Origin of the sequence: Flavobacterium sp. SM15, assembly GCF_022012335.1 — a bacterium.
Classification (GTDB): Bacteria; Bacteroidota; Bacteroidia; order Flavobacteriales; family Flavobacteriaceae; genus Flavobacterium.
The window spans coordinates 230687-346029 of the sequence record NZ_JAKLTO010000003.1 but is presented as its reverse complement, the minus strand read 5'-3'; the positions used below and the strand labels follow the sequence as shown (position 1 = coordinate 346029).

Genomic DNA, 115343 nt, shown 5'->3' with positions numbered 1-115343 from the left:
CTTTTTGGCTCAACGCGTATCTTCCATTAATGCCATGTCGGAATTGTGTGAAAAAACGGGAGCCGATGTAAATGAGGTAGCCAAAGCAATCGGGATGGACAGTCGTATTGGGCCTAAATTCCTTAAATCATCGGTTGGTTTCGGTGGTTCGTGCTTCCAAAAAGATATTTTAAATTTGGTTTATATTGCCAAATCGTATGGTTTGAATGAAGTAGCGGATTATTGGGAGCAGGTAATTATCATGAATGACCATCAAAAACGTCGTTTTGCAAAGAACATCATCAGCACGTTGTATAATACGGTTTCAGGAAAGAAAATTACTTTTTTAGGATGGGCTTTTAAAAAGGATACCAACGATACGCGTGAATCAGCTGCTATTTATGTTGCAGATGATCTGTTGAGTGAGCACGCACATATTTCAGTATTTGATCCTAAGGTAGAAGAAGAGCAGATCTATTTTGATTTGAATTATCTGGACACCCGATCGGAATCAGAAAATAAACAGGGAGTAATCGTGGCTAAGGACGCCTATACGGCTTGTAAAGATTCCCATGCAATAGCTGTTTTAACTGAATGGGATGAATTCAGAACTTATGATTGGCAGCGTATTTATGACAATATGCTAAAACCGGCCTTTGTTTTTGACGGAAGAAATTTATTAAATAAAAATGAACTGGAAAAGATTGGATTTATTTACCAGTCCATTGGTTCATAAGTAAGAAAGAATACTATGAGTGTGAAAATTGCAGTTATTGGATTGGGTTACGTTGGTTTGCCTTTAGCACGTTTGTTTGCTACCCAATATCCGGTGGTAGGTTTTGATATCAATCAGAAACGAATTGCCGAATTGAATAGTGGAACAGATTCTACTCTTGAGGTGGAAGATTCGGTTCTTCAAAAGGTGTTAATTGATAAGCCGTTAACTTCAGTTGGATTGTATTGTTCGTATTCTTTGGAAGATATTGCAGATTGTAACTATTTTATTGTAACTGTTCCAACTCCTGTAGATAAGAACAACCGTCCCGATTTAACTCCGTTATACAAGGCGAGTGAAACGGTTGGGAAAGTTTTGAAAAAAGGGGATGTTGTTGTTTATGAATCTACTGTTTATCCGGGAGTTACCGAGGAAGAGTGTATTCCGGTTCTGGAGAAAGTTTCCGGTTTGAAATTCAATGTAGATTTCTTTGCAGGTTACTCGCCTGAGCGCATCAATCCTGGAGATAAAGAACATACTGTAGAAAAAATACTTAAAGTTACCTCAGGTTCTACTCCTGAAATCGGTCAGAAAGTAGATGCGTTGTACAAAAGCGTGATTACCGCTGGGACGCACTTAGCGCCGAACATTAAAGTAGCCGAAGCTGCCAAAGTGATTGAAAATTCACAACGTGATATCAATATCGCTTTTGTAAACGAATTGGCTAAAATTTTTAATATACTGGAGATTGATACCCATGCGGTTTTAGAAGCAGCGGGAACCAAATGGAATTTTCTACCGTTTAAGCCCGGTTTAGTTGGAGGGCACTGCATCGGTGTAGATCCGTATTATCTGGCTCAGAAAGCTCAGGAACACGGTTATCACCCAGAAATTATTCTTGCCGGACGTCGTTTAAACGACAGTATGGGAGAATATGTTGCCTCTCAGGTAATTAAACTAATGATCAAAAAGAACATTAAGGTTAACGGTTCCAAGATTCTGATGTTAGGGATTACCTTCAAGGAAAACTGCCCGGATGTTCGCAATACCAAGGTAGTTGATGTTGTGAATGCTTTAAAGGATTATCAAACCAGTGTTACAGTTTATGATCCTTGGGCCAACCCTGCTGAAGTAATGCATGAATACGGTCTTAAAACCACAGATACTCTGCCAAACGATACTTTTGATGCGGTTGTATTAGGGGTTTCTCATAAGGAATTTCTTGCCCTGGACTTTTCTTCATTACAAAAAGAAAACAGTTTGTTATTTGATGTTAAGGGAATTCTTGGAAACATTGCGGATGCGAAACTGTAATAAAGCATTTGACTGTAAATTGTAGGTCATGAGTAAAAAAATTTTGGTTTTAGGAGTCCAGCAGAATAATTTTTTGTCTTTTTTGTACGGTTCTTTAAAAAAAGAATACCCTGATTTTACCATTACCGTTCCTTATTATAAAGAAGTGGATGTGCAGGTTGCTGTCTCAGATTGGATGTATGATAACAGTTCGCTAAAAAGACACGTTTCACTTATTAATTATGTTCGGGCTTTTTTCTATCTGCTTTTTTCAAGGCATCATTACAGTACTTTGTTTTTTATCCTTTTCTTTGAAAAAAAACTTTTTAAAGCAGGTCATTTTTTATCGTCAAGTCTAAAAGAAAAAAGTTTTTTTCTGCAGAATAATGATTTTGTTTCCATTGATACATTTCATTTTCATTTTATGCAGTACAGTTATCTCAGAAGCCTTTTTTTGGTTCCGAAACACAAGAAAATTGTTTGTTCCTTTTGGGGCTCAGATTTAATGCGTACTTCCGATACGTTTAATCATTTTTTTGTTCAAAAAGCGCTCAAAAGAGCTAATGTGATTACTTGTCAGTCCTTGGAAATGAAAGAAATTATTTTGTCAAAATTCGGTCGTTCACTTCACGATAAAATCCAAATCAATAATTTTCCTATAGATCAGGCCGTTTTTAACGGGATTGATGATTTTACATCTTCCGATCGTGAAGCTTTGAATCTTTTCAAGAAAACATACGGGTTTTCGAGCAATAAAATTAATGTGGTAATTGGTCATAACGGAAGTCCTCAGAACAACCATTTAAAGTGTATCGAAGCGCTCGAGTCTTTACCCAATAAAGAACAATTGCATTTGATTGTCAATCTTTGCTATGCCTTGCCAAAGCACCAATATGAGTCTTATAAAACAAGCCTTGAAAATGCTTTTGAACAAACGGGTATTGGCTATACAATTATTGAAAAATTCTTTTCTGGCAATGAGTTGGTTTTGTCAAGATTGGCTACTGATGTTTTTATTCACGTTCCGGTTTCAGATGCGTTAAGCGCAACTCTTACTGAGATGATGTATGCTGGGAGCGTTGCCATAACCGGATCCTGGTTGCCTTACAATACTCTACGTCAAATAGGTCTTCATTATCATCAGGTTAGTGATTTTAAACAAATTTGCGAAAAACTGAAATTGGCATTGACTGATTTTGAAAAAGAAAAAACGCTATGCAAGTCCAATAAAGCTTTAATACGAGACTTTTTTTTCAGGAAACAAATAGTCGAAAAATGGGCTGAAATTTTGAGTTGATGGCAGAAGTTTTAAAAAATAAAGTTAAAAAAAGCTTGATTTGGTCTTTTACAGATCAGTTTGTGAATCAGTTTGTTTTTATACTTTTCAGTATTTATCTCGCACGCATACTTGCACCTTCGGTTTTTGGAACCGTTGGATTGGTGACTATATTTACCAATTTTGCTGCACTTTTTATTGATATGGGATTTGGAGTAGCGCTTATTCAGAAAAAGGACGCGTCCAAAGATTATTATTCCACTGTTTTTTGGTTTAATGTTGCCGCAGGAAGTTTACTTTACCTGTTGTTTTATTTTTGCGCACCTCTGATAAGTTCTTTTTATAATCAACCGGATTTGGTGTTGATTATAAGGGTACTATGTATCATATTCATAATATCTTCACTTACTTCAGTACAATCCAATTTATTGGTGAAAGAATTGAACTTTAAGAAAAAAGTAATTTTTAACTGGATTGCAACCTTTTCAGGTTATGGGGTTGCGTTTTATCTTACCTATTTGAATTATGGTGTGTGGGCTGTGGTTTGGATGACTCTTACAACGGCAATGGTTAATTCATTTTTGTATTGGGTTAGCAGTTCTTGGCGTCCGGATTTGGTTTTTCATTGGAGTAAGATAAAAGAAATGGCATCTTTTGGATTAAATGTTCTAGGAGATACAACAATAAATTACTGGTCAAGGAATTACGATAACTTTATCATTGGTAAAGTGCTGGGAAGTACCGATTTAGGGATTTATGCAAGAGCCTATTCTTTAATGATGCTCCCTTTAAAAAACATTACCTCTGTTTTTTCACGTGTTTTATTTCCGGCTTTTTCGAAAATTCAAAACGACATTCCGTTAATCAGGGCGCAATACCTGAAAATCATTAAATACATTGCTGCCATTACCTTTCCTTTAATGATTGGAGTGTCGGTAGCTTCAAAGGAATTTGTCTTGTTGGTCTTTGGTGAAAATTGGGCAAAAATGATTCCTCTGCTTTCAATGTTGAGTATATTGAGTGCGTTTCAGTCTTTGGTTTCGCTCAATGGATTATTGTATAATTCTCTTGGGAAAGCAAATATCGCTTTTAAAGTATCGCTCTGGGTAAATTTGGTTTTGATTATAACTTTTACAATTGGAGTTCAATTCGGAATTTTTGGGTTGACACTTGGGTATTTGATTGTAGGGACAATTATAGCTTTTCCGATTTATGCAACTGCTATAAAATTGATTGATTTGAGATTAATCGATGTGTACCACCAACTAAAAAGAATTATTGCCGGCGTGGTTGTTATGGCTGTTTTAATGTATAGTGTTAATTTTCTAAACATTGATTCGCTGCTCACTTCATTTCTCATTAAATTTATTCTGGGTTCAGCGGTTTACCTTTGTATGATTTTCGTATTTGAAAAAACACTTATTCGTGAGATGATTCTTCTGGTAAAATCCTTCGTTAAAAAGCAGTAACACTATTGGTTGTTGTTAGTAAATTAAGTTTTGGATTTCGGAATAAATCAACTAATTTTTTGTCAAAGACTTACTTTTTGTGATTAATTGCATCACAACAGAACTCTGGTTATTTGATGTTTTTGAAGATTCGATTATACATATAAAACCAAACCGTTGGATGATACCATAGTTTACTTTCCGTCGTTACCTCTTTTTGTTCGGTTAGGGTTTTGTTGAAATAGGAAGTTATTGCAGTATTTAAAAGTTCAAGCCCGGCCGAAAGTTGCAATAGTGGATAAGTGGTAAAATTGTCCTTTTTTTGTGGAACCACTTTTTTTTGTGCAATTACCGTTCCCGTATCGATTCCTTCATCCACAAAATGGACGGTTACACCACAGTGTTCCGGGTCGTTATTGGCTAAAGCCCAGTATGCTCCATGTACGCCACGATATTTTGGGGTTATACCTGCATGAGTATTTACAAAACGACAAGCTACCGAAGAAATCACCTTTTTCGAGATGATTCGGGTTCCGTTAACAATAATCAAATCGGGGTTTGTTTCTTGTAAAAGTGCTAAAGTTTCCGGTGCGTTTACCGATTTTACCCGTCTTATTTTTTCTTCAGGTATTTCGGTTAAATCGAGTTTTAGCTCATGAATCAGTTCAAGTCTCCTTTTTTTTGAAAAAACAGTCAGGAATTTCGAAACAACTACTTGGAAGGTCAGCTGGCCTATAACGGTTACTATTCCTAATCGTTTTATTCTTCGTTTAATGAAAACCTTTGAGTTTTCCTTTTCTTCCAAAATAACCAATCCGATACCATGAGCGGCATTAACAGAATTGTAGAGAATACTTGTAGATATGCCTGTTCCTCCTAATAGAACAATCTTTTTATGATTCATTTTTGATTCTTTTTGCCAAGTTGGTCATGGTTATACTTTCGAAATTATAAGTTGTGTTAAGGTGGTTGTAATGGGATAGGATTTTTTCCAGAAATTGAAAATTTTCCTGCTGATTTATCCCGAAATTATGCGGATGCCACCACAAGTGATACGTTAAGTTGTTTTTAGCTGCATGACTCATTCCTGATTTTATACGGTGAAGTCTTAAAGTTTCCAGAAAGCTGAGTTTTTTGGAATAGGCTCTTAACAATCTGCTCGAAGGTATGTTAACAGGTGTTTTACTTTTCAGAAAAGTGTCGCTATAGCAATTGTGCCCGGATAAGTTAATGTAAACATCCAAAAGACGGAAGGCTCTTCTTAGCAAACTCTCTTTTTCGCCATTTTTTGCAGTATAAAGCCAGGAATGTTCGTTACCGCGATAACAAATAATTCCTAATTCCTCACATACCTTTAAGTATTCGGTGTTGAATTGGTTCCTTGGAAAAATCAAAGAAGTGAGTTTGATATTGTATTTTTGAGCAATATGAATAGCGCTTTGTAAATCAGCCCTGAAAGTATCGACCGTTTGACCTTGCTCAAGACAATAATAATGGGAAAAAGTGTGCGTTCCGATTTCCTGCTCCGGATGGTTTTGAATTGCTTTGATCAGCGAAGGCGCAAAGTGGTAAATATCCGTTTTCCAGTCACTTCCTACTTGTTCAAAATGACCGTTGTAGGGCGATAGATTCGCGTCGTTGTATTTGGGTTTTAAATCTGGTAAATTTTCCAACAGCTCTTTTTTTGACTCAAAAAATAAAAGACCAACAGTAGAAAAAGTGGCTTTAATTCCGTTTTTTTCAAATTGTTTGAGCAGTTCAGGGATTACTTGCTGTACTCCTTCAATGTTTTTGCCGTAGGTCTGTATAGTTTTTTTATCGCGAACCCCCCAAAGTAATTCGAAATCTAAAGAAATTACAAATTTACCGTTTGTCATTTTTAAGCCTTTTTCCTTTATTTAAACTGCAGAAATATTTTTGTAAAAATACAGCTAAATAGTTGTAAAAAGCAAAAAGTTTTGATTCACAGCCCAGAATTAACAATGTTTTTCGATAGTTTGCTCTCCGGGAATTAATTTATCCGAGAACCTCTTAAATGTATATATTTGCAGGAGTTAAACAGGAGTGATGTTTTGTGAAAAACATTGTCCGTTGTTAAATTATCAAACGTATGTTTTCAGTAGTTATTCCATATTACAAAAAAATAAAATTTATCGAACGATGTCTGGATTCTGTATTGAGTCAGACTTTTAAGGAATTTGAAATCATACTGGTTGATGATGGTTCCAACGATGATCTGAAAACTATTTTAGCACTTCCTAAATACCAGCAAAAGATTTCATTGATTACTCAGGAAAATCAAGGAGTTTCTGTTGCGAGAAATAAAGGAATTGAAGTATCAAAATACAATTATATTGCTTTTTTGGATGCAGACGATTCCTGGCATTCTCAATACTTGGAGTATGTAAATAGGGTAATTTCAGCTAATTCTGATGTGAAAATAGTTGGAGCTCATTACACAACGGATAAAAGCAGGCTTAACCAGCAAAATGAATTAAAGTATTCAAAGCTGGAAAATTATTTTAAAGTAGCTATAAAAAATACCATGTTTGCAACTTCTGCCACGGTAATTTCTAAACGGTTTTTTACTGAAAATCAAGGGTTCAATCCGTTACTGCGTTCCGGTCAGGATGTAGATGTTTTCTTCAGGACTATTTTAAGTGGCGGCGGAGTGTTTTTCATCAATAACAGCCTGATGCTTTATTCTACGGAAGATGAGAATCAGCTCACAAGACTCAAACAAAGTTTGGCAATACCTCTTCACAGCATTTTTTTGGGAAATATCCCTAAATTGTATTATCCGTTATACGATAAGATTGATAATCAAGATTTTAAGGTTTTTATTAGTAAGTATATTTACTTTAATTTATACAAATATTATTATAGTGAACAATTTCATGCCTCTGCCAAAGAGATGATAAAAAACAATAGGCATAAATTTTTCTTTCTTGGATTGGTTTATAAAATGCCTTTTTTTATTGGTTCCAGAATAATTAAAAAACCTACTTTAAGCAGGTATATTAGGTTGTACCTCAAATTTGTTTTACGTTATGTTTACAACTAATGAAGATTATTAGAATTACAACATTTCTCGATTTTGGAGGACAGGAAAAGAAATACATTTCATTTTCTGAATGTAAATCCCTGCTTAAAAATGATTATGTTTTTGCTGCCATAGGGCATGGAGGGTTCGCACAGAAAACGATTCAGGCAAACGGTTTTCGTGTGGAGGTTTTTAACCAGAATCCGTCCATCTATAATTTGAAAAATATCTGGATGCTATACAAATGGTTTAGAAAAGAAAAACCTGATGTGGTGCATACGGCGGCGGCTGAGGCCAATTTTCATGGTGTTATTGCAGCTCGTTTGGCCGGTGTAAAAGTGGTTTTAGCTGAAGAAATCGGTTTCCCAAACCATTCGCCTTTAGCGCGTAAGGTATTTGGGTTTGTGTATAAATTTGTAAAAAAAGTCATTTGCGTTTCTAAATCGGTTAAAGGTTTTTTAATTGAGATTAAAGAGATTGACGCCAATAAAGGGGTAGTGGTTTACAATCCTGTAAGTGTACCAAAATTCTTTGAGAAGATTACTCCCGAAGATTTCACAATAGTTTGCGTAGGCAGGTTGGAGAAAGTTAAAAACCAGCAATTGCTCATTAAGGCTTTTTCAGAACTTGAGAATAAAAAATCTAAATTAATTCTTGTTGGAGACGGAAGGGAACGAAGCGCTCTGGAAACCTTGATAAAAGAACTGCAACTAGAAGATAGGGTAATTATTACCGGGTTTTCCAAAGAACCGGAATTTTTTCTGGCGCAAGCACATTTATTTGTTTTGTCTTCGCTTACTGAAGGATTTGGTATTGCCGTTGTAGAAGCTATGCAGCAAGGCTTACCTTGTTTATGCTCGAATGTGGGTGGAATTCCCGAATTTATTGAAGAAGGAAAAACAGGATGGCTTTTTAATCCTAATAATGAAGGAGAATTAGCCGAAAAATTAAAAACAATTGCAAATCTTCCACTTTCGGAATTGGAAAAAGTTGGAAGTACTGCCAAAACCTTTACTGCCGATCGCTTTACTTCGGAAAAATACGTAATCAATTTGGAGAACCTTTATCAGGAATCGTTATGATTAGAGTGCTGAATATATTGGATACGGTAGGTTCCGGCGGAGTAGAACGAAGAAGATTGTCAATGGCCAAGCTTTTAGACAAATCGAAATTCGAGTTGAAAATTATCTGTACCAATACAAAAGGAGGAATTGCCGATGAGATTCGAAAGCAAGGGGTTGAAATCGTTGCCATTGGAGACTTGAAATCGCCCTTTGATTACAAGCAGCACCAGAAAGTAATCCAAATCATAAAGGAATTTAAACCGCATATTATTCATGGAGCTGTTTTTGAAGGGGTTACCATGGCAGCAGTAAACGGATTTTTAAAAAATGTTCCCATTGTTATTTTGGAGGAAACTTCCGATCCGCAGAATCGTTCCTGGCGCGGGAATTTATTAATGAAAGCGTTTTCATTAGTAGCGGATAAGGTAGTCGGTGTTTCTCCGGCTTCGACTTATTATCTTCAGAACAAATTGGGAATCAGTACCAAAAAAATTCAATTGATTGAAAATGGGGTTGCCTTTCCAAGAACAGTTTCTCAAGAGGAGGTAAAGACACTTAAGGAGAAACTAAAAATAGATCCGGATAAAGTTGTTATAGGTTCAGTTGGACGTATGTTGGATGATGGTACCAAACGCTTTTCCGATTTGATTAAGGCTTTTGATCTCCTGATTAAAAAAGGAGTGAACACCCATTTGATTTTAATTGGCGAAGGCAAAGAGAAGCAAAACTATATACAATTAGTGAGTCAGTTAGGGCTTGCCGAAAAGGTAACTTTTGTAGGTTATCAAAGCGACGTTGCTCCGTATTATGAAATTTTTGATGTCTTTTCGCTGGTTTCGGCTCACGAATCGTTTGGGTTGGTATTAGTGGAGGCGATGTTGCATAAGCTTCCCGTTCTTGCTACCAGAGTTGGTGGGATGCAGTATATTGTAAATGAAGGAGCCACAGGTTTTTTAGTGGAAAAATATCAAGTAACAGAAATTGCCGAACAGCTTGAGGTTTTGTGTTCCGATTCAAACTTAAGAAAGCAAATGGGAGAAAAAGGATATAGTAAAGCCATGAATTGTTACACGGAAGAAAAATACGTTGAAAAAGTTTCAGCATTGTATACAACTCTTTTGGAGTCTAAAAAAATTAAATAATGTCTTCAAAAATATTTTTACCCGGATTAAACGGAATACGCGCCATTGCAGCTTTAGCGGTTTTGATTTCCCATATCAACAACCGAATGGAATACTTTGGCTTACCTAAAAAAGAGCTTTTGGATTTAGCAGGGTACGGCGTTACGATGTTTTTTACCTTAAGCGGTTTTTTAATTACTTTTTTATTGTTGAAAGAGCTTGAAAAAACAGGAGATGTTGCCATTAAGAAGTTTTATATGCGCAGGGTTTTACGAATTTGGCCGTTATATTACCTCTATCTGCTAATGGTGATTTTTCTTGAAGGATTTTCAACTATTCAATGGCCTATTTTATTCTATCTGTTGATGATTCCTAACTTTAAAAATTCCTTTAACGGAATAATTAGTACAGTTGTTGGGACTAAAACCACTTCTTTTATGGTGGGGCATTATTGGTCTTTGGGGGTTGAGGAACAATTTTATGCCTTTTGGCCCTGGATTGTAAAACGAGGTAAATATCTGTTACAGATACTGGTTTTGTTCCCTGTTTTTTATGTTGCATTGAAGTTGGCTTTAAGAGTGTTTCATGCACCTTATAACATCCTTGTTTTTGTAAATTATACCCGATTTGGGTGTTTGGCAATAGGAGCGCTTGGAGCTTATATTTACTTCCATCACAGGGAGAAGATTGCTTTTTTAAACCATAGAGCGATAGAAATTCTGGCTTGGTTGTTTTTTGGTGTGGTGGCACTAAACAAATTTCACTTGACTTCGATAATCGATCATGAAATCGTTTCGGTTTTTACATTAATAATTATCTTTAATCAGGTTAATAATCAAAGGAAAATAATCTCCTTGGAGAATAAAGTTTTTGATTACCTGGGGAAAATTTCTTTTGGACTGTATGTTTATAATCCTTTGGTAATTTACCTGATGTCACTTTTGTATATGAAATTGACTTTGGTAAACCAATGGTATACTATCCCGATGATTTATGTTTTTGTAACTCTTGCGGTTATAGCAATTGCACATCTTTCGTATAATTTTTACGAGAAACCGTTCCTTAAACTTAAAACGTCATTTACAACAATCCACAGTGCTTCAAGTAGGGCAGATTTAGTTGAATAAGCTTATGCGTAAAATTCTTTTTATTACTTGGGATGGGCCGCAAACCAGCTATATGGAAGGTTTGTTTATGCCTATTTTTAATGAAATCAGCAAAACACAGCCTGTTGAGTTTCACGTACTTCAATTTACGTGGGCCAAGGAAGAAAAAATCAAACAGATTAAAGAAGCAGCCACTACATTAGGAATTATCTATACTGTTGTTCCGGTTTACCGTAAACCCATAGCACTTGTTGGAAGTTTGCTTACTGTTTTCAAGGGAATTTCTTTTGTTCAAAAATACATTAAAAAGCATCAGATTGAGATCGTAATGCCCAGAAGCACGATGCCGGCCGTAATGGTTAATCGATTACAGCGTAAAAATATAAAGGTGATTTTTGATGCAGACGGACTTCCTCTGGAAGAACGGGTTGATTTTTCAGGGCTTTCAAAAGAAAGCAAGCAATACATTTGGTTAAAGAGTCAAGAGACAAAGTTACTTAGAACTGCAGATGGTGTGATTACCCGCTCGCAAAAAGCCATTGAAATACATCTTACCACTATTGGAGAAGGTTATAGAAATAAGTTTTCGGTAGTTTTTAATGGACGAAATAGCACAGTTTTTAAACCGGATTTCAATGAAAGATTAAAAACACGTGAACAGTTGGGTTTTTCTCCCCACGAGAAGATTTTTGTTTATTGTGGTTCCTTAGGACCCCAGTATGGTTGGGAAGAGATGGTTACTATTTTTAGTGAATATCATAATAAAAACAACGCTTCAAAATTTTTAATTTTAACCGGGAATACGGAATTTGCAGAGCAGCGCTTGCCGTCTTCATTAAAGGAAAGTATTAAACTAATTTCCGTTCCTTTTATAGATGTTCCGAAATATCTGAATTCGGCTGACATCGCTTTTGCAATTCGAAAACCTACGTTCAGTATGCAAGGGGTCGCGCCTATTAAGCTCGGGGAATACCTTTTGATGGGGTTGCCAACAATAGCTTCGGCAGGAATTGGGGATACCGAATCCTTTTTGAAAACCGTAAGCGAATGTTTGCTCTTTGAACATTCCGACCAGCAAAGATTTAAAAAAGCTTCAGACTATTTGCAGACATTGGATACCATTGAAAAAAATCAGATTCGAAAAATTGGGATGCAGTATTTCTCTTTGGAGCGAAGTGCAAAGTCTTATATAGAATCCATAAGTAAATTGAAATGAGAGTACTTTATTTTACTAAATATACCCGAAAAGGAGCCAGCAGCAGACTAAGAAGTCTTCAGTACCTGCCGATTCTTGAGAAAAATTCTATTCATGTTCAGGTGCAACCACTTTTTAATGATGCTTACCTTGATGATCTGTACAACGGGAAAAGAACAAGTTTGATTTTATTGCTAAAGGCTTATTTTACAAGGTTTATTTTTCTTTTTAAGGTTTTTAATTACGACAAGATTATTATAGAAAAAGAGTTGTTTCCTTTCTTTTTCAGTTGGTTTGAAAGGCTTTTTAAGCTTATGGGAATAAAATACATTGTTGATTATGATGATGCTATTTTCCATAATTATGATTTGAATTCCAATAAAGTAATCGCCTTTTTACTTGGAAGGAAAATAGACAATGTTATGAAGTTCAGCAACTGTGTTTTGGCGGGAAATGATTATTTAGCGGAAAGAGCAAGAAAAGCTGGTGCAAAAAACATCGTCAGCCTCCCAACGGTTATTGATTTGAAGCGTTATGAAATAAAAACAGATTACAGTTCCTCACAGATTGTAATCGGTTGGATAGGCTCTCCTTCAACTTTATGGCACTTAAAACCTTTTCCGGAGGTATTTAATGAATTGGTTGAAACGTACAATGTGAAAATTGTGATTATTGGCGCTACGGAAGAGTTTGGGATTAGGAAAAACATCGAATACCTTCCATGGACCGAAGATTCTGAAGTTGAGGAAATTCTAAAGTTTGATATAGGGATTATGCCCTTAACAAATACACCGTGGGTTTTAGGAAAGTGTGCTTATAAGTTAATTCAATATATGGGTTGCGCCATTCCGGTTGTGGCATCACCTGTGGGAATGAACAGTCAGGTGGTTGGTCATCAGGTTGATGGTTTTCTGGCTACGACTCCTCAGGAGTGGAAAGCCGCTCTTGAAAAATTAATACTCGATCAGAACCTGAGAGAAAATTTTGGAAAAGCCGGAAGAGAGAAAGTTGAGGCTATATACAACCTTGAGGTGAATTCAAAAAAAATAATAGAGGTACTGCAAAAATACTAAGGCAATTTAGTTGATTTTTTTTTTGAAACTTATGCAAATTAATTTGTATATTAACTACTTGTAATTCTTTTGGTTTTTGTATTTTTAGAATAGACCCAGTGAGAAATCAGTCAAGATTTCGTTACTGTCTGAAAAATAAGTTGAAAATTTTAAGCCCTGAAATCTAAACTGCCTCTATTATGCAACAGGTTCAAATTCAACAATTAGGACGATCCAACTATTTGGATATTTTACAGGTTTATCGCGGTTTTGCAGCTTTGTTGGTTGTATTTCATCATGCAGTGGGATCGCTGGGGTACTATCACAGTATAAATATACCTTTTCTAAATACAGTAGGAACTTTAAGTAAGTTGGGAGTTGATTTTTTCTTTGTCTTGTCAGGGTTTATTATTACGTATTCCGCAAGTTTTAAATATGAAAAGCCTCATGCGTTTAGGGAACATATTTTAGCACGCCTGTTAAGAATTTATATTCCCTATTTACCGATTGGAATAGGGATTCTGATTCTTTATAACTTGTTACCAACTTTTTCAAATTCAGGACGGGAAATTAGTATTTTTACTTCATTAACATTGATTCCCTATGGAGAACCTGCACTTTCCATTGCCTGGACACTACTTTTTGAATTGATGTTTTATTTACTCTTCAGCATATCATTCTTCTCTAAAAAGGCCTGGAATCTTTTTGTGATTTGTTGGGTTTTGTTAATTTTTCTTCGGAACTATGGCGGGATTTCTTGGTTTACTAATCTGAAAAGTCCTTTTTTGGATGTGTTCTTCTCTACGTATAATCTTGAATTTATACTGGGTTTTTTATTGGCTCAAATGGTTTTGAAAAAAATCAAATTGAATTATTGGGTTGTACTTTTCTCGGGACTGTTTCTGATAGGTTTGTTCTTAGAGAATACTAGTGTTCATTTTTTTGGGTTAAATTTTTCGATAAATATATTATTTACACTATTTGTTTTTTTTCTGATTTACTTTTCGGTGATGTTTTATAACATCAGGTTGGGTAAAATGAACCTTTTAATGTTGATTGGAAACGCGACCTATTCAATTTATCTAACACATAATCCATTGCAGGCTTTATTAATACGAATCTGTCCAAAAATTTCTACGGCAGCCAGTCTTTTTCTTGTAGTAATAGTTACGATCTTTGTTTGTAGTTTTGTAGGCTATATTTATTATTTTATTTTTGAAAAGTGGGGTATGGCTAAAGTGAAGATGATTATTGACAATAAGTTTAAAAAGGTTTAAAGTTTGGATTTTATAGTTCTCGTACTAATTGTTGTTTTGGGCTTAGCCTTTATTTCTTCTTTTAGAAATGAATTGAGTCCGCTGGATTTGAGTCAACTGAAAAAATTACTTTTTTATCATTTTGTTTTCGGGGCCTATTACTGTTTTTTTGTACGAGGTGATGCTAAAGGATACTGGGAAACAGCAAAAATGTTATCTCCAGAGGAGTTTGAGGCTTATTTTTCGGGACAAAAGGGAACTTATTTTTTGTTTGCACTTAATTATTATCCTTCCAATGTACTTGGATTGTCTTATTTCACAGGTACAATGCTGTATTCTTTGTTGGGATTTATAGGACTTACTTATTTTTATGTGACGGCAATTAAACTAGTGCCGTATAATTCAAAATACAAAGAATACACACTTTTTCCACTACTTTTCTTTATGCCTAACTTGCATTTTTGGAGCTGTGCGGTTGGTAAAGATACCTTACTGTTCTTCTGTATCGGTATTTTTGTTTATGGTATTATGGATATTTTCCGTCGGTTACCATTCTTAGCCTTGTCGTTAGTGTTGTCGTATTTTATTCGTCCGCATATTACCCTTTTTTTGGTAGTAAGTTTCGGACTTGCCTATGTGATGGGGTCCAAAGTCTCTAAAGGACAACGCTTGATCTTCTCAATAGCCCTTATTGGTATAGGCTTTGTTATTCTTCCTTCGGTAATGGAGTTTGCAAGGATTGAGGAGGCCACAGTAGATAGTTTCGAACAGTTTTCTGAAAATAAAGCAAGTTTGTTAAGTAGAGGCAGTACGGGATCACGTATTGATATTTCATCGTATCCATTTCCCTTAAAGGTTTTTACTTTTTTATTTCGCCCTTTGTTTTTTGATATCAACGGAATTCCGGCTGTATTGGCCTCTTTTGAAAATCTTTTTTTGTTGCTGGTCACCATCAATATTTTTAAAAGCAGCCCTCTGAAAACCTTTAAAGCAGCCCCATTTGTAATAAAAGGATTGGTTTTCTTTCTTATAATCGGTACCTTGGCGTTCTCACAGTCTTTAGGGAATCTGGGAATTATGATTCGGATGAGGAATATGTTTCTTCCCGGGTTGATTATATTTATTCTTTGGGCCTTCTCCTACCGGAAAGAACTCGAGTTAAAACGAAAAAATTGATAGGAAATCGTTTCAAAAAGGAAAATGTCTTTTGGGTCTTTTTATTGGGCTATCACTTTCTGTTTATTTTCCTGAATTTCAAGTATTTTTCTGAAAATGGTGGGGATGCTTCATTTTACTGGTTTCAAGCCAAAGCTTCTCAAGGCAAAACACTAACCGATTTATTTCATTACGGTTCCGAGAGCCTATTGTTGTTTAATTATTTTTTTGCTAAAGTATTGAACCTGAATATTTTGTTTGGCTTTGTGCTTTATGGTTGTATTGGCTATTTGGGAATACTTCAGTTTTACAGGCTTTGCAAGTTGTTGTTGAAAGATAGGCTTAGTTTCAAAGGAATTTCATTGGGATGTATTTTGGTTCTACTTCCAAATTTGCATTTCTGGACTGCCGGCTTGGGTAAAGAAGCGTTTTGTTTTCTTTTTATTGCTACTGTTTTCTTAGAATTTGCCAAAGAGCGTTTTGCTTCTTTAGCGATGATTTTTTCAATGCTTTTGCTTGCCGTGATTCGTCCACATGTAGCTAATTTATTGCTTTTTTCTGTTGTTTTAGTGTATTTTTTTAGCAATAGATTGACTTTCAAAAAAAGGATGATTCTCCTGATAGGTTCTTCGGTTTCGTTATCGATCTTGTTTTATATGTTTTTGCAGCTTTCTAAAATAAAAACCTTCGATCTTGAACGGATTAAACGTTTTAACGAATTTTCTTTGCTGTCGTTTAAAAATTCTGGGAGTTATGTTCCGATTATAGAGTATTCTTATCCTTACAAGGTATTTACTTTTTATTTCAGGCCGCTTGCTAATGAAATTCCAACTTTTTACGGAATTGTCTTGGGTGTTGAAAATGCAGTAATTTTGCTACTTCATCTAACTGCATTATTAATAGTGGTCTTAAATTGGAAACGGATTTGTTTTCAGCCGGTTATGAAAATTATACTTGTTTTTGCATTAATTTCAGGCATTTTAATAGTGCAGCGTTATTCGGGATTAGGTATTTTTGCACGAACCAAAATCATGATACAGCCTTTTGTATGTTTGATTTTGCTATGGATTTTAACTTTTAGAAAAATTGCTCAAACGGATGAATAAACTAATTCGCATAACTACAGTACCTATTTCTCTGGAGAAGCTTCTGGAAAATCAACTGCGATTTATGAACGATTATTATGAAGTTATTGCCGTTTGTTCCGATGAGAAAGCGCTTGAAAAAGTTGGTAAAACCCAAGGGGTAAGAACTTTTACGGCACAACTAACCCGGAAAATAACACCAATTCAGGATTTAAAAGCGGTTTGGCAGTTGTATCTTTTTTTTAGGAAAGAAAAGCCGCTCTTGGTTCATTCACACACGCCAAAGGCCGGAACAGTTGGAATGTTGGCAGCAAAACTGGCTGGAGTTCCGCACAGATTGCATACGGTTGCCGGATTGCCTTTAATGGAGGCATCGGGAAGTAAACGAAAGTTGCTCAATTTCGTTGAGAAAATCACGTATTGGTGTGCTACCAAGGTTTATCCGAATTCTAAAGGGCTTAAATCAATAATTCTGCAGGAAGGATTTTGTAAGGAAGACAAACTTAAAGTAATCGGAAACGGAAGTTCTAACGGAATCAATATAGATTTTTTTGACCCAAATCAAATTAAGGAGACTGATAAAGTGAATCTTAAAGAGGAATTACAACTCTCAAATGAAGATTTTGTGTTTATCTTCGTTGGAAGAATCGTAGGTGATAAGGGAATTAATGAGTTGGCAAGTGCTTTTGACAGACTGTCTTCGGAAAGAAAAAACATCAAACTTATTTTAGTAGGGCCCTTAGAAGATGAACTTGATCCTTTGTTGGAATCGACCAAAAAAATCTTAACTGAGAATAAAGCAATTCTTTCAGTTGGATATCAAAACGATGTGCGTCCTTTTTTTGCAGTAAGCGATTGCCTTGTTTTCCCAAGTTATCGCGAAGGTTTTCCCAATGTGGTGATGCAGGCAGGAGCAATGGGTTTACCTTCAATAGTGAGTAATATCAACGGATGTAATGAAATAGTTCAGCAGGAAGAAAACGGTTTGATTATTGCCTCGAAATCAGAGAATGAGTTGCTGCAATCCATGCAAAAACTACTGGATGAGAAGGTGTTGTTTGAGAAAATGAAAAAAAATGCCCGAGAAAAAATTGTAACGCGTTTTGATCAGAAAGTAATCTGGCAGCAACTCTTGGAAGAATACCAGAAATTAGAAGCCAATGTATCGTAGTTTTTTTAAAAGATTTTTTGATTTTAGCCTTGCATCAATAGCTTTGTTGGTTTTGTCGCCATTAATTATTTTAGTGGTTATTGGTCTGTTTTTTGCAAACAGCGGTAAGGTTTTTTTCTTTCAGCAGCGTCCCGGGAAAAACGAAGTGATCTTTAAAATAGTCAAATTCAAGACGATGAACGACAAAAAAGACGCTAAAGGCAATTTGCTTCCAGATGCGGAAAGACTTACCGCAGTTGGAAATTTTGTTCGAAAAACTTCCTTAGATGAACTACCGCAACTTATCAATGTGTTGAAAGGAGATATGAGTCTGATTGGGCCAAGACCGTTGTTGGTGCACTATCTTCCTTTGTATAATCAGCAGCAGAAAAAAAGACATAATGTACGGCCTGGAATCACGGGTTGGGCACAAGTAAATGGCAGAAATGCAATAAGTTGGCAGCAAAAATTTGAGTACGATGTTTGGTATGTAGATCATATTTCGTTTAAATTAGACTTTATTATTTTGCTTAAAACCATTCAGAAAGTAATTAAATCAGAAGGAATAACCGGAGAAGCTGTAGCTACAGCGGAACCATTCAAAGGAAATTAAAATGTATTTATACGGAGCCAGTGGACATTGTAAAGTAATTGTAGATATTTTAAAAGCTCAGAATGTTGAAATTCAGGCAATTCTTGATGATTTTCCTAAAAGCGAGAGTTTGCTCTCAATGCCTGTAAAAAAAACTTCCGATCAAATTTTGTTGCCTACCGATGAGGTTGTTGTTTCAATTGGAGACAATAGCATTCGAAAAAAAGTTGCTGAACGATTACAAGTAATTTTTGGAAATGCCGTTCATCCTTCGGCGGTTGTATCTTCCTTTTCCAGTATTAAGCAAGGTACGGTTGTTATGCCAAATGCAGTAATTAATTCAGGTTCAATTGTTGGAAAACATTGTATTGTGAATTCGGGAGCGGTTATTGAGCACGATTGCATACTTGAAGATTTTGTTCATGTTTCTCCCAATGCAGCTTTAGCGGGAGGAGTAACCATTGGTGAAGGTTCCCATGTTGGTATTGGAGCTGCAGTTATTCAAGGGGTTACTATCGGAAAATGGGTGACGGTTGGAGCTGGGGCAGTTATTATTGATGATCTTCCGGATTTTGCTGTTGTTGTTGGTAATCCTGGTAAAGTCATCAAGTTTACTAATCCCCAACGTTAGTATGGTAAAGCGCCTTTTTGATATTGCTTTTTCATTTGTGGCCCTTGTCTTGATGAGTTGGTTAATCTTCTTAGGCTGGATTGCTGCTACCCTAGACACCCATCAAAATGGATTTTTTCTTCAAAAAAGGGTGGGGCAATATGGTAAATTATTTACAATCATAAAGTTACGAACAATTAAAAACGAACAAATTTCTTCCATTGGGAGGTTTCTAAGGGATACCAAAATTGATGAATTGCCTCAGTTTATTAATGTTTTGTTCGGTTCTATGAGTGTTGTCGGTCCAAGGCCAGATATTCAGGGGTATTATGATTGTTTGCAAGGGGAAGAACGTAAAATACTTGAATTAAAACCCGGCTTAACCAGCGAGGCTTCTTTAAAATATTTTAATGAAGAACAGCTTTTAAGCGAGCAGGAAAATTCGTTGGAGTATAATGATCGAATTATTTTTCCGGATAAAGTTAGGTTAAACCTTGATTATTACTACAATAAATCGCTTTTTTTGGATCTTAAAATAATATTCAAAACCTTATTTGGTAAAAAGGCATAGCTAATAAAAAGCAACAGTTTTATTACTTACAAAAGTTTCAGTACATTTGCGGAAACCACCATTTAAAATTACAGCTAACTAACTGATAATGAGTGCAAATAAAATTTGGTTATCCTCACCGCATATGGGGGGAGGCGAGCAAAAATATATACAAGAAGCTTTTGCTTCTAATTGGGTCGCTCCATTAGGACCAAACGTAGCAGGATTTGAAACTGATCTGGAGCATTATTTAAATGAAAATTCTTTCGTTGGAGCTTTAAGTTCCGGTACTGCAGCCATTCATTTGGGTCTTGTTCTTTTAGGAGTTAAAAGAGATGATGAAGTGCTTTGTCAGAGTATGACTTTTTCAGCATCTGCCAATCCTATTTTATATCAGGGGGCTGTCCCGGTTTTTGTAGATAGCGAACCGGATACCTGGAATATGTGCCCTAAAGCCTTGGAAGAAGCGATTGTTGATCGGATTGCCAAAGGGAAAAAGCCTAAGGCGATTATAGCGGTGCACCTTTACGGAATGCCTTTTAAAGCAGATGAAATCAAGACTGTTGCTCAAAAATACAATATTCCAATTATTGAAGACAGCGCGGAAGCCCTAGGAAGTCATTTTAAAGGCAAGAAATGCGGGACTTTTGGCGACATTGGTGTTTTGTCGTTTAACGGAAATAAAATTATAACGACTTCTGGAGGCGGAGCTATTGTGGTTCCAACGAAAGAATTAAAAGATCGAGCTGTTTTTTTTGCCACACAATCCCGTGATAATGCACCTCACTATCAGCACAGTGAAATTGGCTATAATTATCGAATGAGTAATATCTGCGCCGGTATTGGAAGAGGGCAGATGGAAGTTTTGGATTCCCATATCGCCTCAAGAAGGAATGTAAATAGTTTTTACCGTGATTTTTTTGCTTCTATAGATGGTGTTCGTGTTTTACAGGAACCTACTTCAGATTATTTTTCCAATCATTGGTTGAGTGCTATTGTTGTTGATTCTTCTGAAATTGGAAAAACCAGAGAAGATTTGCGTTTGGCTCTAGAGAAAGAAAATATTGAGAGCCGACCGTTATGGAAACCAATGCACTTGCAACCGATTTTTGAAAAATACCCCTATTATGGAGGGAATGTAGCCGAACAATTGTTTGAAAACGGTTTGTGTTTGCCTTCCGGGTCAAATTTATCCCAAGATGATCTGTCGCGTATTGATGGAGTTTTGAAAAACTTTTTTAAAGTATAGTTCTGAAAAACAATTATGACGGATAAAAAAAATAAAGTTCAATCCCATTCGGCGCTCAGTGAAGCATTGAAGAGTATTAGTTTTGCTTTCTCGGTAAAAAATCTGGGCTATCTTCCGCGTTGGATTATTTTGTCGTTAGATATTATAATGGTGTTGATATCCGGATTTTTGGGGCATTTATTGTTTAAAGGAATTGGAATCCATTTTAAAAACAATTACAACTTTTTTTTGGTGGCGACGCTCTATATGTCGGTTTCCATCTTCTTTTTCTGGATATTTAGAACCTATGCGGGAATTATTCGACATTCAGGGTTTATCGATGCGGTGAAGCTTTTCATGGCACAATCGTGTACCTTTCTTTCTCTATTATTTCTAAATACTTTTTTTGATGTTTTTAAACACGGGAAATTGTTTCTTAATACCAGACTTTTTATTAGTATCGTACTTTCGTTCTGTTTCTTGTTGCTTTACCGAATCATCGTTAAGCAGGTTTTTGAACATTATCTGAACGAAAGTAAAGCCAATTATACTACAAAAGCACTAATTTATGGTGCCGATGCCAATTCGGTTTCCGTGGCGAATGCTTTGCGTTTTGAAACTCCTCTGCGTTTTAAAATTATTGGTTTTATTGATAAGGAAAATAAAAACAGTTCTAAGCGATTGCTGGATCTTCCGATTTTATCAACTAATCGCCGTGTTCCGGTTTTACTGCGATCTCGCAAGGCAGATGCGTTAATTATTGCCGATAATACACTTTCAAAAGATGAAAAGCTTGAAATCGTAAGTGATTGTTTAAATTATAATTTCAAGGTTTTTAACACGCCTAAAATAACCGATTGGGAAGACCCTGAAAACATTTCCAAAAAAATCAAAAGTTTCCAGATTCAGGATTTACTGGAACGGCCTCCAATTCAACTGGATAATCTGGCTATCTCCAATCAGATTAAAGGAAAGACAATTTTGATAACCGGAGCAGCAGGTTCCATTGGAAGTGAGATTGTTTGGCAAGTTTCTGCTTTTGATCCGGCTAAAATAATTTTGCTCGATCAGGCTGAAACGCCTCTTCATCATTTAAGCATAGAAATTGGGAACGCAATTACCAAGTCTGCTGTTGAGACGATAATTGCAGATATCCGTAATTTGGATGCCATAGAATCAGTTTTTATTTCGCATGCTCCTGACATTGTTTACCATGCAGCAGCGTATAAGCATGTGCCTTTAATGGAAGAGAATCCTGCGCAGGCTATTTTTACTAATGTTCAGGGAACCAAAAATTTGGCAGATTTATCGGTTAAGTACAATGTGGAACGTTTTGTGATGGTTTCCACCGATAAAGCGGTAAATCCGAGCAATGTTATGGGAGCCAGTAAGCGTATTGCAGAAAAATACGTTCAGTCATTAAATATCCATTTGCAGAGTGCAGCTACTAAGCATACCAAATTTATCACAACCCGTTTTGGTAATGTTTTAGGTTCTAACGGATCTGTAGTGCCTTTATTTACTAAACAGATTGAAAATGGAGGGCCAATTACCATAACCCACCCGGAGATTATCCGTTATTTTATGACCATTCCGGAAGCCTGTCAGTTGGTGCTGGAAGCCGGAGCAATGGGAAGTGGTGGTGAGTTGTTTATTTTCGATATGGGTAAACCGGTTAAAATTATTGATTTGGCCTATAAAATGATCCGATTAGCAGGATTGCGTCCTGAAAAAGATGTGAAAATACAAATAGTGGGATTGCGTCCGGGGGAAAAATTATTTGAAGAATTGTTGAATGATTCGTCAAAAACCTTACCAACTCACCATGAAAAAATAATGATTGCTAAAGACGAAACTGAAAATTATGCCGATGTTTCCGAATTGGTCAATGAATTAATAGAAACTGCCAAAGGTTTTGATAGCAAGGAGATTGTGATTCGAATGAAAGCAATTGTGCCGGAATATATCAGTATGAATTCTGCTTTTACTTCTTTGGATGTGTAATTAATAGGAGGTTACATACAGTAGAGTTTTTTCTGATCGTGATAAAATGCTGTATCTTTGTAAAAAAATGTGATAAATATGATTAATAGTGTACAATTTTTAAGGTGTCTGATTCTAATTGTCTGTCTAGGACTTTTTTCTTGTGGCAACACTAAAAAGATTGTGTATCTTCAAAATGGTTATAGTGGTTCTGATAAAAATACTTCCTATGAATTACATATACAACCCGACGATTTATTGCAAATAATTGTTTCTGCTGAAAACCCTGAGGTGGCAGCGCCTTATAATCTGAAATCTCCTTCTGTGGAAGGAGCCATGAGTGGTCAAAATCAGGTGGAAGGTTATCTTGTTGATAAAAATGGTGAAATTGAGTTCCCTCAGATTGGTAAAATTAAGTTAGAAGGTCTTACGAGAATAGAAGCTACTGAAAAAATAAAAACAATTTTGAGTGAACATATTTCCAATCCCTCCATTCATCTGCGGGTTCTCAATTTTAAAATTTCAATAATTGGAGAAGTTTCAGCACCAGGTGTTTTTAAAGTTGACGGTGAACGAATTACTTTATTGGAGGCACTTAGTAAATCAGGAGATCTTACCATTTATGGTAAACGAAAAAATATCATGGTGATTCGTGAAAAAAATGGTGAAAAAACAATTGAAAAAGTTGATATTACCAATTCAGACTTTATTAATTCACCCTATTATTATCTTGCTCAGAATGACGTGGTTTATGTAGAGCCAAATAAAACCAGAATTAATAACTCGGTTATCGGATCAGACATTAGGGCAACAATTTCTATCTTGTCTTTTGCCATTGGAGTTATCTTAATTTTTACACATTAATAAATGGAAAGCGAAATTACGCAAAGTACTAACAAATTCAGTTCCGGAAACAGTATTGAAGCCCAAATAAATTATTATCTGAGTAATTGGAAATGGTTTGTTTTGGGCGTAATAGTGTTTGTAAGTGGCGCTTATGTTTATTTAAGGTATTCGATACCACAGTACAGCGCTTCAACTACCCTGATGATCAAGGATGAGAAAAAAGGAGGTGTAGCTACTGAGCAGTCCGCTTTTTCAGATTTGGCTGTACTCTCTGGAGTAAAAAGTAATCTTGATAATGAAATTGAGGTTATTAAGTCGTTAACCATGATCAAGGAAACGGTTAGGGTTTTGGGTCTAAACGTGTCTTATTTTAATGAAGGACGTGTTAAATCGGAAGAGCTGTATAAAAAATCACCGGTTCAATTTAATGTTTTGAACATCAAAGAAGGATTTGAGCAAAGAACCTTAATATATAAAGTAATCAGTTCCGGCGCTAATCAGTTTGAATTGTTTGACAGATCGGATGTAAAATTAGGAACTTTTCAATATGGGCAAACCTTACAATTAAAAGAAGGGACAGCCGTATTGTTTGAAACGGATAAAGCAAATACATTTAAAGAAAACCCATTTAAGGTAATGGTTCAGATGAGGCCTATTTCCTCAGTAGCCGGTAAATTTAAAGGTAAGTTGAATGTAAAAAAAGTAGGAGACCGTACCACTATTGTTGAATTGTCACTTATTGATCCGGTTAAAGAAAAGGCAGAAGATTTTTTAAATGGTCTGATTCGCGTTTATAACCAAGATGTAGTAGCCGATAAGAACCTTGTTTTCGAAAATACATCAAAGTTCATTAACGACCGATTAAAAATTATCGAAGATGAGCTGGAAGGCGTTGAGAAAAGTGCAGAGGCTTTTAAAATAAGAAACCACGTTACCGATATTACTTCTGAATCCAGCTTGTACCTTTCCAGTGCGAGTGATTTTGAACGTAAAGAAATTGAGACTGAAACTAAGCTCAAGGTGGTTGATGTAATGGAAGAATACCTAAAGAAAATTAGCAAAGACGATCTAATCCCAGCTAATATTCTCACTACAGATGCCAGTGCCAGCGGTCTAATAGAACAGTACAACAAATTAGTTTTGGAGCGCAACCGAATGCTTAAAAATGCCGGGCCCCAAAACGCTGTGATATTAACTTTGAATAAAAAAATTGACGCTTTGCGCTTAGACATTGATGAGGTCTTGGCAAAACTAAGAGTACAGTTGGAAGTTATGAGAAAAGATGTTGCCTACCAGAAAGCGGTTTTCAACGGAAAAATATCAAAAATACCAACTCTGGAACGTGAAGCAAGAGCACTGGGGCGTCAACAGCAAATTAAAGAAGCGCTTTATCTTTATTTATTACAAAAAAGAGAAGAAACTGCAATCTCATTGGCGGTAACTTCTCCTAATGCTAAAGTTGTGGATCCTGCAATCGCCCTTGGAAGCCCGGTTTCTCCTCAAAGAGGTTCTATTTATATGATGTCACTGGCTGCGGGATTATTGGTGCCTTTTGGGGTGTTGTATCTTTTGAGCATGCTAGATAATAAAGTTAAAGGGCGTGCCGATATTGAAAGCAAACTTTCTATTCCTATTTTGGGAGATGTGCCGCATTCCGATAGTAATGATGAGATTATTTCTTCTTCAAGTCGTTCGGCTTCTGCCGAGGCAATTCGAATTGTACGAACCAATTTAGAGTTTTTATTCAATCAAGTGCCCGAAGGACAGGCTAAAACCATTTTTGTGACTTCTACCATTCCTAAAGAAGGTAAAACCTTTATTGCTGTTAATTTAGCGGGAACCATTGCACTTTCAGGAAAAAAAGTACTTGTGGTTGGAATGGATATTCGTAATCCTAAATTGGAAAATTATTTGGACCTGAATCCAGTGGGAGTTACCAATTATCTTTCTACAAACGATTTGGAACTTTCAGATTTGATTCAGAAACAACCTGGTTTTGAGGCGTTTTACGCGTTCCCTTCTGGGGTAATTCCTCCAAATCCAGCGGAGTTACTGATGAATAAAAAAGTGAATTTGCTTTTTGAAAAATTAAAGAAAGAATTTGATTATATCGTTGTGGATACCGCACCTGTGAGTTTGGTGACCGATACGCTATTGATTGCGCACCACGCCCATTCATTTGTTTATGTTACCCGCGCTAATTATCTGGATAAGCGAATGCTTCATGTTCCGGATTTGTTGTATCGTGAGAAGAAATTACCTAATATGGCCATACTTATCAATGACACTGATATTAAAAAAGGTTATGGTTATGGATATGGAGGTTATGGTTACGGAGGCTACGGTTATGGTTATGGCGTAGAGGCACAAAATAAAAAATGGTATTCAGCTATATTGGATAAATTTAAAAAAGAGGCTTAAGCCTCTTTTTTTATTGAAATTTTGAATTATTTTTCATGGCTTGAACCAAAGGCGCGACATCTTTTAATTTTACTTTTTGTGAAAAGGCTTCAATGTGGTTTTGGTGGTGAACATCGGAACCTGTAAAATCGATCATTCCTTTTTTTAGTAGTTTTTCGGCAATTGTATATACTTCCTTTCCGTAATAACCCACTGTGGATAGCAGATTGAGTTGGAAATAGCAGCCGGCGCTTTTTAGTTTTTCATACTCTGAAAAATTGTGATGTAAGTAAAGATAGCGTTCAGGGTGAGCCAAAATTGGTTTGTAACCTGCTAATTGTAACTCAAAAAGAATTTCATAAAGTTGAATGGGCGGATTGATGTAAGACATTTCAACCAGAACAAACTTGTCTTTTAGTGTAAGAAGAGGTTCGTTCTTGAATAGTTTAATAAAGCCATCACTCATCATGTATTCTGAGGCAGCTGTTAATTTAAGGCTTGAAGTAAGCTTCGGAGAAAGTGTTTTTAGTTCTTTTTCTTTTTCAAGAATATCTTCTCGCGAATTATCCCAGACATATTCGATTGTATGGGGAGTGGTTATGCATTTTGAAAATCCAAATTCTAATAGAGATTCCATCAGAAAGTTACTGTCCTGTATAGTTTTTGCTCCATCGTCAATTCCAAAAAGGATATGAGAATGAATATCGATATAACCTTGAGGAATAAGGTCTTTTAAAGCGGGTTTGGTTTTAAAAAATGAAAACATGGCGCAAATGTACTTATTTTTTGAAGATAAATTTACAGTTGTTTTATTAACACAGATTTGGTTTGATTTTTTGCAGGAAATCAATGGTTTTAATTTACTTTCAGTTTGCTAAACTTTAGTATATTTGGCAATCGAGTTGATAATGGTTTATGAGTAAAGAGGTTATTTTAAAAGCAGAAAACATCTCCAAACAATACCGATTGGGAAGCGTTGGAACAGGTACAATCAGTCATGATCTTAACAGGTGGTGGGCAAGTATCCGTGGGAAAGACGATCCTTTTTTAAAAGTAGGGGAAACCAATGATAGAACCAGTAAAGGGAACAGTGATTATGTCTGGGCTTTGCAGGATATTAATTTTGAAGTTCAGCGTGGAGAAGTTCTTGGTATAATTGGGAAGAATGGTGCGGGTAAATCTACATTGCTTAAAATACTCTCAAGGGTAACTTCCCCTACAACCGGAACAATTAAAACCAAAGGAAGAATTGCTTCATTGCTGGAAGTAGGAACTGGTTTTCACGGTGAAATGACCGGGAGAGAGAATATTTATTTAAATGGATCCATTCTCGGGATGACCAAGGCTGAAATTAGCTCCAAAATTGATGAAATAATTGAGTTTAGCGGTTGTGAACGTTATATAGATACTCCGGTAAAAAGATACAGCAGCGGGATGACGGTTCGTCTGGCTTTTGCCGTTGCAGCGCATTTGGAGCCTGAAATTTTAGTAGTTGATGAGGTGTTGGCTGTTGGAGATGCGGAATTTCAGAAAAAAGCAATCGGGAAGATGAAGGACATAGCCGAAGGAGAAGGGAGAACGGTTCTTTTTGTGAGTCATAATATGGCAGCAGTTCAAAGCCTTTGTACTCGAGGGATGGTCATGAACAATGGAAAAATTGAGGCTGTTTTGCCAATAGATAAAGCCGTTGAAAAATACTTAAACCTTAATTCGGCAATACAGAATTTTGATGCTAAAAAATTTGAAAACATTGAACTGTTGAGTCTTAAGATTTTGGATCAGGGCAGTGAAATTAACGTGGTTCAGGCTTTTCAACCCGTAGTGTTTCAGGTTCGGTATAAATATTTGAACTTGATGCCTATCCAAACCCATGTAGAGTTTTTCATCAAGGATGAATTCGGAACGGTTGTCACTTCAATGTCTTCGTGGCTGAATTCACAATTTTTAGTCCCTAAAAATGGGATTATTGAAGTGAATTGTTCATTGTTAAATGGGTTTTCATTAGTTCAAGGAACTTATAGTGTTGATTTACAAATTTCTGATTCAGTTAATCAGGTTTATTACGATATTTTCGAATTTGAAATTATTAATACACCGCATACCGGTTACGTTAGACACGTAAGAAGAGAGCGTTTCGGGAATGTTTATACGCCAAATAAGTGGGAAATAATTGTAAGTGAATAGTTGAAAAATTAGAATGAAAATACTTCTTTGTTTTGGAACCCGACCGGAAGCAATTAAAATGGCTCCACTTTATCATCAGTTAAAGAAATCTAACTTTGATATAAAAGTTTGTGTGACTGCACAACATAGGGAAATGCTGGATCAGGTTCTTGATTTTTTTAAAATTGTTCCTGATTATGATTTGGATTTAATGCAAAAGAATCAGACATTGAATACGCTTTGTTCCAGAATTCTAAACGGTATTGATCAGGTACTGACCGATAGTGAGCCGGATTATGTTTTGGTTCATGGCGATACCACGACTTCTTCAATGGTGGCTCTGGCTGCTTTTAACAGAGGTATTAAGATTGGTCATGTTGAGGCAGGTTTGCGAACATATAATAAATTTTCACCTTTTCCGGAAGAAATCAACAGACAGTTAACGGGGCGTTTAGCCGATGTTCATTTTGCACCAACAAAATGGGCTGCTGATAATCTTAGAAATGAACGAATTAGTGATGATCAGATTTTTACAACCGGCAATACGGTAATCGATGCATTAAGATTTGGGTTGGATCGAATAGATAAAGGATATGTTTGTCCTGATTTGCAAGATGTTAAATCAATTATCACTACCAACAAAAAAATCGTTTTAATAACCGGGCATCGAAGAGAAAATTTTGGAACCGGTTTTGAAAACTTATGCCAGGCTGTCAAAGAAATAGCGACTTTGGAAGATGTGCAGATTGTTTATCCTGTTCATTTGAATCCTAATGTTCAGGAACCGGTAAACAGGATTTTGGGAAATGTTAAAAACGTTCATTTGATTGATCCAATAGACTATCCAGCCTTTATCTATTTGATGAGCAATAGTTATTTAGTGCTTACAGATTCTGGAGGTGTTCAGGAGGAAGCGCCTTCTTTGGGCAAACCGGTTGTAGTGATGAGAGACAATACCGAACGACCTGAAGCAGTAGAAGCCGGAACTGTAGTTTTGGTAGGAACCGATAAAAGTAAAATAGTCTCAACGGTTTCGAATTTATTGTTGGATAATGAGCTGTACATGAAAATGAGTAAGGCTCATAATCCTTACGGTGACGGGAAAGCATGTCAAAGAATCTGTTCCTTTTTTGAATTACAGTCTAATCTCGGGAAGTAATGTTTTATGTGTGATGGCTTAATGAGACAAGAAGAGATAACACCGATTCGATTTAATACTACAGCCAGTAAAGTTTGATTAATATTTCGATGAAAAACTTAGTTATATGTGCCTATTCCGTTTATCCTGAAGACAGGACCAGTGAAGGTATTGTAAATAAAAATTGGGTTGATATAATTAACGTTGATAATGTTGCACCGTCTGTGGTATTGTCCTCCAATAAGGTTGTGTCGGTTACCCAAAAAAGCAGTGGTGATTATCAGGTAACCAATAAACCAGATTTCTTATTGGAAAAAGCCAAAAGCGCTTTAAAGAGTAAAAAAGGGGTTCCTGGATTGCTTTTCAGGGTTTTAAATTGGATTTTTTTAAGACTTTCAATTTTTCCTAAAGAGTCTAACCTGTTTAATTTTATCTGGATATCCAAGCAAAGCAAAGGGTTAAAACAGCTTTCAGAGACTGATACGGAGTATGTGTACTGGGCTCGTATTTTGCCAACAATTACCCTAGCTCCATTTTTAAAAATCCAAAAAAACATCCCTTTGGTAATAAATGTAAATGATCCTGTAGAAAATTTAGATTATTGCCGAAACATATTTGCTCATACTAAAAATAGTGCACAGTGCTGGACGTTTCCTTCCAAAAGGCTTTCACAGAAAATAGCTCAACAATATGATTTGGACCCAGCCCGTTGTTTTGTTGTTCCACATGCTATGAGGAAGCAGCAAAATATTTTTATGATGAAAAAAAGCGCTGGTGAAAAATTACGTTTTCTCTATACCGGAACTTTTTATAAGAGCGCTTTTACAAATTCATTTATGGATCAATTGAAAAATTTTGGTTCCGATGCTTTTGCTAATCAGGTTGAGTTCGTTTTTGTATTGTCTCAGTATGATGATCAATCCATTGAATGGCTTAAAGAAGCGATTCCCAATGTGGTTTTGTTTTTTAATCTGACAAGAGAAGAAGTATTCGAAGAAATTAACCAAGCACATTGCATGCTGGTTGTAGATTCCCAAGGACATACAGATCTTCTCAAAGGGAAATTAATGGAAGCGATATCATTCGGATTGCCTGTTTTTTCAATTAGTTACCAGGATTCGGTAATGGATAAAGTGGTTTCAGAATACGGTAGTTTTTCGGCCTATCAGGAAATTGAAAATGATATTTTTGAAAAATTAAAACTGGCTTTTGTTAATCTGTCGGATTTGAATTGGTGTGAACAATTCTATAAACAAAGAGAAATTGTCATGGAAAAGGCTTCAGAAGAAAGTATAAGAAAGATGACTTTTCAGATTTCTGAATATGCTCATCAGCGTTTTTTGCATCTGCAAGGAAAGCGTGATGCTATGCCACAAGTTTTAACGCATTTGAATTGGCCGTAGCATTTTGGAAATTTAACCTCATATTTCTTAGTATTGTTAAGATCTGATTTTTTCGGAATCCGGAATAAATTGTATTTTGTACTAGTAAAAGAATGCGGTTATCACTTGATTTTTGGAATTAAGGACGTATTTTTAGACCTTTAAGCGGATCACATGAATCCAAACAGTAAAAGCGAATTTAAAAAAAATAAAATGGCTCCCTATTTAATTGCAGAAATCGGACAGGCACACGAAGGCAGTCTGGGTATTTTACATTCTTATATAGATGCATTAGCACAGACCGGAGTAGATGCTGTTAAGTTTCAAATGCATATAGCCGAAGCCGAGAGTAGTAATCTAGAACCTTTCAGAGTTAAGTTTTCTTATGAAGACGCCACTCGATTTGATTATTGGAAGCGAATGGGTTTTACTTTGCAGCAATGGAAGCAAATCAAGGCACATTGTGATGAGGTCGGGCTTGACTTTATCTGTTCACCGTTCAGTAATATGGCTGTAGATTGGCTTGAAGAAATTGGTGTTGCCTATTATAAAATAGGTTCCGGAGAAGTTAGCAATTGGCTTCTGCTTGAGAAAATTGCAAAAACAGGTAAGCCGGTAATTTTGTCTTCAGGAATGAGTAGTTTTCTGGAACTCGATCAAACAGTAGCCTTTTTAAAATCGAGAAACGTAAATTTTTCCATACTTCAATGTACAACTTCCTATCCTACACAACCGGAGCAGTTCGGCTTTAATGTAATTCAGGAATTGAAAAGCCGTTATCAGGTTAAGGTTGGTTTTTCGGATCATTCAGCCCGAGTGGCAACAAATATTGCAGCAATAGCCTTTGGAGCAGAAATTTTAGAATTTCATGTTGTGTTTGATAAACGCATGTTTGGTCCTGATACTAAATCATCATTAACCATTGACCAAGTGCAACAGCTGGCAAGTGATGCCAAAGCGATTCAAATTGCCTTGGAAAATCCAATAGATAAAACAAAAAATGAGCAATTTTCAGAATTGAAAAACATTTTTGAGAAATCCCTGGCAGTGAATAAAAGTCTGTCGGCAGGACATGTGATTACCTTTGAGGACTTAGAGGCTAAAAAACCAAAAAACCAAGGAATCAATGCGATGCTCTTTGAAGAAGTTCTTGGGAAGATTTTAGTAAACGATCTTAAGCAGTGGGATTTTTTAAATCTGAAAGATTTACGTTAGTTTTTTGCTCCTTAAATATGCGTTTGATTGCGGAATTCCGCTCGAGCGTTTACTTTTTTCGTTATTTTTAGAACCTGAAAAATTAAATGATGCTGAAAAGAAAAATTGCAGTGGTAATTACTGCCCGCCCGTCTTACAGTAGAGTAAAAACTGTTTTGACTGCCATAAAGAAACACCCTCAGCTTGAATTGCAACTTGTGGTTGCAGCATCGGCTTTATTAGATCGATATGGTTCTGCGGTAAATTATATTGAAAAAGATGGTTTTGAAATTGCGGCTCGTGTTTTTAATGTTCTTGAAGGAGAGAATCTTACTGCCGCTGCTAAGACAACGGGTATAGGAATTTTAGAGCTGTCCACCGTTTTTGATAATCTTAAACCGGATGTTGTTGTTACTGTTGCCGATCGATTTGAGACTATGGCTACGGCAATTTCAGCCGCATATATGAATATTCCTTTAGCGCATATCCAAGGAGGTGAAGTTACAGGTAACATTGATGAAAAAGTGCGTCATTCCATTACTAAATTGGCAGACTATCATTTTGTTGCTTCCGAAAGTGCGAAAGAACGTGTTTTAAAACTTGGTGAAAACAAAGAAATGGTGTTTAATACCGGTTGTCCGTCAATAGATTTGGCCGGAGAGGTTAGTCATAGCCAAGCCCTTTCCTTTGATCCATATTTTAAATACGGAGGTGTTGGTGCAAAACCGGATTTAAGCAATGGTTATTTGGTGGTTATGCAACATCCGGTTACTACCGAATATAAAGATTCCCGTAAGCATATTGAAGCAACTTTAAATGCAATCCATAAGCTCAATCAGCCCACTTTGTGGTTTTGGCCCAATGTTGATGCCGGAGCAGACGGTACTTCAACAGGGATTAGAGCTTTTAGAGAATTAACTAAATTGGAGAATGTTCACTTTTTCAAGAATATGGAAGGTGATGATTTTCTGGAGCTTTTGGTGCACAGTAAATGCCTTATCGGAAATTCGAGTGTTGGAATAAGAGAATGTGCATTTTTAGGTGTTCCTGTGGTAAATATTGGCTCAAGACAACATGGCCGGGACAGGGGAACTAACGTAATTGATGTAGATTACAGCCAAAAAATGATTGAAGAAGCCATTCTTGCAGCGGTTGCAAAAGGCAAAGCAGAATCGTCCTCTATTTACGGTGGTGGTAATGCAGGTGAGAAAATAGCAGATTTGTTGGAAAGTCTTCCCTTACAATTCCATAAAACCATAACGTATTAGGTATGAGAATTATTGGAGTAATTCCGGCACGTGGAGGGTCAAAAGGGGTTCCCGGGAAAAACATTAAACTTCTCGGAGATAAGCCTCTAATCGCTTATTCTATACAGAGTGCCAAGAAAAGCAATTTACTTGCTCAAATAATAGTCTCAACAGATTCAGAAGAAATTGCAAAAGTTGCTCAGGACTGGGGTGCAGAAGTACCATTTCTAAGACCTAAAGATTTGGCTGAAGATACTACTCCTACACTAAAAGTCCTTCAACACGTTTTGGATTTTTACCAAGTCCGAGGCATTTTTTTTGATGCGGTTTGTTTGTTACAGCCAACCAGTCCTTTTCGTGAAGATGACTTTATTGATAATGCGATCCAAAAATTTATCAATTCAGGAGCAGATGCTTTAGTAAGTGTTTTGCCGGTTCCACATGAATACAATCCACACTGGACTTTTGAAAGTGATGAAAATGACTTTTTACGAATTGCTACCGGAGAAGAAAAAATTATTTCCCGCAGACAGGAACTTCCTATGGCATACCACCGAGACGGGGCTGTGTATATTACTAAGTCTGAAATTATTAAAGAGGGTTCTTTATATGGGAATCGTTTAACCTATATAGCGAATCATCCGGAAAATTACATTAATATCGATACTCCGGAAGATTGGAAAAAGGCTCAAGAGCATTTAAAAACGAAGCAGTAATATGTGTGGGATAGTAGGGATAATTGGAAGAAGAGCTAATGGTCTTACCTTAGAAAAAATGCTACAGGCGCAAAAGCATCGCGGGCCAGATTTTACAGGAAGTTATGTAGAATCTAATCGCATAGCTTTAGGTCACAACCGATTGAGTATTATAGATTTATCTTCTGGAGCGAATCAACCTTTTAAAAGCGCTTGCGGACGTTATTTAATTGTTTTTAATGGTGAGATTTACAACTATCTAGAGTTGAAATCTGAATTAAAGGCGCACTACGTTTTTACAACGGCATCCGATACTGAAGTGCTTTTGAACGCTTATAAACAATGGGGGAAAGAATGTTTGTCAAGGTTTAACGGGATGTTTTCCTTTGCAATTTGGGATACTGTTCAAAACAAGTTGTTTGCAGCTCGGGATCGATTTGGGGTAAAACCCTTTTATTATTCAATTTTTGAGGACTCTCTTTTTTTTGCCTCAGAGTTGAATTCTTTGTTTGAGTCCGGTCTTCCCAAAGAAATGAAAATGGGTTTATGGGCAGATTTTTTAACCCAGGGTCATTACGGCAGCCCAACAGAAACCTTTTGGAATGGGATCAATCAGTTACAGCCTGGGCATTATCTGGAATACGCTCAAGAAAAAATCAAGATTGTAAAATGGTATGATTTTGTGGAGAATGTTTCTTCTTTATTTGAAGTTTCTCAAAAAAATGAAGAAGCTTATATCACAGATTTAATGCTTGATGCGGTAAAATTGCGTTTTCGTTCAGATGTTCCGGTAGGTTTTAATGTAAGCGGCGGATTAGATTCCAGCATTTTATTGGCATTAATTGATCATCAGTACCAACATAGCAGCAAAGATATCGAGACGTTTACCTTCTATACCAATGACGATCGTTATGACGAAATTTATTGGGTGGAACAAATGCTGCAAGGCAGAGGACATCCAATAAACAAATGTCTTTTATCTGCAAATGAAATTCCTGAAAAGGCCAGTGCTATGGCACTTTTACAAGCCGAACCGTTTGGAGGAATTCCGACCTTGGCTTATAGTGAAGTGTTTAAAAGAGCAAGTGAAAAAGGCGTCAAAGTACTTTTGGATGGTCAAGGTTCAGATGAGGCGTGGGCGGGCTACGACTATTATACTAAATCAAGCGGTTCAGTAATTCAAGGGGTTACCCAATCTCCTTTTAAAAAAGAGGTATTACGACCGGAATTTGCGGCTTTGTCTGAAAAAATCGTTTATGAACAGCCTTTTGAAGATTCTTTACTAAATCTTCAGTTTCGGGATTTGTTTCATACAAAAATCCCCAGAGCGTTACGTTTTAACGACAGAGTTTCCATGTTGCACGGAACCGAATTAAGAGAACCTTTTCTAGATTATCGTTTAGTAGAATACGTCTTTAGTCGTCCAACTAATTTTAAAATTAAAGACGGTCGGCAAAAATGGCTTTTAAGAGAAATAGCTAATAATTTTTTAAATAAAGAAGTTGCTTTAGCTCCTAAGCGTCCTTTACAAACTCCCCAAAGAGAATGGCTGGCTGTTGAATTGCAGGATTGGGTAAGGGCTGAGGTTGCCAAATTGGAAACTCACGAGTGGTTTGATAAAAAAGCACTCAGAGCTGAAATGGAAGCGTATTTTAAAGGAAACAGCGAAAGCAGTTTTCACATTTGGCAATGGGTGAATTTGGCGTTGTTGCTGTAAAATTTAGAGAGAAATAAAATAGAATTAAATTTGAAAACCAATAAGGAAAAAATAGCTATTGTTGGAGCAAATAGTATACTTGCACAATCATTGTATGAAAAAATAAAAGATGAATTTGAGGTTTTTCAGGTTTACCATATTCATACAGATAAGATTGAAGATGTTGCAAGTTGTATTCAGATAAATGATTTTTTAAGTTTTTCTGATGAATTTAAAGCAATCTATTTTTTTAGCTCTGTTATTAGTTTTCAGGAAAATATTGATTCGGTCAGGAAAATATTTGAAACAAATGTAAAATTACTGCTTCAAATTTCCTCAAATTTTAAGAGTGCAAAAATTATTCATTCCTCTTCAGTTTCCGTTTTTGGAAATCCAGGTTCAACCATAACTGAAAAAACTCCAGTAAATCCTTTGTCCAGCTACGCTTTTTCGAAATTATGGGCTGAAAAAATCATTGCAGACCATTTTGGTGGAGGTGTTAATCTCAGGATGTCTTCTCTTTTTGGGAAACAAATGAATGAGAATACTTTTTTGCCAAAAATTATAAGCGATGCTTTAAATAAAAAAGAAATTACGATTTTTGGTGATGGCTCCAGAAAACAAAATTATATTGAGGTTAAGCAAGCCGCAAATTATTTTTACAAAGCCTTGTCTTATAATGGAAAAATGCCTTTATTGGCGGTAGGAGAAAAATCATTTTCCAATTTTGAATTGGCACAAATTATTCAAAAGCAAGTTGAAGGTGTTGCAATTCGTTTTTTAGGTGAAGATTTTTCTACGAGTTTTGAATACAATAATGTTGAAACTAAAAAAGCATTGACAATTGAAGAAAATTTTTCTTTTGAATCGGCTTTAAATCAATTGATTGAATGGAAAGGAAAACAGTTTTAATTACAGGAATTGGGGGTAATGTTGGGCAGGGAATACTTAGGAATATCCAGTCTTTACAATGGCCTATACGGGTAGTTGGGTGTGATATAGCTGCCTATACTTCTGGCAATTATCTTTGCGATGCTACCTATCAAGTGCCGTACTCGTATCAGGAAAATTACATTTCTGTAGTTAATGATATAATTAAAAAAGAAAAAATTGATTTGGTAATTCCTTCTACAGATTATGAGGTTTATTACCTAGCGCTAAACTCTGAAAAATTAGCTGCACCTGCAGTTACTTGTGATGCTTTAATGGCAAAGACTTTTTTAGATAAATATGCGACTTATAAATGTTTTTCTGAAAATGGAATTTCTTTTTCCAAATCTTGGTTGCCCGAAGAATTTGATTTTTCGGTAAAACAATACATTGCAAAGCCAAGAGAAGGAAGAGGTTCAAGAGGTATTCTCATTAATCCCGAAAATGTTAAGTCCCTGGGAGATGACTATTTAATACAAGAACTTCATCAAGGAATTGAAATTACTACGGCAATTTATGTGAATAGACAAGGTTTGATTCATGGAATATTTTCAATGGAAAGAAAATTGGAAAACGGAACAACCTCACAAACAATTGTAAATGATAAGTTTAATGCGGAATTTTTAAAAATTGCCCAGCAAATTGTAGATTTAGGAGGAATTCGCGGAAGCATTAATCTGCAAAGTATTGTAGATGAGCACGGAAGAATATCTCCTTTTGAAGTTAACGGAAGGATTTCTGGTACAAATTCTATAAGGCATTGTTTTGGTTTTCAAGATGTTAAATATGTCATTCAGGAATACTTATACAATCAGCAACCAGATAAACCAGTAACGATAAAAGGAGTTGCCTCCCGAATATTATTGGATGTTATTTATACTAATGCTGATAATTTTGAGAGTCTGAAAGACAAATCATCTAAACATATCATTTACTAAAGATTTATGGATATACAATATGTTTTATTTGATGTGGCAGGAACATTGCTTCATAAACCTGAATTTTATAAAACCTTGCAAAAGGTTTTAAATGATTGTGGATATGATTTTGAGCTTGAGGAGTTAAAATTAAAGCATAAAATTTTATCAGAGGTAATTCATTTTCCGGACAGAACCAATAAAGATTTTTACCAGGAGTTTAATAGAGAGCTACTGTTTTCATTGGGCATTGTTCCGGATGAAAAAATGCTTGACGAAGTTTTTTCAAAATGTTCGTATTTACCTTGGGAACAGTGTAAAGATGCGGATTTTCTTTCTTCTATTCCAGTACCGATGGGAGTTTTGTCGAATTTTAACAGTACTCTTAAAGAAAAGCTGAACGGTTTTTTTGGCCCGGTTTTTAAAGACGTATTTGTTTCCGAAGAACTAGGCGTCTCTAAACCCGATTTAGAATTTTATAAAAGAGCTGTCGAGAAAATTAACATTAAAGCAGAAAATATACTATATATTGGAGATTCATTAAAGTTGGATATCGAGCCTGCTTTAAAAATAGGAATGAAACCTTTGCTTATCGATCGAGAAGGTTTTTTTAAGAAATCAGATTATCAGATTGAAAATTTGAATCAACTGTTTAATTATTTGCATTTGTAATGAGAAAATTACTTTCCTTAGTTGTACCTGTTTATTATGAAGAGGAAGTTATTCTTCAGTTTTTAAAAGAAACCAAAGAAGTTTTGGATGAGCTTCCTTTGGATTATGAATATGTGTTTGTAGATGATGGAAGTAAAGATAAAACGGTTTCAATTCTAACAGATCAGGCAAAGCAAAACGAAAAGATAAAATTAGTAGTGTTGTCCTACAATCACGGGAAAGCCGCAGCGGTTACAGCTGCAATTGCTAATGCAAAAGGGGATTATCTGCTTTATATGGATCCTGATTTGCAAGACCCTCCAAAAGAAATTCCAAGATTTGTAGAAGAGATCGAAAAAGGATATGATTTGGTATGGGGTATCCGAACAGAAAAAAAGGATTCCTTACTTAATGTTGTTTTTTCAAAAATTTTCTGGGGCACTCTTAATAAGTTTACGGGCTTGAATATTCCTAAAGGAGTAGCCGTAATGAGAATATTCAATAGAAGTTTTGCCGATGAGTTTTTAAGGTATAATGAAGCCAATCGTTTTATTGAAGGGATTTTTATTGCAATTTCCAAAAATTGGAAAACCATAGAAATTGAGCAAAGACCGCGTTTTGCAGGTAAATCAAAATTCAATTTCAGAAAAAAAATGCAACTTGCCTTTGATGCTATTTTTGATTTCTCGGAGTTGCCGTTAAAAATGGCTGTAAGGCTCGGTGTATTTCTGTCAATTATTGGTTTTTTAGGCCTTTTTGTGCTTTTAATTTTAAGATGCTTTTTTATTCATTTTCAGGCTGGTTGGCCTTCTATTATAGCAGCCATTGTAATTGGTTTTGGAATTCAGTTGTTTTTCCTTGGAATTGTGTCTTTGTATGTTGGTAGAATTTACAAGGAGGTAAAATGCAGGCCGGTTTTTTCAGTTAAAAATAAAGTCAATTTATAAATGAATAAAACATTAGGTATTATAGGAGCAGGACATTTAGGTCAGCAAATAGCTCATTATGCCATAAACGACGGGCATTACCAAGATGTGGTTTTTTTTGATGATTTTTCGGAACAGCAAACAGTTAATGGTTTTCGGGTTTTGGGAACAACGGATAGTGTTTTAAAAGCTTATGAGAAAAAGAATTTTGATGAATTGCTCATAGGGATTGGTTACAAGCACCTTCAGGTTAGAAAAGAAATGTTTGAGAAGTATAAGTCGCATATTCCTTTTGGGAAGATAATTCATTCGAGTTCATGGGTAGATTCCACTGCTCAAATAAAAAGAGGTTGTGTCTTGTATCCGGGTTGCTTTATAGATGCTAATGTTGAGATTCAGAGTAACACAATATTAAATATTAATTGCACAATTGCCCATGACACCCACATTGGTTCGCATTGTTTTTTATCACCTAGGGTAGCTGTGGCAGGATTCGTAAAGGTTGAAGATTTGTGTATCATAGGGATTAACGCGACGATTATTGATAACATCAAGATTTCAACCGGATCGCAAATAGGAGGGGCAACTGTAGTGATAAAGAACATTGAAAAATCAGGATTGTATGTTGGTAATCCTGCAAAATTTATTAGATAATGATTCCATTCAATAAACCCTATTTAACAGGGAAAGAAACGCAATATATTGAAGAAGCCGTAAAATCGGGAAAAATTTCAGGGAACGGGATGTTTACTCAAAGATGCCAGGATTTCTTTGAAAAGAAATACGGTTTTAAGAAAGTATTACTAACGACTTCCTGCACAGATGCCCTGGAGATGTGTGCAATATTGGCCGATATTAAGCCTGGAGATGAAGTAATTGTTCCGAGTTATACTTTTGTTTCTACGGCAATTGCTTTTGTGCGCCAGGGGGCTAAAATTGTTTTCGCAGACTCATTACCTGATAATCCAAACATTGATGCTTCAAAAATTGAGGCTTTAATTACCTCAAAAACCAAAGTGATTGTGCCTGTTCATTACGCGGGGATTGCCTGCGATATGGATGCGATTATGGATTTAGCTGCTAAATACAATTTAATTGTAATTGAAGATGCGGCTCAGGCCATTGATTCGTATTATAAAGGAAGGTCGCTTGGGTCTATTGGTCATATGGCTGCATTTTCATTTCATGAAACTAAAAATATTATAGCCGGTGAAGGAGGAATGTTAACCATTAATGATAAGCGGTTTATTCACCGAGCAGAAATTATTTGGGAGAAAGGAACTAACCGTGCCGAATTCTTTAGAGGAGAAGTTAATAAATATGGATGGGTTGATACCGGTTCATCGTTTTTGCCTTCGGAAGTAATTGCTGCATTTTTGTGGGCTCAGATTGAAAATCTGGAACACATCCAGAAAAAAAGGCTTGAGATCTGGAATTTTTATTATGAAAATTTAAAGCAATGGGCCCTGAACAATAATGTTCAATTGCCAATTATTCCAGATTTTGCAACCAACAATGCACATATGTTTTATTTGGTATGCAATTCTTTGGAGCAAAGAACAAAACTTATCGCGCATTTAAAGCAGAATGAAGTATTGGCGGTGTTTCATTATATCAGTCTGCATTCCAGCCCATACTATGAAAAAAAGCACAACGGACAAATATTGGAGCATAGTGATGCTTTTACCGACAGACTTGTTCGATTGCCTTTATTTTATGAATTGAATGTAGAGGAAGTTCTGGAAAAAGTAAAGTTATTTAATAATGATTTGGGTATTGAATAACTATCAGATAGTCTATTTTTGCATCAAAATTTAAGTTTAAGCGAGCAAGTATTCTGAAAATGAAAAAATTAGGGGTGGTAATAACCGATGGCGTTGGGTATCGTAATTTTATTTTAAGCGATTTTATTAAAGAATCGATTGGAAAATTCGATGAAGTTGTTATTTTTTCCTGTCTTCCCGAGCATGTTTATCTGGAGCTTAATTTTCCTTGTAAGATTGTTGAGCTTGATGTTTTTGAAGAACCTTTTAAAACTTGGTTTTTCAGAAAAGCTAAAGAAGTGTCGCATTTACAATTGCATTCGGCTGATAATTTTGGAATCAGTGATAATCTAAAAGCTAATTATTCCCGTTCCAAAAACCCTAGAGGGATGGCTACGCGCTTTATTTTTAAGTGGTCAAAATACATTAATTCTGAAAACTGGATTTTACGCTATAACCTTTGGCAGCAAAAAACCTTTAAATCAAATCCTGTTACCTTAAAATACAAGCAATTGCTTAAAGAACACGGTATTGATTTGCTTTTTTTTACCCATCAGCGTCCGCCTTATATAGCGCCCATGATTTACGCTGCAGAGCAGTTAAAAATTAAAACTGCAGCTTTTATTTTTAGTTGGGATAATCTGGCTTCTAAAGGAAGAATGGCCGGAAATTTCAATTATTATTTGGTTTGGAGCGATTTAATGAAGACAGAATTGCTTCATTTTTATAAATCTGTAAAACAGCATACCGTTAAAGTTGTCGGAACTCCTCAGTTTGAACCTTATGTGTTGCAGCGTTACGGGATGTCTGAAGCAGCATTTTATCAAAAATTTAAATTAGATGCTTCAAAACCAACGGTATTGTTTAGCTGCGGGGATGTTTCCACCAGTCCGAATGATCCCCTTTACATAGAAACAATCGCAAAAGCTATATTGGAAAATGAAATTGTTAAACCGGTTAATTTACTGATCCGAACCTCTCCTGCAGAAGAACCGAGCAGATTTGAAGCTTTGGCAAATAATTATCCATTTATAGTTTGGAATTATCCTGATTGGAAGCAGGCCCGTTCCAGACATCAGGAATCATGGTCCCAACGAATTCCCTCTGTGCAGGATGTTACCGATTTGAAGAGCGTTTTACAATATTCCAGCGTGAATGTCAATATGCTTTCTACCATGAGTTTGGATTCGATGCTTTTTAATAAGCCGGTGGTAAATACCGTTTTTGGAAATCCGGATAACAAACTGGCTCACGATCAACGCTTTTTAAACTATGCTCATATTAAAAAAGTGGTTGATTCCAATGCTGTACGAATTGCCAAAAGCCCTCAGGAGCTCATCAGTGCAATAAATGAAAGTTTGTTTCATCCTGAAAATAAACTCATTGAGCAAAAAAAGCTTATCGATTTACAAATTGGCCGACCTTTAGAAGGAACCAGTGAGCGAATAGCCCAAACACTTCTAAATTTGCTATAATAATGCAGGAAGATAAAGGCAGAATAGATTTACTGGACAGTTTTAGGGCCCTGGCAATTTTGGCTGTTCTTTTTTACCATTTTTTTTCAAGATGGAACAATTTGCAGTTCAGTTATTTACCGTATGATGTTTTTAAATATGGTTTTAAAGGTGTTTCCTTTTTTTTTATAATCAGCGGATTTGTAATTAGTTATACTCTTGAAAATACAGATGGCTTTATTCGATTCTGGAAAAAGAGGATCATTCGTTTGTTGCCGTCTCTTATTGTCGCTTCTACAATAACCTATTTATTTGTATTGGTTGTAGATAAAGATAATTTTTTCCCGGACAGCCATTATTTTGGAAATTATTTGATCAGTTTTACATTCCTGCCTCCCAATGTTTTTGATTTGGTTTTTAATTTGCCAAATCATTTTGGGTATTTGAATTATTCCTATTGGAGTCTATGGCCGGAAATCCAGTTTTACCTATTTGTCAGTCTTTTGTTTTTTTGGGGCAGAAAACGATTTCATCTTCTTTTTTTTACAATTTCAATTTTAGTTATCTTTCTTGCCGAAATTATTTTCTTTTTTAAATTGGATGATATTAAAGTAATTCAGCAGGTTCTGAATCTGTTTAACCTGATAAAATACCTGAAATTTTTTGTTAGCGGGGTGGTGTTTTATCAGCTTTATTCCAATAAGACCGATGCGGCTGTTCAGAAAAAATATGCCCTAATTTTAACGGCTCTTTATTTGTCCTTTCTGAGTAGTTTTGATGTAGCTGAATTTATAGCTGTTACAGCTATGTATTTAATGTTTTTACTGTTTTTGTATAAGCCTTCTTCTCTGAGTTTTTTGAATGTTAAATGGATGAGTAAAATAGGAGTTTCTTCTTATTTTCTTTATCTTATTCATGAATATATCGGGGTTTTGATTTTAAATAAAAGTGCTCATTATTTTAAAACATATAGTTTTATTGCGCCAATTCTTGTAATTTTCTTTTTTATTGGTATCAGCATTTTTTATTCGATCAATATAGAAAAACGTATTGCTTCAGGATTAAAAAAATATTTGTTAAAGGGATGAAGAAAATGAAAATTGCGGTTGTATGTAATTACAGGTTGCTGCCTGATCGTGTTGGCGGTATGGACCGTTTTTATTGGCTTTTTGACCAAAAGTGCAAGCAGGCGGGTTTTGAAATACAGTGGTTTTTTCCCAATAAAAGTGATCACGGAAGTTATGAGTCGTTAACGATTTTTGCCCCTGAAAGTAATGAACCTTTAGAGCATTTTTTTAACAGACATATTCGGGAAAATAATGATAAGTTTGATGTTGTTATGACTCATTTTCTTGAGTTATGTACTTCTTTTTTCAAAAAAGTTAAGGCGCATCATGCTTCAAGAACAATTGCTGTTGATCATAATCCGAGGCCATTGACGGGTTATCCGTTAAAAAAGAGGATAGTTAAAAAAATAAAAGGGCTTGTTTTCTCCAAGTATACCGATCTTTTTATTGGAGTTTCAGAATATACTAAGTTCCACATTATCAATGATTTTGGCACTGGGCTAAAAAACAAAACGATCGTTATTTATAATGGGATTTTGCATGAACTTTACAGTAAAAGAGTAGGTCGAAATGCTAAAGAAACTAATTTTTTAGTGGCAAGTCATCTTCGTTTTTCCAAAGGGATTCAGGATTTGATTTCTGCAATAGGTATGATGCCCTCAGAAATAAAAAAGAAGTTGAAAATTGACGTTTACGGTCAAGGCGATTATAAAGATGAATTGCTCAGAATGATTGCCAAGGATAATCTACAAGCCAATTTTAATTTTTTGGGCAGTGTTCCTAATCTCTATGAAACCTACTATAAGTATGATTATCTTTTGCAGCCAACCCATATGGAATGTTTCAGTCTCTCGATTTTGGAAAGTCTTGGAGCCAATGTTCCCGTGATTACCACAGCTGTTGGAGGAAATGAAGAAGTAATCAAAAACGGTGAAAACGGATATATTTTTAAAGCAAAAGACGTTTCAGCATTAAAAAATATAGTAGAGAAAGTTTATTTGGGAGAAATGGGAATTGTTGCAGATACTTCAAAATTAATTGAAGAACAATTTTCTATTGAAAAAATGGTAAATGACTATTTTCAGTTGCTTACCAATGAAAAAAAATAATTAAATGATAGAGAAATTAAGTAAAATTTTAGAGCAGGGCAAAAAGCCAATTATTGTAATTTATTTTTTATTGTTTGCTCTGTATGTTTTTAGTCGTACTTCAGGGGGAGGTGACGAGGCTTTGTTTATAAACGATTTAAAGTTAATTCAGACCCAAGGATGGATTGCTGCCATAAAAAAAAGCATTTCAATTCCGTACATGCTATTGGCTTATCCTCTTTCCTTTTTATTTACCAATATTATTGCTTTAAGACTTACCAATATTGCCTTATTAGGTTTGTTGTTTCTGTATTTTAGAAGAAAAAAAATAACTCCTGATTTTTATTGGCTATTGTTGTTTTTTATTCCGGCTGCAGATTATTTTTTAAAAGGGACCAATGATGCTGTTTTTTTTATCGGACTGATAATATTTTTTTATGAAGTCTATCTACTAACCATAGACAAAGAGTCTGAAATCACTTTAGGGGTTTTAGGTTTGGTTCTTTGTTTTTTTACACGTGAGCTTTTTTTGGTTTTTATGCCGGCTATATTTTTAGGTTTTCTGGTGATTTACAGAAAAGGGCAGCTCAAATCCATTAAGTTAAAATATGTTGTTCCTTTAATTGGGGTGTTTCTGTTGTTTAATATTCCTTCATTAGAGGCAAACCATAAATTATCTTACGATTTCAAGTCTCCTCCAAAAGAAGGGCAGGCTACTTGGGCGCAGTTGCAATATCTGGCTCAGCTGATGGTAAATGAAGGCAAATTGGAAAACCACTCCCATCCAAGTTGGGATACTACTGAAAAATATCTGAAGGAACATGGGCCGAATTCTTTGCCTAAAGGAATACTTGATGGTTTATTTTTTGACTTTGGTCTCACCGTAAAAGAGTTTTTTAAAGATTTTGGGGAAGTATGTTTCTATGGGTTCAGACAGATGAGCCTTATGTTTTATTTTCCTTTTCTGGCTCTTTTTTTAATTTTTAAGAACAAAAAAGCTACTTGGGAAAACTGTTTTCTGCCACTGGTTTTTTTTATGGTAATTTCCATTTTCTCTTTCATCATAATTTCGTATGTTGAACTAAGATGGCTTTCACCGGTTTTTATTTTAGCCATTGCCTATTATTCTGATAGAGATCTTGGAAATGAATTTATAAAGAAATATAGTTTTTTGAATACTCTTTTGCTTATAACGATTTGCTTTTACGGTAGTTTTAAATTAATTAACAAGCTTGTTTAATGAAAATTGGATTTTTAACTTCCGAATATCCGCATCCTTTAACAGGTAATTCCGGAGGTATAGGTACAAGTATAAAAGGTCTGGCCGAAGGTCTTATAGAAAAAGGACACCAGGTAAGGGTTTTGGTCTATGGACAGGATAAGGATGAGCTTTTTGAACAAGGCAACGGCTTGGTTATTCAACGAATTAACAATGTTAAATTAAAAGGTCTTTCGTGGTATTTAACCAGAAAAAAAATTGAAAAACTAATTAATTCACTTTATTCACAAAATCTGCTGGATATCGTAGAAGCACCAGACTGGACAGGAATCACTTCATTTATACAACCGGAACAATGCCCTGTTATCATCCGACTTCATGGGAGTGATACCTATTTTTGCCATCTTGATAACCGTCGCGTTAAGTTTATTAATCAATTTCATGAAAAAAGAGCCCTGGAAAAGGCAGACGGACATCTTTCTGTTAGTAAATTCACGGCAGACCTAACCAATGAGCTTTTTCAAATTTCTAAAGATTTTACGGTGATTCCCAATGGCATTACACTGCAAAAATTTAAAACCGATGCGCTTGTTGAGCAAAATGAGAAAATAATACTGTATTTTGGAACACTCATTAGAAAGAAGGGACTTTTGGAACTTCCTCTGATTTTTAATAAAATTGTTGAAGTTTTGCCCGATGTTAAATTGCATTTGGTTGGTAGAGATGCCTCAGATATAATCACAGGTAATTCTTCTACCTGGAAGATGATGCAAGATTTGTTTACTCCAAAAGCATTAAAAAATGTCATTTATTTTGGAGGGGTTCCCTATGATGAGGTTCATAATCATATCCAGAAGGCGGCAATTTGTGTTTTTCCTACATTTGCTGAGGCACTTCCGGTTTCATGGCTGGAAGCTATGGCTATGAGAAAAGCAATTGTCGCCTCCAATATTGGTTGGGCTAAAGAAATTATTGAAAATAAAGCGGAAGGTTTTTTAATACACCCTTCCAACCATCAGGAATATGCAGATGCTGTGGTTAATTTGCTAAAAGATGAAAACCTGCGAAAGAATGTTGGTCATAACGCCTACCAAAAAGCAGTTGAAGTTTTTGAAAGTGGAAAAATTGTAGATAAGAATATTTCCTTTTATGAAAAAATAATAAAGAGAAATGAAAGAGTTTAAAACAGAAAAAGGAGAGATATTATTATATACGGGTAATCCGAAGGTTTCGATGTTAGAAGCATTGGCTCAAGGTCCGGGAGATGTATGGCACAGCTCTTTAGATCAGGGTTTTAAAAACGCTTTTCCGGAATTAAAGTACCAGGCCTCCGTTTTTTGGTGGTATATTAATGATTTTACAAAATCAGATTCAGCAGCAAGTTGGAGGGTTAACCCATCTGAATTTGTTGTGCGAAAAAGTGCCTGGGAGCATTTTAAAGGATTTGATCCGGATTATTCTTCTGAAATTATGCAGGCTTTGGATTTTGGCTACCGTTGTGCTGTTTATGGCGCGGTTCCGATGTATATCAAAGGGTTGTTTGAATCCGATGCAAAAACAGACGCAAGAATCAGTACCAGAGACCGTCATGTTTTTTATAGAAAGCATTTTTCTCTAAGTCAGTCGTTATTTATGATTTACAGAAAAGGGTTTTGGAAATTAGGTGAATGGATCAATTTTTTTAAGGCAAATAGTTTTAAAACTAAATATGAAACCAAAATACTCCCTCCAAGAACTTTAAATGCGATGCAGGGAAGGCCTACTGTAAGTTATATTATTCCTACGATGTTGCGTCAGGAATTTACAGAGCAGCTAATCACAGATTTGAGCAATCAGAGTTATCCGCCAACACAAGTGGTGGTGGTAGATGCCACGCCAGAGGAGAAAAGGGATCCAAAGTTTTATCAGAATAAAAATTATCCCTTCGAATTGATTGTAAAATGGCAGCAAACTAAAGGAAGTTGTCGTGCCCGTAATGAGGCTATAGCATTGTCAACCGGAGATTATTTTATTTTTGGGGACGATGATATTTGTATTCCGGATGATTTTATTGAAAACCATATTCGTTTATTGCAAACCTATAAAACCGGGGCATGTAACGGGCTGGATATAAGAGCAGATCATCCTCAGCAAACCCTCAAAGATTTAGACGTGAAGTTGCAGTCTATGGGAAGTGCGCGATGGAAAGTAGGGATGTCCCATAATTTTAGTAATGCCAACTCTTGTGTTCAAAGGGAATTTGTTCAGCAACTGGGGGGAAATGATGTTAATTTTGACGGAGGTTATGGAGAAGATTCCGATTTCGGAATCTCATTGGTGAAATTGGGTACGATTGTTTTGTTTAATCCGTTTTCACCTAATCTGCATTTGAAACCTGCCAGCGGAGGATATAGATGGTGGGGGGCACAAGCTAAAAAAACAGGAAAGCAAAGAAAAAAACAGCCTTGGGAATTGGATGTGCCAGTAAAAAAAGTAAGGCCGGTTCCAAGCCCAACGGTAATGTATGGAATTTTAAAACACTTCACAGAAGAGCAATTGACAGAATACAGAAGCCGTTATTTTATGATGTATTTGATAAAAGGGAACAAGCTCACGTTACCTTTTAGAATTTTGAATTTACCCTATAAAAATTTACAATTTCAAAAGTCTTTGTTTTATGCAAAAAATTTGCTCAAACTAGGAAAACGAACCCAATAAATAGTAAATTTAGATTGAGAATAGCACTTGAACACCTAAAAAAGAAACCAGACGAAAAATAACCCAACGTTGACTTAACCTAACCACCAAAATGTTAATAAAAGTAGTATTATATCAACAGGACAAACCAATCTCGCATCATGTTTTGGAGCTCCAAGCCAATGAATTTTCATTGCCGAGTTTCAGTGAAGAGTATTATAAGTCTTTTGATTTAAAGTATGTTATCGAGTTTGAGAAAAACATAGACTCGGTCATAGATTTTTCATACCAATGGACTAGTAATTTTAAATGGTATACCGCTTCAAGGCTCCAACCCAAGGTCTTGAAATTAATAAATGGAAAATACATTCAGTCTAATTCTACAGAAGGATATTGGGAAGTTAATGCCAAAAGAAGAAAGGAATTAATTTGGAGCCTGAATCCTAAAAAGAGTTGTGTTCTAGCAAAGTACACCGGTGAGGTTGATAATAAAGAATATGAATATGTCAATTTGTTTAATCCTCAAAAAAAGTTTTCGTTATTAGTCTCGGAAAAAGGAGGGATTATCTGGAGCCGTTCTAAAATTCCATTTTCAGGGATTGCATGTTTTTCAGATCATTGTGATTTTGATACTCGTGAAAACCTTGAGCTGCAACGTTCTTTTTTTAAGGAGAACGATATTAAAATGACCAAAGGGTTTTTTCTCTATAATTATTCTAAAAGAAAAGAAAATGCTTCGTTTGAAAAAGACAGCGATGAACTAATGAAATGGATAGAAGACGGTCATGAATTAGCATATCATTCCTTAAGTCAATCCATTAAAGAAGATAAAGATAAGGTGTTTGAAGAGTTTGATAACTTTACAGCTCCGCTTCCAAACATCCATACCTGGATGGACCACGGTTATCTGCCTTATAATTTAAGCTCTTCAGAGAAGAATAACAGAACTTTGAATCTGTTTTTTGATAAAATGAATTCCCAAAATGTGAGTGTTGTCTGGAACTATATTGATACCGGAACTACCACCAGGGGCGTTATCAATCAGTTAAATTTAAGGCATTTTACGCTTAAAGCTTTTTGTAATGGTATAAAAGAATTATCATTAAAAGACCGAATGGCTAAAGGGATTAAAAATAGTTTATTTCATTTTTATTCAGATCGTAATTATACAGCGAGTTATAAATTGTTTGCCTCAGTTTTTAAACCGATTCTGGATAAGAAAAAAGTATTTGAACTAAAGGAACTGATCGTGTCTTTTTTTCCTGTTTTTTTCTCTCTCTTGCGCATTGTTTTTAGATGGAATACATTAAAAAACAAAGTGTATCCGCTGGCTAAATATAATTCGGTTTTTTATAGTAATATGATCAACGGAACCCGATTTACTGTTTTTCAAACTTTAGAAATGGTTGATTTGGTGAGTAGTCTTTCCAAAGAAAATTTAAATAAGTTTTGTGAAGAAAAAGGAGTATTTATTGCACATACTTATTTCAGTGTTCCTTTTAAATATCATAAAGGCAGAATGTTCTCTACGCCTACGGAAATTAATCATCAGGTTCGTGCCAATTTTGAGCATTTAGGAAGTCTTATCAGGGAGAAAAAATTGTGGAACCCAACTATTTATGAGTTAAAAGAATATTTTGAAAATATTGAGAATTTAGAATTTTTCAGTGATGAATCCGGAGAAATTAAGGTTAGAAATAATTTTGGATATCATTTAAACCAGGTGCAATGATAGATTATTTCATAGTTAAAGATCCAAAATGGGAGAAAAAATGGGACGATTATCTTGCCCTTCACCCTAAAGGGAATCACCTTCAATATTCACATTGGGTGAAATCCTATCTTTCTTATGGATTTGATTATGAACTGGCTCTGGCTGTTGAAAATGATAAAATTATTGGTGGATTCTCAGCAGTTATTGCCCAAAAAGCAGGGTTGAAATTTTATTGTATTTCTAACGGACCTGTTTTTGATGAAGCATCTTCAGAAATAGTGCCGGCATTGCTGGAATTGGCTAAAACGGCGGCAAAAAAAAGAAACTGTTGTTGTTTGCAAGTTGTTTTTCCAATGGGCGTTGAGAAGGACAAAATGTATGATGTAAAGACCTTTAAGAATGTATTTGATAAAGGGAATTTCGGTAAAGTTTTTCCGTTTGTTTTTTCATCCAGTGGGTTAAATTGGATACAATTTGAACAAGGTGTTTCAAAAGATTTCTTTTTCGAACAAGTTTTAAAAACCAATGTAAGACGGGATGTACGAAGTGCGCAAAGGAAAGAAATTGAAATAAAACAGATCGAAAATCCTGAAGAAATTAAAAGAGCTTATGAGCTTTTTCAGGAAAATGCCAACACGTTTAATTATAGCATAAGGGCCTGGAACGATTTTAAAAATACGATTTTCGGATTGATTCAAGACGGAAAAGCAGTTATATTGGGGGCTTACCATCAGAATAGTTTAAAAGGGGCTGTTTTTTTAATTAAGGCTGCGGGTTATTATACTTACGTAATGGGTGGGACCAAAAAGGAAAAGCCGGATTTGTTGTTAGGAGAGCTGCTTCAATGGAGTGCGATTGAACTTTCCATAGAGCAACAATTAAAAGGTTATAACATATCCTTGGGAGGAAGTCAAGGGGTGATGAATTTCAAAAATAAATTCTCTCCGCAGATTCAGCTTTATACAGAAAATAGTTTTTATTGGGTTTTGAAACCGATTTCTTTTAAAATTTATCAGAAATCATTATTTTATCTGAAGAAATTTAAGCCTTTAATTGCCAAATATTTGGCTAACTAATTTTATATGCATGAAAAAAACAACAAATAAAGAATTTTGGGAAGATCAGAAGGTAATTGATACCCAGGACCAAACAGAAACCATATTGGCAGATTTTGAGCTTTTTTTGTTTGAGCAAGCCAAAATTAAAAGCCTTCATAAAATAGAAACGGTAAAAATTATCGGCTGTGGGACGGGAAGGGAAATTAATGAGGTGGTCAAATTTTTTAACCCTGAAACTATTCTAGCGCTCGATATTTCTGAAAACATGATAAAAAAATGTAATGAAAACCTTGCGCTTTGGGGATTGAGTGACAAAGTAACAACATTGGTTTCAAATGCAAAAGATGTACAGCTTCAGGAAAACACCTATGATTTGATTACGTTTTTGAACAGCGTTATGACTTATGTTCCTGAAAAAAGGGAAAGAGAACTGATTTTTAAAAATGCCCATAAAGAGCTAAAGCCGAATGGGGTTGTAATTGGCACCGTGCATAATCAGATCGGAACATTCAAAAAAACCGCTTACTTTAAAGTGAGGTCACTTTTAAAAATCTTTTTAAAGCATAAGGTTGGACAACGCATGACAGGTTTTAAAGGCTTTAAGTTTTTAGGATATTATTTTTCTAAATCTGAATTGTTAAGCGAATTAAAGCAGGCGGGTTTTAAAAATGTGCAAGTGCTTTCATTAGAGGAGTTTTACAAATCCAAAGGAGTTTTTTACAATAGAAAAACTGGGTACAATAATTTGATATTCATAGCAGAATCATAATCTCGAAGTAAAATCTAATAATATTGAACCAAATTGAATGTTTTTTCAATTAAAATCTAAATCGAATAGTGAAGTTTACTCTAATAATATGCACTTATAAACGTCCACAACCAATTATTGACCTTTTAGAGTCGGTAAAAGTTCAGCGCAATTATCCGGATGAAATTTTAATTATTGATGGTTCTCCAGATGATAAGACCAAACTAGTCTTAGAGCAGAAAAACTACACTGGTTTAATATATTATAAGGTCAGCCCGGAAGATAGAGGATTAACCCGTCAGAGGAATTTTGGGATTTCAAAAATACATCCCGACAGTGAGGTTGTTTTTTTTCTGGATGATGATACAATTCTTGAGGAAACTTATTTTACGGAAATACTTAAAACCTATAAAGAATATCCAAATGCTTTAGGTGTAGGTGGTTATATAACTAATGAGGTTGAATGGCAGAAAGTTGGTAAAGATTATAAGGTTAGGCAAAACGACTTTTCTTATGATGGTTGGGTAAGAAAGGAAGCGGGTCGTTTTATCTGGCGCAAGTTCTGTTTTTTAGACGCAGACAAACCACCGGGCTTTTTTCCCGAGTTTTCTCATGGGCGTAGTATTAGCTTTCTTCCACCATCGGGAAAAACATATCGGGTAGAGCAGTTAATGGGAGGGGTTTCATCATTTAAAGTGAGTGTTTTTAATACGTTGAAATTTTCTACTTTTTTTGAAGGATATGGTTTGTATGAAGATGCAGATTTTACCTTGCGCCTTTCTAAATTAGGCGAATTATACGTCAATACTAATGCAGGTTTAGGTCATTTTCATGATTCCTCGGGGCGTCCCAATCAATACCAATATGGTAAAATGGTGGTAAGAAACGGTTGGTATGTTTGGAGGGTTAAGTTTCCAAGGCCATCGTTTAAAGCAATTGTGAAATGGCATCTTATTACTTTGATATTAACAGGAATACGATTCGTTAATGTGTTTACTACCTCAAAAAGAAAAGAAGCATTTACAGAAGCTTTGGGAAGAACTGTTGGTTGGTTTAAACTTTTTTTTAATGCACCAAAACAGATTTAATGAAATTTGCAGTAATCACACATGTTCAGCATATTGAAAACGCTGATGCTTATTACGCCTATGGTCCTTATGTGAAAGAGATGAATGTATGGGCAAAATATATCGATCAATTGTATGTAGTGGCTCCCTTACACAAAGGAACTGCCACGCCCATTGACTTGAAATATGAAATTAATGCGGTTGATTTCTTTCCGATTTCTTCATTTTCATTGGCTTCACCTATGGAAATTTTAAGAACGTTTTTTAAGTTACCTGGAATATTGTTTATGATTTATAAAGTGATGAGACAAGCAGACCATATCCATTTGCGTTGCCCGGGTAATATAGGATTGTTAGGATGCTTGGTGCAGATTTTTTTTCCCGGAAAGCCCAAAACTGCTAAATATGCAGGAAATTGGGATCCAAAGAGTAAGCAGCCTTTTTCTTATCGTCTTCAGAAAAAAATTTTAAATAACACCTTTTTGACCAAAAACATGAACGTGTTGGTTTATGGAGAGTGGGAAGGCACTTCTAAGAATATTGTTCCTTTTTTTACAGCCAGTTACCGAGAATCAGAAAAGGAACCGATAGAAATTCGAAGCATTACTTGTACAGAAGAGCACAAAGCGCCTGTAAAGTTTCTTTTCGTTGGCACTCTTGCACAGGGGAAACGACCCTTATATGCTGTAGAGCTGATCGAAAAATTACTTAAAAAAGGATACCCGGTTCATTTGGACTTAATGGGAGAAGGGGCAGAAAGAGAAAAACTAGAAAATTATATAAAACTGAAAGACATCCAAAAATATGTCCATTTGAAAGGCAATCAGGATGCAACTGCTGTAAAAGAGGCCTATAAACAATCCCATTTTTTAATTCTGCCTTCCAAAAGTGAAGGTTGGCCAAAAGTTGTTGCTGAGGCAATGTTTTGGGGAGCTGTTCCGTTAGTTACACCCGTTTCTTGTGTTTCCACCATGCTAAACAAAGAAGAAAGAGGTGTTTTACTTGATCTAAATTTAGAACATGATGTTTCTAAAATTGAGAAAATTATTCTAAGCCCTGAGCTCTACTTCCATAAAGCGGAAAATGCTTTGAATTGGTCAAGAAACTATACTTTGGATTCTTTCGAAGAAGAAATTAAAAAAATGATTCAAGTAAAAATAAATTAGCTCAAAGGAAATGCGAATTGTACAGTTAATAGACAGTCTTAACCCGGGAGGAGCCGAGCGAATGGCTGTGAACTATGCCAATGCCCTTTCAGCGGAGATCGAGTTTTCGGGTTTAATAGCAACCAGAAAGGAAGGAGCTTTGTCAGAGCAATTAACTGAAAAGGTTGACTATTTTTTTTTAAATCGCACAAAAACTTTTGATGTGGCTGCGATTTTCCGATTGCGAAATTATCTTAAAAGCAACAGAATTGATTTTCTTCATGCCCATGGGACTTCTTTTTTATTGGGGGTCTTGGTGAAATTAGTATGCCCAAGGGTGAAATTGCTTTGGCATGACCACTATGGAAACCGCGTTTTAGCTGCTCCCAATGATAATAAAGCCTTAGTGTTGTTTTCCATTTTTTTTGACGGGGTAATAAGCTGTAATACAGAGTTGGAGCAATGGGCAAAAAAAAACCTGAAATGCAAGACTGTGCTGTATTTGCCCAATTTTGCGGTTTATAAATCTGATGAATTTCAAACGGATTTGCTTAAAGGCGATAATAATAAGCGGATTGTGTGTTTGGCAAACCTTCGTCATCCAAAAAATCATGAGTTTATGGTTGAGGCCTTTTCAAGATCAGAAATTTATAAGAATGGCTGGACCTTGCATTTTATAGGAGCAGATTATCAGGATGATTATTCGAGTTCATTGAAAAATTTTATTAAAAAAGAAAACCTTGAAGCTGCTGTTTTTATTTATGGAAGCAAAATTGCGGTTTTTTCAATGTTAAAGCAGGCTAGAATTGGGCTTTTGGGCTCTACCTTTGAAGGTTTTCCGGTAACTTTGCTCGAGTATGGTTTGGCTGGTCTGGCGGTCTTGTCCAGTGATGTGGGATTTTGCTCTGAAATCATAAACGATGGAGAAAGCGGAATTTTATTCAATCCTTTAACGGTTAATGATTTATCAGAAAAATTAATTAGGATAACTAACGATGAGGCTTTAATTGTTGCTTTTGGTGAAAATTTGACAAAAAAGATTGAAAATGAATTTTCTAAACAATCGATTATCGAAAAATACATTGCTTTTTTGAGAAAAATTTAAAAATATACCGAGCGCTTTTTTAACTAAAAGTTTTAAGATTATTTTAAGATTTTTGCAGAACAGTTTAAATAAAGTTACCTTCGGCAACTCGTTGAATAAATCGGGAATCTATTCCGGAAAATGATGGAAGACAAAAAGATATTTATTAACCTTTCCAATTTACAACTTTCCAATTCAAAAGGGGTGATCATTGCATGCTACCTTATGATGATTTCGTATTTCTATAACTTGCCTGTTATGAATTACAGCATCAAAGGAGAAAATGACATCAGGATTTATGATTTGGTTGGGGTTTATCTGTTTTATCTCTACCTGACCAATATTGCCACAATAAATCAAATGATTACTAAGGTTAAAGTGTTAAACCGAATGTTTCAGTTTCTTCTCTGGACAACGGCCACACTTCCGTTTACCTTTATTTTCAGTGTTATGGAAGGGAAAGTAATGTGGAGTGTACAGTCGATGCTTTATCTTTACCATTTCTGGACTTTTTTTCTGGCTTCTGTTTTTTTGGCTTTTATTATTCGAGACTTGAACCAGTTAAAAAAGATGGTAAACCTTTGCCTGATTCTCTCTATAGTTTCCTTTCTGATTGTTATTCTGCAAAATTTTGAAATTGTTCCTTTTTTGTGGAGTGATAGTTATAAAGAATCGTATTTAGGGTTTCTTTCCGGAACTTTTGGTCCGAATAAGATTGTAGTGGGAATGTCTTCCCTGATTATGCTGATTTTTTCTTTGGGTTTATTTAATGATTCAAGGGTAAAGATTAGTAAAACGTTATTGATTGTTAATATTGGGATGTCTTTATTAGCACTAATTATGAGTGGTTCCAGAACTTCTTATGTTGGGTTAGGGGTTTTTGCCGCTTACTTTTTACTTAAAGATGCACCTAAATTTGTGGCTTCTTTGGTGGTTTTGGTTTCCTTATTTTTTACCGTAAGTTATTTGAATCCTAAAGTAATTGAAAAGGCAACGGAGATTTATCAGAACAGGGTAGATAAAAAAATTAAAGACCCCAAATCCCTTAATGATGCCCGAGTTGACAAACTTTACAAAGATTTGGGAGCTGGAAGGGACCGTCTTTCGGCTTCTTATGTGGAATATTTATTGGAAAAGCCCTATATCATACCTTTTGGAATTGGGTTTAACAATCGATTGATAATCGGGTTCTCGGCCCATAATATTTATTTAAGTTTGATTAATGAAGTTGGTATATTGGGATTGTTTTTATATTTGAGGTGGATGTTCTCTTATTTCTCGGTCAATATGAGGTTCTTTGCCCAAATGCAAACCGCCCTTAAAGGATTGGTGATTGCTATGCTGGTAACGCTTTGTTTTGGAGAACATTTATATGTTTACCGCCCATTATTCGGACTTGTTGGACTGTTTTTGTTTATTACTACTTTCCTTCTCTCACCAATATATATAGTAGCCAATGAAACTAAATAAATTTTATAATTATAAGATTGCGGTTGTAATTCCTTATTATAATGCTGAAAAGCATATTGCTAAGGTAGTTTCTAAATTACCGGATTATGTGTCTGCGGTTATTATTGTAGACGACAAAGGAAGGGAGCCTTTACCCGTTGCTGAAGTGAATTCGGTTAAAAAGGCTCAGACCGCTTTAGTGGTTATTGAAAATGAAGTGAATCTTGGGGTTGGTGGTGCTACAAAAAAAGGATTTCAATACGCAATTGCAAACAATTTTGATATTGTGGTAAAGATTGATTCGGATGATCAAATGGATACTTCCTATTTGCCGGATTTGCTGCTGCCAATAATCAAGAAAAAGGCTGAGATGGCTAAAGGAAATCGTTTTCGGGATATAAATTCATTGAAAAAAATGCCTTTTGTGCGAAGAATCGGGAATCTGTTTTTGTCATTTCTTACTAAATTGGCCACAGGTTATTGGAATAATTTTGATCCGACCAACGGTTTTTTTGCAGTTAAAACTTCAGTTTTGAAATCGGTAGATTTTACGAAGCTATCGGATCGTTATTTTTTTGAAACCTCTTTAATAGCACAATTGTATTTTACCAAAACCAGGATAAAAGATGTTTCAATGCCTGCGATTTATGCCGATGAAAAATCAAGCATGCAGGTATGGAAAATGCCGGTAATATTCTCACGAAACCTTTTTAAGGTTTTTGTGAAAAGGATTGTAAAAGAGTATTTCCTGTATGATTTTAATATCGGATCATTGTATTTGTTGTTTGGGTTGCCTTTATTTCTTTTCGGACTTATTTTCGGGGGCTATACCTGGTACCATTATTTCACCCTTCAAAAATTTGCGCCAACCGGAACCATTATGTTGATAACTTTGTCAATCATATTAGGCTTTCAGCTTCTTTTACAGGCAATTCAATACGATGTTATTAATTCTCCAAAAGCTAAAAATTGATGAGTTTTAAAGGGATTACGCTTGTGTTGTTTTTAAATCTGTTGCTTGCATTCGGCTTTTTTTATGATTTCCGAAATGCAGGAGCTTTAGATGTTTCCACAGACCTTGCCAATATCATTCCGATTTGTAAAAAAATTGATAATCCGGCGCTTTTTAAAAATGATTTGTATTTAAACGATGTCAATGATGTTAAATACTATACGCCGTTTTATGTTCAGCTGTTAAGAAGTTGTGCAAAGCTAACCGGAGGGGATTATTTTCAAGCCTTGAATCTGACCAGTTTTTTTACCCACTTGCTCTATGGGATTACTTGGTTTTTCTTATTTTACAGCATTAAAAAAGACTACTGGATTGCATTGTTTTCTTCGTTGCTTTTTAGAGGCGTTCTTTGGCCTCCGGGGGGAGAACTGATGGGTATTTCAGACCTCTGGACAATCATGCCCAGAACTGTTTTTATGGCCTTGGTTCCCTTGCCTTTTTTAGCCTATCTGTATTTGCCAAAATTCAAAATTATAATTTCAGCATTGGTTTTGGGACTTATTGTGAATTTTCACCCTTTAACTGGGGTGGGAGTTGTGATTGGCTATTTTAGCATTTTCTTGATTGATGCTTATTTTCAGAAAAAAATTCAATCGGTTATTTTTTGGAAGGAACTCATTTTAGCAATAATCTGCTGTCTTATAGGAATGTTTCCTTATGTAATGACTTATATAACCAATATAAAATCGGATCTGAATGTGGATCAGCAGCTTTTTACTCAGGCCTTTAATTTAAGGTTGCCGCCTTTCTTTTCGAGTCCTTTGGAGTTTGTAAAACTTTGGAATAGGCCTGTATTGTTGTTTTTTGCAGCCACTTTTATCTGTTTTGCTTTCTTCGATTCTTCCAAAAACAGGCAACTTGTTAAGCTTCTTTTTTTTAGTGGCTTAATTATTTTTATAACTGCTAATGGAGTGGTTTACCTGGAACAGTTTGTTAATGAGCTTTTAGATAAGAATTTGCGAATGTCGTTTCAGTTGATACGTTTTCAGAAATTAATTCTTGTACTGTTAGAAATAGGTTTTTTTCTTCTTTTAACCGAATTAGCCAAGAGGTTTAAAATTTCGGAGTCACTTAAAAGGAAGTCTCTTTTTGGGTTTGTTCTAATTTTAGTGTTTTCGATGACCGCGCCTTTTTCTAAGTTGCCTTTTATCGGGGACGACATTTGTGCAACAATTTTGCCTCAAAGTTTTAAAATTAATGGAAAAATAACCGATCAAGGCAAAGTTGATTTTGAAAAAATGGTCATTTTTGTTAAGCAGCAAACACCTGATGATTCCGTTTTCTTTGGCAATTTTCTTCTCAGGAGCGCAGCCAACCGATCAGTGGTTTTGGATGCTAAAGGAGCAGGGATGTTAATTGAAGGAAACCCTGAAAAATTTGTTGCTTGGTATCAGGATATTGTTCGGTTTGAAAAACTGCCATCAAGAGAAAAAACTGCATTTTTAAGAAATAAAAAAGTAAATTACATTCTCGATAAAAATCATTGGGAAGATTGTGAATTAGTAAAAACAATAGGAGAGTATCGTCTCTACAAGTTATAACCATGGAGAAAACAAAAAAAATATTTAAACAAAATATTACCGAATTGCTTAATGCACAGGGAACAGACGAAGTGCTTTCTGAGGCTGCGTTACCGGCCTATGCACATAAAAACCCTGTAATTGATCATATTTTTTGGAAACGACTTAAGTTGGCTTCCGATTTTATTTCCAAAAACTGTAAACCTGGTGGAAAGGTGCTTGATTTTGGCTGTGGAACAGGAGTGTTTTCATACGATTTGGCCAGTAAAGGTTTTGAACTGACTTCTTTAGATTTAGATTTAAAACCTGTTGAGCTATTGAAAACCAAAATCCAATTTCCAGCTTCAATTAATTTTATTCAAGGCGATTTTTTCCATTTGGAATTTGAACCGAATTCTTTTGATGCCATTGTGGCACTTGATGTTTTGGAGCATATTCCGTTAAACGAATTACCGGCCTATCTGGATAAGTTTAATAAACTTCTTAAACAAGATGGGTATATTGTGATTTCCGGTCCGACAGAAAATATTTTGTACAAGATTGGTAGAAAATTGGCAGGGAACGATTTTACCGGTCATTATCATGAAACCACAATTGCAAGGATTAAGGAGGTTTTTGTTTCTAAATTTAAGGTTGTTACTTTAGGGAAACTGATTTGGCCTTTCACATTATTTGAAGTGTTTTACGCTAGTAAGAAATAACCTTTGAAAGGAATTTTATATATAGGAAACAAGTTGTCGGGTCAGGGAGCCAACGTGACTACGATTGAAACGCTGGGAAATCTTCTTAGTCAGGAAGGATATTATGTTGTTTATTCTTCCGAAAAAAGTAATCAATTATGGCGTTTACTGGATATGATCTGGGCCACTTGGAACAATCGAAGCAAAGTTCGCTATGTTTTAATTGATACTTACAGTACTACTGGTTTTTGGTTCGCTTTTGTGGTTAGTCAGCTGTGCAGGCTGCTCAAGAAAAAATACATTCCAATTCTTCACGGAGGAAATTTGCCTAAGCGGTTAAAGAAAAACCCAAAGCTTTGCAAGATGGTATTTAAAAATGCCTATAAAAATGTAGCGCCTTCAAATTATCTGTTTAAGGTTTTTCAGGATAGTGGTTTTTCGAATTTGGTTTATATTCCGAACAATATTGAGCTTAAAAATTATCCTTTTAAAGAACGAGGTAAGCTGCAACCTAAATTGTTATGGGTACGTTCTTTTTCAAGGATTTATAACCCTAAAATGGCAGTTGAAGTTTTAAGTAAGCTTAAAGAACGGTATCCGAATGCCTCTTTGTGTATGGTTGGTCCTGAAAAAGATGGGAGTAAAGAGTTGTGCGAGCACTATGCATTACAGAAAAAATGCGAGGTAAAATTCACGGGAAAACTTTCAAAAACTCAGTGGACGCAACTTTCTGCCGATTATGACATCTTTATAAACACCACACATCTTGATAATACACCGGTAAGTGTTATGGAGGCAATGGCTTTGGGGCTTCCGGTTGTATCAACTAATGTTGGAGGTCTTCCTTTTTTGATTAAAAATGAAAAAGAGGGACTTCTGGTTAATGACAAAGATGTAATGGGAATGGTGAATGCTGTAGAAAAACTTCTTGCAGATGAAGAGTTGTCCAATAAACTGTCTGTTTCTGGGAGAAGTAAAGCTGAAACTTGGGACTGGGAGCAGGTAAAGTTGCTTTGGAAGAAAGTGTTACGGTAACTTTCAAATAAGTTTTAAAGTCAGCTTGAGTACGATACATTAGTTTGAAATTAAAAAAATGCATCCAGTCGTAGAGACTGATTTTGGAAATAGTATTATTTTGCATTAAAGAAAAGGATAGAATGACGAATCATAAAAAAATACATTTTGAAATCTCTGAAAGAAAGATTCTCCTTCGGGCTTTTGATATTGCCTTGGTTTTTCTGGCTTTGTATTTTGTAAGCAAACAATTTGAGTTTGGGTATTTCAGAATTTCCATTCACAATTACTACTGGACTTTTGTTTTAGCCTTTTATCTGTTGTTTTTCGGATCGATTTTCGAGATGTATAACCTTCAGGTTGCCGGAAATCAGTTCCAGATTGTTAAAAGTATCATTTTGACTTCTACGACTACTGTTTTGGTTTATCTTTTAACTCCGATTCTTACTCCTTCGCTTCCCAAAAACCGTTTGCAGATTTTGTTTTTTTATGTGGCTATTTTAGGGACTTTATTTCTTTGGCGAATGCTTTATCAAAAGTATCTGGCTTCACAACGTTTTTATAAGAATGTGCTTTTTCTTGCCGATGATCGTTCGGTGGAAGGTTTGGTTTCCGAATTGGAAAAAGCAGACCCCAATTATAAAGTTTTAGGGTATTTAAGTACCAAGGAATCTCAGCGTAAAAAAGTTTTACTTGAAAAAGTTGATATCGAACAGTTGGAAGGTTTTATTCAAAATCATTCTATTTCAGAAATTGTAATTGCAAATAAAGCCACTGATGAAATGCCGGTTGAAGTATATGACCGTTTACTTTTTTTGTTAGAAAACGGAGTGGTCATCAGGGAATATTCCCAGGTTTATGAATCGTGTACATATAGGCTTCCGGTACAATATGCAGAAAAAGATTTTTATAAATATTTTCCATTTAGTCGCAGCAATCAAAATCGTTTGTATCAATACGGTATCCGTTTTTTTGATATAGTGGTCTCTGTTATAGGATTAGCAGCGGGGTTGTTTATACTTCCGGTGTTATTGTTAGGGAACTTCATAGGTAATAGAGGACCATTGCTTTATACACAGGAACGTGTTGGGAAAAACGGCGAAAACTTTAAAATCTTTAAATTTCGTTCCATGGTTACTAATGCTGAGGCCAACGGAGCGGTTTTTGCTTCTGCTAACGACAGCAGGGTTACTCCTTTCGGAAGGTTTTTAAGAAAATCTAGAATTGATGAAGTTCCTCAGTTTATAAATATTCTAAAAGGAGATATGGCAGTTATTGGACCTCGACCGGAACGTCCTGTTTTTGTTCAGCAAATTGCAGAAATCATGCCTTTTTATCAAACCCGCCATGTTATCAAACCTGGTTTGACAGGTTGGGCTCAGGTAAAACATTCTTATGGAGAAACTCTGGAAGATAGTTTGATTAAACTGCAATACGATCTGTATTACATTAAGCACCGCAGTTTGTTCTTGGATATCAACATTGTTATCAAAACATTGAGTACGGTACTTTTTTTCAGAGGGCAGTAAAGATTTACTGTTTTTTAGGTAGATTTTTCCAGATATACCAAAGTGTAAGCGTATTCAGGACAATCAAGGGAAGCATCATTAAAAGCTGAACTTTCAAAAGGATAAATCCTGTATAAACCGCAATTGCAATCCATGAAATAATAATGGTTCTTTTAATCCAGGTCGTGTTGTTTTTTACAATGAAGAAAACCAATAATAAAAACACCGGGTTCATCAGTAAAACGTTGTAGTTCCATAAAACTTCTTTGTGGAAGGAATAGCACCCCACTAAAGAAAAGAAAAGACCTAATAAACCGCAAAGGGTAAGCCAGATAATTTGAAACTTTCTTTTACCTGATAAAGCAATCAGAAGAAGTATTGTTAGAGCAAAGGTGATGTAATTGTTCCAAAGTGATTTTCCTTCGCCGTTTTCCATTTTTTTAAACACCGTTTTTTCCTCCAAAACCAATTTACCGTTGTTGTTTTTGGATAAGTTAACGCCCTGCATTAATTCGATAGGGAGAAAGAGTTTGTCGGATTGTTTGTCGGTTTTTAATCCGAACATTAGGTTAATGCCGAGATTTTCATAAAAATGATTATCCAAATAACCGTATAAGATGTTGCGGTATGTTTTTTCAGTATCGGGTATTTTTGTTGATATTTTCTCGGGAAGTGCTTGGTTAATTAAATCGGCAACCATGGTAGTACAGTTGCGGTCTATGAATTTGTAGGTGTAAAATCGTTTTTCCGAGCTTAAAACGGTGTCTAATTCGTTAAAAATCCGTTGCTTCTGTTGTCCTGTTAAGTTTAAAACCTGTTCGTAAATATCCCGATTGTCGTACACATAAGCATAGGTGAAATCTGCAAATGAACTTGTGGAAACGAAATACTGTAAATCGCCTTTAATGAATTTCAGGTAAAAATTCGAAGTATGAAAATCAAAAGTCCCATAGTTATACACAACATCAATTTGGTTCACAGGATCCCAAATACGAAGGGCTGTATGGCCGTAAATTGAGTATAATTCATTACCGGTTCCACAAGTAAGCAGGCTTATTTTTGCGGAACTTGAAAGAACTGGAGCTTGAGCCTGAATCTTGTAAACCGAAAGGAAGGTTATCAGAAGGGAAACTGCAAATCGTGTTAAGAATTTCATATTATCTAAAAATGCTGAAATCTAATTTTAATGAAAATATGTTGGAATACAGCGCCGCACTCTGGTCACCAATATCGGTTAAGGCATAATCCACCTGAATGCCTTTGTATTTGAATCCAATACCAATATTCGGCTGGAAACTAACATTACTCGAATTGTCAATCTGGGTGATTTTCTGAAAATTACCAACTCCGGCACGAAGGAAAACCAAATCGATGTAACCTGCTTCAAAACCAAGAGCAGGATCGATACTTACAACATCGGTGGAGATGATATCATTAGTTCTTGCAAATTGCATGTTCAGGTTTGCTGCTGCCAAAAGGCTGTAATCGTAACGGATGATGAATTTTTTAGAAAGGCCAAACTGTGCTTTAGGAAGGGTTATCTCCGAAGTTTCAGGAAGTTCCTGGTTTTGCCCCGGTACAGCGTCTTTTATTTTTTTGTACTCGTCTTCATCGATGGCCCAAACGTTGTAAGTTGTGGAGATGTCGCGAAGCATTAACCCAAATTTCCATTCGTCCTGTGTTTGGTATTGTACGCCTAAATCAAAACCAAATCCCCAAGAACTGGCAAATTTTCCGATCACCCTACGAATGATTTTGGCATTTACCCCATAGTTAAAGCCGTCTAAAGGTAAAGCTCTTGCGTAGGAAACCGTTAAACCGTAATCGGCTGTAGAGAAAAGACTGATTCGGTTGTAGTCTACATTTCCTTGACTGTCAATAAGTTGTGTTGTGTTTAGGATATCGTCTACCCCAAAACGAATAAGGGAAACTCCCACAGCGCTTCGATCATCAAGCGGCATTGCAAAACCGGCATAATCGTATTGGGCAATATTGGCAAAATAACTGGCATGCATTAAGGAGAGTTGACGGTCTTCCATTTTTAGTAAACCTGCTGGATTCCAATAGCCGGAATTAACATCGCCGGTATGTGAAACCACAGCATTTGACATTCCTAGCGCAGCAGCATCCACCCCAATATTCATGAATTCATTGGAATACTTTCTAATAGCCTGACTGTAAGTGATTAGTCCGGTGAAAAGGAGTAGGAATGCGTAGGTTTTCTTCAAAGTCAATTATTTTTACAAAGATGCTATAAAAATCTCAAATAGTAAACTCAATTTTATTTAACTTATTGTATAACTTTGTGTCAGATAAAAACAAATTCTATGTCGTTTAAAAAACAGATCCCAAATCTAATCACCTTTTTAAATCTTATTTGCGGATTATTAGCCCTAATTCACGCGTTTAACGGAAACTACAACGAAGCATTTTCCTTGGTGTGTTTAGGAATCTTTTTTGACTTTTGGGATGGTTTTTTTGCCCGAATTTTCAATGCACAAAGCCCATTAGGTGTTCAGTTGGATTCTTTGGCGGATATGGTGACCAGTGGTGTGGTGCCGGGAGTGGTAATGTATAAGATGCTTTCCGATATTCAGGAAAATCAGGATATTTATACGTTAACACCGGATACGTATTACATGGGAATTGTGCCTTATATTGGTTTTGTCATCACGGTTGCTTCTTGCTTCCGCTTGGCGAAATTCAACATCGATACCCGTCAAACTGATTCGTTCATCGGATTGCCAACTCCGGCGAATGCGTTGCTGATCATGAGTATACCAATGATTTTGTTTGCTAACCAATACGAATGGCTTTCTGAGATTTTAAGCAATCCGTACTTTTTGGTAGCACTGAGTTTTTTAAGCGCTTATTTGCTAAATGCGGAAATTCCATTGTTTTCTTTGAAAGTGAAGTATTTCAGTTGGGAGAACAACAAACTTCAGGTATTCTTTTTAGCAATTTCAGCACTATTGTTGGTAGTGTTTCAGTACTTGGCTATTCCAATGATTATTCTTTTTTACGTAATTCTTTCCGTGATAAACAATACACTTTTAAGTAAAAAAGCCTAACAATTTATGAAACGAACTTCTTCGAAGAGGCCTGTAAAACCTGTTCGGACTACAACTCGTTCCCGTTCTAAATCTAAAAAATCGTTGCCTTACGGTAAAATGATGACCTATGGGTTAGTAACGTTATTTCTTCTGTTTCTTCTCGGAATGGCTTACAATTACCGCAATGGTTTTTTGTATTATTTAGGATTTAAAACCGATAAAAACGTTAATGATTTAACTGAAGAAGAACGTAAACTCGAAGACATCCGCATCTTTGAGGTATTAAGCCGTCATGACACCAAAGTGGTGGGTTTTGATGTTTCCGAGTATCAGAGTAAAATTGCTTGGGGGAAAATTGATAAAGTCGAAGATGATTTCCCGCTTGAATTTGTTTTTGTACGTGCAACCGCCGGAAACGACCGTCCAGATCGTCGTTTTAAAGAGAATTGGAAAGCAGCAAAAGAACACTATTTTATACGTGGGGCCTATCATTATTACCGTCCGAACGAAAACTCCATTGAACAGGCCGAGAATTTTATCAAAGTGGTTAAATTGAAGAAAGGCGATTTTCCGCCGGTGCTGGATATTGAGAAGTTGCCTAAAAACCAGTCGATCGACAGCTTGAAAATCGGTTTGCGTCGTTGGTTAAAACATGTAGAAAGACATTATAAGGTAAAACCGATAATTTATACTGGGGAAAGTTATTATACAGATTTTTTGAAGGACGAATTCAAAGGCTATACCTTCTGGATTGCCAATTACAATTTCTTTGTTGAGACTATAAAAGACGATTGGAAGTTTTGGCAGTTCACCGAAAAGGCTAAAATTCAAGGAATAGAAGGTTTGGTCGATGTAAACATCTTTAACGGAAGTAAAGAAGAACTGAAAAGGATGTTAATCAAGTAATGCTAATTATAAAAGCCATCCACAATGCGAAAAGCACCATTAAAATCCAGGCTCTGTAATTGGCAAAATTTAAAGTAAATCCCATCCATTCAATTGGTTTAGGAACCATCAGACGTTTATCTTCCTTATTAAAATAGAAAAACCCTAATTTCCAATGTTTAGGGTTTTTGTGTAATTTATCTGAATCGTTTTCCATTTAAGGCAAACATTTAAAATTCTAGTTTTTTCTTTCTCAATTCGAAATTCTGACCAAGATATACTTTTCGTACCATTTCGTCTTCGGCCAATTCTTCAGGAACTCCTGCTTTTAGAATTCCACCTTCAAACATTAGATACGTTTTGTCGGTTATGGCTAAAGTCTCCTGTACGTTGTGATCGGTAATTAAGATTCCGATGTTTTTGTTTTTTAACTGAGCTACAATGCGTTGAATGTCTTCTACGGCAACCGGGTCAACACCTGCAAAAGGTTCGTCCAATAAGATGAATTTCGGATCGGTAGCCAAACAACGTGCGATTTCTGTTCTACGGCGTTCTCCTCCGGAAAGCAAATCGCCTCGATTGGTGCGAATGTGCTGCAAACTGAACTCATCGATCAAAGATTCCATTTTTGCTTCCTGCTCTGCTTTAGAAAGATTGGTAAGTTGTAAAACACTCAAGATGTTATCCTCAATACTTAATTTTCTAAAAACCGATGCTTCCTGAGCTAAATAGCCAATTCCATGCTGGGCACGTTTGTACATTGGGAAATCGGTAATGTTCATATCGTCCAGATAAATATTACCGGCATTTGGTTTTACAAGTCCTACAATCATGTAAAAAGAAGTTGTTTTTCCAGCTCCGTTGGGGCCGAGCAAACCAACAATCTCACCACGATTCACTTCTACCGAAACGCCTTTTACCACGCTTCTTCCTTTGTAAGTTTTAACTATATTTTCGGCTCTTAATTTCATTTTTTTTTGAGTTGCTGAGTAACAAAGTTACCGAGTGACTAAGATATTGTGTTTGCAAATAAACGAATTACAAGGTATTTGCATCAACAAATTAACAAATAATTATTCCTGATTCTCTAAAGCTTCCCAGAATTCGTAGGCTCTACGCAAATGAGGAATTACAATGGTTCCGCCTACTAAGGTTGCTATACTCATGGCTTCCATCATTTCCTGACGATTGATTCCTTGTTTGTAAGCGGTTTCCAAATGGTACTTAATGCAGTCGTCGCAACGTAAAACAGCAGAAGCAACCAGCCCTAAAAGTTCTTTGGTTTTTACATCCAAAGCGCCTTCCATATAAGCATTGGTGTCCAGGTTGAAAATACGTTTGATTACTTTATTGTCGTCTGCCAATAACTTCTCGTTCATTTTTGAACGGTAATCGTTGAATTCTTTTACTAAATCGGACATATTAAGTGGTTTTTAGTTCTTCTTTTTTGGTTACGAATCGCGAAATGAAAATACTGATTTCGTATAAAATCACCAGCGGAACCGTAACTATGGTTTGACTGATTACATCCGGAGGTGTAACAATGGCTGCAATAATCAAAATGATTACATAGGAATATTTTCTGTAATCTCTAAGGAATTTTGGTGTTACTAATCCTAATTTGGACAGGAAGTAAATCACAATTGGCAATTCGAAAACCAGTCCGGTTGCCAGTGAAGTGGTTTTAACCAGTCCAATATAGGAATCCATGTCGATGGCATTTTTCACGTGTTCACTGATGGTTAAATTGGCTAAGAAATTAATCGAAAGCGGCGTGAGTACAAAATAACCAAAAGCTACTCCTAAAAAGAACAGCAAAGAGGCAATGAAAATGAATAATTGTACATTTTTTCGTTCCTTGTCATACAAAGCCGGACTGATGAATTTCCATAGTTCCCATAAAATGAAAGGGAAAGCAATTACAAATCCGCAAGTAATCGAAGTCCAGATTAACATGGAAAATTGCCCTTCCATGGTTCGGTTCTGAAGTTCAAAAGGCAATTCCTTTATGCAGAAACTTTTGTCCAGATCGTATTGGTTTGCCAAATCGCAGAAAAAACGATAGGTAATGAAATTTCCATCTTTTGGGCCGAAAATTACGGTGTCAAAAATGAAATCACTGAAATAATACGCTACGCATCCGCCAATTAAAATGGCAATGGTGCTTCTAACTAATAACCATCGGAGTTCTTCCAAATGGTCTAAAAACGACATTTCTTTTGCAGACTTCTTCGCCATTATACAATTCCCTCTTTTAAAATATCATGGATGTGAAGCACACCTTTGTATTCTTGGTTGTCCACAACAACCATTTGTGTTATGGAATGGTTTTCCATAGTGTTGAACGCATCCACGACCATATCGGAAAGTTTTACCACTTTAGGATTTTGAGTCATGATGTCTTTTGCCGTCAAATCGATAAAAGTGTCACGTTTTTCTAACATTCTTCGGATGTCTCCATCTGTGATGATGCCAACCACATGATTGTTCTCCACAACTGCTGTAACACCTAAACGCTTTTCGGAAATTTCCATAATCACATTTTTGATACTTGCTGTAGGAGCAACTTGAGGGCGATGGGTTTGGTCTAACATATCGCCAACACGCAGCAATAATTTTTTCCCTAAAGCGCCACCCGGATGGTATTTTGCGAAATCTTCACTTTTGAAATTGCGCAGTTCCATCAAACAAACCGCCAGAGCATCGCCTAAAACCAATTGAGCAGTGGTGCTGTTGGTTGGAGCTAAATTATTAGGGCAGGCTTCTTCTTCTACGTAAGCATTTAAAACATGATCCGATTCTTTTCCTAAAAAGGAGGTCTTGCTGGCGGTCATTCCAATTAATGGGTTGCCGAATCGTTTTAAGAGTGGAACCAAAGCCTTAATTTCCGGGCTGTTGCCACTTTTGGAGATGCAGATAACTACATCGCCGGGCTGAACCATGCCTAAATCTCCATGGATGGCTTCCGCAGCATGTAAAAACATAGAGGGTGTTCCTGTGGAATTCATCGTGGCCACAATTTTAGTAGCGATGATGGCGCTTTTGCCGATTCCGGTCACCACCAAACGGCCTTTGCAATTGTAAATAAGCTCTACGGATTTTGCAAAATCATCGTCAAGAAAATCAACGAGCTTTGCAATGCTCTCACTCTCAGAAAGTATGGTTTTTCGGGCCGCAGCCAAAACAGAATCTTTTGTACTCAAACCTAAAGTTTTATAAAATTTGTGATTATTAAAGAAATTCGTATCTTTAATCTCTGCAAATTTATGTAAAATACCTATTAATAAATAATGAAACCAAGCGAAATTGACTTACATAAAGAGTTAAAAAAATATTTTGGTTTTAACCAATTCAAAGGTTTACAGGAAGGTGTTGTTAAAAGTATCATTACTCATAACAACACTTTTGTGATTATGCCTACAGGAGGTGGGAAGTCGTTGTGCTACCAATTGCCGGCATTGGTTTTGGATGGAACGGCTATTGTGGTTTCGCCTTTAATTGCCTTAATGAAAAATCAGGTGGATGCAATTCGGAGTCTTTCCTCGGAAGCAGGAGTGGCACATGTTTTAAATTCATCCCTTACAAAAACAGAAGTTAATCAGGTTAAAAGAGACATTAGTTCAGGGTTGACAAAACTGTTATATGTTGCACCAGAGTCTTTAACCAAAGAGGAATACGTTGAGTTTTTAAGAAGTGTGCCTATTTCGTTTGTAGCCATTGACGAGGCGCATTGTATTTCCGAATGGGGACATGATTTTCGTCCGGAATATCGTAATCTTCGCAGTATCATTAAACAGTTGGGTGATGTGCCCATTATTGGTTTGACGGCAACTGCAACTCCAAAAGTACAGGAAGATATACTCAAGAATTTGGATATGACCGATGCGGCTACTTTTAAAGCTTCGTTCAACAGACCAAATTTATATTACGAAATACGTCCGAAAACCAAAAATATCGAAGGCGATATTATTCGTTTTATAAAGCAGCACAAAGGAAAATCAGGCGTTATTTATTGTCTTTCCCGTAAGAAAGTGGAAGAGATTGCTCAGGTTTTACAAGTTAACGGAATCAGTGCTGTGCCTTATCACGCAGGATTGGATGCCAAAACACGAGCAAAACATCAGGATATGTTTTTAATGGAAGATGTTGATGTGGTGGTGGCTACGATTGCTTTCGGTATGGGGATTGATAAGCCGGATGTGCGTTTTGTTATCCATCATGATATTCCAAAATCACTGGAAAGTTACTACCAAGAAACCGGAAGAGCCGGTCGTGATGGAGGTGAAGGTCATTGTCTTGCCTATTATTCCTATAAGGATATCGAAAAGTTAGAGAAATTCATGGCCGGAAAACCGGTAGCCGAGCAAGAAATCGGTTTTGCTTTGTTGCAGGAAGTGGTTTCCTATGCAGAAACTTCTATGTCACGTCGTAAATTTCTATTGCATTATTTCGGAGAAGAGTTCGATGAGGTAAACGGCGAAGGTGCCGATATGGACGACAACGTTCGCAACCCGAAAAAGAAAGTGGAAGCACAAGATCAAGTTGTGATTTTACTTGAAACGGTTCGTGATACCAAAGAATTATACAAATCCAAAGAGATTGTTTTTACTTTAATTGGAAAAATCAATGCGGTAATCAAAGCTCATAAAACCGATGCTCAGAAGTTTTTTGGCAAAGGGAAAGATCACGATGAAAAATACTGGATGGCCTTAATTCGTCAGGTATTGGTGGATGGTTTGCTTTCTAAAGATATTGAAACTTACGGAGTTTTGAAGCTTTCTAAAAAAGGAGAAGCGTTTATAAAAAAACCGGTTTCTTTCATGATGTCAGAAGACCACGAATACAGTGAATCCGATGACGAAACCATTGTAACTTCTGCAAAATCTTCCGGTACTGCCGATGAGGCTTTAATGAATATGCTGATCGATTTGCGAAAAAAAGTGGCCAAAAAGTTAGGTGTTCCACCGTTTGTGGTGTTTCAGGAGCCTTCACTAGAAGATATTGCGCTTAAATATCCGATTACAATTGATGAGTTAAGCAACGTTCACGGCGTTGGAGAAGGTAAAGCAAAAAAATACGGAAAAGAATTTGTTGAACTTATTGCCCGCTATGTAGAAGACAACGACATCATGCGTCCTGATGATTTGGTGGTAAAATCAACGGGAGCAAATTCAGCTCTTAAATTGTACATTATTCAGAATATTGACCGCAAATTGCCACTGGATGATATTGCTAAGGCAAAAGGTTTGGATATGGATGCCTTGCTCAAAGAAATGGAGCAAATTGTCTATTCCGGAACCAAACTGAATATCAAATATTGGATAGATGATATTTTAGACGATGACCAACAGGAAGAAATCCACGATTATTTTATGGATTCTCATTCCGATAAGATTCAAGATGCTTTAGATGAATTCGAAGGGGATTATGATACTGAGGAGTTGCGTTTGATGCGTATCCATTTTATCAGTGAAGTAGCCAATTAAAAAATAAACAGTTACGTTTTACAGTCGCAGTTAGCAGTTTTATCTGTTAATTGCGACTTTTTTATTGAAATAATTCTCCTCTATGCGGTTTTAAAGCATCTCTTACTTGAATCATGTTTTCATCGGTTACCACCATAAAAGCTATAGCATGCATTTCGTTTATGCTTTGAAAGCCGGTTATTGTTATGGGTAATTTTTCAATCTCGATATATTCTTTAAGGTGTATTTCGTGGTGTTCTGCTGTTTTGGCTGCGCTCGGACCTCTGAAATCCCAAATAAGTTTGATTTGTCGTTGCATGTTAAATTTTGTAAGTTTTTTTTGTAAATCAAAAGCAAATCGATAGCTTTGACAAAAATACAATATATATGAAGAAATTTTACTTTAAAAGAATTCAGCTTGTTTTTGGCTTGTTGTTTTTTTCATTAGCAGGTATTTCGCAAAATAATTATTCGGTTTCACAGATTCCTCATCAAGTGTATACTGCTAATGCAAGCACTTTGAATACCGATGATGATATGAATTCTCCCGTGATTCCTTTATCGTTTGGTTTTGATTTCTTTGGGAATGTTTATGATCAAGCTGTTGTAAGCACTAATGGGGCTATCGATTTTAGATTAGATCAGGCCAATCTTGCTTCTCCTTGGAATTTAGCTAATGTAGGTGCTCTTCCTACAGCAAATTTTACTATTAAAAATGCCATTTTGGGTTGTTTTCATGATATGGTTAACACTCAAGGAGCAGGTCAGATAACGTATTCGGTTATCGGTGCGGCTCCCTACAGAAAATTTGTTATTATATTTAACAATCAACCGTTGTTTTCATGCAACACCCTTAGTAGTACATTTCAAGTGGTTTTGTATGAAACATTTAATTTTATTGATGTTCAGATCGTAAATAAACCAACAGGATGTACTTGGAATGGAGGGAAAGCAATTGTTGGAATTGTTAATGAATCAGGACTTGGAGCTGTTACACCTCCGGGAAGAAATACAGGTGATTGGGGTGCAGTACAGGAAGGCTGGCGTTTTAAAAGACCGTTTGACTCGAACATTTATAATTATACAAAATGCGATGATGATTCCGATGGAATTGTAGCTTTTAATCTTGCAGTGGCACAAAATGATATTAATGCTGCCAATCCTTCCTCGGTTTTGTTTTATCAAACTCTGGCAGATGCGCAAAACAATGTAAATCCAATCGGGGGTACTACCTATAATAACTCATCTGCTTTTGAACAATCTATTTATGCTTTTGATAACGGAATAATTTATGAGGTAAAATTAAGAGTTGTTGATTGTGCAAATGATTTTGATTTAGATACTGTCGCAACTTCATCCGAAGATTTAAACGGTGACGGCAATTTAGCCAACGACGATACGGATAATGATGGGATTCCAAATTTTGTTGACAATGACGACGATGGCGATATTGTACTTACCCAATATGAGTATGTGTTTGGTAAAGGGACAACCGCTTATTTGGATACCGATAATGATACAGTTTTGAATTATCTGGATGATGATGATGATGGGGACGGGGTCTTAACTATGAACGAAGATTACAACGGGAACTTTAATCCTTCCGATGATGATACGAATACTAACAGTATTCCAGATTATCTGGAGCAGGGTGTAGCTTTGGGAATCAGTAGCTTTGCTTTGGAGAACGGTATTTCAATTTACCCGAATCCGGCTTCTGATATGATTTCGATAGAAAATACAACTGGGAAAGCAATTAACGAACTTTCGATATATTCTGTAAACGGGCAGTTGATAAAAGCCTTTAATACGGCGAAATCTGTTCAAAACCTTTCCATTTCAGATTTACAAACCGGTATCTATTTTGTAAAAATCCGTTTAGAGGATAAAGTGATTAACACAAAACTGATTAAGAAATAACGCAGAATCGTAAATATTTAATGAAAGGCCTATGCATAGCATTAGGCCTTTTTTGTGTATTTACCTAAAATAATTGTTATAAGTTTGCAGTATTAAAATTACTTAAATGCCAAGAGAATTACTGATACAGGTTGCTCCTGAAGTTGCTGTAAACCCAGTGCTTTTGAAAGATCATCTAGCAAGGCTGATGCATGTTAAAATTGCAGATATTCAGCATATTGCTATTTTGAAACGCTCAATTGATGCCCGTCAGCGTGCAATTAAAATCAATCTGAAAGTAACTGTGTTTTTTCAGGATGAACCGATTGTTGAAAGTAAGATTGAACTGCCTCAATACAAAGATGTTAGTAATGCACCCGAAGTAATTGTTGTTGGTGCAGGGCCTGCTGGGTTGTTCGCCGCTTTACAATTAGTAGAACTAGGTGTTAAGCCGATTGTGGTAGAACGCGGAAAAGATGTTCGTGGCCGCCGTCGTGACTTGAAAGCCATCAACCGTGACCATATCGTAAATGAAGATTCCAATTATTGTTTTGGAGAAGGCGGTGCTGGTACTTATTCAGATGGAAAACTTTACACACGTTCCAAAAAACGTGGTGATGTCGATAGAATTTTGCAGCTTTTGGTAGCTTTTGGTGCAACTCCAGATATTCTGGTGGATGCCCATCCGCACATCGGAACCAATAAATTGCCTCAAATCATTCAGGACATTCGTGATAAAATTATCGAATACGGTGGGAAAGTTTTGTTTGAAACCCGTGTATCGGATATTCTGATAAAAAATAGTGAGGTTCAAGGGATTATTACTCAAAACGGAGATGTGATTGAGGCTAAAAAGATTATTTTGGCAACAGGTCATTCCGCTCGTGATATTTTCGAATTGCTCGACAGAAAGAAAGTTTTGATCGAAGCCAAGCCGTTTGCTTTAGGGGTTCGTGCCGAACATCCACAGAGTCTAATTGACAGTATTCAGTATTCCTGTGATTTTAGAGGAGAATTTCTTCCTCCTGCACCGTATTCGATTGTGAAACAGGTAAATGGAAGAGGAATGTATTCGTTTTGCATGTGTCCTGGGGGTGTGATTGCGCCTTGTGCTACAAGTCCTGGGGAGGTAGTTACCAACGGTTGGTCTCCATCCAAACGCGATCAGGCAACCGCTAATTCCGGTATTGTTGTAGAATTGAAACTGGAAGATTTTAAGCCTTTTGCAAAATTCGGAGCTTTGGCCGGTATGGAATTTCAGAAGGCTATTGAACAAAAAGCTTGGTATTTGGCAGGGCAAACGCAACGTGTTCCGGCTCAACGCATGGTAGATTTTACTCAGAGCAAAGTTTCAGTGGATATTCCAAAAACATCTTATGTTCCGGGAACTACTTCTGTGGAATTAGGACAGGTTTTTCCAGGTTTTTTAACTCAGATCATGCGCGAAGGTTTTGTGCAATTTGGCAAATCGATGCGGGGTTATTATACAAACGAAGCCATTTTGCATGCGCCGGAAAGTCGCACCTCCTCACCGGTTCGTATTCCGAGGGATAATGAAACATTGGAGCATCTTCAAATTAAAGGCTTGTATCCTTGTGGTGAAGGAGCAGGTTATGCCGGGGGAATTATTTCTGCGGCCATCGATGGGGAAAAATGTGCAATTAAATGTGTGGAATCCCTAAGGTAGTCTTAGATTTGAATTGCTTTTCGTAATTTTACGGAGCTATAAAATAACATGAAAGAAGAACACGTAATATTAGTTAACGAAAATGACCAGCAAATAGGTTTGATGCCGAAGTTGGAGGCACATGAAAAAGCCTTATTGCACCGTGCTTTTTCAGTATTTGTTCTGAACGACAAAAATGAAATCATGCTCCAACAGCGTGCTCATCATAAATATCATTCACCATTGCTCTGGACAAATACCTGTTGCAGCCATCAGCGTGAGGGTGAAACCAATATTCAGGCAGGAACCCGTCGTTTGTATGAAGAAATGGGATTTGTAACCCAGTTGAAGGAGCTTTTCTCGTTCATCTATAAAGCGCCTTTCGATAACGGTCTTACCGAACACGAACTTGACCATGTGATGATTGGCTATTACCATGACCAGCCGAATATTAATACCGATGAGGTTGAAAACTGGAAATGGATGGCTATTGATGAGGTGAAAGCCGATATGGAGCTGAATCCGGAGATTTACACGGTTTGGTTCAAGATTATTTTTGATGAATTTTACCACTATCTTGAAGATCATAAATTATGAGAGTAACCGTTTCAAGAAAAGCGCATTTTAATGCAGCACATCGTTTGTACCGCAAGGACTGGTCTATGGAACAGAACGATGCGGTTTTTGGAAAATGCAACAATCCAAATTTTCACGGACACAATTACGAATTGATTGTAAGTGTAACGGGTTTGATAAATCCTGAAACCGGTTATGTTATGGATATCAAGGATTTGGCAACAATCATTTATGAAGAAGTTGAATCGAAATTTGATCACAAAAACCTTAATTTAGACGTTCCGGAATTTGAAAACTTGAATCCGACTGCAGAAAATATAGTAGTGGTAATCTGGAATAAAATAAGAGCTAGAATTTCTCAAGAGAGCGATCTGGAGGTTGTTTTATATGAGACTCCGCGTAATTTTGTAAGCTATAAAGGGAACTGATGGGAGAAATAAAAGTAGGTGATAAATTGCCTTTATTTGGAGGAAAAGACCAAAACGGGAATGATTTTTATGTCGCTTCCGTTTTAGGAAAAAAAGTTCTGGTAATTTATTTTTACCCGAAAGACGACACGCCGGGCTGTACTAAACAGGCTTGTTTTTTTCGTGACCAATATGAAGAATTCAAGGATTTGGGTGCAGAAGTTATCGGCATTAGTGGCGACAGTGTGAAATCGCACAAAAAATTTTCCCAGCAGTACAAACTCCCTTTTACACTACTGGCCGATAGTGATAAGAGTTTGCGTAAACTTTTCGGAGTGCCGAGTAATTTTTTAGGGCTTATTCCGGGAAGAGTGACTTATATTGTTGATAAAAAGGGTATTGTGCAGATGGTTTTTAATTCGATGGATGCAGAAAGTCATTTCCCACGAGTGCTTGAAACCGTAAAAAAATTAGTTTAAATGATTGCCGATTTATATCCTTTGGTTTTCGAACCGATTTTAAAAGACCGAATTTGGGGTGGAACTAAGCTGAAAACCCTTTTAAATAAAGAAATTCCATCAACAACTACAGGGGAAAGCTGGGAAATCACAACCGTTCCTAATGATGTGAGCAGTATTGCAAACGGGAGTTTTAAAGGTGTAACTTTAAATGAACTGATTGCGAAATATCCTTCTGAAGTTTTAGGAAATAAGGTTTATAAGCGTTTTGGAGCCGAATTTCCATTGCTTTTTAAGTTTATAGATGCCAAAGAAGATTTGTCTATTCAATTGCATCCAAATGATGAACTGGCTAAAAAAAGACACAATTCTTTTGGAAAAACCGAAATGTGGTACGTGATGCAGGCAGATGAGCAGTCGCGTATTATTGTTGGGTTTAATGAAGAATCGTCTTCTGATGAATATCTGATTCATTTGGAAAATCGTACTCTGTCAAAAATCCTAAAAGAAATTCCGGTAAAAAAAGGGGATGTTTTCTTTTTGGAAACCGGAACAATTCATGCTATTGGCGCGGGTATTTTGCTTGCGGAAATTCAGCAAACCTCTGATATTACTTATCGTATTTATGATTGGGACAGAGTTGATGCGAATGGAAATTCTAGAGAATTACATGTTGATTTGGCCTTGGAGGCGATAAATTATAAAGTGGTTCAGGCGCAAAGACAGTACTCAACGACAAATAATCAAAGCAATAATGTTGTGAATTGCGAGTATTTTACAACAAACATTATTCCGCTTGACGGGAATATGAAAGTGGTTAATGCTAATGATTCTTTTATGGTTTATATGTGTACAGAAGGGGAAGTGATGTTTGTAATTGATTCAGATAGAAGTTATTCGTTTAGAAAAGGTGATACGGTTTTACTTCCGGCATCAGTGACTGATTTTAAATTGGTTGGAAAGGCTACACTACTAGAAATATTTATTTCTTAACCTTTATTCTGAAGAATAATTGTAATTTTGCAAACGAAATTTTAAACAAAAATAAAATGGCAAGCGTAAGAAACTTAAAAAAAGACATCAACTACGTATTAGGTGATATTATTGAAGCGGTTTATCTTTATGAGATGACAACAACCGGAAAGCCAACTCCAGCGTCTGATGCTTTGATTGATGAGGCAATTACTTCTTTTGACGGTTTGATTACAAAAGTGAACCAAAAAAACGTTGAAAATAAAAAAGCGCATTTCAAGCAAATTAATAAAGATTTAGAAGCTGCTGCTAATCAGTTGGTTGATAAGATTAACGCACTTTAACAGTAGAAATTCGGTAAAAAAGTGCTTTTAAGTATTTGCAAGTTTGAAAAACTCGCTTATATTTGCACCCGAAATTGTTATTCACGAACACCGAAAACAAATATTGGTCTAGTGAGTAAATGAGTCGCCGGTGTAGCTCAGCTGGCTAGAGCAGCTGATTTGTAATCAGCAGGTCGTGGGTTCGAGTCCCTCCATCGGCTCCAATTTTGATCACGTTCCATCGTGATTTTTTAATGAATATTTTTAAGGTTAATTGCCGGTGTAGCTCAGCTGGCTAGAGCAGCTGATTTGTAATCAGCAGGTCGTGGGTTCGAGTCCCTCCATCGGCTCCAAAACCATCACTTTATAGTGGTGGTTTTTTTATTTATAAGACTTTGGAAATAAAAAAAGCGTTCACTTAATAAGGAACGCTTTTTTGTTTTTTATGGGTTTGTTTGCTCGGCTTCTTTTCGCTTAGCTACAAATTCGGTTAGTAGTTTACCGTACTTTGATTTAGCTACCTCCGCAGACATAGATTTTTGAATGGTGTCCAGGTACTTGATGTTCGCATCGGAAATTTCACTTAAGGCAATATAAGGTGCTACTTCGTGTTTTCCGTTGTTTACCGCGAAATTTACGGCATTAAGGTATTTACGAATGATTAGTTTGTCGTTGGCCTGTTTAAGCGTGTCGTAAATTTTACTGTTTGCATTTTTTCCAGCCATGAAAAGCAAGCTTGATGTTTTGTTTTGTTTGTCGTTAAAAACTGCTTTTGTTTTGTTGTACAATTCTAAAAGTTCCTGGTTTTTTGAACCTTTAATTTTTGCTTTAGCATAAAACTCATTCAAAGTGGTTTCGATGTTCATGGTTCCCGGTTCTGCAAAAAATGGAATAAGGTTGTCAATTGATTCGGTAACACCTCGATCTAACGATAAATACAGCATTTCAGGTTCTTTTAAATCAATTGAACTTGAAAAATGCGAGTCTCCTTTAACAATAATGCTGTCTAAGGTAACCAAAGACGTATCTGCAATCTTATGGATGTATAGTTTACCTTGGGTAAGACCTTTTACTTCTCCTGTAAGAGTAAGGCCTTTATCACTTTCTTCTTTTTTGTTGCAAGCTGTTAATAAAGCAGTCGCCGCCAGTACTAGAACTATTTTTTTCATCAGAATTTAATTTGGATTGCAAAGTAAAGAAAATTATTCAATAAAAAATCCCCAATCATCAAGAGCTGAATTGGGGATTGTTAAGATTGTCTCAGGATGTATTATCCTTTCAACCAAGCTTCTTTTAGTTTTGCTTTTGAAGTGTCAACTGCATGATAGCCTTGTGCATCCTGCATTGGTACAATTACTTTTCCTTTTAAAAGTTGTTCTTTGCCTTTGCGTTTAATTTTTACGGTAATAGCATCGCCATTGTTCCAACCTTTCTCAGGCATAAGCATTTCGTAAATAGTGTCCATATTGTAGTTGGTTCCGTTGATCGCTAATATAACGTCTTCGTTTTTGATTCCAAGAGTTTTCATGAAATCGTTAAGCTCAACATCCGGTAAAACAGTAATTTCTTTAGTTTCCGGATTTACGGTGATAAGCGGAGTCATTTCGTCTTTTAAGAACGGATTTCCGGCTTTTTTTATCGTTCCTTCTTTAACTCCCATCTTTGCAAAATAAACATCATACGGAATAGGAGTGTCGCCATCTACATAGGTTTTTAGGAATTCCCCAACTGCCGGATAAGTTAGCGAAGTGATTTTAGCAAATAATTCCTCGTCGTTGAAGGGTTTTTTGCTTCCGTATTCATTAGAAAGTGCCTGCATTAAGTCTAAAATACCTTTTTCTCCGCCACTGCTTTCTCTCATTTGAATATCTATACACATGGCAATTAAAGCTCCTTTGAGGTAAACATTGTAATAAGAGTCTTTGTAGTTCTTGTCTAAAATGTTCTGGCTCATTTTAGTGAAGGGCATTTTATCGTCAAATCGTCTGGATTCCTCTATTTTACTTACCATTCGATTATAGAAATCTTCTTCAGTGATTAAGCCTTGATTTACTTGGAATAAATTTGCGAAGTATTCAGTAACTCCTTCGTACATCCATAAATGCTTGGACATTTTTGGAGCATTGTAGTTGAAATAATGAATCTCGTTTGAGTGAACCGACAACGGCGTTACAATATGAAAAAATTCGTGTGAAACCACATCTTTCATTTGTTCCAATAACGCACCTTTTGGCATCATTTCCGGCATTACAACTGTCGTGGAGGTGGTGTGTTCCAATGCGCCAAATCCTTTGGCGTCGTTCTTTTTCATGTCCGACAGATACAAAAGAATACTGTATTTTTTGGTTGAATTCACAGGACCAAGGAATTTTTTCTGTGCACGCATCATGGTTTCCATTGCAGGAGTAAAGTCGGCAGCTTTATAGGTTCCGTTGGGTGAAAACACACTGATTAAGATATCCATGTCGTCAACCTTGAAGGTTGTATAGTCCGGTTTGGAATACATAATTGGGCTGTCTACCAATTCTGGATAGCGCGAGGTAAGAAATACATCCGACTCATTGCTGGGATCGGTGTCGGTTAAAGAAGTTGCGCCCCATAAAGTCGCAGGATGTGAAACCGTTAGTTTGTATGGTGATTCTGATTTTCCTTCAAAATAACCTACAAATCCATGAGTGTTAAGCATGAAATTTTCTCCGGCTAAGATGTTTGTCCCTGCTGGTGAAAATACATCTTCACCACCCATTCCGCCTGAGGTTTCGGTATCAAATGAGTCGTTAACCCAATAAGTGATTTTAGCCAGTGATTTAGCTTTAGAAATGTCCCAGGAATTTTTATCCTTTTGAGTAACCTGAAGCAGATTTCCTTTTGCATCGTATGCTTTTACGTTTTCAATGAATCGTCCGTAATCGTCTTCGGAATAAGTTCCCGGAACAGTTTTAGGAATGTGAAAAATGATGTTATCTGTTGTTATTGATGGAGGAATAATGGTTACCATTACTTTGTCATCGGTAACGTTCTTAAGATCGATGGTAACCTGAACATCATTTTTTGCAGATGACGCGTTACTTTGCGATTTACAGCTCATAAAAAATGATGCAAGAGCCAAGGTGCAGATTATTTTTTTCATTGATTTATCGTTTTTATATTGGTAGGGTGCTTTTCGTTTTTGTTACACTTTTTTGTTTAAGAACGCTACAATGACCTCAGAAAGTTTCGGATGGTTTCTTAAATTAGGATTAGAATACGATTCCATATTTTCTTTTTCATCAGTAGCGATGTTTTTAAAAACGTGGTTCATGTTTTCTATTATTAAGATTTCTGCCTCTTTTTTAACCGAATGAAGTAAATGAGCTTCTTTAGGTTCCACTTGTAAATCTTTATCACCGTTAAGAAGTAAAACAGGGCATTTTAATTTTTGAATTTCATCCTGCGGATTGTATTTCATCCAGGAAATTATATAAGGTTGAACACTTTCTCTAAAAAGACTTTGTAATGCGGGTGGCGCATCTTTAATGGTTTGTCCTTTTTTAAGTGTTGCAAGATATTCTGCTGTTTTTTCTTTATAGGAAGGCATTTGTTTTGCAATTTGTTCCACTAGAACCTGATCGATTGTTCTGCCGGTACCAGCAATGGAAATATAGGCAGCGGCTTTCGTTTTTTCACTGGCAATCATTCCGACCAAAGAGCCTTCACTGTGTCCGGCAAAAACTATTTTCGTAAAAAGGTTGTTTTTTTTGAAATAGTCGTACACGCTCACGGCATCTTCGATCAAATCTTCAAAACGCCCTTCGGATTCATTAATGTTCCCGGCGATAATTTGGGCAATTACTCTTTTGTCGTAACTAAAAACGCTATAACCGTTTGAGGACAGGTCTTCAGCAAGGTATTTCAGAGAATTGTTTTGCATCCCGATTTGATTTCCGTTGCGGTTGGTTGGCCCTGATCCTGCAATAAGAATTACAAGTGTTTGTTTGGTGTTGTTAATTTTTGAAGTGTATAAATCCCCTTTTATTAATGGGTTGATTACGAGTTCTTCTTTGCTGAATTTTTCAGTTTGAGCAACTAAAAATGTGCTTAAAAACAAAAGAAGTAGTGAAAAAGTGTGTTTCATAAAGGTTGTAAAAAAAATCCCCTAAATTTAGGGGATTTTTTCTTAATCGAATTTATTTTTAAAATAATACTTGCTGTCTAAATCTTCGTCTTCAATATCGTTGAATTTTTGAGGTTTTGGTTTGGGTTTACTGGCAGTAACTTTCTTTTTCCAAAGTTCAAAATTATCTTTCGACATTCTTTTGCGCATCAGTTCAGTAACATCGTTTTCTGAAATTCCAAATTCTTCTTTTAATACGTCAAAAGGTTTTTTCTCCTCCTGAGCCATCGTGACAACTCTTTCAAGCGTTTCGTTGTCCATTTCTGAAATTTTACTTTTTTTCATCAGATGAAAAATTAATTCAAATACTTGTTTTAACGGTTATTTATGTGTTACTCAATATTACTAAAAAAAATAAATTGAGTTGTACTGTAAATGTACTTTTTGAGATTTTTCAAAAATCAGACCGAAATTGAAAATACTTTTGAATTTATTGTAGGATTTTATTTCAAATTATCGTGATTTTTTATGAGTTTGGGTGTATTGTTAAATGATATAGATTTCTGGAAAAACAAAAAGCGATGAACTTTTTCATCGCTTTTGTGTTTAAAATAGTATGATTTATACCTACTCGTTGTCCTGAAGAAGGTTTTTATAAATAAATCCTGCTACGATTGCGCCTAAAATAGGAGCGACCCAGAAAAGCCACAATTGCATCAGCGGCTCGCCTTGGGTAAATAAAGCCTGAGAGGTTGAACGCGCAGGATTTACCGAGGTGTTGGTTATCGGAATGCTTACTAAGTGAATCAAGGTTAATCCCAGTCCAATAGCTACACCTGCAAATTTTCCGTTTGCAAATTTATCGGTAGCTCCTAAAATGATCAACAAAAAGAATAAAGTGAGCACAAATTCGGCCATAAATGCCGACATCATTGAATATCCGTCTGGGGAAAAGGCATCATAGCCATTGGTGGCAAAAGCCCCTGCTTTGGTGTTATCAATGGCAAATCCTGTTTTTCCTGATAAAATCATGAAGAGTGTTCCCGCTGCAGCAATTGCTCCAACACATTGAGCTACTATGTAAGGAACCAGTTCTTTGGCTTCAAAACGGCCACCTGCCCATAATCCAAAGGAAACAGCAGGGTTGAAATGCCCGCCGGAAATATGACCGACAGCATAAGCCATAGTTAAAACAGTTAAACCGAAAGCTAAGGAAACTCCGGCAAAGCCAATACCTAAATCTGGGATTCCGGCTGCAAACAGGGCGCTTCCGCAACCACCAAATACCAGCCAATACGTTCCAAAAAATTCTGCAAATAGTTTTTTCATAAAATTTGAGTTTTGGTTATACTCAAAGCTACGAAAAAAAGATAATACTTGTTAATTTTTTGATGTTTTGATATTCATGATTACAATTGCAAGAATAATTAACAGTATTCCGACCCATTGCGTAAAAACGACGTGCTCGCCTAAAATCATATAAGCCATCATAACAGAAACGGGTAACTCTAAAGAAGAAACAATACTTCCAAGACCGATTCCGGTGTGAGGAAATCCAGCATTCATAAGAATAGGAGGGATAATCGTTCCGAAAACGGCCAATACGATTCCCCATTTTAAAAAGATGTCAAAGTTAAAAGGGGTTGTTTGTGTGGCTATTGAGAAACCAAAAACAATTACAGCACCTCCCAAAAGCATGTATAGCGATCGTTGAGCAGATGAAATTCCAACAGCAACGCGGTTTGCGGTAAACATTGTTGTTGTAAAAGACGAAGCCGCCAGTAAGCCCCACATAATTCCTCTCCAATCCAGAGAAATTTCGTTTTTGATCAGATTGGTTGCCAGTGCGGTCCCAATTAAAACAATGATAACGGATACGATTTTTTGCATCGAAGGCGCTTTTTTGTCTAAAATCCATTCCAATAAAACTCCCATCCATACGGTTTGCATTAATAAAACGATACCGATGGAAACCGGAATGTATTTTACCGCTAAATAGTAAAAAACACTAGTCATTCCTAAAGAAGTACCGGCAAGCATTAAATGGAAAATGTTTTTTCCGCTGGCTTTTACAACATCGTTTCCTTTTTTAGCTTTCTGAAAAGCATTGATCAAAAGCATTCCGATAATTCCTAATATAAACTGTGACGAAGTTACTTCTGCGGTGGTGTAATTTTCATTGTAGGCAAGCTTTACAAAAGTGGCTAGCATTCCATAACTGGTTGCCCCTAAGCCTACTAAGAAGACTCCTTTTAATACTCTGTTTCCAAACATAATTTCAATTTTAAAAAGCCGGCAAAGATAGCTTTTTTGCACGTAACTTAAACTTAAGATGGGAAATTTTCTCTTTTTTGAATTTGGAAATGAATTCTAAACCAGTAATAAACGCATCAAAATATCGGTTTGAATATCGGTTCCCATAGTAAAAAGGTGCGAGCTGAACACTTCAAAACCATTCTTCTGATAAAAACGGATAGCGCCCGGGTTCTTTTCCCAAACACCCAGCCAGATGAAATCTGCATTATTAGTTTTGGCTATCGAAATTGCTTTCTCAATTAGAATTTGCCCGATTTTTTGTCCCTGAAATTCTTCTAAAACATAAATTCGCTCAATTTCAATGGATTTTCCCTGCATCAGTTCGGTTTGTGCGCTGCCAAAATTCAACTTAAGATAACCGATTGGAATATCTTGATGTCTGACAAAATAAAAGCTGGATTCTGGATTGTTAAGTTCCGAAGAAAGTTTTTCAACGGTAAAAGCAGAATCCATATAAGCCATCATATTTTCCGGGCTGTTTTGTTTGTTGAAGGCATCAAAAAAAGTCTTTTTACTCAAATTTAGTAAAATCTCAAGTTCGTTTGGTTTAATTGGGAGTATTTGTAATTCTTTATAAATCATGATTTTAGGTTTGTTTTGTAAAATTAAAAAAAGCCTGCTTGATGAACAAGCAGGCTTTAACTTATTAATGAAAAACAGCTTATTTGATCAATTCAAAGCTTCGTTTTACAAAGGCAGTCAAATCTTCTCCTTTTAATAATCCCTGAGAAAGTTTTGCCAAATCTAAAGCTTGTTTTACCAAACCTTCCTGTGCGGTTTTGTCTTTTTCATTAAGAATAGCTGAGGCTAAATCCGAATTGGTATTTACCACCAAATTGTACATTTCCGGGAAGTTGCCCATGCCAAACATTCCGCCGCCGGTTTGACTCATTTCTTTCATACGGCGCATAAATTCCGGCTGAGTAATCATAAACGGAGCAGTTGTACTGTCCAAAGCTTCAAGTTGTACGGAATAAGTAGTCTTCGGAACAATTTCTTCTAAAGTATTTTTCAGACTTTCTTTTTCCTGATCAGATAATTTTGAAATCGCTGCATCGTCTTTTTTGATAAGGTTATCGATATGATCCGAATCTACACGAGTAAACACAAGGTTTTCGTTATCGGCTTCTAATTTTTGAATCAGATGGGAAACAATTGGCGAATCTAAAAGTAAAATCTGATACCCTTTTTCTTTGGCCTGATCGATATAACTGTGCTGTGCATCTTGGTTGGATGCGTATAAAACAACCAGTTTTCCGTCTTTATCGGTTTGGTTTTCCTTTAAAGATTCTTTTAATTCGTCAAGCGTATAATATTTTTTGTCAACGGTTGGATACAAAACAAAAGCGCCGGCCTTTTCGTAAAATTTCGGTTCCGAAAGCATTCCGTATTCCAAAACGATTTTGATGTCGTTCCATTTCTGTTCAAAATCTTCACGGTTTTCCGAAAATAACAATTTCAATTTATCGGCAACTTTACGGGTAATATAATTCGAAATTTTCTTAACCGCACCATCTGCCTGTAAATAAGAGCGAGAGACATTTAGCGGAATATCCGGAGAATCGATAACTCCTTTAAGCATGGTTAAAAACTCTGGAACAATACCTTCTACATTATCGGTTACGAAAACCTGATTTTGGTATAATTGAATTTTGTCTTTCTGGATTTGTAAATCGGCAGACATTTTCGGGAAGAACAGAATTCCTGTTAAGTTGAACGGATAATCTACATTCAGGTGAATGTTAAAAAGCGGCTCCTCAAACTGCATCGGGTACAATTCGCGGTAGAAGTTTTTGTAGTCTTCATCGCTAAGTTCGCTTGGCTGTTTAGTCCAGGCTGGACTTGGATTATTGATGATGTTGTCTACCTCAATTTCTTCCATTTTTTCCTCTTCGCCAACGCCAAAAGCTTTTTGTTCTTTTCGGGTTCCAAATTTAATGGGCACAGGCATGAACTTGTTGTATTTGGTCAGCAATTCACGAATTTTACCTTCTTCGAGAAATTCTAAAGAATCTTCGGCAATATGAAGGATGATTTCGGTTCCTCTTTCGGTTTTTGCATGAGGCTCTAGAGTAAATTCCGGGCTGCCGTCACAAGTCCAGTGTGCTGCCGGTTCGTCTTTGTGGGATTTGGTAATGATTTCCACCTTTTCTGCTACCATAAATGCAGAGTAAAACCCTAAACCGAAGTGACCAATGATGCCGCTGTCTTTTGCAGAATCTTTGTATTTCTCTAAAAACTCTTCTGCTCCTGAAAACGCAACCTGATTGATGTATTTTTCAACTTCCTCGGCGCTCATTCCCAATCCTTGGTCGATTACATGAAGTTTTTTGGCTTCTTTATCGAGTTTTATTTCAATAATTGGGTTGCCATATTCTACTTTTGCTTCGCCAATGCTGGTTAAGTGTTTCAGTTTTAATGTAGCATCAGTAGCATTAGAAACCAGTTCGCGTAAAAAGATTTCATGGTCGCTGTATAAAAATTTCTTGATTAAGGGAAAGATGTTTTCTACCGAAACATTGATTTTTCCTGTTGTCATATGATTTGATTTTAATTTAAACTTATGTTGTGATCAAGTCAAATTAAATACCAAAAGCTGAAATCGTGACAAAATGACATAAATGTTAAAAAATGGATAATTGCTTTTTAGAATGGCATTTATTTGTAAATTTAGTACGGTTTTAATTACTAAAATAGTTCGTTTAATCAATTCGATAAATTATGAGAAAGTATGTAATACTGAGTCTTTTAATGATTTTTGTTTTTTCCTGCAAACCTACCGTAGACAGTAGATCTCAAGTCAATTTAAAAGGAAAATGGACAGTTACCAATGTGAGTTATCCCGGTTCGGAGTATTTTAAGGCGACTTCGTTTCAGATTGCCGAGTCCAAGTGTTTTGTTGGAAGTACTTGGCAGTTTGTATCCAATAACAATACCGGTACCATGACTTTAAACCAATGTACTGATTTTAGCAGTGATATTGTTTGGTCAATTACGCCTGAGAAAGAGTTTACCTTAAAGTTTATTGGTGAGAAAGCCAAAGCAAGAAAAGTAACGCAAGGCTTTCGCTTAAGAATTGCCAATCAGACAGGAAATTCATTTCAATTGATTGATAAAATCAATGTGGGAGGAAGTGTTTCTGATTTAGTGTACCAATTTGAAAAAGTTAATTAATAAAGTAAAAATATGAAAAGAGTAAGCATTTGTATTCTGGCATTAAGCCTTACAGCCGGTTCGGTTTTTACGAGTTGTAGTTCGGTTAAAAACGCGAATAATACCCAAAAAGGAGCTGTAATAGGAGCTGTGGGAGGCGCCGTTATTGGAGGTGTTCTCGGGAATAACTTAGGAAAAGGAGGGAAAGGAGCTTTAGGAGCTGTTTTAGGAGGTGTTATCGGAGGAACTGCCGGGGCAATTATCGGTAGAAGTATGGATAAGCAAGCTCGTGAAATAAAAGAAGCGCTACCAGGTGTAGAAGTTGAACGAGTTGGAGAAGGTATTAAATTGGTTCTTGGTGAAAATTCAGTGAATTTTGATTTTAACAAATCGACCTTAACTCCTACGGCTAAGCAAAACTTGGATAAATTAGTTCCGGTTTTTAAACAATATCCTGATACAGACATTCAAATTTACGGATATACCGACAGTAAAGGTTCTGATGAATATAATTTGAATTTATCAACCCAACGTTCGGCATCTGTTAGGAATTATCTTGACAGTAAAGGACTTGCAGGTTCTAGATTTAAAACAACTGGTTTAGGTGAAGCAGATCCGATTGCGAGTAACGATACAGACGCCGGTAGAGCTAAAAACCGCCGTGTGGAGTTTGCCATCACTGCTAACGATAAAATGGTTCAAGACGCTAAAAAAGAAGCTGGAAATTAAATTCCGGATATACAGCAATAAAAAATCCCACATATTGGTGGGATTTTTTATTTTATAGATTCTCATTTATTAGTCTTTACCAAACGTATAAGAAAGACCGATGGAAATATTGTAAATAAATGTTGAAGTTGCATTTGGAGATCCTTTAAATTCAGGGCTGGTGTAAGTATAATTCCCGTCAAACCAGTAATGTTGAGAAAGGTGAACAATACCTGTAGCATCTAAACCAACCGCTAAATTCTCTGTAATTGAATATTGAGGATTGATTCCGAAAATAATATGACCGATTTCATCAGTACCTCCTTGGGGGATGGTAACCGATTTCTGCATTGAGTATCCAACACCGGCATGAGCAAGAATGTTGAAGTATCTGCTGTAAAAATAACTTCTGTTATCAATCAGGTTTGTTAAGTTACAAGCTGCCTGAACCGATATACGGGAAACGTCAATTCCTTTTTCTGTTGGTGTTTCCTGAGTTCTGAATTTATCCATTCCATAATCCAGTTTTATTCCCCAAACATTTTCATCCAACATGTATCTTAGGCCAAAATCAAGGTGCGAAAAATCACTCAGTCCAGGGTCTTTTACACCTGAAATACCGTAATTTGCATCTATAGAAAAATTCGGATAAGCGCGCTGTCCAAAGGAGAAGGAAGTGAATAGTAATAAAAAGAAAGTTAATCTCTTAGCTGAAAATACCATATTCTGTAGGTTGAGTTTTTTTTGCAATATTAGGTATAAACTTTCGATATTTAAAAATGTTTTAAGAAAATGTGTATAACTTAAATTTTATTTAAACTGCGAATGCTGCTAAATTTGCAGACTATTTTTTATTACAATGCTTCAGATACAAAACGCTTCGTTCGGATATACCGAAAAAGAGATTATTAAATCCGTCAGCTTTGAGGTTGATATAGGGAAAAATATTGCTGTAATCGGGGAAAGCGGTTGCGGGAAAAGTACTCTTTTGAAGCTGATTTACGGTTTATACGATTTAAACCAAGGAACAATTCTTTGGGGTGAAACCGAAGTCACAGGCCCGAAATTCAATTTGGTTCCGGGAATGCCGTTTATGAAATATCTTGCTCAGGATTTCGATTTGATGCCCTACATCACCGTAGCAGAAAATGTTGGGAAGTATCTATCCAATTTTTACCCTCAGGAGAAAAAAGAACGCATAGCCGAGTTATTGGAAATTGTTGAAATGACTGAGTATGCCAATGTGAAGGCACAATTCTTAAGTGGCGGCCAGCAACAAAGAGTGGCTTTGGCAAGAGTACTTGCGCTTGAACCTGAAGTGTTATTGCTTGACGAGCCGTTCAGCCATATTGATAATTTCAGAAAAAATGCCTTGCGCCGAAATTTGTTTGCCTATCTGAAAGCTAAAGGAATTACCGTTTTGATTGCGACCCACGATAGTGTTGATGCGCTTTCTTTTGCCGATGAAACTATTGTTTTAAAAAACGGAGAAGTTATTGATAAAGGAAATTCTGCGGATATTTATAATGCGCCGAAATCAAAGTACAGTGCTTCACTTTTTGGGGAAGTAAACGAATTGCATCTTTCACAATTAATGGAAATTGATGGCCAAGACGAGCTCCTTTTCTTGTATCCGCATCAATTGAAAGTTGTGGAAAATGGGCTTATGAAAGTAGTGGTAAAGCAATCTTATTTTAAAGGAAGTCATTACCTGATTAAAGCAGCCATTGCAGGAAAAGCAATTTTTTTCGAACACAACACTGCTTTAGAACATAACAAAGAAGTAACTTTAATACTAAGTTAGATGCCAAAAGAAGATTATTTGTCAAAACAGATCAGTCAGTTGGGATTTTTTCTGAAGAAAGCATTGGAGAAACTCCTAAAACAAAACAATGAAACAGATTTGATACAATCGGTTTTGGAAATCAATCAGAAATTACAAGAAGAATTAGGTTTCGATTTAACAATTCTTGAAACGATTTCTGAAGATATGCTCATTGTTTTTTTAGAGCAGCACCCGCAATTCAGCGAAGAAAATCTTGAAACTTTAGCCGATATACTTTCTGTTTTTAAAAGCGAGAATTTCAACAGAAAGGCGTTACTGATTTACAATCACATCAATGCCAAAACCGCAACTTTTTCTTTTGAGCGAAATGCAAAAATTGAAAGTCTAAAGTTAAAGCTGTAATAAAGAAAAACCCCGAATAACGTTTCGGGGTTTTGTTTTTTAATTAATTTTTTAAATGTTTTTCTAAGAACTGATCTTGTTCCCAAAGCAAGTGGAATATGTTCTCTTTGGCAGCATAACCATGCGATTCTTTTGGTAAAAGAACCATTCTTACTGGTGCTCCTAATCCTTTTAAAGCCTGGAAATACCGCTCAGTTTGTAAGGTAAATGTTCCTGGGTTGTTGTCTGCATCACCATGAACTAACAGTAAAGGCGTTTTCATTTTCTCTGCATTCATAAAAGGCGACATCGTGTTGTACACATTCTGTGCTTCCCAGTAATTACGCTGTTCGTTCTGGAATCCGAAAGGAGTTAAGGTTCTGTTGTATGCTCCGCTTCGTGCAATTCCACAAGCAAATAAATTAGAATGCGTTAATAAATTCGCAGTCATAAATGCACCATACGAATGCCCTCCAACTGCCACTTTTTTACGGTTGATGTACCCTAAATTGTCCACAGCGTTAATTGCAGCTTCAGCATTATCAACCAATTGCGTAATGAACGTGTCGTTCGGTTCGGTTTTTCCTTCTCCGATGATTGGAAAGGCGGCATCGTCTAAAACTGCATAGCCTTTAGTTACCCAATACACGAAAGATCCATAATTAGGGAAGGTGAATTCATTCGGATTTTGACTGGTTTGTCCTGCCGAATTTTTGTCTTTGAATTCCGCGGGATAGGCCCAAATCAATAACGGAAGTTTTTCTTTTTTCGCTTTGCGGTCGTAATTGGCCGGTAAATATAAAGTTCCAGAAAGTTCCACACCATCTTTGCGTTTGTATTTGATTACTTCTTTGTAAACGTTTTTAATGCTCTCAAATGGGTTTTTAAAAGCGGTAATTGGTGAGATTTTGTCTTTCGATTTAATGTTTCTGAAGTAATAATTAGGGTATTCCGAAGGCGATTGGATTTGAACCAATACTTCTCCTTTTTTGAAATCTTCAATGGAAACGATGTCTTCTTTCTTGTTTTTGAACGCTGATTGATACAAACGTTTTGTTTTCAAAGTTTTAATGTTGAACTCGTCTATAAAAGGAAATTGTCCTTCTTTTGTAAATCCGTCACCAATTAAGTAAGCATTGTCACCTTCTAGAGCCAAAACCTGTCTTCCGAACTCATTTTTCTTGGTTTCGAAATTACCCGGATCGGAATAAATGTCCTGAGAATTTCTGTCGGAAATCACTTTAGGCGCCTGAGCCGGATTGGATGGATTAATCAAATACGTTTTTGTATTTCTGGTATCGTACCAACTATCATAAACAATTGCAGTAGTATTATTTCCCCATGTAACTCCGCTAAAACGCTGCGGTGTTTTCATTAGTGAAGTAGGCTGAGAAGTAAAAGGAGCTTCCCATAAAAAGGCTTCATCTCTAAATTCAACTTTGTTGGCAGGATCTCCACCATCCAAAGCTTCTACATAAGATAAAGTTGCAGGAGTATCATTTCTCCAGCCCATACTTCTTTTTCCTTTACGAACGGCCATAAAACCTTTAGGCATGATTTCGTTAAGCGGCACCTCGTTAACTGTTTTGATTTCTTTCCCGTTTTTGTCGTATACAACCGTTTTTTGAGGAAAACGGCTTAAAGGAACGATATAGGAAAACGGTTTTTGTACCGTGGTCAGCATCAAATAATTTCCGTCTGGTGAAAATGATTCCCCTGCGTATAAGTCTGCTTTTTTGAATAATTCTGCTTTTCCGTTTAAATCGATTTTATACAATTCGGAAGTTACCAAAGTTTCAAAATTGGTTTCGTCGGTTTTGTTTTTTAATAAATCCTGAAACGTTCTGTTTTGCGATGCTTTTCCTTCACTGTTGGAAGTAGTTGGCCCAATCGGTAAATCTTTTTTACTGTCGATTAACGCCGGACGGTTCGCTGCCATGGTTTTAACCAAGATGTTTTGCCCATCTCTGAACCAGCTGATTGGATTGCCTAAGTTGGCATTCAAATTATCGGAAGTAAGTTTGGTGGCTTTTGCAGTTGCAATATCCAAAACCCATAATTCTACACCAGAATTTGTAGTGTTGGTAAAAGCGATTTTTTTCTCATCGGGTGACCACGAAAGGTTCGTGATTTTTGCACTCTTTGGTAAACCGCTTACTTGAATTTCGTTTTTATCCTTAATGCGTCGTACTTTTAAATTATTGATGTAAGTAACCGAACTCGAAATGTTGGTAATCGGGTTGATTCTCAGTCCTCCCAAACGCATTTCTTCCTGATTTAAGTCATCAAGGTTTTTATAGGTGTTACGATAGGTTAAAAGCATCCATTCTTTTTTGGTATCCATGGTTACCGATGGCGCTCTTTCGTATTCGGCTAAAGCTAAAATCTCCTTCGATGGTTTCTGATAGGTTAGGTTTTCCTGAGCTAAAAGCGAACTTCCGGCAAGTAGCAAAAGCCAAAAACAGTTTCTTAGTTTCATGGTGTTATTTTTTAGGTTTTAAATCATTGGTCTAAAAGTACGTCAATTCTGTTACAGCTTGTGATAATTTTTTACTGAAAATCCGGTTTTTGAGCCTAATGAATTTCAATATTATCGAAAAAGAAAAAAGATTTCAGGTATAAAAATTAATTATGTTTAAATTTGTAGCCCAATTTTTAATAAAAAGATAAAGAAATGTATCATTCAAAGATTTCAGGATTAGGGTATTACGTTCCCGAAAATGTGGTAACCAATGATGATTTATCAAAAATAATGGATACCAACGACGAGTGGATTCAGGAACGAACCGGTATTCAACAAAGAAGACATGTAATTCGCGGAGAAGATACCACCACTACAATGGGTGTGAAAGCGGCCAAAATAGCCATTGAGCGCTCTGGAGTTACCAAGGAAGATATCGATTTTATCATTTTTGCTACTTTAAGCCCGGATTATTATTTTCCAGGTCCTGGGGTTTTGGTACAGCGTGATTTAGGTTTGAAAACCGTTGGCGCATTAGATGTTCGCAATCAGTGTTCCGGATTTGTTTATGCGATTTCCGTTGCCGATCAGTTCATCAAAACCGGTATGTACAAAAATATTTTGGTAATTGGTTCCGAAGTGCATTCCACTGGTTTAGACATGACCACCAGAGGACGTGGGGTTTCGGTAATTTTCGGAGACGGAGCCGGAGCAGCAGTTTTATCAAGAACAGAAGATACAACCAAAGGAATTCTTTCTACTCATTTACATTCTGAAGGACAACATGCGGAAGAATTAGCACTTCAGGCACCGGGAATGGGAAAACGTTGGGTAACCGATATCATTGCCGATAACAATCCGGACGATGAGAGTTATTATCCGTATATGAACGGGCAATTTGTATTTAAAAATGCGGTAGTTCGTTTCAGTGAAGTAATTATGGAAGGATTACAGGCCAATAATTTGCAGGTTTCCGATATCAATATGCTCATTCCGCATCAGGCAAATTTGAGAATTTCGCAATTTATTCAGCAGAAATTCAAATTGGAAGATTCACAAGTTCATAACAATATTCAGAAGTACGGAAACACAACGGCTGCTTCCATTCCAATTGCTTTAACCGAAGCTTGGGAACAAGGGAAAATTAAAGAAGGTGATTTAGTAGTCTTGGCTGCTTTCGGTTCCGGATTCACCTGGGGAAGCGTCATAATTCGCTGGTAGATATTTCTTAAACTATAAACTATACCGCAAATTTGAAGGTTTTTACTTTTGAATTTGCGGTTTTTTTGTCGGTTATCTGTTCGTTAAATCCGATGAATGAACTTTAATTTTGTAAATATTTTTTTAAATTTAAGGTCATGGTTTCTTATTAATCTCTAATTAAAAGAAGTATGGCACGAAAAGTAGTTTACAACGAAGGTCAGGCGCAATTATTTGAGAATAAATACTTGGAAATGCTGACCAAAGGAAATCCACTTTTGATCTGGAGTATGTATATTCCGATTTTGACTTATCTAATTTACAGAGCCCTTATTGTTTATCAGATTCCAGTAATGACTGCGCTTTTGCTTTTTTTTGGAGGAATAGCATACTGGACTTTTTTCGAATACCTTGCCCATCGCTATATTTTTCATTGGGTAAGTGAAAACATTCGCGTGCAGAAAGTGGCTTATGTGATGCACGGAAATCATCATGAATATCCAAGAGACCGCGATCGTCTTTTTATGCCGCCATTGCCGAGTATTATTCTGTCGACTACCTTATTCGGGTTGCATTATTTGATTTTGTGGGACTACAATTGGGCTTTTTTTCCTGGCTTTATGTTAGGCTATCTTTTATATGCTTCGATGCATTATGCTATTCACGCTTTTGAACCGCCTTTTGAATTTATGAAACCTTTATGGCGCAACCATCAGATGCATCATTACAGAAACGAACATTTAGGTTTTGGGGTAAGCAATACGTTTTGGGATAAAGTTTTCGGGACCACTTTCGATTTACGAAAACACAAAGAAGATCCCGAAAAAGCCAAGAATCTAAAGTTTGATGAATAAAAGTAAAAAACCTCGAAGTGGTTAAAGCTCCGAGGTTTTTTGGTTAAATATAAAATCGAAAAATAAAACTCTGTTTTTAGAACATTCCGCCGCCGCCTTGAGTTTCGTTGGCATCACGTTGTTTGCGCTGCATTGCTCTGTTTTTTCCACCACCGAAGTTGTAGTTGAATCCAATGTAAAACGTTTGGTTTTCCCAGTAAAATGCTCCGTACTGTCTGTAAGGGATGTTACCATCGAAAGCAAAACGCATGTTGTCAAATACGTCATTGAAACGTGCAGTTACTGTTCCTTTTCCTTTGAAAACGTTGTAGGTAGCCCCAATATCCGCTTTGTACATGTGTTTTCTTTCAAACTGTAAGCTTAAATCGCGACCACGGTACATACCGAATAGTTGGAAACGCAGGTTTTTAGTAGCCGTGAAAGTGTTGTTCATTCTTGCATTAAAGGTTGTAACGTCAACTTGTGCATTTTCAAAAATACCTGAAGTCGCGTTTTGAACAGTTCCTCTAACGGTTTTGAAATAAGCATCCGAACTTAAATTTGTAGCCCACCATTTTGTGAATTTTAAATTGGCAGAAGCTTCAATTCCGTAGGCATTGTTGTCTTTAAAGTTGTCGAACGATAAAATTTTACGGTTGGAGTTGTTCGGGTCATTGTAAACTACGCGTGAAATTTCGTCGTGAATTCTTCGGTAGAAAACACCGGTTGTGAAGGTTCCCATTTTAGTGTTACGGGTGTAATTCACTTCGAAGGAATTGGTGAATTGTGGCTCCAAAGCAGGGTTTCCTTTTGATTCCATTAAAGGTGTTGTCCATTCTCTAATCGGGCTGATTTGTCCTATGCTTGGACGGTCCACACGTCTTGAATAGTTGAAGTTGAATGAATTTTTTTCACTCATAGTATAAGTTACAAAAGCTGACGGATATACTGTAAAAATGTTGTCACTTACTTTTTGTAAATCGTTTGAGGTTGTTGTAGGAATAACATTGTTTGATTTGTATTCGGTAGTGTGTCGGTTAAAATCTGCATCAATGTTATAGTATTCGAAACGCATCCCGATTTGAGAGCTCCATTTGCTGTTCCATTCCGTACCGAAATTGGTATAAACCGCACTAATGTCTCTGCTAAATTTGAAATCGTAGTTTATATCGCTGCTAAAGTCGTAAGGAGTTGCATATTCTCGTCCTTTTTCAGTAGCACTAAAATCACTTTGTGTGTTTTGGATTCTGGTCTCAGCACCTAATTCCAACTTAGTTCTTTTAGTAATCGGGTTAACATAATCGATGTTCATTTGAATGTAATCGGTTACTCCGTCAATATAGTTTCTTGAAGTAGAATCTTTAAACAAATCGCCATCATCTTCTACAGTTGAATTGTTGTATTTTGTGTCTTCGTTGTTTTTAGTTTTGGAATAGTTTAACTGTACCTCAAGATTTTCTCCTTTTTTATCGAAATCGTGTTTGAAATCTAAATCATAGGTTTGATTTTTGTTTTCATTCTCGTTGCTGTAAAACTGATTATTGTCATTGTTTGCAGGACTGAAATAGTTTACAATGGTTTTCCCGAAACCGTCCGTATGTGTTAAGTTTTGGTTGGTGTAAACCGATAGCGTATTTTTTTCATTGATGTAGTAATCCATTCCTAATTTAAGAAGGTGGGAATTACTTAGGTTGCGGAATTCAAAGTCCTGTAAGTTTTCCTGCGTTGGATTCGAACTGTTAACATAACCGTGGTTTGCGTTTATTCCGTGGTTTAAACCGTAGTTTGCGTAGAAATTTACTTTTCCAACTTTGTAATTCAGGTTTAAGGCAGAGTTGGTTTTTGGAGTTTTACCAAAAGTAACTCCGGTGTTGATTGAACCGTTAAAACCGGTATTTGCGTTTTTGTGTAAAATAATGTTGATGATCCCGCTCATTCCTTCTGGGTTGTATTTTGCTGAAGGATTAGTGATTAACTCCACTTGTTTAATAGAAGAAGAAGGGATTTGTTGTAACAATTGAGCAGCATCTACGTTAGATGGTTTTCCGTCAATTAAAATTCGCACATTACTGTTTCCTCTTAAACTGATTTCTTTGGTTTGTGGGTCGATGCTTACCGTTGGAACGTTGTTTAAAATTTCAGATGCAGTTGTTCCGGAGGCAATTAAATCTTTACCAACGTTTACAACTTTTCGGTCTATTTTCTGAACAATGTTCGAGCGTTCTGCCACTACATTAACACCTTCAAGTTGAGTGGCTTCCGATTCGATAGCGATGCTTCCCAAGTTTAAAGATTTGTCTGCAGCGCTCAAGGTAATGGAGCGGATTAGTTTTTTGTAACCTATAAATTGAACTTCAAGTGTGTAGCTTTTTAGTTCAAGATTTTTAATGTCAAAATTTCCATTGTCTTGTGACACGGCACCGGTAACCACTTTGTCACCTTCTTTGATCGATACAGATGCGTATCCGATAGGCTCTTTAGTGGTTTTGTCGATAATTTTTCCTGAAACGCTGCCGGTATTTCCAGAAGCAGTCATTGGCGCCTGAGCATAAATTGAACTTAAAGAGCTCAATAAGCAGACGATAAAAAGTTTAAGTTTCATTGTGTAAAATTGGTTTGATTTGATTGATGTTGCGTGTTTAGATATTCAATGTCTGTATGACTCAAAGCGAAGGGTTTTGTTACACACCTCGTTTGTTTTTTTATGAATTTAAAATGATTATAAATAACTATGTTTTTTTAAAACGGAAAATCTTGTTGCTTGCCAGTTAATTAGTATCTTTGCACCCTTAAAAACAGAATATATGACACTTCAACAAATTCTTACGGAAAAAATCCAGAAAGCAGTTCAGGATTTATTTGATGTTGCACTCGATAAAGTGGAATTTCAGGCTACCCGTCGGGAATTTGAAGGAGATATTACCGTGGTGATTTTCCCGCTTTTGAAATTGGTGAAGAGCAATCCGGTAGAACTAGGAAATAAAATAGGCGATTATTTGGTTCAGAATGTTGCTGAAGTGAGTCGTTTTAACGTAGTTTCCGGATTTTTAAACATCGTAATTTCTGATTCGTACTACCTGAATTTTTTCAATGGAATCAAATCTCAAGAGAAATTCGGTTTTGTATTGCCAAAAGAAGGGGATAAAGCGGTTTTAGTGGAATATTCGTCGCCAAATACCAATAAGCCTTTGCACTTAGGGCACATTAGAAACAATCTGTTAGGGTACTCAGTTGCGGAAATCTTAAAAGCATCGGGTAAGAAAGTGTACAAAACCCAAATCATTAACGATAGAGGAATCCACATCTGTAAATCGATGCTGGCCTGGCAAAAGTTTGGTAACGGAGAAACACCGGCAACTTCAGGACTAAAAGGTGATAAACTGGTTGGGAAATATTATGTAGAGTTTGATAAAGCATACAAAGCGGAAATAAGCGAGTTAATTGCACAGGGTAAAACAGAAGACGAAGCTAAAAAACAAGCGCCAGTCATTTTGGAAGCACAACAAATGCTTTTGGATTGGGAAGCTGGTAAACCTGAAGTGATCGAACTTTGGAAAACCATGAACCAATGGGTGTATGACGGATTCGGTGAAACCTATAAAAACCTTGGTGTAAATTTTGATTCCTATTATTATGAGAGCAATACTTATTTATTAGGGAAAGAAGTCGTGCAGTTTGGTTTGGAGAAAGGGATTTTTGAAAAAGATCCGGACGGTTCGGTTTGGATTGATCTTACTGCTGAAGGATTGGATCGTAAAATTGTATTGCGCTCGGACGGTACTGCGGTTTATATGACGCAAGATATCGGAACAGCTATTCAACGTGTAAAAGACAATCCGGATGTTGGTGGAATGGTGTACACCGTAGGAAACGAGCAGGATTACCACTTTAAAGTATTGTTTCTGATCCTGAAAAAACTTGGTTTTGAATGGGCGGAGGATTTGTATCACTTGTCTTACGGAATGGTGGAATTGCCTTCTGGTAAAATGAAATCCCGAGAAGGAACTGTGGTTGATGCCGATGATTTAATGGAAGAAATGACGGCGACTGCACAATCCATTTCCGAAGAATTAGGGAAATTAGACGGTTATTCTGATGCTGAAAAAGCGGAATTGTATAAAATAATCGGTTTAGGTGCGTTGAAATATTTCATGCTGAAAGTCGATCCAAAGAAAAACATGATGTTCAATCCGGAAGAATCCGTTGATTTTGCTGGAAACACAGGGCCTTTCATTCAATATACTTATGCGAGAATCCAATCAATTTTAAGAAGAGCCGATTTCGATTTAAGCCAAACCGTTCAGGTGGAATTGCATGAAAAAGAAAAAGAGCTAATAAAATTAGTGGAGCTGTTTCCTGCTGAAATTCAAGATGCTGCTAAGAATCACAGTCCGGCTTTAATAGCAAATTATATTTATGATTTAGTGCGTGAATACAATTCGTTTTACCAAGCTGTTCCAATTTTAGGCGAAGAAGATCAGGAAAAGAAAGTGTTCCGTGCTCAATTGTCTCAAAAAGTAGGGGAAGTAATCAAATCAGCGTTCGGCTTATTGGGAATCAATGTTCCTGATCGAATGTAAGTAATTATAAGTTCCGGATTATGAGTTGAAAAATGACTTGTAATTCGTAACTCATAACTCATAATTTTAAAGTGAATCAACATAAATCATATTTTGTTCAATCGTTAGCCATTTTTGCCATTTCCATTGTGGCGTTTATCGGCTTTAAATCGTTTTTGCCAAAGAAAATTTTCTCGGAAAACACCACCAATTCCAAAAATGTGGTGATTGATAGTTTGTTGTTGGAAGCAATTGAAGAAGAAAATGCTGCGGAAGAAGGCGATACGCTTTCCAATCAACCTATTACTTTTACTGCGGTGGATGGAATTACTTTTCCCGATGAAACCTTCAGTGATTATAAAGGATTTCAGCATTTGGTTCAGTTTTACGAGAAATTGTATCAGTTGGAAACCACGCATCAGGGAAATGTTCGTATTGCTTACTTTGGAGATTCCATGACTGATGGGGATATGATCGTTCAGGATTTCAGAACCAATTTTCAAAACCAGTTTGGTGGTCAAGGGGTTGGTTTTGTCAATATTACTTCAGAATCTGCCGCTTCAAGAAATTCTATCAAACACGAATTTTCAACCAACTGGAAAACGCAATCCTATCTTAATGTAAAAAAACCGCGTAGTCCTTTCGGTGTGAACGGGCACGTGTTTTTTGCCAATGATACGGCTCATGTAGAATGGGTTAAATATCAAGCAAGTAAGCTTAAAAATCTAACGGAATTGTACAATCCGACGCTTTTCTATGGAAAATCAACCAATAAATCGGGTAAGATTGCCCTAAAAGTGGGTGCTGATACAATTTATAAAAAGCTGTCACCAAACAAATTAGTGAACACGCTAGTAATTGGGAACACTTCTAAAAGCCTTAAGGTTGATTTCGTAAAAGCGGATTCCATTCCAATTTACGGATTCAATTTCGACGATGGAAAAGGCGTTCATGTGGATAATTTCTCCAACAGAGGAAATTCAGGTTTGCCGATTTCGACTTTTAATACTGAAGTGATGCGTCAGTTTCAGGACAAATTGGGTTACGATTTGATTGTACTTCACTACGGAACCAACGTTTTGAATTACGGCTCGTTAAACTATTCTTGGTACGAAAAACGTATGAAGCGCGTAGTGAACCATTTGAAGGAATGTTTTCCGGGTGTGGCGATTCTGGTTATTTCCACTGCAGATAAATCTACAAAATACGATTTGGAAATGAAAACGGATTCTGCGGTTGTCCCATTAACTTTAGCACAGAAAAAATACGCCGTACAATCGGAAGCGGCTTACGTTAATTTATACACTTTGATGGGTGGTGACGGATCGATGGTAAAATGGGTGGAAGATGCTCCGGCCTCGGCGAATAAAGATTATACGCATTTTAATTTCAGAGGAGCCAAACGCATTTCGTCTTTAATCTATAATCAGATTTATGGAGGTTATGAGCAATTTAAAAAGTTACGCGCCAATCGAAAAGTTGCAAAACCTGTTGTTAAGAAGGATTCGGTAACGGTTAAAAAAGACAGTGTTCATGCAGAATAAATTCTTCATAACCTTTTTAGGAATACTATTTTCAGTATCGCTTTCTGCTCAAGTGGTAGATTCTACTTCGGTGGAAGTGGATACTTTGGGGATGGAAGAAAAAGTGAGTTACGGAGAAAATGCGATTTACAACACAAAGGCTCTTGATAAATTCTTTGAAAAATTATATTTGCTTGAAACCACAAAATCTGGAAAAGTGCGTGTGGTTCATATTGGAGATTCTCATATTCAGGCCGATTTTTTTACAGGAGTAATACGTAAAAACCTTCAGGAGAAATTCGGAAATGGTGGTTTAGGATTTTCGTTTCCGCACAATCTGGCTAGAACCAACGGGAATTATTTCATTCGCTATTCTTCCAATGAATCGTGGAACAACCATCGTCTTACCAAAGAAAAAAATGGAAGTCCCATCGGTTTAAGCGGAATTTCCTTAACTACAAGAGCCAAAGATTTTGCGGTGGAAATCAACGTAAAAGACAATGCTTATCAGTTTAATACGTTGAAAATCGTTTCACCACAAAATCAGAACATGTTTGAGGTGGCAACAGCCAAGAAAGTAATTACGCTCGAGTCGAATGTGCCAAAGAAAATCGTTCATAAAATCAAAAACGGGGAAGCAATTTCCATTATTGCAGATAAATACGGTATTTCTGTTGCAGAATTAAAGCGTTACAACGCAATGAAATCCGATAAAATCCGAGCAGGGAAAACCTTGAAGATTCCAACTAGTGAAATGCAAAAACGCAGTGTGAAACGTTCAGAATTTATTCCACTTTCACTAACGGATGAAGTAAATGCGCATTCGTTTTACTCGGAAACGTTGATGGATAAAATCTACTTGATTCCCAATAAAGCAGCATCAAATTTTGCATTAAACGGATTGGTTTTTGAAAAAAATGAACCGGGAATCACCTATAGTGCAATCGGGGTAAACGGAGCTAAAGCTTCTGATTACAATAAATATCCATTGTTTTTCGAACAAATTCCAGCCTTACAAGCTGATTTGATTATCGTTTCCTTAGGAACCAACGAAACGTTTGACAAAATGCCTTCCGTAGATTATATGTCCCAGCTCAATACATTGATTGCCAACATCAAAGTCAAAAATCCGAATGTGGAAGTTTTGGTAATGTCGACGCCACCCTCTTTATTGTACCGCCGTTCGCTGAACCGTTTTGCGGATGCTTATGCAAGAGATATTAATGCGCAAGCAACGGTTGTAAATCATGCTTCTTGGGATTTGTTCGCCATTATGGGTGGAATGTATGGAGTAAATCGAAATTACAGACAGGGTTTAATGTCTTCAGATAAAGTGCATTACACCAAATCCGGTTATGAAAAGCAAGGACAGCTTTTCAGCCAAGCCCTTATAAACGCCTACGAAAATTTTAAAGTAACGAAGAAGAATTAATATGCAGGATTGGTTTACCCAAAATATAGCCTCATTGTTTACCGATATTACCGCCGAAACGGTTAAAAACTGGTTTGTGTTCAACCCTAAAGAACCGATTTTGTTTAATACTGCCTTGTTTCTAGGTTTGTTTCTGGTTTTCTATAGTTTTTATATTGCCCTGAAAAACACGTTTTACCCTCGTTTGGTGTACGTGATTTTGTTCTCGCTGTTTTTCTATTACAAATCGAGCGGGATTTTCTTTTTGCTGTTATTGGGTTCGTCTGTTGTAGATTACAATTTAGGAAATCTGGTACACCGCACGCAAAGTGTGTTGAACAAAAAGTTGTGTTTGGCGTTCAGTGTGGTTTTAAATCTTGGTTTCTTGGGATATTTCAAATACACGAATTTCGCTATCGATACGTATAATTCGATTTCAGGAGGACATTTTGAGTTTCAGAAAATTATTTTGCCTGTCGGGATTTCGTTTTATACGTTCCAGTCTATCAGTTATATCATTGAGATTTACAGAAAAGAAATCGAACCGACGAAAAATTACATTGATTACTTGTTCTTCGTTTCGTTCTTTCCGCAGTTGGTAGCCGGGCCGATTGTTCGTGCCAAAGATTTCCTTCCTCAGATTTATCAGAAGTTAAATGTAACCAAAGACGATATTAACCGTGCTTTCCTTTTGATTATTGGCGGATTGATCAAGAAAACAGTTGTTTCCGATTATATCTCGATTAACTTCGTGGATCGTGTTTTTGATGCGCCTTCAAGTTATACGGCTTTTGAAAACTTAATGGCTTCCTATGGGTATGCGATTCAGATTTACTGTGACTTTTCAGGTTATTCCGATATGGCGATTGGAGTGGCATTATTGCTTGGTTTTAAATTACCGACAAACTTTAGAACACCTTATCAATCCGCATCTATTACAGAATTTTGGAGAAGATGGCACATTTCCTTATCGACTTGGTTGAAAGACTTTTTATACATTTCAGTAGGAGGGAACCGTAACGGAACTTTTGCAGGTTTCCTGTTCCCGGCCTTGTTCTTCTTTGGATTAATTGTTTGGGGAATTACATATGCACCTACCAGTAACATTCCATTGATTATAGCGGTGTCAGCAACAGTAATTTTCTCATTAACTTTTTTACTGTCAAAGGAAAAAGAACGCACAATGTTTACCAACGTAAATCTAATGACCACAATGTTATTAGGAGGATTATGGCATGGTGCAAGTTTACGTTTCATTATTTGGGGAGCCTTACACGGTCTGGCTTTGGCGGTACATAAAATATTCATGGAATTCTTTCCTTCCCAAAAAGAGAGCAAACCTACATTTTTAGGAGGTGTTTGGAAGGTTTTATCCGTAATAGCAACGTTTCATTTTGTAGCATTCTGCTGGATTTTCTTCCGAGCGAAAGATTTTGATACCGCGGTTCAGGTTATCAATAACATCGGGAAAGTAACATTCGATTTACAGCAATGGATGATAATTGCCGAAGGTTATAAAAACGTTTTTCTTTTAATGGCAATTGGATTTATTTGGCATTTCCTTCCTGAGAAACTGGTTGAAGCTATGCAGTCGGTATTCAAAGCTTTGCCAATTATAGGAAAAGCAATTGTTTTAGGCTTGGTGTATTGGTTGGTGTACGCGATGGCATCAGCAGGTCCGCAGCCGTTTATCTATTTTCAGTTTTAACTATTTTTTTGGTTTTCGATTAAACAAAATTTATATATTTGGCTTCAAGATTAATAAAAACCTATTTAAATTATATCATTATGAAAAAAATGACGGCAATCGTAGCAGTAGCTTTATTTACATTGTCAATGAATGTAACTGCTCAGGAGAAAAAAACTGCAACACCAGCTAAAAAAGAAACTACTACAACAAAAAAAGAAGCTTGCTCTAAAGAAGAGAAAAAAGCTTGTGCAACTGGTGAGAAAAAAGCTTGTTGCGCTCATAAAAAAGCATAATTACAATCTTTGTAAGAATAAAAGCGTCTCCATTGTGAGGCGTTTTTTTATTTTGAGTGCTACAAAAAATGCCTTAACTTTAAGGGATAAAATCAGACAAGTATGAAAAGAGTATTTAATTTTTTGATATTGGCGATTCTGTTGGTATTTGCAATAGGTTGTGATGATAATGATGACACGGTAATGACTAACAATAACAGTCAATTAATTGCTGCAATAAACTCAACGGTTACTTCAGGAACTTGGAAGGTTACCCTTTTTAACGATTCAGGAACCGATGAGACTAATCACTTTGCAGGCTACAATTTCACTTTCGCTTCAGGCGGGGTTTTAACAGCTACCAATGGTACAAATACTTATACTGGAATTTGGTCGGTTACCGACAGTAACAGTAATGACGATAATCCGGATGATGTTCATTTCAATATCCAGTTCACAACACCGGTAGATTTTACGGATCTTACCGATGATTGGCATGTTTCAGAACGCACCGATGCTAAAATTCGTCTAATGGATGTTAGTGGAGGCGGAGGGGGAACCGATCTTTTAACTTTCGAAAAGAATTAAATTATAACCAGTCTTCGGGCTGGTTTTTTTATTATTGATATTATAAAACTTTGCCGCTCTGCAACTTTGAACCTTTGCGACTTTATATTATCTTTGCACCTCATTAAAGAAAAACTATCATGTTTGATAATTTAAGCGATAAACTCGACAAAGCCTTCCATATATTAAAAGGTCACGGAAAAATTACCGAAGTAAACGTTGCCGACACCTTAAAAGAAGTACGCCGCGCCTTATTGGATGCCGATGTTAACTTTAAAATTGCCAAAGACTTTACCACTCGTGTGAAAGAAAAAGCAATTGGGCAGGACGTATTAACTACGTTACAACCGGGACAATTAATGGTGAAAATCGTTAAAGACGAATTAACCGAATTGATGGGTGGAGATGTTGCAGGAGTAAACCTTTCCGGGAATCCATCGATTATTTTAATGTCTGGTTTGCAAGGCTCGGGTAAAACGACGTTTTCGGGTAAATTGGCAAATTTCCTTAAAACCAAAAAAGGAAAAAAACCGCTTTTGGTTGCCTGTGATATTTACCGTCCCGCAGCGATCAATCAGTTACATGTAGTTGGAGAACAAATCGGGGTTGAAGTTTATTCGGAACCAGAAAATAAAAATGCGGTTTCCATCGCTGAAAATGCTATTAAACATGCCAAAGCGAATGGATTCAATGTAGTTGTTGTCGATACAGCCGGTCGTTTGGCGGTAGATGAGGAGATGATGACGGAAATCGCAAACGTGCACAAAGCGATCCAACCACAGGAAACTTTGTTTGTAGTGGATTCCATGACGGGACAGGATGCTGTTAACACGGCAAAAGCGTTCAACGACAGATTGGATTTTGACGGAGTAGTTTTAACGAAATTAGACGGTGATACCCGAGGTGGAGCTGCAATTTCGATTAAATCCGTAGTAAATAAACCGATTAAATTCATCGGTACCGGTGAAAAGATGGAAGCAATTGACGTTTTCTATCCAAACCGTATGGCCGACCGAATTCTGGGAATGGGAGACGTTGTTTCCTTAGTAGAAAGAGCGCAGGAGCAATATGATGAAGAGGAAGCGCGTAAACTACAAAAGAAAATTGCCAAGAATGAATTCGGGTTCGACGATTTCTTAACGCAAATCCAACAGGTTAAGAAAATGGGTAACATGAAGGATTTGGTGGGAATGATTCCGGGGGCTGGAAAGGCATTGAAAGATGTTGAGATTGAAGACGATGCGTTTAAGCATATCGAGGCAATCATCCACTCGATGACCCCGGCTGAACGAAGTAAACCATCGATTTTAGATGCTAAACGTAAAACCAGAATCGCCAAAGGTTCCGGAACTAACATCCAGCAAGTGAATCAGTTGTTGAAGCAATTCGACCAAATGAGCAAGATGATGAAAATGATGCAGGGTGCAGGCGGAAAAAACCTGATGCGCATGATGGGCGGAATGAAAGGAATGAGACCATAAGTATAAAGACGCGACTGTTCGCGTCTTCTTTTTTTATAAAACAACACAAACAATAACAAAAGAATGCAACTACTAGACGGAAAAAAAGTATCGGAAGATATTAAGAATGAAATTGCTGCCGAAGTGCAACGTATGAAAGACAATGGTGAAAAAGTGCCTCATTTGGCTGCAATCATTGTTGGTAATGACGGAGCGAGTTTAACGTATGTCGGGAGTAAAGTAAAAGCTTGTGAGCGCGTTGGTTTTGAATCAACCCTTATTAAAATGCCAAGTACTACTTCCGAAACCGAATTGCTTAAAAAGATTAAGGAACTAAACGAAAATGATGACATCGACGGATTCATCGTTCAGTTGCCATTACCCGATCAGATTGATACGCAAGAGGTTTTAATGGCGATTTGTCCTAGTAAAGACGTAGACGGTTTCCATCCTGAAAATTTCGGAAAAATGGCTCTGGATATGAGTACTTTTATTCCGGCTACCCCATTTGGTATTTTAGAATTATTGGAGCGTTACAATGTTGAAACTAAAGGTAAGCATACGGTGGTTATTGGTCGTAGTCATATTGTGGGACGTCCGATGAGTATCTTAATGGGACGTAAAGGATTTCCTGGAAACTCAACTGTTACTTTAACGCACAGTCATACTAAAAACATAACGCAAATCACTTCTCAGGCAGATATTATCATTACTGCTTTAGGAGTTCCGAATTACTTAAAAGCGGAAATGGTTAAAGACGATGTGGTAATTATCGACGTAGGAATCACGCGCGTTGCGGATGAGACAAATCCTAAAGGTTATGTAATTACCGGAGATGTTGATTTCGATAATGTGTCAAAGAAAGCATCACACATTACTCCGGTTCCTGGTGGTGTTGGGCCAATGACTATTGCGATGTTGTTAAAAAATACCTTACTTGCCAGAGAAAACAGAAAAGCTAAAAAATAAATGAAAATCATTCAAGCAAATAAATCTCAGTTAAGCATTGTAAAGGATTTGGCTTATAAAATCTGGCCGGATGCCTATGGGGCAATTCTTTCAGAAACACAGCTGGATTATATGCTTGAGAATTTTTATGCTATTTCTTCTTTAGAACAGCAAATGGAAAGCGGCCATGTTTTTTTGTTGGCTGAAGAATCCGGCATCTTTTTAGGTTTTGCTTCCTACGAACTGAACTGTAAAGATTCGGGAAAAACAAAGCTTCATAAAATTTACGTTTTACCGCAAACTCAGGGAAAAGGAGTCGGGAAGCAACTTTTTGAACAGGTTGTTCAAGCGGCCAAAAAAGCAGGGAACTCACATCTTTTTTTAAATGTAAACCGTTATAACATTGCCCAAGAGTTTTATAAACATTTAGGTTTTGAAATTGTTCATGAGGAAGATATCGATATCGGTCAGGGGTATCTGATGGAAGATTATGTAATGGAAAAAAAACTATAAAAGAAAAGCCTGAATTAACTTCAGGCTTTTCTTTTATTATTCTCCTAAATAGATAAACACATTGGTTATCAGATGTTTGGGTGTAATGTTTAAAGGTACTCCTGATCCGCCTGATGGAACTGTAACAGAGTGGGAGTGGCTTCCATTATCAGCAGAGGGATACAAGTTTGCGGGAACACTTTCGTTTGCCCCAACATTCTCACTTATTAAGGGAACAAGAGGAAGAACATTCGTAGCCAAACCTAAAGTTTTTGCGGCATTATAAGAATCGCTGTAGGTGTGGGTGTGGCTTCCTCCAACACTTGTTGTAGTGCTATAGGTAACATTTGGTAAGTTTGCTTGAGTTAAAGTTACCGAGTTGTTTCCAGCAACGGAAAGTATAGTTTCTGTTCCATTATTGGTCTTGATAAGACGGTCTGAACTATCCGGAAGGTTAGCGCCTATTCCTATTGCAGCGGCATTGTTTTTTGCAATTGTGGGAAGACTAGTAATTGCTCTTCCGTTAAGTAAAAACCAACCGCTATGGTCAGAGGGTTCAAGTGAATGTTTGATATCGCCTAGAGCCAAAGTGTTAGGTCCCATGTAATTCCATTTAGAACCGTCATTGTAATAAACTCCCGGATATACAGAAGTGGTACCTGTAGTTGTAGATTCATAAGTGTTATAGGTTGTCATCCCTTCAACATGTTGAGTCAAGGGTGTTGAGTCATCTGTTGCATTCAACGGTAAACGCGTTAATAGGAAACCTTTATCGGTACTGTAGATTTCTAAGCTGGAATTTTCATCGGGATTGATGGTTCCGACTCCTACATTTTGGCCTATTGCATTAAGACAAAACATTAGGCATAGGGTTATTATACTGTTTTTCATAGCAAATAATATTTTGTTGTGTTTTTCTTTGATAAGGTGTTTTTATTTGCCTAAGTAAACAAAGGTGTTGGTTACTAAGTGAGATGTTTTGTTTAGAGGAGCTGATGTCCCTCCGGTACTAATTGTTGCAGTATGAGAGTGGTTTCCATTTGCAGATGAGGTTGATGTTGTTGTAGATACGGAATCAGAGCCTACATCATTGTTGAGAATATTTAAAACAAGACCACTTAAAATACCAAGAAGTCCGGTAACTAAATTTAAATTCTCGGGAACGCTATGGTATTTGTCTTCATAATCATGGGTATGGGATCCGGCAGTGTTGGCCGTTCCGTTAAAGGTTACATTGGGTAAATTGCTTTGTGTGAGTTGTATAGCACTTGTTCCGCCATTTGCCATTAGGGTTTCTGAAGAGGATTTTCCTTTTAGAAAACGATCTGTCGCATCAGGAAGCGTTGTGCCAAACCCAATTGAAGAGGCGTTAGTCTGTGCTTTGACTGGAAGGGTAGATGTATTTCTTCCATTGAGCAGATACCAGCCGTTATGATCCGTAGTAACAATGCTGTGTTTTATATCACCAATCGCTGTTGTTAAAGGCTCTAATCGTATCCATTGAGTACCATTGTTGTAATAAAATCCTGGAACAACGATTTTCTCGTTTGTACCTGAAGTGCTAGTGTTATATACAATCATTCCCGCAACATGATTTGTTAGTGGTAGAGGTGAAATAGTTTCTGTAAGGGCTACCCGTGTAATAAGTACTCCTTTTTTAAAACTGCTTACTTCCAAAACAGAATTTATATCTGGTGTATTAGTTCCGATTCCAACCTGAGCATAAAAGTTAAAGGAAAAGAACAATAAAAGTATAAGAGTAGTTTTTTGTGCCATAATAGATTCTTTTAATTAATTTCCTAAGTATATAAAAATGTTTGTGGCAACATAATTGGGAGTTATGTCAATAGGGATGGCAGTTCCTCCTGAATTAAAGCTAACGGTGTGGGTGTGACTTCCGCTTGGGTTCGAAGTTTTTGTCGGGGCAATATTAGTCTCTTTTGCTACGGCTTGAGTCACAAAAAGGGTTAGAGCAGTTGTAGAAAGCAGACCAATGTTTTCCATCCCAATAAAGCTATCCATGTTGTGATTATGGATGCCAGAGGTGTTTGTTGTTCCGGTGAAATTGATATTGGGAAGATTTGCCTGACTAAGCGTTATAGAGTTATTTCCTCCTTGTAAACCTAAAGTTTCACTTGCAGACTTTCCTCTAAGGAAAAGATTACTTCCATCAGGTAAATTACTTGCAAAACCTAAAGCAGAAGCTCTTGGTTGAACTGTTGCAGGGAGTGAGCTTATAGTGCGTCCATTTAACAGATACCATCCGTTGTGATCCGCAATAGCAAAACTGTTTTTTAATTCTCCTATTTTTACCGTGTTCGGATTTAATCGTACCCAACGTTGTCCGTCATTGTAATACAGACCGGGGAAAACAGTGTTTAAATTGGTTCCATTATATGCAGTGTTGTATACAATCATACCGGAGACATGGGCAGTTAAAGGAGTAGACAGGGAGAGGTCTTCAAGCTTAACCCTTGGGAGCAAAATACCTTTGTCGGAGCTTAATACTTCGAGCATAGCATCATTGTCTGGTGAAGATGTGCCAATACCCACTTGGGCATTCAGGCTACAATAAAACAGTAAGAGTAGAAGTTTACGCATAAATTAAGGGTTTTATATTCATAATAAAGAACGACTTTTGTATGCTGGGAAACTGGCTGTTTTTATAGTGTTTTCAATCAACCATGATGAGGCAGAAAGAGTGTTTTTTAACTTTTAGAAATGACTTTTTTATTCTGAATTTCAAAATAGCTCTGGAAGCTCTATCTGCTGTGCTTTGCAAACTTTCTTAAATTGTCTGTTATTTTCTTTAGAACTTTGTTAGCCCTGAACATTCATTTTCTATCATGTTATAAAGTTCCATTTTAAAAACAAAACTTAATAACGAACCTCAATGTTTTTTGTCATTTGGTGTTTTGAAATTGCTGAAAATCAAAAACCGGATAGGCATTATTTGAGTTTGGAGTCTGTGAAATTTCTAGAAAAAAAACTGACAGATAACCTATGGATAAAAGAACGTGAAAAAATTTTCTTACTTAAATTTAAACCAAAAAGGATGAAATGGTTTTAAAAATGAAATTCCTTTTTAAAGGCCAGTATTTACAGGCTTTTTTGTGGTTTAGCCATTTTAATTTTTAATTTAGCCAACACTAAAACTATTTTGTACTATAGAAAAAATATCATTGATTAATAAAAAACAATCATTGTTATTAATAAATAAATAGTTTCCTTAATCAATATTTATACTGATTGTTAAAATTTTATGATTGATTTTAGAAAAACAACTTTTTCCTTTTTAAAAAAAAAGACCATCGGATAAAAAAAATCGACAAAAGGTAAAGCAAACAAACGTTCCTTTTTTGAGATGATTGCAGCTTATAAGAGTTTAAAAGCAAGAAGTGATGTTTTTTTAATGGAAAAGAACTCATTCCCCCGTACGAACCTTAAATTCCAAACTTCGAATTTGAAGGTATTGAGAACTGTTGGTCCCAAAAATGCTTTTTATGTATTGTTTTATTTTTTTTGCTTTTTGAACTAGACCTGTTTCTGAATTGTACAAGATCTGATTTCGAATTTGCAATGCATTGCTGTACAGAGTATAACTGTGAATCAGATTAAGGTTTTGCATTTGCAGGTTGCTCAATTTCTGTTCCAGTGAAGTAATTTTTAATTCCTGTTCGTTCGGATTGTAAATTGGGTTTTGCTTGAGAATTTCAATTAAAGTGGAAAAATGCTCAATTTTTTGGTCATAGGATTGCTGAGAAGTAGATGTTTTTCCTTCGTTTATGCTGGTTAAGGAACTTTTCAAAACCACTCCCTGTATTTTTTTGTTTATGGCCTTTGCCTCTTCAAGAGTTGATTTGTTTACTCCTGAAACCGCAAAAGCATTGATAATTTTAGTGCAAAAGGGTTTTAAGTCTTCGAAGGCATTTCTGCGGTTGTGGGTATGGGTGTCAAAGTTTGACTTCTGAGCATATACTTCGTTTAGTTTTTCGAAAGCATTTTGATATAAAATAAGAAGATGCGGAATTTTTAACCTCTCATTCGACGGATTGTAAGTAGTTTGCAGATTCTGGCAAAACGAGATCAGCCTTAAAAAATTTGCAACATTTTTAGCATGACCTGTTTCAGTGCTGGATTTCCTCCACTGATCGATACTATTGTTGAATTCAGAAGCTGAAGACATTTTTGTAGGTGTTTTATTAGTTTCTCAAAATTATTAAAATATATAAATATTAAGAAACTTCTGCCCTTTTTTTTATTGAGGTAAAAAAAGATCTTATTGTTTGAACCTACGCCTGTTATCATTTTTTTTGACCTCCGTAGGTTTGAATTTTTTGCTGATTTCGCTTTTTTGAGAGCCAACTTTTGGCAAACTTGCCTCTTCCGTTTTACTTGAAGGCTCAATTAGTTTGTTAAGCTCCTTTATTTCGCTATCGGTTAAATCGCGGTAGCGTCCCACAGGAACATCCAGTGAAATATTGATGATGCGGATGCGTTTTAAAGCCGTAACCTCATAACCTAAGTATTCGCACATACGACGAATTTGTCGGTTTAACCCTTGAGTTAGAATGATTCGGAATACAAACTTGCTGATTTGTTCTACTTTGCATTTTTTGGTCACGGTGTCTAAAATCGGCACACCGTTGCCCATACGCTGAATGAATCGTTCGGTAATTGGTTTGTTTACAGTAACGATGTATTCCTTCTCGTGATTGTTTCTGGCGCGAAGTATTTTGTTTACGATGTCGCCATCGTCGGTCATGAAAATTAGTCCTTCACTGGCTTTATCCAAACGTCCGATAGGGAAAATTCTTTTGGGATAATTGATGTAATCAACTATGTTGTTGCGCACGTTTTGGTTGGTGGTACATTCAATACCAACAGGTTTGTGGAAGGCAAGATAAATTGGTTTGGAAGTTTTCTCACGAATCAGTTTTCCGTCTACGCGGATTTCATCTTGCAAAGAAACTTTAGTGCCCAGCTCGGGAATCTTTCCGTTTATGGTAATGCGGCCTTCTTCCAGAAGCTTGTCGGCCTCACGTCTGGAGCAGTAACCGGTTTCGGAAAGGAATTTGTTAATTCGGGTTTTATTTTCTTCCATAGCTGCAAAAGTAAGACATATTTGAATATTATTAAGTATTTACAATGCTTAGAACGACTTTTTTATATCTTTGAATCTTAATTTGTTACCGATTTGAAAAGCATACGTTATTTGTTCCTGGTACTTGGTTTTCAGCTTTTTGCCCAAAGCGGAAAGGGAGAACTTCGTTTAGCACCAAATTCCGATGTGCATGAATTGTATGTTTGTTTTAGTGATGAATTTCGTTTTGAATCCGGTGATTATAAGGAAGAATTAGTTAAAAAGCTGCCGCAATTTGAAACCCTTTCGAACAGATATGCTCTTGATTTTGAAAAAGGAATTGCAATTCCTGATGACCAGCTGAAGTTCCTTTCCAAAGAAGCAGTGCGTCTTTCTGGAAGTGATGTTTCGGTTCGAAAATTAAAAAATATACTTAGGGTTAAAGTAGACGCTCCAACCAACGAAAAGCTCTTGGAGATAGCCAAACTTTTAGAAGCTTATCCCGAAGTGGTTTATTGCTCGTTAATGTCTTTGCAGCCCATTGCCCCACCGAGTGATATTCCTCCAACTACTGATGATTATTTACCCAATCAGTCTTATTTGGCACCAGATCCGGGTGTAAATATGGAATCAGCCTGGGCCTTGGGTCTTAAAGGAAGCGGAATCCGGGTACGGGATGTAGAGTACGGTTTCAATTCCCAACACGAAGATTTGAACCAAGTAAATGTGTTTATTGCTCCGGGGATGACCATTAATTCTTCAGCTTCAGCTTCTTATACAGAACACGGAACTCCTGTTTTTGGCATAGTTATGGCAGATGACGGTGGATATGGGATTTCTGGGATGGCCAACCAAGCCCGTGAAATGGTGTTGTTTCCCGAATGGCAGCAAACGGGTTATAATAGAATTAATGCAATAGTTAAAGCGATTTCTAATTCTCGTGCCGGAGATGTTATTTTGTTTGAAATGCAAGCTTACGGGCAAGGAGGCAGTTTGGTTCCTGCTGAATTTGATGCGGTGGTCTGGGATTTGACCAAAGCGGCTACCGATGCTGGAATTATAATTGTTGAGGCTGGCGCTAACGGAGGTCAAAATTTAGATTCGGCATATTATGCTTCTTATATGAATCGGGGGAATTCAGGGGCTATACTTGTTGGAGGGGGTCGGTCGAATTTAACACACGATCGAATTTCTTACAGTAATTACGGCTTACGATTTGATGTTCAGGGATGGGCAGAAAATGTTTTTGCGTGCGGTTATGGTAATGTTGTTCAGGTAGGTGGGGATTTTAATCAAGGATACACCAATTTTAACGGAACCAGTGCTGCTACACCAATGGTTGCAAGTTGTGTTATAGTTTTACAATCGTATTATTTTAGTTTGACCGGGGTGTATATGACTCCTGTTGAGATGCGCAGATTATTAAACACAACGGGAATTCCACAAGGAACTTCGGTGGTTGGTAATATTGGTCCACTGCCAAATATGAAAGCTGCTATTGATGAAATAAATACCCATTTATCGCTTCAGCAGCCTGAGCTTCTGATTACCACTCTTTATCCGAATCCTGCACATCAGGAGTTCACCATTACACTCTCGGAAGCTTTTTCTGAGAATACTTTTCTGGAACTTTACGATGCATTGGGAAGAAAAGTAATCGGGAAGCAGTTATACGAAAAGCAAAGTACTGTTGCTCTTGGGAATTTACCCGACGGGATGTATTTTGTTAAGGTTGTTTGCGGAAACAAAAGCGCTACTAAGAAGCTGTTAATTCATTAAATGGTTATTCTTCAAAAAGAAAACTCGAAATTCTTTGGTAAAGCAATTCGTCGTGTAGGCTGTGCCCAAGTCCTTTGGTTTGAATAAATTCTGCAGATTTCCAGGCTTCGGCAATTTTTTTACCTTCATCGAAAGAAACTACATCGTCGTCAATATCATGGGCAATCAATCCTTTTAAGTTAAAGGTGGAGGCGAATTTTTTTCCGGAAAAATCGGAAGGATGTATCTCGAATCGTTCTACAAATCGTTGTTTTAAAAGTTCAAAAGCTTTCTCGTTCAAACTGATGGTCTTCTTGTAGTTGTTCAGGAGGATTTCAAATTCACTTGGAGCTCCTAAAATAACCATTTTTTGTAAATAAGGGTTGTTGTATTTGTACTGATAATACAAACAGGTTGCTCCGCCCATAGAATGACCAATGATGTATTGCGGTTGAAATTTCTGAATGAGCGCATCCACATGTTTGGCATATTGAGGGATGTTGAACTCAATTCCGCTGGAGAGTCCTTGTCCGGGGCCGTCCAGAGCAATAATGGTGCTTTTTGATTTTCGCAATTCTTTGATGAATTGTTCC

106 protein-coding genes and 2 tRNA genes (2 of these 108 running past the window's edge) are annotated in these 115343 nt (G+C 36.4%); 80 read left to right on the top strand and 28 right to left on the bottom strand.

Going from position 1 to position 115343, the window contains the following annotated elements; genetic code table 11:
* The 4 genes in view from LZZ90_RS07225 to LZZ90_RS07210 are tightly spaced (at most 28 nt apart) and all read left to right on the top strand, a layout consistent with a single transcriptional unit that may run on beyond the window.
* A protein-coding gene (locus LZZ90_RS07225) for a UDP-glucose 6-dehydrogenase (RefSeq protein WP_237790018.1) crosses the window boundary here: on the top strand, nucleotides 1-715 show its 3' portion. It extends 677 nt beyond the left edge of the window; the window shows 715 of its 1392 coding nt (coding positions 678-1392); the start codon falls outside the window, past its left edge; it ends in the stop codon at nucleotides 713-715.
* A 15-nt stretch (nucleotides 716-730) separates the two neighbouring features.
* Nucleotides 731-2008: a nucleotide sugar dehydrogenase gene (locus LZZ90_RS07220; RefSeq protein ID WP_237790017.1), complete on the top strand. Its 1278-nt coding sequence runs from the start codon at nucleotides 731-733 to the stop codon at nucleotides 2006-2008.
* A 28-nt stretch (nucleotides 2009-2036) separates the two neighbouring features.
* Complete coding sequence (locus LZZ90_RS07215) at nucleotides 2037-3284, top strand: hypothetical protein (RefSeq protein ID WP_237790016.1); 1248 nt, start codon at nucleotides 2037-2039, stop codon at nucleotides 3282-3284.
* Nucleotides 3284-4732 (top strand): MOP flippase family protein, encoded by a 1449-nt coding sequence (locus LZZ90_RS07210; protein ID WP_237790015.1) that lies wholly within the window; start codon nucleotides 3284-3286, stop codon nucleotides 4730-4732. The genes LZZ90_RS07215 and LZZ90_RS07210 overlap by 1 nt, the downstream gene beginning before the upstream one ends.
* Nucleotides 4733-4841: 109 nt before the next feature.
* Here the strand turns inward: LZZ90_RS07210 and LZZ90_RS07205 are convergent, their stop codons facing one another.
* Nucleotides 4842-5615, bottom strand: a complete 774-nt coding sequence (locus LZZ90_RS07205; RefSeq protein WP_237790014.1) for a formyl transferase — start codon at nucleotides 5613-5615, stop codon at nucleotides 4842-4844.
* Nucleotides 5605-6588 carry a polysaccharide deacetylase family protein gene (locus LZZ90_RS07200; protein ID WP_237790013.1) on the bottom strand — a complete coding sequence of 328 codons (984 nt, stop codon included), beginning with the start codon at nucleotides 6586-6588 and terminating at the stop codon, nucleotides 5605-5607. Before LZZ90_RS07200 ends, LZZ90_RS07205 begins: the two co-directional genes overlap by 11 nt.
* A gap of 233 nt (nucleotides 6589-6821) precedes the next feature.
* Here LZZ90_RS07200 and LZZ90_RS07195 point away from each other — a divergent pair, with 233 nt between their 5' ends.
* From LZZ90_RS07195 to LZZ90_RS07115, 17 genes are all read left to right on the top strand, one after another.
* Nucleotides 6822-7775 carry a glycosyltransferase family A protein gene (locus tag LZZ90_RS07195; RefSeq protein WP_237790012.1) on the top strand — a complete coding sequence of 318 codons (954 nt, stop codon included), beginning with the start codon at nucleotides 6822-6824 and terminating at the stop codon, nucleotides 7773-7775.
* Nucleotides 7775-8836, top strand: a complete 1062-nt coding sequence (locus tag LZZ90_RS07190; protein WP_237790011.1) for a glycosyltransferase — start codon at nucleotides 7775-7777, stop codon at nucleotides 8834-8836. The genes LZZ90_RS07195 and LZZ90_RS07190 overlap by 1 nt, the downstream gene beginning before the upstream one ends.
* Nucleotides 8833-9960, top strand: a complete 1128-nt coding sequence (locus LZZ90_RS07185; RefSeq protein WP_237790010.1) for a glycosyltransferase — start codon at nucleotides 8833-8835, stop codon at nucleotides 9958-9960. The genes LZZ90_RS07190 and LZZ90_RS07185 overlap by 4 nt, the downstream gene beginning before the upstream one ends.
* Complete coding sequence (locus tag LZZ90_RS07180; RefSeq protein ID WP_237790009.1) at nucleotides 9960-11066, top strand: acyltransferase; 1107 nt, start codon at nucleotides 9960-9962, stop codon at nucleotides 11064-11066. The genes LZZ90_RS07185 and LZZ90_RS07180 overlap by 1 nt, the downstream gene beginning before the upstream one ends.
* A gap of 4 nt (nucleotides 11067-11070) precedes the next feature.
* Entirely contained in the window at nucleotides 11071-12261 is a 1191-nt protein-coding gene (locus LZZ90_RS07175) for a glycosyltransferase (RefSeq protein ID WP_237790008.1), read from the top strand.
* Nucleotides 12258-13313 (top strand): glycosyltransferase family 4 protein, encoded by a 1056-nt coding sequence (locus LZZ90_RS07170; protein ID WP_237790007.1) that lies wholly within the window; start codon nucleotides 12258-12260, stop codon nucleotides 13311-13313. Before LZZ90_RS07175 ends, LZZ90_RS07170 begins: the two co-directional genes overlap by 4 nt.
* A gap of 179 nt (nucleotides 13314-13492) precedes the next feature.
* A complete protein-coding gene (locus LZZ90_RS07165) occupies nucleotides 13493-14569 on the top strand; it encodes an acyltransferase (protein WP_237790006.1) in 1077 nt (358 codons plus the stop codon).
* A gap of 3 nt (nucleotides 14570-14572) precedes the next feature.
* Complete coding sequence (locus tag LZZ90_RS07160; protein WP_237790005.1) at nucleotides 14573-15724, top strand: hypothetical protein; 1152 nt, start codon at nucleotides 14573-14575, stop codon at nucleotides 15722-15724.
* On the top strand, nucleotides 15721-16809 hold the full coding sequence (locus LZZ90_RS07155; RefSeq protein WP_237790004.1) for a hypothetical protein: 1089 nt from the start codon (nucleotides 15721-15723) through the stop codon (nucleotides 16807-16809). Before LZZ90_RS07160 ends, LZZ90_RS07155 begins: the two co-directional genes overlap by 4 nt.
* Entirely contained in the window at nucleotides 16802-17959 is a 1158-nt protein-coding gene (locus tag LZZ90_RS07150; RefSeq protein ID WP_237790003.1) for a glycosyltransferase family 4 protein, read from the top strand. Before LZZ90_RS07155 ends, LZZ90_RS07150 begins: the two co-directional genes overlap by 8 nt.
* Nucleotides 17949-18551: a sugar transferase gene (locus LZZ90_RS07145; protein WP_237790002.1), complete on the top strand. Its 603-nt coding sequence runs from the start codon at nucleotides 17949-17951 to the stop codon at nucleotides 18549-18551. The genes LZZ90_RS07150 and LZZ90_RS07145 overlap by 11 nt, the downstream gene beginning before the upstream one ends.
* Before the next feature lies 1 nt (nucleotide 18552).
* Nucleotides 18553-19161 (top strand): acetyltransferase, encoded by a 609-nt coding sequence (locus LZZ90_RS07140; protein ID WP_237790001.1) that lies wholly within the window; start codon nucleotides 18553-18555, stop codon nucleotides 19159-19161.
* 1 nt (nucleotide 19162) lies between these two features.
* A complete protein-coding gene (locus LZZ90_RS07135; protein ID WP_237790000.1) occupies nucleotides 19163-19711 on the top strand; it encodes a sugar transferase in 549 nt (182 codons plus the stop codon).
* An 88-nt stretch (nucleotides 19712-19799) separates the two neighbouring features.
* Nucleotides 19800-20939, top strand: coding sequence for a DegT/DnrJ/EryC1/StrS aminotransferase family protein (locus LZZ90_RS07130; RefSeq protein ID WP_237789999.1), 1140 nt, complete (start codon nucleotides 19800-19802; stop codon nucleotides 20937-20939).
* Nucleotides 20940-20954: 15 nt separating this feature from the next.
* Nucleotides 20955-22922 (top strand): nucleoside-diphosphate sugar epimerase/dehydratase, encoded by a 1968-nt coding sequence (locus LZZ90_RS07125; protein ID WP_237789998.1) that lies wholly within the window; start codon nucleotides 20955-20957, stop codon nucleotides 22920-22922.
* A gap of 162 nt (nucleotides 22923-23084) precedes the next feature.
* Nucleotides 23085-23765, top strand: coding sequence for a polysaccharide biosynthesis/export family protein (locus LZZ90_RS07120; protein ID WP_237789997.1), 681 nt, complete (start codon nucleotides 23085-23087; stop codon nucleotides 23763-23765).
* A gap of 3 nt (nucleotides 23766-23768) precedes the next feature.
* Nucleotides 23769-26168: a tyrosine-protein kinase gene (locus LZZ90_RS07115; RefSeq protein ID WP_237789996.1), complete on the top strand. Its 2400-nt coding sequence runs from the start codon at nucleotides 23769-23771 to the stop codon at nucleotides 26166-26168.
* A 10-nt stretch (nucleotides 26169-26178) separates the two neighbouring features.
* Here the strand turns inward: LZZ90_RS07115 and LZZ90_RS07110 are convergent, their stop codons facing one another.
* On the bottom strand, nucleotides 26179-26913 hold the full coding sequence (locus LZZ90_RS07110) for a tyrosine-protein phosphatase (RefSeq protein WP_237789995.1): 735 nt from the start codon (nucleotides 26911-26913) through the stop codon (nucleotides 26179-26181).
* Nucleotides 26914-27062: 149 nt separating this feature from the next.
* On the opposite strand from LZZ90_RS07110, the gene LZZ90_RS07105 reads away from it, so the two are divergent.
* The 31 genes from LZZ90_RS07105 to LZZ90_RS06955 all read left to right on the top strand — a co-directional run bounded on the left by LZZ90_RS07105 (nucleotide 27063) and on the right by LZZ90_RS06955 (nucleotide 62373).
* The gene (locus LZZ90_RS07105; RefSeq protein ID WP_237789994.1) at nucleotides 27063-28331 is read left to right on the top strand and encodes an ABC transporter ATP-binding protein; all 1269 of its coding nucleotides are present in this window, start codon (nucleotides 27063-27065) and stop codon (nucleotides 28329-28331) included.
* A 13-nt stretch (nucleotides 28332-28344) separates the two neighbouring features.
* Nucleotides 28345-29469: a non-hydrolyzing UDP-N-acetylglucosamine 2-epimerase gene (gene wecB, locus LZZ90_RS07100; protein ID WP_237789993.1), complete on the top strand. Its 1125-nt coding sequence runs from the start codon at nucleotides 28345-28347 to the stop codon at nucleotides 29467-29469.
* An 89-nt stretch (nucleotides 29470-29558) separates the two neighbouring features.
* Entirely contained in the window at nucleotides 29559-30851 is a 1293-nt protein-coding gene (locus LZZ90_RS07095) for a hypothetical protein (protein WP_237789992.1), read from the top strand.
* Between the two features lie 192 nt (nucleotides 30852-31043).
* Nucleotides 31044-32045 carry an N-acetylneuraminate synthase family protein gene (locus tag LZZ90_RS07090; protein ID WP_237789991.1) on the top strand — a complete coding sequence of 334 codons (1002 nt, stop codon included), beginning with the start codon at nucleotides 31044-31046 and terminating at the stop codon, nucleotides 32043-32045.
* Between the two features lie 89 nt (nucleotides 32046-32134).
* Nucleotides 32135-33292: a UDP-N-acetylglucosamine 2-epimerase gene (gene neuC, locus LZZ90_RS07085; protein WP_237790128.1), complete on the top strand. Its 1158-nt coding sequence runs from the start codon at nucleotides 32135-32137 to the stop codon at nucleotides 33290-33292.
* A 2-nt stretch (nucleotides 33293-33294) separates the two neighbouring features.
* Nucleotides 33295-33987: a cytidylyltransferase domain-containing protein gene (locus LZZ90_RS07080; protein ID WP_237789990.1), complete on the top strand. Its 693-nt coding sequence runs from the start codon at nucleotides 33295-33297 to the stop codon at nucleotides 33985-33987.
* 1 nt (nucleotide 33988) lies between these two features.
* The gene (gene asnB, locus LZZ90_RS07075; protein WP_237789989.1) at nucleotides 33989-35683 is read left to right on the top strand and encodes an asparagine synthase (glutamine-hydrolyzing); all 1695 of its coding nucleotides are present in this window, start codon (nucleotides 33989-33991) and stop codon (nucleotides 35681-35683) included.
* A 30-nt stretch (nucleotides 35684-35713) separates the two neighbouring features.
* Nucleotides 35714-36574 carry an SDR family oxidoreductase gene (locus LZZ90_RS07070; RefSeq protein ID WP_237789988.1) on the top strand — a complete coding sequence of 287 codons (861 nt, stop codon included), beginning with the start codon at nucleotides 35714-35716 and terminating at the stop codon, nucleotides 36572-36574.
* Entirely contained in the window at nucleotides 36553-37530 is a 978-nt protein-coding gene (locus LZZ90_RS07065) for an ATP-grasp domain-containing protein (RefSeq protein ID WP_237789987.1), read from the top strand. The genes LZZ90_RS07070 and LZZ90_RS07065 overlap by 22 nt, the downstream gene beginning before the upstream one ends.
* 6 nt (nucleotides 37531-37536) lie before the next feature.
* Nucleotides 37537-38181: an HAD family hydrolase gene (locus LZZ90_RS07060; protein ID WP_237789986.1), complete on the top strand. Its 645-nt coding sequence runs from the start codon at nucleotides 37537-37539 to the stop codon at nucleotides 38179-38181.
* A complete protein-coding gene (locus LZZ90_RS07055; protein ID WP_237789985.1) occupies nucleotides 38181-39107 on the top strand; it encodes a glycosyltransferase family 2 protein in 927 nt (308 codons plus the stop codon). Before LZZ90_RS07060 ends, LZZ90_RS07055 begins: the two co-directional genes overlap by 1 nt.
* Nucleotides 39108-39740, top strand: coding sequence for an acetyltransferase (locus LZZ90_RS07050; protein WP_237789984.1), 633 nt, complete (start codon nucleotides 39108-39110; stop codon nucleotides 39738-39740).
* Nucleotides 39740-40870 carry a dTDP-4-amino-4,6-dideoxygalactose transaminase gene (gene rffA, locus LZZ90_RS07045; protein WP_237789983.1) on the top strand — a complete coding sequence of 377 codons (1131 nt, stop codon included), beginning with the start codon at nucleotides 39740-39742 and terminating at the stop codon, nucleotides 40868-40870. The genes LZZ90_RS07050 and rffA overlap by 1 nt, the downstream gene beginning before the upstream one ends.
* A 59-nt stretch (nucleotides 40871-40929) precedes the next feature.
* Complete coding sequence (locus tag LZZ90_RS07040; RefSeq protein ID WP_237789982.1) at nucleotides 40930-42324, top strand: hypothetical protein; 1395 nt, start codon at nucleotides 40930-40932, stop codon at nucleotides 42322-42324.
* Between the two features lie 2 nt (nucleotides 42325-42326).
* On the top strand, nucleotides 42327-43391 hold the full coding sequence (locus LZZ90_RS07035; protein ID WP_237789981.1) for an acyltransferase: 1065 nt from the start codon (nucleotides 42327-42329) through the stop codon (nucleotides 43389-43391).
* Nucleotides 43388-44479 carry a glycosyltransferase family 4 protein gene (locus LZZ90_RS07030; protein WP_237789980.1) on the top strand — a complete coding sequence of 364 codons (1092 nt, stop codon included), beginning with the start codon at nucleotides 43388-43390 and terminating at the stop codon, nucleotides 44477-44479. Before LZZ90_RS07035 ends, LZZ90_RS07030 begins: the two co-directional genes overlap by 4 nt.
* Before the next feature lie 4 nt (nucleotides 44480-44483).
* Nucleotides 44484-45698, top strand: coding sequence for a hypothetical protein (locus tag LZZ90_RS07025; protein WP_237789979.1), 1215 nt, complete (start codon nucleotides 44484-44486; stop codon nucleotides 45696-45698).
* Nucleotides 45698-46861, top strand: coding sequence for a glycosyltransferase family 4 protein (locus LZZ90_RS07020; RefSeq protein ID WP_237789978.1), 1164 nt, complete (start codon nucleotides 45698-45700; stop codon nucleotides 46859-46861). The genes LZZ90_RS07025 and LZZ90_RS07020 overlap by 1 nt, the downstream gene beginning before the upstream one ends.
* Nucleotides 46848-48374, top strand: a complete 1527-nt coding sequence (locus tag LZZ90_RS07015) for a glycosyltransferase family 2 protein (RefSeq protein ID WP_237789977.1) — start codon at nucleotides 46848-46850, stop codon at nucleotides 48372-48374. Before LZZ90_RS07020 ends, LZZ90_RS07015 begins: the two co-directional genes overlap by 14 nt.
* A 91-nt stretch (nucleotides 48375-48465) precedes the next feature.
* Nucleotides 48466-50085 carry a hypothetical protein gene (locus tag LZZ90_RS07010; protein ID WP_237789976.1) on the top strand — a complete coding sequence of 540 codons (1620 nt, stop codon included), beginning with the start codon at nucleotides 48466-48468 and terminating at the stop codon, nucleotides 50083-50085.
* Complete coding sequence (locus LZZ90_RS07005; RefSeq protein ID WP_237789975.1) at nucleotides 50082-51143, top strand: lipid II:glycine glycyltransferase FemX; 1062 nt, start codon at nucleotides 50082-50084, stop codon at nucleotides 51141-51143. The genes LZZ90_RS07010 and LZZ90_RS07005 overlap by 4 nt, the downstream gene beginning before the upstream one ends.
* Nucleotides 51144-51153: 10 nt before the next feature.
* On the top strand, nucleotides 51154-51894 hold the full coding sequence (locus LZZ90_RS07000; RefSeq protein WP_237789974.1) for a class I SAM-dependent methyltransferase: 741 nt from the start codon (nucleotides 51154-51156) through the stop codon (nucleotides 51892-51894).
* Between the two features lie 68 nt (nucleotides 51895-51962).
* Nucleotides 51963-52961 (top strand): glycosyltransferase family A protein, encoded by a 999-nt coding sequence (locus tag LZZ90_RS06995; protein WP_237789973.1) that lies wholly within the window; start codon nucleotides 51963-51965, stop codon nucleotides 52959-52961.
* A complete protein-coding gene (locus LZZ90_RS06990; protein WP_237789972.1) occupies nucleotides 52961-54106 on the top strand; it encodes a glycosyltransferase family 4 protein in 1146 nt (381 codons plus the stop codon). The genes LZZ90_RS06995 and LZZ90_RS06990 overlap by 1 nt, the downstream gene beginning before the upstream one ends.
* Before the next feature lie 10 nt (nucleotides 54107-54116).
* Nucleotides 54117-55190, top strand: coding sequence for a glycosyltransferase (locus LZZ90_RS06985; RefSeq protein ID WP_237789971.1), 1074 nt, complete (start codon nucleotides 54117-54119; stop codon nucleotides 55188-55190).
* Nucleotides 55191-55310: 120 nt separating this feature from the next.
* Entirely contained in the window at nucleotides 55311-56639 is a 1329-nt protein-coding gene (locus LZZ90_RS06980) for an O-antigen ligase (protein ID WP_237789970.1), read from the top strand.
* A complete protein-coding gene (locus tag LZZ90_RS06975) occupies nucleotides 56626-57591 on the top strand; it encodes a glycosyltransferase family 2 protein (protein ID WP_237789969.1) in 966 nt (321 codons plus the stop codon). The genes LZZ90_RS06980 and LZZ90_RS06975 overlap by 14 nt, the downstream gene beginning before the upstream one ends.
* The gene (locus tag LZZ90_RS06970) at nucleotides 57591-59171 is read left to right on the top strand and encodes a hypothetical protein (RefSeq protein ID WP_237789968.1); all 1581 of its coding nucleotides are present in this window, start codon (nucleotides 57591-57593) and stop codon (nucleotides 59169-59171) included. The genes LZZ90_RS06975 and LZZ90_RS06970 overlap by 1 nt, the downstream gene beginning before the upstream one ends.
* 2 nt (nucleotides 59172-59173) lie before the next feature.
* Entirely contained in the window at nucleotides 59174-59851 is a 678-nt protein-coding gene (locus tag LZZ90_RS06965; RefSeq protein WP_237789967.1) for a bifunctional 2-polyprenyl-6-hydroxyphenol methylase/3-demethylubiquinol 3-O-methyltransferase UbiG, read from the top strand.
* A gap of 3 nt (nucleotides 59852-59854) precedes the next feature.
* Nucleotides 59855-60865 carry a glycosyltransferase family 4 protein gene (locus LZZ90_RS06960; RefSeq protein WP_237789966.1) on the top strand — a complete coding sequence of 337 codons (1011 nt, stop codon included), beginning with the start codon at nucleotides 59855-59857 and terminating at the stop codon, nucleotides 60863-60865.
* A 122-nt stretch (nucleotides 60866-60987) separates the two neighbouring features.
* Nucleotides 60988-62373, top strand: a complete 1386-nt coding sequence (locus LZZ90_RS06955; RefSeq protein WP_237789965.1) for a sugar transferase — start codon at nucleotides 60988-60990, stop codon at nucleotides 62371-62373.
* A 4-nt stretch (nucleotides 62374-62377) separates the two neighbouring features.
* Here the strand turns inward: LZZ90_RS06955 and LZZ90_RS06950 are convergent, their stop codons facing one another.
* Together LZZ90_RS06950 and LZZ90_RS06945 are read right to left on the bottom strand one after the other, a co-directional pair.
* Nucleotides 62378-63508, bottom strand: a complete 1131-nt coding sequence (locus tag LZZ90_RS06950) for a DUF4105 domain-containing protein (protein WP_237789964.1) — start codon at nucleotides 63506-63508, stop codon at nucleotides 62378-62380.
* A 1-nt stretch (nucleotide 63509) separates the two neighbouring features.
* Complete coding sequence (locus LZZ90_RS06945) at nucleotides 63510-64496, bottom strand: PorV/PorQ family protein (protein ID WP_237790127.1); 987 nt, start codon at nucleotides 64494-64496, stop codon at nucleotides 63510-63512.
* Between the two features lie 183 nt (nucleotides 64497-64679).
* Between LZZ90_RS06945 and LZZ90_RS06940 the strand changes: the two genes are divergently transcribed.
* Together LZZ90_RS06940 and LZZ90_RS06935 are read left to right on the top strand one after the other, a co-directional pair.
* Complete coding sequence (locus tag LZZ90_RS06940; protein ID WP_237789963.1) at nucleotides 64680-65423, top strand: phosphatidylcholine/phosphatidylserine synthase; 744 nt, start codon at nucleotides 64680-64682, stop codon at nucleotides 65421-65423.
* Nucleotides 65424-65429: 6 nt separating this feature from the next.
* Nucleotides 65430-66311, top strand: a complete 882-nt coding sequence (locus LZZ90_RS06935; RefSeq protein ID WP_237789962.1) for a glycoside hydrolase family 25 protein — start codon at nucleotides 65430-65432, stop codon at nucleotides 66309-66311.
* Here LZZ90_RS06935 and LZZ90_RS06930 read toward each other — a convergent pair.
* The 5 genes from LZZ90_RS06930 to LZZ90_RS06910 form a co-directional block, all read right to left on the bottom strand.
* Nucleotides 66304-66507 carry a DUF5808 domain-containing protein gene (locus LZZ90_RS06930; protein ID WP_237789961.1) on the bottom strand — a complete coding sequence of 68 codons (204 nt, stop codon included), beginning with the start codon at nucleotides 66505-66507 and terminating at the stop codon, nucleotides 66304-66306. The two genes, LZZ90_RS06935 and LZZ90_RS06930, sit on opposite strands and share 8 nt — an antisense overlap.
* A 13-nt stretch (nucleotides 66508-66520) precedes the next feature.
* Nucleotides 66521-67261 (bottom strand): LPS export ABC transporter ATP-binding protein, encoded by a 741-nt coding sequence (gene lptB / locus LZZ90_RS06925; RefSeq protein WP_237789960.1) that lies wholly within the window; start codon nucleotides 67259-67261, stop codon nucleotides 66521-66523.
* A 102-nt stretch (nucleotides 67262-67363) separates the two neighbouring features.
* A complete protein-coding gene (locus LZZ90_RS06920; RefSeq protein ID WP_237789959.1) occupies nucleotides 67364-67711 on the bottom strand; it encodes a carboxymuconolactone decarboxylase family protein in 348 nt (115 codons plus the stop codon).
* Nucleotide 67712: 1 nt separating this feature from the next.
* The gene (gene tatC / locus LZZ90_RS06915) at nucleotides 67713-68528 is read right to left on the bottom strand and encodes a twin-arginine translocase subunit TatC (RefSeq protein ID WP_237789958.1); all 816 of its coding nucleotides are present in this window, start codon (nucleotides 68526-68528) and stop codon (nucleotides 67713-67715) included.
* Nucleotides 68528-69493, bottom strand: a complete 966-nt coding sequence (locus LZZ90_RS06910; protein WP_237789957.1) for an SIS domain-containing protein — start codon at nucleotides 69491-69493, stop codon at nucleotides 68528-68530. The genes tatC and LZZ90_RS06910 overlap by 1 nt, the downstream gene beginning before the upstream one ends.
* Nucleotides 69494-69580: 87 nt before the next feature.
* Between LZZ90_RS06910 and recQ the strand changes: the two genes are divergently transcribed.
* Nucleotides 69581-71776: a DNA helicase RecQ gene (recQ, locus tag LZZ90_RS06905; protein WP_237789956.1), complete on the top strand. Its 2196-nt coding sequence runs from the start codon at nucleotides 69581-69583 to the stop codon at nucleotides 71774-71776.
* Between the two features lie 61 nt (nucleotides 71777-71837).
* On the opposite strand, the gene LZZ90_RS06900 is transcribed toward recQ, so the two are convergent.
* Entirely contained in the window at nucleotides 71838-72074 is a 237-nt protein-coding gene (locus LZZ90_RS06900) for a hypothetical protein (protein WP_237789955.1), read from the bottom strand.
* Between the two features lie 68 nt (nucleotides 72075-72142).
* Between LZZ90_RS06900 and LZZ90_RS06895 the strand changes: the two genes are divergently transcribed.
* The 9 genes from LZZ90_RS06895 (at nucleotide 72143) to LZZ90_RS06855 (ending at nucleotide 78409) form a co-directional block, all read left to right on the top strand.
* Entirely contained in the window at nucleotides 72143-73675 is a 1533-nt protein-coding gene (locus tag LZZ90_RS06895) for a T9SS type A sorting domain-containing protein (protein WP_237789954.1), read from the top strand.
* Nucleotides 73676-73781: 106 nt separating this feature from the next.
* On the top strand, nucleotides 73782-75341 hold the full coding sequence (locus tag LZZ90_RS06890) for an NAD(P)/FAD-dependent oxidoreductase (RefSeq protein WP_237789953.1): 1560 nt from the start codon (nucleotides 73782-73784) through the stop codon (nucleotides 75339-75341).
* Nucleotides 75342-75389: 48 nt separating this feature from the next.
* Entirely contained in the window at nucleotides 75390-75917 is a 528-nt protein-coding gene (gene idi / locus LZZ90_RS06885) for an isopentenyl-diphosphate Delta-isomerase (protein WP_237789952.1), read from the top strand.
* The gene (locus LZZ90_RS06880; RefSeq protein ID WP_237789951.1) at nucleotides 75914-76324 is read left to right on the top strand and encodes a 6-carboxytetrahydropterin synthase; all 411 of its coding nucleotides are present in this window, start codon (nucleotides 75914-75916) and stop codon (nucleotides 76322-76324) included. Before idi ends, LZZ90_RS06880 begins: the two co-directional genes overlap by 4 nt.
* Nucleotides 76324-76782 (top strand): peroxiredoxin, encoded by a 459-nt coding sequence (locus LZZ90_RS06875; protein WP_237789950.1) that lies wholly within the window; start codon nucleotides 76324-76326, stop codon nucleotides 76780-76782. Before LZZ90_RS06880 ends, LZZ90_RS06875 begins: the two co-directional genes overlap by 1 nt.
* Nucleotides 76783-77754 carry a type I phosphomannose isomerase catalytic subunit gene (locus tag LZZ90_RS06870; protein WP_237789949.1) on the top strand — a complete coding sequence of 324 codons (972 nt, stop codon included), beginning with the start codon at nucleotides 76783-76785 and terminating at the stop codon, nucleotides 77752-77754.
* Nucleotides 77755-77810: 56 nt separating this feature from the next.
* Nucleotides 77811-78077, top strand: a complete 267-nt coding sequence (locus LZZ90_RS06865) for a hypothetical protein (RefSeq protein WP_237789948.1) — start codon at nucleotides 77811-77813, stop codon at nucleotides 78075-78077.
* A gap of 126 nt (nucleotides 78078-78203) precedes the next feature.
* Nucleotides 78204-78280 (top strand) — tRNA-Thr (locus LZZ90_RS06860).
* 52 nt (nucleotides 78281-78332) lie between these two features.
* Nucleotides 78333-78409 (top strand) — tRNA-Thr (locus tag LZZ90_RS06855).
* A 90-nt stretch (nucleotides 78410-78499) separates the two neighbouring features.
* On the opposite strand, the gene LZZ90_RS06850 is transcribed toward LZZ90_RS06855, so the two are convergent.
* The 8 genes from LZZ90_RS06850 to htpG all read right to left on the bottom strand — a co-directional run bounded on the left by LZZ90_RS06850 (nucleotide 78500) and on the right by htpG (nucleotide 87004).
* Nucleotides 78500-79225 (bottom strand): DUF4369 domain-containing protein, encoded by a 726-nt coding sequence (locus LZZ90_RS06850; RefSeq protein ID WP_237789947.1) that lies wholly within the window; start codon nucleotides 79223-79225, stop codon nucleotides 78500-78502.
* A 101-nt stretch (nucleotides 79226-79326) separates the two neighbouring features.
* Entirely contained in the window at nucleotides 79327-81186 is a 1860-nt protein-coding gene (locus tag LZZ90_RS06845) for a peptidase M61 (RefSeq protein ID WP_237789946.1), read from the bottom strand.
* 42 nt (nucleotides 81187-81228) lie between these two features.
* Nucleotides 81229-82170 (bottom strand): S9 family peptidase, encoded by a 942-nt coding sequence (locus LZZ90_RS06840; RefSeq protein ID WP_237789945.1) that lies wholly within the window; start codon nucleotides 82168-82170, stop codon nucleotides 81229-81231.
* A gap of 42 nt (nucleotides 82171-82212) precedes the next feature.
* The gene (locus tag LZZ90_RS06835) at nucleotides 82213-82494 is read right to left on the bottom strand and encodes a TIGR03643 family protein (RefSeq protein ID WP_237789944.1); all 282 of its coding nucleotides are present in this window, start codon (nucleotides 82492-82494) and stop codon (nucleotides 82213-82215) included.
* A gap of 282 nt (nucleotides 82495-82776) precedes the next feature.
* Nucleotides 82777-83478: an aquaporin Z gene (gene aqpZ, locus LZZ90_RS06830; protein ID WP_237789943.1), complete on the bottom strand. Its 702-nt coding sequence runs from the start codon at nucleotides 83476-83478 to the stop codon at nucleotides 82777-82779.
* A 51-nt stretch (nucleotides 83479-83529) separates the two neighbouring features.
* Nucleotides 83530-84423: a DMT family transporter gene (locus LZZ90_RS06825; protein WP_237789942.1), complete on the bottom strand. Its 894-nt coding sequence runs from the start codon at nucleotides 84421-84423 to the stop codon at nucleotides 83530-83532.
* 96 nt (nucleotides 84424-84519) lie between these two features.
* On the bottom strand, nucleotides 84520-85047 hold the full coding sequence (locus tag LZZ90_RS06820) for a GNAT family N-acetyltransferase (RefSeq protein WP_237789941.1): 528 nt from the start codon (nucleotides 85045-85047) through the stop codon (nucleotides 84520-84522).
* Between the two features lie 79 nt (nucleotides 85048-85126).
* Complete coding sequence (gene htpG, locus LZZ90_RS06815; RefSeq protein WP_237789940.1) at nucleotides 85127-87004, bottom strand: molecular chaperone HtpG; 1878 nt, start codon at nucleotides 87002-87004, stop codon at nucleotides 85127-85129.
* Between the two features lie 182 nt (nucleotides 87005-87186).
* Here htpG and LZZ90_RS06810 point away from each other — a divergent pair, with 182 nt between their 5' ends.
* The gene (locus LZZ90_RS06810; RefSeq protein ID WP_237789939.1) at nucleotides 87187-87639 is read left to right on the top strand and encodes a lipocalin family protein; all 453 of its coding nucleotides are present in this window, start codon (nucleotides 87187-87189) and stop codon (nucleotides 87637-87639) included.
* A gap of 12 nt (nucleotides 87640-87651) precedes the next feature.
* The gene (locus LZZ90_RS06805) at nucleotides 87652-88347 is read left to right on the top strand and encodes an OmpA family protein (RefSeq protein WP_237789938.1); all 696 of its coding nucleotides are present in this window, start codon (nucleotides 87652-87654) and stop codon (nucleotides 88345-88347) included.
* A gap of 69 nt (nucleotides 88348-88416) precedes the next feature.
* Here the strand turns inward: LZZ90_RS06805 and LZZ90_RS06800 are convergent, their stop codons facing one another.
* Entirely contained in the window at nucleotides 88417-89049 is a 633-nt protein-coding gene (locus LZZ90_RS06800; RefSeq protein WP_237789937.1) for an outer membrane beta-barrel protein, read from the bottom strand.
* A gap of 136 nt (nucleotides 89050-89185) precedes the next feature.
* On the opposite strand from LZZ90_RS06800, the gene LZZ90_RS06795 reads away from it, so the two are divergent.
* Both LZZ90_RS06795 and LZZ90_RS06790 read left to right on the top strand, forming a co-directional pair.
* Nucleotides 89186-90130, top strand: coding sequence for an ABC transporter ATP-binding protein (locus LZZ90_RS06795; protein WP_237789936.1), 945 nt, complete (start codon nucleotides 89186-89188; stop codon nucleotides 90128-90130).
* Nucleotides 90131-90148: 18 nt separating this feature from the next.
* Nucleotides 90149-90514 (top strand): hypothetical protein, encoded by a 366-nt coding sequence (locus LZZ90_RS06790; RefSeq protein WP_237789935.1) that lies wholly within the window; start codon nucleotides 90149-90151, stop codon nucleotides 90512-90514.
* A gap of 43 nt (nucleotides 90515-90557) precedes the next feature.
* On the opposite strand, the gene LZZ90_RS06785 is transcribed toward LZZ90_RS06790, so the two are convergent.
* Entirely contained in the window at nucleotides 90558-92972 is a 2415-nt protein-coding gene (locus tag LZZ90_RS06785; protein ID WP_237789934.1) for a prolyl oligopeptidase family serine peptidase, read from the bottom strand.
* Between the two features lie 195 nt (nucleotides 92973-93167).
* Here LZZ90_RS06785 and LZZ90_RS06780 point away from each other — a divergent pair, with 195 nt between their 5' ends.
* Both LZZ90_RS06780 and LZZ90_RS06775 read left to right on the top strand, forming a co-directional pair.
* Entirely contained in the window at nucleotides 93168-94175 is a 1008-nt protein-coding gene (locus tag LZZ90_RS06780) for a 3-oxoacyl-ACP synthase III family protein (protein WP_237789933.1), read from the top strand.
* Nucleotides 94176-94345: 170 nt separating this feature from the next.
* Nucleotides 94346-95008, top strand: a complete 663-nt coding sequence (locus LZZ90_RS06775) for a sterol desaturase family protein (RefSeq protein ID WP_237789932.1) — start codon at nucleotides 94346-94348, stop codon at nucleotides 95006-95008.
* 76 nt (nucleotides 95009-95084) lie between these two features.
* Here the strand turns inward: LZZ90_RS06775 and LZZ90_RS06770 are convergent, their stop codons facing one another.
* A complete protein-coding gene (locus LZZ90_RS06770; protein ID WP_237789931.1) occupies nucleotides 95085-97589 on the bottom strand; it encodes an outer membrane beta-barrel family protein in 2505 nt (834 codons plus the stop codon).
* A 202-nt stretch (nucleotides 97590-97791) separates the two neighbouring features.
* Here LZZ90_RS06770 and argS point away from each other — a divergent pair, with 202 nt between their 5' ends.
* The 9 genes from argS to LZZ90_RS06725 all read left to right on the top strand — a co-directional run bounded on the left by argS (nucleotide 97792) and on the right by LZZ90_RS06725 (nucleotide 107930).
* Nucleotides 97792-99567 carry an arginine--tRNA ligase gene (gene argS, locus LZZ90_RS06765; protein WP_237789930.1) on the top strand — a complete coding sequence of 592 codons (1776 nt, stop codon included), beginning with the start codon at nucleotides 97792-97794 and terminating at the stop codon, nucleotides 99565-99567.
* Nucleotides 99568-99638: 71 nt separating this feature from the next.
* Nucleotides 99639-101090: a hypothetical protein gene (locus LZZ90_RS06760; RefSeq protein WP_237789929.1), complete on the top strand. Its 1452-nt coding sequence runs from the start codon at nucleotides 99639-99641 to the stop codon at nucleotides 101088-101090.
* The gene (locus tag LZZ90_RS06755) at nucleotides 101080-102501 is read left to right on the top strand and encodes a GDSL-type esterase/lipase family protein (RefSeq protein ID WP_237789928.1); all 1422 of its coding nucleotides are present in this window, start codon (nucleotides 101080-101082) and stop codon (nucleotides 102499-102501) included. The genes LZZ90_RS06760 and LZZ90_RS06755 overlap by 11 nt, the downstream gene beginning before the upstream one ends.
* Before the next feature lies 1 nt (nucleotide 102502).
* A complete protein-coding gene (locus LZZ90_RS06750; protein WP_237789927.1) occupies nucleotides 102503-104188 on the top strand; it encodes an MBOAT family protein in 1686 nt (561 codons plus the stop codon).
* Nucleotides 104189-104268: 80 nt separating this feature from the next.
* Complete coding sequence (locus LZZ90_RS06745; RefSeq protein WP_237789926.1) at nucleotides 104269-104463, top strand: hypothetical protein; 195 nt, start codon at nucleotides 104269-104271, stop codon at nucleotides 104461-104463.
* A 102-nt stretch (nucleotides 104464-104565) separates the two neighbouring features.
* Complete coding sequence (locus LZZ90_RS06740; protein WP_237789925.1) at nucleotides 104566-105030, top strand: hypothetical protein; 465 nt, start codon at nucleotides 104566-104568, stop codon at nucleotides 105028-105030.
* 119 nt (nucleotides 105031-105149) lie between these two features.
* Nucleotides 105150-106490: a signal recognition particle protein gene (gene ffh / locus LZZ90_RS06735; protein WP_237789924.1), complete on the top strand. Its 1341-nt coding sequence runs from the start codon at nucleotides 105150-105152 to the stop codon at nucleotides 106488-106490.
* Nucleotides 106491-106553: 63 nt separating this feature from the next.
* A complete protein-coding gene (locus LZZ90_RS06730) occupies nucleotides 106554-107438 on the top strand; it encodes a bifunctional 5,10-methylenetetrahydrofolate dehydrogenase/5,10-methenyltetrahydrofolate cyclohydrolase (protein WP_237789923.1) in 885 nt (294 codons plus the stop codon).
* Nucleotides 107439-107930: a GNAT family N-acetyltransferase gene (locus tag LZZ90_RS06725; protein ID WP_237789922.1), complete on the top strand. Its 492-nt coding sequence runs from the start codon at nucleotides 107439-107441 to the stop codon at nucleotides 107928-107930. It begins immediately after the preceding gene.
* Between the two features lie 36 nt (nucleotides 107931-107966).
* Here the strand turns inward: LZZ90_RS06725 and LZZ90_RS06720 are convergent, their stop codons facing one another.
* The 5 genes from LZZ90_RS06720 to rluF all read right to left on the bottom strand — a co-directional run bounded on the left by LZZ90_RS06720 (nucleotide 107967) and on the right by rluF (nucleotide 113013).
* Nucleotides 107967-108800, bottom strand: a complete 834-nt coding sequence (locus LZZ90_RS06720) for a hypothetical protein (RefSeq protein WP_237789921.1) — start codon at nucleotides 108798-108800, stop codon at nucleotides 107967-107969.
* Between the two features lie 42 nt (nucleotides 108801-108842).
* The gene (locus LZZ90_RS06715; RefSeq protein WP_237789920.1) at nucleotides 108843-109685 is read right to left on the bottom strand and encodes a hypothetical protein; all 843 of its coding nucleotides are present in this window, start codon (nucleotides 109683-109685) and stop codon (nucleotides 108843-108845) included.
* A 15-nt stretch (nucleotides 109686-109700) separates the two neighbouring features.
* Nucleotides 109701-110510, bottom strand: coding sequence for a hypothetical protein (locus LZZ90_RS06710; RefSeq protein WP_237789919.1), 810 nt, complete (start codon nucleotides 110508-110510; stop codon nucleotides 109701-109703).
* Nucleotides 110511-111333: 823 nt separating this feature from the next.
* Entirely contained in the window at nucleotides 111334-112095 is a 762-nt protein-coding gene (locus LZZ90_RS06705; RefSeq protein WP_237789918.1) for a hypothetical protein, read from the bottom strand.
* Nucleotides 112096-112188: 93 nt separating this feature from the next.
* Complete coding sequence (gene rluF, locus LZZ90_RS06700) at nucleotides 112189-113013, bottom strand: 23S rRNA pseudouridine(2604) synthase RluF (RefSeq protein ID WP_237789917.1); 825 nt, start codon at nucleotides 113011-113013, stop codon at nucleotides 112189-112191.
* A 93-nt stretch (nucleotides 113014-113106) separates the two neighbouring features.
* Between rluF and LZZ90_RS06695 the strand changes: the two genes are divergently transcribed.
* Nucleotides 113107-114771: a S8/S53 family peptidase gene (locus LZZ90_RS06695; RefSeq protein WP_237789916.1), complete on the top strand. Its 1665-nt coding sequence runs from the start codon at nucleotides 113107-113109 to the stop codon at nucleotides 114769-114771.
* Nucleotides 114772-114775: 4 nt separating this feature from the next.
* On the opposite strand, the gene LZZ90_RS06690 is transcribed toward LZZ90_RS06695, so the two are convergent.
* Nucleotides 114776-115343, bottom strand: the 3' portion of a protein-coding gene (locus LZZ90_RS06690) for an alpha/beta hydrolase (RefSeq protein WP_237789915.1). Its footprint extends 287 nt past the window's final position; 568 of the gene's 855 nt are visible here — the last part of the coding sequence; its start codon lies off the right edge, out of view; its stop codon occupies nucleotides 114776-114778.

What these genes read in the sequence shown, in the direction of transcription:
- LZZ90_RS06725 (WP_237789922.1), top strand. Translation starts at nt 107,439, where the DNA reads ATGAAAATCATTCAAGCAAATAAATCTCAGTTAAGCATTGTAAAGGAT.
- LZZ90_RS06825 (WP_237789942.1), bottom strand. Translation starts at nt 84,423, where the DNA reads ATGTTTGGAAACAGAGTATTAAAAGGAGTCTTCTTAGTAGGCTTAGGG.
- LZZ90_RS07000 (WP_237789974.1), top strand. Translation starts at nt 51,154, where the DNA reads ATGAAAAAAACAACAAATAAAGAATTTTGGGAAGATCAGAAGGTAATT.
- LZZ90_RS06930 (WP_237789961.1), bottom strand. Translation starts at nt 66,507, where the DNA reads ATGGAAAACGATTCAGATAAATTACACAAAAACCCTAAACATTGGAAA.
- LZZ90_RS07115 (WP_237789996.1), top strand. Translation starts at nt 23,769, where the DNA reads ATGGAAAGCGAAATTACGCAAAGTACTAACAAATTCAGTTCCGGAAAC.
- LZZ90_RS06990 (WP_237789972.1), top strand. Translation starts at nt 52,961, where the DNA reads ATGAAATTTGCAGTAATCACACATGTTCAGCATATTGAAAACGCTGAT.
- LZZ90_RS07210 (WP_237790015.1), top strand. Translation starts at nt 3,284, where the DNA reads ATGGCAGAAGTTTTAAAAAATAAAGTTAAAAAAAGCTTGATTTGGTCT.
- LZZ90_RS06955 (WP_237789965.1), top strand. Translation starts at nt 60,988, where the DNA reads ATGACGAATCATAAAAAAATACATTTTGAAATCTCTGAAAGAAAGATT.
- LZZ90_RS06805 (WP_237789938.1), top strand. Translation starts at nt 87,652, where the DNA reads ATGAAAAGAGTAAGCATTTGTATTCTGGCATTAAGCCTTACAGCCGGT.
- LZZ90_RS07040 (WP_237789982.1), top strand. Translation starts at nt 40,930, where the DNA reads ATGAAAAAATTAGGGGTGGTAATAACCGATGGCGTTGGGTATCGTAAT.
- LZZ90_RS07105 (WP_237789994.1), top strand. Translation starts at nt 27,063, where the DNA reads ATGAGTAAAGAGGTTATTTTAAAAGCAGAAAACATCTCCAAACAATAC.
- LZZ90_RS06715 (WP_237789920.1), bottom strand. Translation starts at nt 109,685, where the DNA reads ATGGCACAAAAAACTACTCTTATACTTTTATTGTTCTTTTCCTTTAAC.
- LZZ90_RS07060 (WP_237789986.1), top strand. Translation starts at nt 37,537, where the DNA reads ATGGATATACAATATGTTTTATTTGATGTGGCAGGAACATTGCTTCAT.
- LZZ90_RS06980 (WP_237789970.1), top strand. Translation starts at nt 55,311, where the DNA reads ATGATGGAAGACAAAAAGATATTTATTAACCTTTCCAATTTACAACTT.
- idi (WP_237789952.1), top strand. Translation starts at nt 75,390, where the DNA reads ATGAAAGAAGAACACGTAATATTAGTTAACGAAAATGACCAGCAAATA.
- LZZ90_RS06835 (WP_237789944.1), bottom strand. Translation starts at nt 82,494, where the DNA reads ATGAAAAAAAGTAAAATTTCAGAAATGGACAACGAAACGCTTGAAAGA.
- LZZ90_RS06795 (WP_237789936.1), top strand. Translation starts at nt 89,186, where the DNA reads ATGCTTCAGATACAAAACGCTTCGTTCGGATATACCGAAAAAGAGATT.
- neuC (WP_237790128.1), top strand. Translation starts at nt 32,135, where the DNA reads ATGCTGAAAAGAAAAATTGCAGTGGTAATTACTGCCCGCCCGTCTTAC.
- LZZ90_RS07005 (WP_237789975.1), top strand. Translation starts at nt 50,082, where the DNA reads ATGATAGATTATTTCATAGTTAAAGATCCAAAATGGGAGAAAAAATGG.
- LZZ90_RS06865 (WP_237789948.1), top strand. Translation starts at nt 77,811, where the DNA reads ATGGCAAGCGTAAGAAACTTAAAAAAAGACATCAACTACGTATTAGGT.
- LZZ90_RS06745 (WP_237789926.1), top strand. Translation starts at nt 104,269, where the DNA reads ATGAAAAAAATGACGGCAATCGTAGCAGTAGCTTTATTTACATTGTCA.
- htpG (WP_237789940.1), bottom strand. Translation starts at nt 87,004, where the DNA reads ATGACAACAGGAAAAATCAATGTTTCGGTAGAAAACATCTTTCCCTTA.
- LZZ90_RS07020 (WP_237789978.1), top strand. Translation starts at nt 45,698, where the DNA reads ATGAAAATTGGATTTTTAACTTCCGAATATCCGCATCCTTTAACAGGT.
- LZZ90_RS07180 (WP_237790009.1), top strand. Translation starts at nt 9,960, where the DNA reads ATGTCTTCAAAAATATTTTTACCCGGATTAAACGGAATACGCGCCATT.
- LZZ90_RS07220 (WP_237790017.1), top strand. Translation starts at nt 731, where the DNA reads ATGAGTGTGAAAATTGCAGTTATTGGATTGGGTTACGTTGGTTTGCCT.
- LZZ90_RS06820 (WP_237789941.1), bottom strand. Translation starts at nt 85,047, where the DNA reads ATGATTTATAAAGAATTACAAATACTCCCAATTAAACCAAACGAACTT.
- LZZ90_RS06900 (WP_237789955.1), bottom strand. Translation starts at nt 72,074, where the DNA reads ATGCAACGACAAATCAAACTTATTTGGGATTTCAGAGGTCCGAGCGCA.
- LZZ90_RS06710 (WP_237789919.1), bottom strand. Translation starts at nt 110,510, where the DNA reads ATGCGTAAACTTCTACTCTTACTGTTTTATTGTAGCCTGAATGCCCAA.
- LZZ90_RS07035 (WP_237789981.1), top strand. Translation starts at nt 42,327, where the DNA reads ATGCAGGAAGATAAAGGCAGAATAGATTTACTGGACAGTTTTAGGGCC.
- LZZ90_RS06950 (WP_237789964.1), bottom strand. Translation starts at nt 63,508, where the DNA reads ATGAAATTCTTAACACGATTTGCAGTTTCCCTTCTGATAACCTTCCTT.
- LZZ90_RS07055 (WP_237789985.1), top strand. Translation starts at nt 38,181, where the DNA reads ATGAGAAAATTACTTTCCTTAGTTGTACCTGTTTATTATGAAGAGGAA.
- LZZ90_RS07140 (WP_237790001.1), top strand. Translation starts at nt 18,553, where the DNA reads ATGTATTTATACGGAGCCAGTGGACATTGTAAAGTAATTGTAGATATT.
- LZZ90_RS06945 (WP_237790127.1), bottom strand. Translation starts at nt 64,496, where the DNA reads ATGAATATTGGGGTGGATGCTGCTGCGCTAGGAATGTCAAATGCTGTG.
- LZZ90_RS06895 (WP_237789954.1), top strand. Translation starts at nt 72,143, where the DNA reads ATGAAGAAATTTTACTTTAAAAGAATTCAGCTTGTTTTTGGCTTGTTG.
- LZZ90_RS07095 (WP_237789992.1), top strand. Translation starts at nt 29,559, where the DNA reads ATGAAAAACTTAGTTATATGTGCCTATTCCGTTTATCCTGAAGACAGG.
- LZZ90_RS07185 (WP_237790010.1), top strand. Translation starts at nt 8,833, where the DNA reads ATGATTAGAGTGCTGAATATATTGGATACGGTAGGTTCCGGCGGAGTA.
- rffA (WP_237789983.1), top strand. Translation starts at nt 39,740, where the DNA reads ATGATTCCATTCAATAAACCCTATTTAACAGGGAAAGAAACGCAATAT.
- LZZ90_RS07015 (WP_237789977.1), top strand. Translation starts at nt 46,848, where the DNA reads ATGAAAGAGTTTAAAACAGAAAAAGGAGAGATATTATTATATACGGGT.
- LZZ90_RS06875 (WP_237789950.1), top strand. Translation starts at nt 76,324, where the DNA reads ATGGGAGAAATAAAAGTAGGTGATAAATTGCCTTTATTTGGAGGAAAA.
- LZZ90_RS06740 (WP_237789925.1), top strand. Translation starts at nt 104,566, where the DNA reads ATGAAAAGAGTATTTAATTTTTTGATATTGGCGATTCTGTTGGTATTT.
- asnB (WP_237789989.1), top strand. Translation starts at nt 33,989, where the DNA reads ATGTGTGGGATAGTAGGGATAATTGGAAGAAGAGCTAATGGTCTTACC.
- LZZ90_RS07170 (WP_237790007.1), top strand. Translation starts at nt 12,258, where the DNA reads ATGAGAGTACTTTATTTTACTAAATATACCCGAAAAGGAGCCAGCAGC.
- LZZ90_RS06755 (WP_237789928.1), top strand. Translation starts at nt 101,080, where the DNA reads ATGCAGAATAAATTCTTCATAACCTTTTTAGGAATACTATTTTCAGTA.
- LZZ90_RS06845 (WP_237789946.1), bottom strand. Translation starts at nt 81,186, where the DNA reads ATGAAAAAAATAATCTGCACCTTGGCTCTTGCATCATTTTTTATGAGC.
- LZZ90_RS07125 (WP_237789998.1), top strand. Translation starts at nt 20,955, where the DNA reads ATGACGGATAAAAAAAATAAAGTTCAATCCCATTCGGCGCTCAGTGAA.
- LZZ90_RS06785 (WP_237789934.1), bottom strand. Translation starts at nt 92,972, where the DNA reads ATGAAACTAAGAAACTGTTTTTGGCTTTTGCTACTTGCCGGAAGTTCG.
- lptB (WP_237789960.1), bottom strand. Translation starts at nt 67,261, where the DNA reads ATGAAATTAAGAGCCGAAAATATAGTTAAAACTTACAAAGGAAGAAGC.
- LZZ90_RS06920 (WP_237789959.1), bottom strand. Translation starts at nt 67,711, where the DNA reads ATGTCCGATTTAGTAAAAGAATTCAACGATTACCGTTCAAAAATGAAC.
- LZZ90_RS06965 (WP_237789967.1), top strand. Translation starts at nt 59,174, where the DNA reads ATGGAGAAAACAAAAAAAATATTTAAACAAAATATTACCGAATTGCTT.
- LZZ90_RS06810 (WP_237789939.1), top strand. Translation starts at nt 87,187, where the DNA reads ATGAGAAAGTATGTAATACTGAGTCTTTTAATGATTTTTGTTTTTTCC.
- LZZ90_RS07190 (WP_237790011.1), top strand. Translation starts at nt 7,775, where the DNA reads ATGAAGATTATTAGAATTACAACATTTCTCGATTTTGGAGGACAGGAA.
- LZZ90_RS07165 (WP_237790006.1), top strand. Translation starts at nt 13,493, where the DNA reads ATGCAACAGGTTCAAATTCAACAATTAGGACGATCCAACTATTTGGAT.
- LZZ90_RS06970 (WP_237789968.1), top strand. Translation starts at nt 57,591, where the DNA reads ATGAGTTTTAAAGGGATTACGCTTGTGTTGTTTTTAAATCTGTTGCTT.
- ffh (WP_237789924.1), top strand. Translation starts at nt 105,150, where the DNA reads ATGTTTGATAATTTAAGCGATAAACTCGACAAAGCCTTCCATATATTA.
- LZZ90_RS06780 (WP_237789933.1), top strand. Translation starts at nt 93,168, where the DNA reads ATGTATCATTCAAAGATTTCAGGATTAGGGTATTACGTTCCCGAAAAT.
- LZZ90_RS06775 (WP_237789932.1), top strand. Translation starts at nt 94,346, where the DNA reads ATGGCACGAAAAGTAGTTTACAACGAAGGTCAGGCGCAATTATTTGAG.
- LZZ90_RS06730 (WP_237789923.1), top strand. Translation starts at nt 106,554, where the DNA reads ATGCAACTACTAGACGGAAAAAAAGTATCGGAAGATATTAAGAATGAA.
- LZZ90_RS07110 (WP_237789995.1), bottom strand. Translation starts at nt 26,913, where the DNA reads ATGTTTTCATTTTTTAAAACCAAACCCGCTTTAAAAGACCTTATTCCT.
- LZZ90_RS07030 (WP_237789980.1), top strand. Translation starts at nt 43,388, where the DNA reads ATGAAGAAAATGAAAATTGCGGTTGTATGTAATTACAGGTTGCTGCCT.
- LZZ90_RS06890 (WP_237789953.1), top strand. Translation starts at nt 73,782, where the DNA reads ATGCCAAGAGAATTACTGATACAGGTTGCTCCTGAAGTTGCTGTAAAC.
- LZZ90_RS07215 (WP_237790016.1), top strand. Translation starts at nt 2,037, where the DNA reads ATGAGTAAAAAAATTTTGGTTTTAGGAGTCCAGCAGAATAATTTTTTG.
- argS (WP_237789930.1), top strand. Translation starts at nt 97,792, where the DNA reads ATGACACTTCAACAAATTCTTACGGAAAAAATCCAGAAAGCAGTTCAG.
- LZZ90_RS07025 (WP_237789979.1), top strand. Translation starts at nt 44,484, where the DNA reads ATGATAGAGAAATTAAGTAAAATTTTAGAGCAGGGCAAAAAGCCAATT.
- LZZ90_RS06870 (WP_237789949.1), top strand. Translation starts at nt 76,783, where the DNA reads ATGATTGCCGATTTATATCCTTTGGTTTTCGAACCGATTTTAAAAGAC.
- rluF (WP_237789917.1), bottom strand. Translation starts at nt 113,013, where the DNA reads ATGGAAGAAAATAAAACCCGAATTAACAAATTCCTTTCCGAAACCGGT.
- LZZ90_RS06705 (WP_237789918.1), bottom strand. Translation starts at nt 112,095, where the DNA reads ATGTCTTCAGCTTCTGAATTCAACAATAGTATCGATCAGTGGAGGAAA.
- LZZ90_RS06880 (WP_237789951.1), top strand. Translation starts at nt 75,914, where the DNA reads ATGAGAGTAACCGTTTCAAGAAAAGCGCATTTTAATGCAGCACATCGT.
- LZZ90_RS06800 (WP_237789937.1), bottom strand. Translation starts at nt 89,049, where the DNA reads ATGGTATTTTCAGCTAAGAGATTAACTTTCTTTTTATTACTATTCACT.
- LZZ90_RS06975 (WP_237789969.1), top strand. Translation starts at nt 56,626, where the DNA reads ATGAAACTAAATAAATTTTATAATTATAAGATTGCGGTTGTAATTCCT.
- LZZ90_RS06720 (WP_237789921.1), bottom strand. Translation starts at nt 108,800, where the DNA reads ATGAAAAACAGTATAATAACCCTATGCCTAATGTTTTGTCTTAATGCA.
- LZZ90_RS07195 (WP_237790012.1), top strand. Translation starts at nt 6,822, where the DNA reads ATGTTTTCAGTAGTTATTCCATATTACAAAAAAATAAAATTTATCGAA.
- LZZ90_RS07130 (WP_237789999.1), top strand. Translation starts at nt 19,800, where the DNA reads ATGAGTGCAAATAAAATTTGGTTATCCTCACCGCATATGGGGGGAGGC.
- tatC (WP_237789958.1), bottom strand. Translation starts at nt 68,528, where the DNA reads ATGGCGAAGAAGTCTGCAAAAGAAATGTCGTTTTTAGACCATTTGGAA.
- LZZ90_RS07150 (WP_237790003.1), top strand. Translation starts at nt 16,802, where the DNA reads ATGAATAAACTAATTCGCATAACTACAGTACCTATTTCTCTGGAGAAG.
- LZZ90_RS07080 (WP_237789990.1), top strand. Translation starts at nt 33,295, where the DNA reads ATGAGAATTATTGGAGTAATTCCGGCACGTGGAGGGTCAAAAGGGGTT.
- LZZ90_RS07090 (WP_237789991.1), top strand. Translation starts at nt 31,044, where the DNA reads ATGGCTCCCTATTTAATTGCAGAAATCGGACAGGCACACGAAGGCAGT.
- LZZ90_RS06940 (WP_237789963.1), top strand. Translation starts at nt 64,680, where the DNA reads ATGTCGTTTAAAAAACAGATCCCAAATCTAATCACCTTTTTAAATCTT.
- LZZ90_RS06840 (WP_237789945.1), bottom strand. Translation starts at nt 82,170, where the DNA reads ATGAAACACACTTTTTCACTACTTCTTTTGTTTTTAAGCACATTTTTA.
- LZZ90_RS07200 (WP_237790013.1), bottom strand. Translation starts at nt 6,588, where the DNA reads ATGACAAACGGTAAATTTGTAATTTCTTTAGATTTCGAATTACTTTGG.
- LZZ90_RS07050 (WP_237789984.1), top strand. Translation starts at nt 39,108, where the DNA reads ATGAATAAAACATTAGGTATTATAGGAGCAGGACATTTAGGTCAGCAA.
- LZZ90_RS06770 (WP_237789931.1), bottom strand. Translation starts at nt 97,589, where the DNA reads ATGAAACTTAAACTTTTTATCGTCTGCTTATTGAGCTCTTTAAGTTCA.
- LZZ90_RS07010 (WP_237789976.1), top strand. Translation starts at nt 48,466, where the DNA reads ATGTTAATAAAAGTAGTATTATATCAACAGGACAAACCAATCTCGCAT.
- wecB (WP_237789993.1), top strand. Translation starts at nt 28,345, where the DNA reads ATGAAAATACTTCTTTGTTTTGGAACCCGACCGGAAGCAATTAAAATG.
- LZZ90_RS07065 (WP_237789987.1), top strand. Translation starts at nt 36,553, where the DNA reads ATGGAAAGGAAAACAGTTTTAATTACAGGAATTGGGGGTAATGTTGGG.
- LZZ90_RS07205 (WP_237790014.1), bottom strand. Translation starts at nt 5,615, where the DNA reads ATGAATCATAAAAAGATTGTTCTATTAGGAGGAACAGGCATATCTACA.
- recQ (WP_237789956.1), top strand. Translation starts at nt 69,581, where the DNA reads ATGAAACCAAGCGAAATTGACTTACATAAAGAGTTAAAAAAATATTTT.
- LZZ90_RS06935 (WP_237789962.1), top strand. Translation starts at nt 65,430, where the DNA reads ATGAAACGAACTTCTTCGAAGAGGCCTGTAAAACCTGTTCGGACTACA.
- LZZ90_RS06985 (WP_237789971.1), top strand. Translation starts at nt 54,117, where the DNA reads ATGCGAATTGTACAGTTAATAGACAGTCTTAACCCGGGAGGAGCCGAG.
- LZZ90_RS06750 (WP_237789927.1), top strand. Translation starts at nt 102,503, where the DNA reads ATGCAGGATTGGTTTACCCAAAATATAGCCTCATTGTTTACCGATATT.
- LZZ90_RS07145 (WP_237790002.1), top strand. Translation starts at nt 17,949, where the DNA reads ATGTATCGTAGTTTTTTTAAAAGATTTTTTGATTTTAGCCTTGCATCA.
- LZZ90_RS06850 (WP_237789947.1), bottom strand. Translation starts at nt 79,225, where the DNA reads ATGAAAAAAATAGTTCTAGTACTGGCGGCGACTGCTTTATTAACAGCT.
- LZZ90_RS07135 (WP_237790000.1), top strand. Translation starts at nt 19,163, where the DNA reads ATGGTAAAGCGCCTTTTTGATATTGCTTTTTCATTTGTGGCCCTTGTC.
- aqpZ (WP_237789943.1), bottom strand. Translation starts at nt 83,478, where the DNA reads ATGAAAAAACTATTTGCAGAATTTTTTGGAACGTATTGGCTGGTATTT.
- LZZ90_RS07175 (WP_237790008.1), top strand. Translation starts at nt 11,071, where the DNA reads ATGCGTAAAATTCTTTTTATTACTTGGGATGGGCCGCAAACCAGCTAT.